101 protein-coding genes (2 of these 101 cut by a window edge) are annotated in these 114842 nt (G+C 60.8%); 53 read left to right on the forward strand and 48 right to left on the reverse strand.

Annotated features, from left to right (window positions below; all coding sequences use genetic code 11):
• Positions 1 to 354, reverse strand: the 5' portion of a protein-coding gene (gene ccoO / locus A462_RS08255) for a cytochrome-c oxidase, cbb3-type subunit II (protein ID WP_003219010.1). It extends 255 nt beyond the left edge of the window; 354 of the gene's 609 nt are visible here — the first part of the coding sequence; its start codon is at positions 352 to 354; its stop codon lies beyond the left edge, outside the window.
• A gap of 10 nt (positions 355 to 364) precedes the next feature.
• Positions 365 to 1789, reverse strand: coding sequence for a cytochrome-c oxidase, cbb3-type subunit I (gene ccoN / locus A462_RS08250; RefSeq protein ID WP_003219009.1), 1425 nt, complete (start codon positions 1787 to 1789; stop codon positions 365 to 367).
• 79 nt (positions 1790 to 1868) lie between these two features.
• Here ccoN and A462_RS08245 point away from each other — a divergent pair, with 79 nt between their 5' ends.
• Entirely contained in the window at positions 1869 to 2558 is a 690-nt protein-coding gene (locus tag A462_RS08245) for an alpha/beta family hydrolase (RefSeq protein ID WP_008437580.1), read from the forward strand.
• Between the two features lie 81 nt (positions 2559 to 2639).
• Here the strand turns inward: A462_RS08245 and A462_RS08240 are convergent, their stop codons facing one another.
• The 3 genes from A462_RS08240 to acnA all read right to left on the reverse strand — a co-directional run bounded on the left by A462_RS08240 (position 2640) and on the right by acnA (position 7935).
• Positions 2640 to 4205: a methyl-accepting chemotaxis protein gene (locus tag A462_RS08240; RefSeq protein ID WP_008437582.1), complete on the reverse strand. Its 1566-nt coding sequence runs from the start codon at positions 4203 to 4205 to the stop codon at positions 2640 to 2642.
• Positions 4206 to 4290: 85 nt separating this feature from the next.
• Complete coding sequence (locus A462_RS08235; RefSeq protein ID WP_003219003.1) at positions 4291 to 5082, reverse strand: CPBP family intramembrane glutamic endopeptidase; 792 nt, start codon at positions 5080 to 5082, stop codon at positions 4291 to 4293.
• Between the two features lie 111 nt (positions 5083 to 5193).
• On the reverse strand, positions 5194 to 7935 hold the full coding sequence (gene acnA, locus A462_RS08230) for an aconitate hydratase AcnA (RefSeq protein ID WP_008437584.1): 2742 nt from the start codon (positions 7933 to 7935) through the stop codon (positions 5194 to 5196).
• Positions 7936 to 8126: 191 nt separating this feature from the next.
• On the opposite strand from acnA, the gene rlmM reads away from it, so the two are divergent.
• The gene (gene rlmM, locus A462_RS08225) at positions 8127 to 9200 is read left to right on the forward strand and encodes a 23S rRNA (cytidine(2498)-2'-O)-methyltransferase RlmM (protein ID WP_003219000.1); all 1074 of its coding nucleotides are present in this window, start codon (positions 8127 to 8129) and stop codon (positions 9198 to 9200) included.
• A 108-nt stretch (positions 9201 to 9308) separates the two neighbouring features.
• The gene (tusA, locus tag A462_RS08220) at positions 9309 to 9560 is read left to right on the forward strand and encodes a sulfurtransferase TusA (RefSeq protein ID WP_003218998.1); all 252 of its coding nucleotides are present in this window, start codon (positions 9309 to 9311) and stop codon (positions 9558 to 9560) included.
• On the opposite strand, the gene A462_RS08215 is transcribed toward tusA, so the two are convergent.
• The gene (locus A462_RS08215; protein WP_032899660.1) at positions 9557 to 10945 is read right to left on the reverse strand and encodes an MATE family efflux transporter; all 1389 of its coding nucleotides are present in this window, start codon (positions 10943 to 10945) and stop codon (positions 9557 to 9559) included. The two genes, tusA and A462_RS08215, sit on opposite strands and share 4 nt — an antisense overlap.
• Positions 10946 to 11254: 309 nt before the next feature.
• Between A462_RS08215 and pdxB the strand changes: the two genes are divergently transcribed.
• Positions 11255 to 12397, forward strand: coding sequence for a 4-phosphoerythronate dehydrogenase PdxB (gene pdxB / locus A462_RS08210; RefSeq protein ID WP_008437589.1), 1143 nt, complete (start codon positions 11255 to 11257; stop codon positions 12395 to 12397).
• Positions 12398 to 12448: 51 nt separating this feature from the next.
• On the opposite strand, the gene A462_RS34655 is transcribed toward pdxB, so the two are convergent.
• Positions 12449 to 12622 (reverse strand): PA1571 family protein, encoded by a 174-nt coding sequence (locus A462_RS34655; protein ID WP_003218992.1) that lies wholly within the window; start codon positions 12620 to 12622, stop codon positions 12449 to 12451.
• A gap of 216 nt (positions 12623 to 12838) precedes the next feature.
• On the opposite strand from A462_RS34655, the gene A462_RS08200 reads away from it, so the two are divergent.
• On the forward strand, positions 12839 to 14647 hold the full coding sequence (locus tag A462_RS08200; protein WP_177325581.1) for an ABC transporter transmembrane domain-containing protein: 1809 nt from the start codon (positions 12839 to 12841) through the stop codon (positions 14645 to 14647).
• 63 nt (positions 14648 to 14710) lie between these two features.
• On the opposite strand, the gene A462_RS08195 is transcribed toward A462_RS08200, so the two are convergent.
• Positions 14711 to 16639 (reverse strand): transglycosylase SLT domain-containing protein, encoded by a 1929-nt coding sequence (locus A462_RS08195; protein WP_008437594.1) that lies wholly within the window; start codon positions 16637 to 16639, stop codon positions 14711 to 14713.
• Between the two features lie 212 nt (positions 16640 to 16851).
• Between A462_RS08195 and A462_RS08190 the strand changes: the two genes are divergently transcribed.
• Positions 16852 to 18771 carry an ATP-binding cassette domain-containing protein gene (locus tag A462_RS08190; protein ID WP_003218986.1) on the forward strand — a complete coding sequence of 640 codons (1920 nt, stop codon included), beginning with the start codon at positions 16852 to 16854 and terminating at the stop codon, positions 18769 to 18771.
• Between the two features lie 198 nt (positions 18772 to 18969).
• Here the strand turns inward: A462_RS08190 and A462_RS08185 are convergent, their stop codons facing one another.
• Positions 18970 to 19407 (reverse strand): universal stress protein, encoded by a 438-nt coding sequence (locus A462_RS08185; protein ID WP_003218985.1) that lies wholly within the window; start codon positions 19405 to 19407, stop codon positions 18970 to 18972.
• A gap of 104 nt (positions 19408 to 19511) precedes the next feature.
• Here A462_RS08185 and A462_RS08180 point away from each other — a divergent pair, with 104 nt between their 5' ends.
• The 7 genes from A462_RS08180 to A462_RS08150 all read left to right on the forward strand — a co-directional run bounded on the left by A462_RS08180 (position 19512) and on the right by A462_RS08150 (position 27893).
• A complete protein-coding gene (locus A462_RS08180) occupies positions 19512 to 19949 on the forward strand; it encodes a hypothetical protein (RefSeq protein ID WP_003218981.1) in 438 nt (145 codons plus the stop codon).
• 452 nt (positions 19950 to 20401) lie between these two features.
• A complete protein-coding gene (fadB, locus tag A462_RS08175; protein ID WP_003218979.1) occupies positions 20402 to 22549 on the forward strand; it encodes a fatty acid oxidation complex subunit alpha FadB in 2148 nt (715 codons plus the stop codon).
• Positions 22550 to 22578: 29 nt separating this feature from the next.
• The gene (gene fadA / locus A462_RS08170; RefSeq protein ID WP_003218978.1) at positions 22579 to 23754 is read left to right on the forward strand and encodes an acetyl-CoA C-acyltransferase FadA; all 1176 of its coding nucleotides are present in this window, start codon (positions 22579 to 22581) and stop codon (positions 23752 to 23754) included.
• A 96-nt stretch (positions 23755 to 23850) separates the two neighbouring features.
• Positions 23851 to 24087: a DUF1653 domain-containing protein gene (locus A462_RS08165; RefSeq protein ID WP_008437597.1), complete on the forward strand. Its 237-nt coding sequence runs from the start codon at positions 23851 to 23853 to the stop codon at positions 24085 to 24087.
• 114 nt (positions 24088 to 24201) lie between these two features.
• Positions 24202 to 26823: a type I DNA topoisomerase gene (gene topA / locus A462_RS08160; RefSeq protein WP_003218973.1), complete on the forward strand. Its 2622-nt coding sequence runs from the start codon at positions 24202 to 24204 to the stop codon at positions 26821 to 26823.
• Positions 26824 to 26949: 126 nt separating this feature from the next.
• On the forward strand, positions 26950 to 27471 hold the full coding sequence (locus A462_RS08155; protein ID WP_003218971.1) for a DUF6586 family protein: 522 nt from the start codon (positions 26950 to 26952) through the stop codon (positions 27469 to 27471).
• Between the two features lie 188 nt (positions 27472 to 27659).
• Entirely contained in the window at positions 27660 to 27893 is a 234-nt protein-coding gene (locus A462_RS08150; RefSeq protein WP_003218969.1) for a hypothetical protein, read from the forward strand.
• A gap of 112 nt (positions 27894 to 28005) precedes the next feature.
• On the opposite strand, the gene sulA is transcribed toward A462_RS08150, so the two are convergent.
• Entirely contained in the window at positions 28006 to 28479 is a 474-nt protein-coding gene (sulA, locus tag A462_RS08145; RefSeq protein WP_003218967.1) for an SOS-induced cell division inhibitor SulA, read from the reverse strand.
• Positions 28480 to 28489: 10 nt separating this feature from the next.
• A complete protein-coding gene (lexA, locus tag A462_RS08140) occupies positions 28490 to 29098 on the reverse strand; it encodes a transcriptional repressor LexA (RefSeq protein ID WP_003172575.1) in 609 nt (202 codons plus the stop codon).
• Positions 29099 to 29360: 262 nt separating this feature from the next.
• Here lexA and psrA point away from each other — a divergent pair, with 262 nt between their 5' ends.
• Both psrA and nagZ read left to right on the forward strand, forming a co-directional pair.
• Positions 29361 to 30068 (forward strand): transcriptional regulator PsrA, encoded by a 708-nt coding sequence (gene psrA / locus A462_RS08135; RefSeq protein WP_003218964.1) that lies wholly within the window; start codon positions 29361 to 29363, stop codon positions 30066 to 30068.
• A gap of 170 nt (positions 30069 to 30238) precedes the next feature.
• Positions 30239 to 31249, forward strand: a complete 1011-nt coding sequence (gene nagZ, locus A462_RS08130; protein ID WP_003218962.1) for a beta-N-acetylhexosaminidase — start codon at positions 30239 to 30241, stop codon at positions 31247 to 31249.
• A gap of 112 nt (positions 31250 to 31361) precedes the next feature.
• Here nagZ and A462_RS08125 read toward each other — a convergent pair whose 3' ends face one another.
• Genes A462_RS08125 through mfd form a run of 3 tightly spaced genes read right to left on the reverse strand, consistent with a single transcriptional unit; the run spans position 31362 to position 38092 of the window.
• Positions 31362 to 34052 carry a DEAD/DEAH box helicase gene (locus tag A462_RS08125; protein ID WP_008437598.1) on the reverse strand — a complete coding sequence of 897 codons (2691 nt, stop codon included), beginning with the start codon at positions 34050 to 34052 and terminating at the stop codon, positions 31362 to 31364.
• Between the two features lie 9 nt (positions 34053 to 34061).
• Complete coding sequence (locus tag A462_RS08120; RefSeq protein ID WP_003218957.1) at positions 34062 to 34631, reverse strand: CsiV family protein; 570 nt, start codon at positions 34629 to 34631, stop codon at positions 34062 to 34064.
• Between the two features lie 11 nt (positions 34632 to 34642).
• Positions 34643 to 38092, reverse strand: coding sequence for a transcription-repair coupling factor (gene mfd / locus A462_RS08115; protein ID WP_003218956.1), 3450 nt, complete (start codon positions 38090 to 38092; stop codon positions 34643 to 34645).
• A 339-nt stretch (positions 38093 to 38431) separates the two neighbouring features.
• Here mfd and A462_RS08110 point away from each other — a divergent pair, with 339 nt between their 5' ends.
• Positions 38432 to 39895: a glyceraldehyde-3-phosphate dehydrogenase gene (locus tag A462_RS08110; RefSeq protein ID WP_023659083.1), complete on the forward strand. Its 1464-nt coding sequence runs from the start codon at positions 38432 to 38434 to the stop codon at positions 39893 to 39895.
• Between the two features lie 163 nt (positions 39896 to 40058).
• Here A462_RS08110 and A462_RS08105 read toward each other — a convergent pair whose 3' ends face one another.
• Positions 40059 to 41357, reverse strand: a complete 1299-nt coding sequence (locus A462_RS08105) for an MFS transporter (RefSeq protein ID WP_008437599.1) — start codon at positions 41355 to 41357, stop codon at positions 40059 to 40061.
• 286 nt (positions 41358 to 41643) lie between these two features.
• Complete coding sequence (locus A462_RS08100; protein WP_003218949.1) at positions 41644 to 42186, reverse strand: chalcone isomerase family protein; 543 nt, start codon at positions 42184 to 42186, stop codon at positions 41644 to 41646.
• Between the two features lie 236 nt (positions 42187 to 42422).
• Between A462_RS08100 and sthA the strand changes: the two genes are divergently transcribed.
• A complete protein-coding gene (sthA, locus tag A462_RS08095; protein ID WP_003218947.1) occupies positions 42423 to 43817 on the forward strand; it encodes a Si-specific NAD(P)(+) transhydrogenase in 1395 nt (464 codons plus the stop codon).
• Positions 43818 to 43859: 42 nt separating this feature from the next.
• Here the strand turns inward: sthA and A462_RS08090 are convergent, their stop codons facing one another.
• Both A462_RS08090 and A462_RS08085 read right to left on the reverse strand, forming a co-directional pair.
• On the reverse strand, positions 43860 to 44582 hold the full coding sequence (locus tag A462_RS08090) for a glycerophosphodiester phosphodiesterase (RefSeq protein WP_003218946.1): 723 nt from the start codon (positions 44580 to 44582) through the stop codon (positions 43860 to 43862).
• A 66-nt stretch (positions 44583 to 44648) separates the two neighbouring features.
• Positions 44649 to 45233 carry a PilZ domain-containing protein gene (locus tag A462_RS08085; protein WP_003218944.1) on the reverse strand — a complete coding sequence of 195 codons (585 nt, stop codon included), beginning with the start codon at positions 45231 to 45233 and terminating at the stop codon, positions 44649 to 44651.
• Positions 45234 to 45327: 94 nt separating this feature from the next.
• Here A462_RS08085 and A462_RS08080 point away from each other — a divergent pair, with 94 nt between their 5' ends.
• From A462_RS08080 to A462_RS08070, 3 genes are read left to right on the forward strand one after another with little or no spacing between them, the layout of a single operon-like run.
• Positions 45328 to 46578: a lipoprotein-releasing ABC transporter permease subunit gene (locus tag A462_RS08080; RefSeq protein WP_008437600.1), complete on the forward strand. Its 1251-nt coding sequence runs from the start codon at positions 45328 to 45330 to the stop codon at positions 46576 to 46578.
• 7 nt (positions 46579 to 46585) lie between these two features.
• Positions 46586 to 47269 carry a lipoprotein-releasing ABC transporter ATP-binding protein LolD gene (lolD, locus tag A462_RS08075; protein ID WP_003218941.1) on the forward strand — a complete coding sequence of 228 codons (684 nt, stop codon included), beginning with the start codon at positions 46586 to 46588 and terminating at the stop codon, positions 47267 to 47269.
• 58 nt (positions 47270 to 47327) lie between these two features.
• A complete protein-coding gene (locus tag A462_RS08070) occupies positions 47328 to 48572 on the forward strand; it encodes a lipoprotein-releasing ABC transporter permease subunit (protein ID WP_003218940.1) in 1245 nt (414 codons plus the stop codon).
• 118 nt (positions 48573 to 48690) lie between these two features.
• Here the strand turns inward: A462_RS08070 and A462_RS08065 are convergent, their stop codons facing one another.
• Both A462_RS08065 and A462_RS08060 read right to left on the reverse strand, forming a co-directional pair.
• Positions 48691 to 50043 (reverse strand): heavy metal sensor histidine kinase, encoded by a 1353-nt coding sequence (locus tag A462_RS08065; protein ID WP_008437602.1) that lies wholly within the window; start codon positions 50041 to 50043, stop codon positions 48691 to 48693.
• Positions 50043 to 50723, reverse strand: coding sequence for a heavy metal response regulator transcription factor (locus A462_RS08060; RefSeq protein ID WP_003218936.1), 681 nt, complete (start codon positions 50721 to 50723; stop codon positions 50043 to 50045). Before A462_RS08060 ends, A462_RS08065 begins: the two co-directional genes overlap by 1 nt.
• Positions 50724 to 50879: 156 nt before the next feature.
• Between A462_RS08060 and copI the strand changes: the two genes are divergently transcribed.
• Together copI and queF are read left to right on the forward strand one after the other, a co-directional pair.
• On the forward strand, positions 50880 to 51404 hold the full coding sequence (copI, locus tag A462_RS08055; protein ID WP_003218934.1) for a copper-resistant cuproprotein CopI: 525 nt from the start codon (positions 50880 to 50882) through the stop codon (positions 51402 to 51404).
• A gap of 57 nt (positions 51405 to 51461) precedes the next feature.
• Positions 51462 to 52292, forward strand: coding sequence for an NADPH-dependent 7-cyano-7-deazaguanine reductase QueF (gene queF / locus A462_RS08050; RefSeq protein WP_008437611.1), 831 nt, complete (start codon positions 51462 to 51464; stop codon positions 52290 to 52292).
• A gap of 126 nt (positions 52293 to 52418) precedes the next feature.
• Here queF and A462_RS08045 read toward each other — a convergent pair whose 3' ends face one another.
• Together A462_RS08045 and A462_RS08040 are read right to left on the reverse strand one after the other, a co-directional pair.
• Positions 52419 to 52685, reverse strand: coding sequence for a DUF4404 family protein (locus A462_RS08045; RefSeq protein WP_008437612.1), 267 nt, complete (start codon positions 52683 to 52685; stop codon positions 52419 to 52421).
• 110 nt (positions 52686 to 52795) lie between these two features.
• The gene (locus tag A462_RS08040) at positions 52796 to 53407 is read right to left on the reverse strand and encodes a hypothetical protein (protein WP_008437613.1); all 612 of its coding nucleotides are present in this window, start codon (positions 53405 to 53407) and stop codon (positions 52796 to 52798) included.
• 195 nt (positions 53408 to 53602) lie between these two features.
• On the opposite strand from A462_RS08040, the gene A462_RS08035 reads away from it, so the two are divergent.
• The 3 genes from A462_RS08035 to rssC all read left to right on the forward strand — a co-directional run bounded on the left by A462_RS08035 (position 53603) and on the right by rssC (position 56302).
• Positions 53603 to 54292, forward strand: coding sequence for an MlaA family lipoprotein (locus A462_RS08035; protein ID WP_008437615.1), 690 nt, complete (start codon positions 53603 to 53605; stop codon positions 54290 to 54292).
• 346 nt (positions 54293 to 54638) lie between these two features.
• Positions 54639 to 55820, forward strand: coding sequence for a two-component system response regulator RssB (gene rssB / locus A462_RS08030; protein WP_003218921.1), 1182 nt, complete (start codon positions 54639 to 54641; stop codon positions 55818 to 55820).
• On the forward strand, positions 55820 to 56302 hold the full coding sequence (gene rssC / locus A462_RS08025) for an anti-sigma factor antagonist RssC (RefSeq protein WP_003218919.1): 483 nt from the start codon (positions 55820 to 55822) through the stop codon (positions 56300 to 56302). Before rssB ends, rssC begins: the two co-directional genes overlap by 1 nt.
• A 200-nt stretch (positions 56303 to 56502) precedes the next feature.
• Here the strand turns inward: rssC and tal are convergent, their stop codons facing one another.
• Complete coding sequence (gene tal, locus A462_RS08020; protein WP_008437618.1) at positions 56503 to 57429, reverse strand: transaldolase; 927 nt, start codon at positions 57427 to 57429, stop codon at positions 56503 to 56505.
• 302 nt (positions 57430 to 57731) lie between these two features.
• On the reverse strand, positions 57732 to 58727 hold the full coding sequence (gene dusA, locus A462_RS08015) for a tRNA dihydrouridine(20/20a) synthase DusA (protein ID WP_008437620.1): 996 nt from the start codon (positions 58725 to 58727) through the stop codon (positions 57732 to 57734).
• Between the two features lie 190 nt (positions 58728 to 58917).
• Between dusA and A462_RS34340 the strand changes: the two genes are divergently transcribed.
• The 4 genes from A462_RS34340 (at position 58918) to A462_RS07990 (ending at position 61590) form a co-directional block, all read left to right on the forward strand.
• A complete protein-coding gene (locus A462_RS34340; protein ID WP_157222852.1) occupies positions 58918 to 59847 on the forward strand; it encodes a hypothetical protein in 930 nt (309 codons plus the stop codon).
• A gap of 85 nt (positions 59848 to 59932) precedes the next feature.
• Positions 59933 to 60343: a hypothetical protein gene (locus A462_RS08000; RefSeq protein WP_008437628.1), complete on the forward strand. Its 411-nt coding sequence runs from the start codon at positions 59933 to 59935 to the stop codon at positions 60341 to 60343.
• A 514-nt stretch (positions 60344 to 60857) separates the two neighbouring features.
• Positions 60858 to 61223 (forward strand): DUF6124 family protein, encoded by a 366-nt coding sequence (locus tag A462_RS07995; RefSeq protein WP_008437630.1) that lies wholly within the window; start codon positions 60858 to 60860, stop codon positions 61221 to 61223.
• A gap of 145 nt (positions 61224 to 61368) precedes the next feature.
• Positions 61369 to 61590, forward strand: coding sequence for a hypothetical protein (locus tag A462_RS07990; protein WP_008437632.1), 222 nt, complete (start codon positions 61369 to 61371; stop codon positions 61588 to 61590).
• Positions 61591 to 61677: 87 nt separating this feature from the next.
• Here the strand turns inward: A462_RS07990 and A462_RS07985 are convergent, their stop codons facing one another.
• Positions 61678 to 62865 carry an MFS transporter gene (locus tag A462_RS07985; RefSeq protein ID WP_003218910.1) on the reverse strand — a complete coding sequence of 396 codons (1188 nt, stop codon included), beginning with the start codon at positions 62863 to 62865 and terminating at the stop codon, positions 61678 to 61680.
• Positions 62866 to 63035: 170 nt separating this feature from the next.
• Here A462_RS07985 and A462_RS07980 point away from each other — a divergent pair, with 170 nt between their 5' ends.
• The 4 genes from A462_RS07980 to A462_RS07965 all read left to right on the forward strand — a co-directional run bounded on the left by A462_RS07980 (position 63036) and on the right by A462_RS07965 (position 70737).
• Positions 63036 to 65843 (forward strand): ATP-binding protein, encoded by a 2808-nt coding sequence (locus A462_RS07980; protein ID WP_008437634.1) that lies wholly within the window; start codon positions 63036 to 63038, stop codon positions 65841 to 65843.
• A complete protein-coding gene (locus A462_RS07975; RefSeq protein WP_008437635.1) occupies positions 65840 to 67039 on the forward strand; it encodes an EAL domain-containing response regulator in 1200 nt (399 codons plus the stop codon). The genes A462_RS07980 and A462_RS07975 overlap by 4 nt, the downstream gene beginning before the upstream one ends.
• A gap of 124 nt (positions 67040 to 67163) precedes the next feature.
• Positions 67164 to 70061: an ATP-binding protein gene (locus tag A462_RS07970; RefSeq protein WP_008437636.1), complete on the forward strand. Its 2898-nt coding sequence runs from the start codon at positions 67164 to 67166 to the stop codon at positions 70059 to 70061.
• 28 nt (positions 70062 to 70089) lie between these two features.
• Positions 70090 to 70737 carry a response regulator gene (locus A462_RS07965; RefSeq protein WP_017477281.1) on the forward strand — a complete coding sequence of 216 codons (648 nt, stop codon included), beginning with the start codon at positions 70090 to 70092 and terminating at the stop codon, positions 70735 to 70737.
• Here the strand turns inward: A462_RS07965 and A462_RS07960 are convergent, their stop codons facing one another.
• The 6 genes from A462_RS07960 to A462_RS07935 form a co-directional block, all read right to left on the reverse strand.
• Positions 70738 to 71232 (reverse strand): fimbrial protein, encoded by a 495-nt coding sequence (locus A462_RS07960; protein ID WP_003218900.1) that lies wholly within the window; start codon positions 71230 to 71232, stop codon positions 70738 to 70740.
• Positions 71229 to 71696 carry a fimbrial protein gene (locus A462_RS07955; protein ID WP_003218898.1) on the reverse strand — a complete coding sequence of 156 codons (468 nt, stop codon included), beginning with the start codon at positions 71694 to 71696 and terminating at the stop codon, positions 71229 to 71231. Before A462_RS07955 ends, A462_RS07960 begins: the two co-directional genes overlap by 4 nt.
• A gap of 10 nt (positions 71697 to 71706) precedes the next feature.
• On the reverse strand, positions 71707 to 72345 hold the full coding sequence (locus A462_RS07950; RefSeq protein WP_238544256.1) for a fimbrial protein: 639 nt from the start codon (positions 72343 to 72345) through the stop codon (positions 71707 to 71709).
• A gap of 274 nt (positions 72346 to 72619) precedes the next feature.
• Positions 72620 to 75196 (reverse strand): fimbria/pilus outer membrane usher protein, encoded by a 2577-nt coding sequence (locus A462_RS07945; protein ID WP_008437639.1) that lies wholly within the window; start codon positions 75194 to 75196, stop codon positions 72620 to 72622.
• A 41-nt stretch (positions 75197 to 75237) separates the two neighbouring features.
• Complete coding sequence (locus A462_RS07940) at positions 75238 to 75933, reverse strand: fimbrial biogenesis chaperone (protein WP_003218892.1); 696 nt, start codon at positions 75931 to 75933, stop codon at positions 75238 to 75240.
• 67 nt (positions 75934 to 76000) lie between these two features.
• Entirely contained in the window at positions 76001 to 76579 is a 579-nt protein-coding gene (locus A462_RS07935; protein WP_003218890.1) for a fimbrial protein, read from the reverse strand.
• Between the two features lie 437 nt (positions 76580 to 77016).
• Here A462_RS07935 and mqo point away from each other — a divergent pair, with 437 nt between their 5' ends.
• Positions 77017 to 78663, forward strand: a complete 1647-nt coding sequence (gene mqo, locus A462_RS07930) for a malate dehydrogenase (quinone) (RefSeq protein WP_003218888.1) — start codon at positions 77017 to 77019, stop codon at positions 78661 to 78663.
• 85 nt (positions 78664 to 78748) lie between these two features.
• On the opposite strand, the gene A462_RS07925 is transcribed toward mqo, so the two are convergent.
• On the reverse strand, positions 78749 to 79402 hold the full coding sequence (locus A462_RS07925; protein WP_008437644.1) for an NADPH-dependent F420 reductase: 654 nt from the start codon (positions 79400 to 79402) through the stop codon (positions 78749 to 78751).
• A gap of 97 nt (positions 79403 to 79499) precedes the next feature.
• On the opposite strand from A462_RS07925, the gene A462_RS07920 reads away from it, so the two are divergent.
• Positions 79500 to 80396: a LysR family transcriptional regulator gene (locus A462_RS07920; RefSeq protein WP_173883044.1), complete on the forward strand. Its 897-nt coding sequence runs from the start codon at positions 79500 to 79502 to the stop codon at positions 80394 to 80396.
• Here A462_RS07920 and A462_RS07915 read toward each other — a convergent pair.
• Positions 80393 to 81241, reverse strand: coding sequence for a LysR substrate-binding domain-containing protein (locus A462_RS07915; protein ID WP_008437647.1), 849 nt, complete (start codon positions 81239 to 81241; stop codon positions 80393 to 80395). The two genes, A462_RS07920 and A462_RS07915, sit on opposite strands and share 4 nt — an antisense overlap.
• A 97-nt stretch (positions 81242 to 81338) precedes the next feature.
• On the opposite strand from A462_RS07915, the gene A462_RS07910 reads away from it, so the two are divergent.
• Together A462_RS07910 and A462_RS0132655 are read left to right on the forward strand one after the other, a co-directional pair.
• The gene (locus A462_RS07910) at positions 81339 to 82238 is read left to right on the forward strand and encodes a DMT family transporter (protein WP_032899668.1); all 900 of its coding nucleotides are present in this window, start codon (positions 81339 to 81341) and stop codon (positions 82236 to 82238) included.
• Positions 82239 to 82398: 160 nt separating this feature from the next.
• A complete protein-coding gene (locus A462_RS0132655) occupies positions 82399 to 82728 on the forward strand; it encodes a YXWGXW repeat-containing protein (protein ID WP_023659079.1) in 330 nt (109 codons plus the stop codon).
• A gap of 15 nt (positions 82729 to 82743) precedes the next feature.
• Here A462_RS0132655 and A462_RS07905 read toward each other — a convergent pair whose 3' ends face one another.
• The 3 genes from A462_RS07905 to A462_RS0132660 form a co-directional block, all read right to left on the reverse strand.
• Positions 82744 to 83118, reverse strand: coding sequence for a hypothetical protein (locus A462_RS07905; RefSeq protein WP_032899669.1), 375 nt, complete (start codon positions 83116 to 83118; stop codon positions 82744 to 82746).
• A 70-nt stretch (positions 83119 to 83188) separates the two neighbouring features.
• Positions 83189 to 83584 (reverse strand): PIN domain-containing protein, encoded by a 396-nt coding sequence (locus A462_RS07900; protein ID WP_003218874.1) that lies wholly within the window; start codon positions 83582 to 83584, stop codon positions 83189 to 83191.
• Positions 83581 to 83895: an AbrB/MazE/SpoVT family DNA-binding domain-containing protein gene (locus A462_RS0132660; protein WP_008437650.1), complete on the reverse strand. Its 315-nt coding sequence runs from the start codon at positions 83893 to 83895 to the stop codon at positions 83581 to 83583. The genes A462_RS07900 and A462_RS0132660 overlap by 4 nt, the downstream gene beginning before the upstream one ends.
• A gap of 98 nt (positions 83896 to 83993) precedes the next feature.
• On the opposite strand from A462_RS0132660, the gene A462_RS07895 reads away from it, so the two are divergent.
• Entirely contained in the window at positions 83994 to 84386 is a 393-nt protein-coding gene (locus tag A462_RS07895) for a RidA family protein (protein ID WP_003218870.1), read from the forward strand.
• Between the two features lies 1 nt (position 84387).
• Here the strand turns inward: A462_RS07895 and ppnN are convergent, their stop codons facing one another.
• Both ppnN and A462_RS07885 read right to left on the reverse strand, forming a co-directional pair.
• Positions 84388 to 85761, reverse strand: coding sequence for a nucleotide 5'-monophosphate nucleosidase PpnN (gene ppnN, locus A462_RS07890; protein ID WP_003218868.1), 1374 nt, complete (start codon positions 85759 to 85761; stop codon positions 84388 to 84390).
• A 147-nt stretch (positions 85762 to 85908) separates the two neighbouring features.
• Positions 85909 to 86733 (reverse strand): aspartyl/asparaginyl beta-hydroxylase domain-containing protein, encoded by an 825-nt coding sequence (locus tag A462_RS07885; protein WP_008437659.1) that lies wholly within the window; start codon positions 86731 to 86733, stop codon positions 85909 to 85911.
• A 384-nt stretch (positions 86734 to 87117) separates the two neighbouring features.
• On the opposite strand from A462_RS07885, the gene fabV reads away from it, so the two are divergent.
• Positions 87118 to 88311, forward strand: a complete 1194-nt coding sequence (fabV, locus tag A462_RS07880; RefSeq protein WP_008437660.1) for an enoyl-ACP reductase FabV — start codon at positions 87118 to 87120, stop codon at positions 88309 to 88311.
• A 100-nt stretch (positions 88312 to 88411) separates the two neighbouring features.
• Positions 88412 to 89035 (forward strand): HAD family hydrolase, encoded by a 624-nt coding sequence (locus A462_RS07875; protein ID WP_008437661.1) that lies wholly within the window; start codon positions 88412 to 88414, stop codon positions 89033 to 89035.
• Here A462_RS07875 and A462_RS07870 read toward each other — a convergent pair.
• Positions 89032 to 89937 carry a LysR family transcriptional regulator gene (locus A462_RS07870; protein ID WP_008437662.1) on the reverse strand — a complete coding sequence of 302 codons (906 nt, stop codon included), beginning with the start codon at positions 89935 to 89937 and terminating at the stop codon, positions 89032 to 89034. The two genes, A462_RS07875 and A462_RS07870, sit on opposite strands and share 4 nt — an antisense overlap.
• Before the next feature lie 103 nt (positions 89938 to 90040).
• Here A462_RS07870 and A462_RS07865 point away from each other — a divergent pair, with 103 nt between their 5' ends.
• Entirely contained in the window at positions 90041 to 91210 is a 1170-nt protein-coding gene (locus A462_RS07865) for an aspartate aminotransferase family protein (RefSeq protein ID WP_008437663.1), read from the forward strand.
• Between the two features lie 65 nt (positions 91211 to 91275).
• Here the strand turns inward: A462_RS07865 and punR are convergent, their stop codons facing one another.
• Positions 91276 to 92208, reverse strand: a complete 933-nt coding sequence (gene punR / locus A462_RS07860; protein WP_003218855.1) for a DNA-binding transcriptional activator PunR — start codon at positions 92206 to 92208, stop codon at positions 91276 to 91278.
• Between the two features lie 122 nt (positions 92209 to 92330).
• Between punR and punC the strand changes: the two genes are divergently transcribed.
• On the forward strand, positions 92331 to 93524 hold the full coding sequence (gene punC / locus A462_RS07855) for a purine nucleoside transporter PunC (RefSeq protein ID WP_008437667.1): 1194 nt from the start codon (positions 92331 to 92333) through the stop codon (positions 93522 to 93524).
• On the opposite strand, the gene A462_RS07850 is transcribed toward punC, so the two are convergent.
• Positions 93521 to 94354, reverse strand: coding sequence for a hypothetical protein (locus A462_RS07850; RefSeq protein WP_008437669.1), 834 nt, complete (start codon positions 94352 to 94354; stop codon positions 93521 to 93523). The two genes, punC and A462_RS07850, sit on opposite strands and share 4 nt — an antisense overlap.
• Before the next feature lie 144 nt (positions 94355 to 94498).
• A complete protein-coding gene (locus tag A462_RS07845) occupies positions 94499 to 95449 on the reverse strand; it encodes a LysR family transcriptional regulator (RefSeq protein ID WP_008437671.1) in 951 nt (316 codons plus the stop codon).
• 172 nt (positions 95450 to 95621) lie between these two features.
• On the opposite strand from A462_RS07845, the gene A462_RS07840 reads away from it, so the two are divergent.
• A complete protein-coding gene (locus tag A462_RS07840; RefSeq protein ID WP_003218845.1) occupies positions 95622 to 97133 on the forward strand; it encodes a nucleobase:cation symporter-2 family protein in 1512 nt (503 codons plus the stop codon).
• Positions 97134 to 97249: 116 nt separating this feature from the next.
• Here the strand turns inward: A462_RS07840 and A462_RS07835 are convergent, their stop codons facing one another.
• Both A462_RS07835 and A462_RS07830 read right to left on the reverse strand, forming a co-directional pair.
• Positions 97250 to 98182, reverse strand: coding sequence for a proline iminopeptidase-family hydrolase (locus A462_RS07835; protein WP_008437672.1), 933 nt, complete (start codon positions 98180 to 98182; stop codon positions 97250 to 97252).
• 94 nt (positions 98183 to 98276) lie between these two features.
• Positions 98277 to 99041, reverse strand: a complete 765-nt coding sequence (locus tag A462_RS07830; protein ID WP_008437673.1) for a LuxR family transcriptional regulator — start codon at positions 99039 to 99041, stop codon at positions 98277 to 98279.
• Between the two features lie 182 nt (positions 99042 to 99223).
• Between A462_RS07830 and A462_RS07825 the strand changes: the two genes are divergently transcribed.
• From A462_RS07825 to A462_RS07800, 6 genes are read left to right on the forward strand one after another with little or no spacing between them, the layout of a single operon-like run.
• Positions 99224 to 100111: a proline iminopeptidase-family hydrolase gene (locus A462_RS07825; RefSeq protein WP_008437674.1), complete on the forward strand. Its 888-nt coding sequence runs from the start codon at positions 99224 to 99226 to the stop codon at positions 100109 to 100111.
• A 3-nt stretch (positions 100112 to 100114) separates the two neighbouring features.
• The gene (locus tag A462_RS07820) at positions 100115 to 101062 is read left to right on the forward strand and encodes an ABC transporter permease (protein WP_003218838.1); all 948 of its coding nucleotides are present in this window, start codon (positions 100115 to 100117) and stop codon (positions 101060 to 101062) included.
• Positions 101059 to 101916, forward strand: coding sequence for an ABC transporter permease (locus A462_RS07815; RefSeq protein ID WP_003218837.1), 858 nt, complete (start codon positions 101059 to 101061; stop codon positions 101914 to 101916). The genes A462_RS07820 and A462_RS07815 overlap by 4 nt, the downstream gene beginning before the upstream one ends.
• Positions 101913 to 102869, forward strand: a complete 957-nt coding sequence (locus A462_RS07810; protein ID WP_008437676.1) for an ABC transporter ATP-binding protein — start codon at positions 101913 to 101915, stop codon at positions 102867 to 102869. The genes A462_RS07815 and A462_RS07810 overlap by 4 nt, the downstream gene beginning before the upstream one ends.
• A complete protein-coding gene (locus tag A462_RS07805; RefSeq protein WP_008437681.1) occupies positions 102866 to 103837 on the forward strand; it encodes an ABC transporter ATP-binding protein in 972 nt (323 codons plus the stop codon). The genes A462_RS07810 and A462_RS07805 overlap by 4 nt, the downstream gene beginning before the upstream one ends.
• Before the next feature lie 51 nt (positions 103838 to 103888).
• Positions 103889 to 105403, forward strand: a complete 1515-nt coding sequence (locus tag A462_RS07800; RefSeq protein WP_008437683.1) for an ABC transporter substrate-binding protein — start codon at positions 103889 to 103891, stop codon at positions 105401 to 105403.
• 140 nt (positions 105404 to 105543) lie between these two features.
• Here A462_RS07800 and A462_RS07795 read toward each other — a convergent pair whose 3' ends face one another.
• The 4 genes from A462_RS07795 to A462_RS07780 form a co-directional block, all read right to left on the reverse strand.
• On the reverse strand, positions 105544 to 106284 hold the full coding sequence (locus A462_RS07795) for a YciK family oxidoreductase (RefSeq protein ID WP_003218829.1): 741 nt from the start codon (positions 106282 to 106284) through the stop codon (positions 105544 to 105546).
• 188 nt (positions 106285 to 106472) lie between these two features.
• Complete coding sequence (gene mupP / locus A462_RS07790; RefSeq protein WP_003218827.1) at positions 106473 to 107144, reverse strand: N-acetylmuramic acid 6-phosphate phosphatase MupP; 672 nt, start codon at positions 107142 to 107144, stop codon at positions 106473 to 106475.
• A gap of 4 nt (positions 107145 to 107148) precedes the next feature.
• Positions 107149 to 107847 carry a bifunctional 2-polyprenyl-6-hydroxyphenol methylase/3-demethylubiquinol 3-O-methyltransferase UbiG gene (ubiG, locus tag A462_RS07785; protein WP_003218825.1) on the reverse strand — a complete coding sequence of 233 codons (699 nt, stop codon included), beginning with the start codon at positions 107845 to 107847 and terminating at the stop codon, positions 107149 to 107151.
• A gap of 63 nt (positions 107848 to 107910) precedes the next feature.
• Positions 107911 to 109242 carry a TRZ/ATZ family hydrolase gene (locus tag A462_RS07780; RefSeq protein WP_003218823.1) on the reverse strand — a complete coding sequence of 444 codons (1332 nt, stop codon included), beginning with the start codon at positions 109240 to 109242 and terminating at the stop codon, positions 107911 to 107913.
• A 108-nt stretch (positions 109243 to 109350) separates the two neighbouring features.
• Between A462_RS07780 and mtnA the strand changes: the two genes are divergently transcribed.
• The 4 genes from mtnA to pheA form a co-directional block, all read left to right on the forward strand.
• A complete protein-coding gene (mtnA, locus tag A462_RS07775) occupies positions 109351 to 110427 on the forward strand; it encodes an S-methyl-5-thioribose-1-phosphate isomerase (protein WP_003218821.1) in 1077 nt (358 codons plus the stop codon).
• Positions 110428 to 110729: 302 nt separating this feature from the next.
• Positions 110730 to 113393, forward strand: a complete 2664-nt coding sequence (gene gyrA / locus A462_RS07770) for a DNA gyrase subunit A (protein WP_003218817.1) — start codon at positions 110730 to 110732, stop codon at positions 113391 to 113393.
• A 218-nt stretch (positions 113394 to 113611) separates the two neighbouring features.
• Positions 113612 to 114697, forward strand: coding sequence for a 3-phosphoserine/phosphohydroxythreonine transaminase (serC, locus tag A462_RS07765; protein ID WP_003218814.1), 1086 nt, complete (start codon positions 113612 to 113614; stop codon positions 114695 to 114697).
• Positions 114697 to 114842, forward strand: the 5' end (the start) of a protein-coding gene (pheA, locus tag A462_RS07760; RefSeq protein WP_003218812.1) for a prephenate dehydratase. Its footprint extends 949 nt past the window's final position; 146 of the gene's 1095 nt are visible here — the first part of the coding sequence; it begins with the start codon at positions 114697 to 114699; its stop codon lies beyond the right edge, outside the window. The genes serC and pheA overlap by 1 nt, the downstream gene beginning before the upstream one ends.

Here is a 114842-nt window from a genome sequence, read left to right on the forward strand (position 1 = left end):
GTCGTCCGAGTAGCGCGCGCCGACGCGGGCCAGGTCCGGCCCGGTGCGCTTGGAGCCCCACAGGAACGGGTGATCCCACACGCTTTCACCGGCCACCGAGTAGTGGCCATAACGCTCGGTTTCGGCGCGGAACGGGCGGATCATCTGCGAATGGCACTGTACGCAGCCTTCGCGGATATAGATGTCGCGACCTTCCAGTTGCAGCGCGGTGTAGGGCTTCATGCCTTCCACCGGCTTGTTGGTCACATCCTGGAAGAACAGCGGCACAATCTGGGTCAGGCCGCCGATACTCACGGCGAGCACCATCAGCAGCATCAGCAGGCCGACGTTCTTTTCAATGGTTTCGTGTTTCATCATCGACTCCTCAGGCCATCTGCGCCGCAGCGGCGACTTCGGCGGGTTGTGCCGAACGCACAGTGCGCCAAGTGTTGTAAGCCATCAGGAACATGCCGCTGAGGAAGATCGCCCCGCCCACCAGTCGCACGATGAAGCCTGGGTGGCTGGCCACCAGGGTTTCGACGAAGGAGTAGGTCAAGGTGCCGTCTTCGTTGACCGCACGCCACATCAGGCCCTGGGCGATGCCGTTGACCCACATCGAGGCGATGTAGAGCACGGTGCCGATGGTGGCCAGCCAGAAGTGCGCGTTGATCAGGCCGAGGCTGTACATCTGCTCGCGACCGAAGATTTTCGGGATCATGTGATACAGCGCGCCGATGGAGATCATCGCTACCCAACCCAGCGCCCCGGCGTGTACGTGGCCGATGGTCCAGTCGGTGTAGTGGGAGAGGGCGTTGACCGTCTTGATGGCCATCATCGGCCCTTCGAAGGTCGACATGCCGTAGAACGCGAGAGAGACGACAAGGAAGCGCAGGATCGGGTCGCTGCGCAACTTATGCCAGGCGCCCGACAGGGTCATCATCCCGTTGATCATCCCGCCCCAGCTCGGTGCCAGCAGTACCAGCGACATCACCATGCCCAGGGACTGTGCCCAGTCCGGCAGCGCGGTGTAGTGCAAGTGGTGCGGGCCGGCCCAGATGTACAGGGTGATCAGTGCCCAGAAGTGCACGATGGACAGGCGATAGGAATACACCGGACGTTCGGCCTGTTTCGGCACGAAGTAGTACATCATCCCGAGGAAGCCGGCGGTGAGGAAAAAGCCTACCGCGTTATGCCCGTACCACCACTGCACCATGGCATCCGTCGCACCGCCGTACAGCGAGTAGGACTTGGTCAGGCTGACCGGGATTTCCAGGTTGTTGACGATATGCAGGATGGCCACGGTGATGATGAACGCACCGAAGAACCAGTTACCGACGTAGATGTGCTTGGTGTTGCGCTTCATCACCGTGCCGAAGAACACGATGGCATAGGCCACCCAGACGATGGTGATCAGGATGTCGATCGGCCATTCCAGCTCGGCGTATTCCTTGGAGCTGGTGTAGCCCAGCGGCAAGGTGATCGCGGCCAGCACAATCACCAGCTGCCAGCCCCAGAAGCAGAACTGCGCGATCTTTGGCGCGAACAATTGGGTCTGGCAGGTGCGTTGCACCGAGTAGAAGGAGCTGGCAAACAGCGCGCAACCGCCAAAGGCAAAGATCACCGCGTTGGTGTGCAGCGGGCGCAAGCGGCCGAAACTGGTCCAGGGCAAATTGAAGTTGAGTTCGGGCCATACCAACTGGGCAGCGAGAAAAACCCCGAGCCCCATGCCGACGATGCCCCACACCACCGTCATAATGGCGAATTGGCGGACCACCTTGTAGTTATAGGCGGTACTTAAAGTAGTGTTCATGGTTCCCCATCCACGGTTCAACCCAAGCAAATGCGGCACTTGGGCTGGAGTTATAGGCAGACTAAAAAGCGAGGCAAGCATGGGCAAAGAGCACAAGGCCAGTATTGACGGGGATCAATGGGCGCAGTGTGTGCAGGAACGCGGCTGGTTGTGGAATGCCGCGACAGGGTCTATCGCGCGTACGCCCGCGACGCTGATCCTGGCCCACGGCGCGGGCGCGCCAATGGACTCGGGCTTTATGGAAGACATGGCTGCACGCCTTGCGGGGCATGGCGTGAACGTATTGCGCTTCGAGTTTCCGTACATGGCCCAGCGTCGTGTGGATGGGGGCAAGCGTCCGCCCAATCCTGCGCCGAAATTGCTGGAATGCTGGCGCGAGGTGTACGCCGAGGTGCGACGTCATGTCGCTGGGAAACTGGCCGTTGGCGGCAAGTCCATGGGCGGGCGGATGGCCAGTCTATTGGCGGATGAATTGGGCGCGGACGCGCTGGTGTGCCTGGGTTATCCGTTCTATGCGGTGGGCAAGCCGGAGAAGCCACGGACCGAGCACCTGGCCGGGCTGAAGACGCCGACGTTGATTGTGCAGGGTGAGCGGGATGCACTGGGCAATCGGGCGGCGGTGGAAGGGTACGTGTTGTCGCCGAGCATCGAGGTGATGTGGCTGGTGGCGGGGGATCATGATTTGAAGCCGTTGAAGGCTTCGGGGTTCAGTCATGAGCAGCATCTGGAGGCTGCGGCGGTGAAGGTGGCCGGGTTTCTCGGCGCCTGATAGGGCCCTTTCGCGAGCAAGCCCGCTCCCACATTTGAAATGCATTCCAAATGTGGGAGCGGGCTTGCTCGCGAAAGCGGTTTACCGGTTAAAGCGTTCTACCAGCGAATACTGAGTATTGGCGGTATGCGTCAGCTCTTCACTCAACTGCGCCGAATTCAACGCCTGTTCCGACGTCTGGTCCGCCAGCAACGCAATGGTGCTGATGTTACGGCTGATCTCTTCCGCCACCGAGCTCTGCTCTTCGGTCGCCGCCGCAATCTGCGCCGTCATATCAGTGATGTGCGCCACCGCCTCGCTGATCCCGATCAGCGCCTGATCCGCTTCCATCACCCGTGCCACACCTTCTTCCGCCTGGCGATGCCCGGCGTCCATGGTTTGTACGGCCGCGCTGGCGGTCTGTTGCAGCTTGGCGATCAGCGCATGAATCTGCCCGGTGGACTCGCTGGTGCGCTGGGCCAGTTGCCGCACTTCGTCGGCCACCACCGCAAAGCCGCGACCCATCTCCCCGGCACGAGCCGCTTCGATGGCCGCGTTCAGCGCCAGCAGGTTGGTCTGGTCGGCGATGCCTTTGATCACATCCACCACGCCACCGATTTCGTCACTGTCCTTGGCCAGTTGGGTCACGGTCACGCCGGTCTCGCCCACGGCCACCGACAGGCGCTGAATCGCTTCGCGGGTTTCGCCGGCGATATCACGGCCACGCCCGGTCAGGCGATTGGCTTCCTGGGTGGCATCGGCGGTGCGTTGCACATGGCTGGCGACTTCCTGAGTCGTCGCGGCCATCTGGTTGACCGCGGTGGCCACCTGTTCGGTTTCCACGCGCTGGCGTTCAAGACCGCTGGAGCTGTTATGCGCCAGGGTGTTGGATTGCGCGGCCTGGTCGTTGAGGTGCTCGGCAGTGTCCTGCAGGCGTGTCAGGCAGGTCTTAAGACGCGCCTCCTGGCTGAGGATCGACATTTCCAGGCGCGCCTGGGCGCCGCGGCTGTCGGTGTACATCTGCGCGATCAGCGGGTCTGAGGTGGTCTGTTCGGCCAGGCGCAGCAAGCGCTTGAGCCCGCGTTGTTGCCAGCTCAGGCCCAACAGGCCCAGCGGTACCGACAGCGCCGCTGCCAGGGCAAAGCCCCAGTGGGAATTGAGCCAGACGCCAATCAGGAAGCTCAACTGGCTGACCAGGATAAACGGCAGCCAGTCCTGCAACACCGGCAGCCACTTGTCGCGGCGCGGGATGGCCGGCTTGCCCTGGTTGATGCGCTGGTAAAGCGCTTCGGCACGGCGGATCTGCTCGGCGGTGGGCTTGACCCGCACCGACTCGTAGCCGATCACCTGGTTGCCGTCGAAGACCGGTGTCACATAGGCGTTGACCCAATAGTGATCACCGCTCTTGCAGCGGTTCTTGACGATGCCCATCCATGGCAAGCCTTGTTTGAGCGTGGACCACATGTGTGCGAACACTGCCGCCGGCACATCCGGATGACGAACCAGGTTGTGCGGGGCACGCAGCAGTTCGTCATGGGAAAACCCACTGATCTCGACGAAGGCGTCGTTGCAGTAGGTGATCACGCCTTTGGCATCCGTGGTGGAGATCAACCGTTGCTGAGCGGGGAAGGTACGTTCGCGCTGGGTAACGGGTTGGTTATTACGCATGATTGTTCAATCCGCAAGGCTTTGACAGGTTGTCGACCGTCGCGGGGTTTTATTTAACTTATTTTTTGCAACAATCGGCGCAGCCTCAGCCCGCCAGCATCGGATAGGTAAACAACCCGAAATGCAGCAGGTTCAGCCCGAAGTGCGTAACGATCGCCGCGCCCAATCCGCCAAAGCGATACGCCAGGCCGTAGCCCAGGCCTGCGATGGTCGCCAGCAGGGTCCACTGCCAGCCTGCGCCCAGGTGGACCAGGCCGAACAACAGCGCGGCCAGCAACAGCGCGAGGTTTTCACCATAGGGCAATTGCTTGAACCGTCGGCTCAGGCCGCCCTGGATATAACCGCGGAACAGCGCTTCCTCCACCAGGGTCACCAGCAGCAGGTTATTCAACACCCACAGCCAGGCCTGCTCCGGCCACTTCGGGGCCCAACTGATGACGCCCAGCAACGCAGCGCCGCCCAGGGCGGCAATCGCCGTCAGTGTCAACGCCAGGGCGGTGGCATAGATCGACAGGCGCAGGGACCGGCGCGCAACAATCCACGGGCAGGCCAGCAGCAGCCAGAAGCCAATCAGCGGCTTGTCCTGGTTCAGGTACATCGAGAAAGGCACGGCGTCGTCCGTAAAGCGTTGCGGCGCGATCCCGCGACCGTTGTAGAACCCCGGCAGCCAATGCATCGCCAGCCCCAGCGCCAGTACGATAAACAGCCCGTGGCCCAGATAGCGTACCCACGGGTTTCGCTGTTGCCGCACGGCAAACCCGGCCAACAGCAGCATGGCGACGGAAAGCGCCGCCATTAACCCCAATTGCCCGTAGCTCAAGGCAAGTACATAGCCGATGGAAAGAAGCGCCAGGTACAGCCATGGCAATGCAAGCATGGGGAATCCTTGTGACAGTCAAAATCTGAGGGCGGCAGTATACCGAGCGTCACCGACGGTAAAAATGAAAACACCGCCAGGGAAGGCGGTGTTTTGGGTAGCGCGTGTCAGTTACGAGGCAATCAACTGCCGCAACACGTAGTGCAGGATCCCGCCGGCCTTGAAGTACTCGACCTCATTGAGGGTGTCGATGCGGCACAGCACTTCGACCTTCTCGCTGCTGCCATCCTCACGGGTGATCACCAGCGTCAGGTTCATGCGTGGCTCGATCTCGGCGTTGGTCAGCCCGAGGATGTCGATCTTCTCCTTGCCGGTCAGCTTGAGTGCCTTGCGGTTCTGGTCCAGCTTGAACTGCAGGGGCAGCACGCCCATGCCCACCAGGTTGGAACGGTGAATCCGCTCGAAACTCTCGGCGATCACCGCCTTGACCCCCAGCAGGTTGGTGCCCTTGGCCGCCCAGTCACGGCTTGAGCCGGTGCCGTATTCCTGGCCGGCGATCACCACCAGCGGGGTGCCCGAGGCCTGGTATTTCATGGCGGCGTCGTAGATCGGCATTTTCTCGCCGGTAGGGATGTAGATCGTGTTGCCGCCTTCCTCGCCGCCGAGCATTTCGTTGCGGATGCGGATGTTGGCGAAGGTGCCGCGCATCATCACTTCATGGTTGCCGCGACGCGAGCCGTAGGAGTTGAAGTCCCGCGGTTCGACGCCTTGCTCGCGCAGGTATTTGCCGGCCGGGCTGTCGGTCTTGATGTTGCCGGCGGGGGAGATGTGGTCGGTGGTCACCGAGTCCCCCAGCAATGCCAGCACGTTGGCGCCCTTGACGTCTTCGATCACCGGCAGCGGGCCGCCGATGTCGTCGAAGAACGGTGGGTGCTGGATGTAGGTGGAGTCCTTCTGCCACACGTAGGTCGCAGCCTGCGGCACTTCAATGGCCTGCCACTGTTCATCACCGGCAAACACCTCGGCGTATTCCTTGTGGAACATCTGGGTGCTGACTTGCGCAACGGCGTCGGCGATTTCCTTGCTGCTGGGCCAGATGTCCCGCAGGTACACCGGTTTTCCGTCAGAGCCGGTGCCCAGTGGTTCGCTGCTGATGTCCATGCGCACGGTGCCGGCCAGGGCATAGGCCACCACGAGGGGCGGGGAGGCCAGCCAGTTGGTTTTCACCAGGGGGTGCACCCGGCCTTCGAAGTTACGGTTGCCCGAGAGCACCGAGGCCACGGCCAGGTCGGCTTTCTGGATAGCTTTTTCGATCGGCTCGGGCAGCGGCCCGGAGTTGCCGATACAGGTGGTGCAGCCATAACCCACCAGGTCGAAGCCCAGCTTGTCGAGGTATTGGGTCAAGCCTGCCGCTTTGTAGTAATCAGTCACGACTTTGGAGCCCGGCGCCAGGGAGGTTTTCACCCAGGGCTTGCTCTTCAGTCCTTTCTCCACGGCCTTTTTCGCCACCAGTCCTGCCGCCATCATCACGCTCGGGTTGGAGGTGTTGGTGCAGGAGGTAATGGCCGCGATCACCACCGCGCCGTTTTTCAGGCGATAGGTCTGGCCTTCGAAGTCGTAGTCGGCTTCACCGATCAGGTCGGCGTTGCCCACCGCAACACCGCCGCCGCCTTCGCTTTCCAGGCGGCCTTCTTCCTTGTTGGTGGGCTTGAATTGCAGGTCGAGGAAATCGCTGAAGGCCTGGCCGACGTTAGGCAGCGAGACACGGTCTTGCGGACGTTTCGGCCCGGCCAGGCTGGCTTCGACGCTGGCCATGTCCAGCGCCAGGCTGTCGGTAAAGATCGGCTCCTGACCTGCATTGCGCCACAGGCCCTGGGCCTTGGTGTAGGCCTCCACCAGTTTGACGGTTTCTGCAGGACGGCCCGACAGGCGCAGGTAGTCCAGGGTTACTTCATCCACCGGGAAGAAGCCACAGGTGGCGCCGTACTCCGGGGCCATGTTGGCGATGGTCGCGCGGTCGGCCAGTGGCAGATCTGCCAGGCCGTCGCCATAGAATTCGACGAATTTGCCGACCACGCCCTTTTTACGCAGCATCTGGGTGACGGTCAGCACCAGGTCAGTGGCGGTGATGCCTTCTTTCAGCTTGCCAGTGAGCTTGAAGCCGATCACTTCCGGGATCAGCATCGACACCGGCTGCCCGAGCATCGCGGCTTCCGCTTCGATCCCGCCCACTCCCCAGCCCAATACGCCGAGGCCGTTGATCATGGTGGTGTGGGAGTCGGTGCCGACAAGGGTGTCGGGGAAGGCATAGGTGCGGCCGTCTTCATCCTTGGTCCACACGGTGCGGCCGAGGTATTCCAGGTTGACCTGGTGGCAGATGCCGGTGCCCGGTGGCACTACGCTGAAGTTGTCGAAGGCGCTCTGGCCCCAGCGCAGGAAGGCGTAGCGTTCGCCGTTGCGCTGCATTTCGATGTCGACGTTTTCCTGGAAGGCGCCGGTGGTGGCGAACTTGTCGACCATCACCGAGTGGTCGATCACCAGGTCCACCGGTGACAGCGGATTGATGCGTTGCGGGTCACCGCCGGCCTTGGCCACGGCGGCGCGCATGGCGGCCAGGTCGACCACGGCGGGCACGCCGGTAAAGTCTTGCATCAGCACCCGGGCGGGGCGGTATTGGATCTCGCGGTCGGAGCGGCGCTCCTTGAGCCAGGCGGCAATGGCCTTGAGGTCGGCGCCGGTGACGGTCTTTTCGTCTTCCCAGCGCAGCAGGTTTTCCAGCAGCACCTTGAGGGACATCGGCAGCTTGTCCAGATCACCCAGGCTCTTGGCGGCTTCGGGCAGGCTGAAGTAGTGATAGGTCTTGTCGTCGATCTGTAAGGTTTTAAGGGTTCTCAGACTATCAAGGGATGACATTACATGACTCCTTATGGTCCGCACGGCTACGGACCTGACGGGACGAACAGAGCTTACAAATTAGCCCTGTTTTAAGTAGCTGGCTAATTACTGGACTCTATCAATAAGTCCAAGGTTCCGAACTCGGCTATCATGCGCGCGTTTTCATGACAGGCATTGCGCTATAGCAAGCCCGTGATCCAGGAGAGTTGATGAACACCCTTTTTATGCACTGCCGCCCGGGTTTTGAAGGCGAAGTCTGTTCCGAGATCGCGGAACACGCCGCACGCCTGAACGTTTCGGGCTATGCCAAGGCCAAGACCGGCAGCGCCTGCGCCGAATTTGTCTGCACCGAAGAAGACGGCGCCCAGCGCCTGATGCGCGGCCAACGCTTTGCCGAGCTGATCTTCCCGAGGCAGTGGGCGCGCGGGGTGTTCATCGACTTGCCGGAAACCGACCGTATCAGCGTGATCCTCGCGCACCTGCGGGATTTCCCGGTGTGCGGCAGCCTGTGGCTGGAAATGGTCGACACCAATGACGGCAAGGAGCTGTCGAACTTCTGCAAGAAATTCGAAGTTCACTTGCGCAAGGCGCTGATGGCCGCCGGCAAACTGGTGGAAGACGCCAGCAAGCCGCGCCTGCTGTTGACCTTCAAGAGCGGCCGCGAAGTGTTCATGGGCCTGGCCGAGTCAAACAACTCGGCCATGTGGCCGATGGGCATCCCGCGCCTCAAATTCCCGCGGGACGCGCCAAGCCGCTCGACCTTGAAGCTGGAAGAGGCCTGGCACCACTTTATCCCCCGTGATCAGTGGGACGAGCGCCTGCACAGCGACATGACCGGCGTCGACCTCGGCGCAGCGCCTGGCGGCTGGACCTGGCAACTGGTCAACCGTGGCATGCTGGTGACCGCCATCGACAACGGCCCGATGGCCGAAAGCCTGATGGACACCGGGCTGGTGCAGCACTTGATGGCCGACGGCTTTATCTACACCCCCAAGCAGCCGGTGGACTGGATGGTCTGCGACATCGTCGAGAAACCGGCGCGCAATGCGGCCCTGTTGGAAACCTGGATCGGCGAGGGACATTGCCGCGAAGCAGTGGTCAACCTGAAGTTGCCGATGAAGCAGCGTTATGCCGAAGTGAAGCGCCTGCTTGAACGCATCGCGGAAGGCTTCAAGGAACGTGGCATCCGGGTGGAGATCGGCTGCAAGCAGCTGTACCACGACCGTGAAGAAGTGACCTGCCATTTGCGCCGGTTGGATGTGAAGAAGCCAAAGGCCCGGTAAACGCTGCTCAATGTAGGAGCGAGCTTGCTCGCGAAAAAACCGAGGGCGCCGCTGGCTACCTGGCGCCCCGCGTTACCGTTAAAATGCCGGCCTGTTTAGGAGTAAACCATGAGCCTGACCCCTGATTTACCCGTCGATGCCGTCCTCGACGCCACCGGCCTCAACTGTCCGGAACCGGTGATGATGCTGCACCAGCACATCCGCGACCTAGCGCCCGGTGGCTTGCTCAAGGTGATCGCGACCGATCCGTCGACCCGTCGCGACATCCCCAAGTTCTGCGTGTTTCTCGACCATGAACTGGTGGACCAGCAGGAGCAGGCCGGTACCTACCTATACTGGATCCGCAAGAAATCGGCTTAAGCCCGGCGAATCCGCTTGCGTGCGCTGCGCACCAGGCGGATCACCAACATCGCCGCGGCACAGCTCAGGCCCACGATCAGCCCCTGCCACAAGCCGCTCGGGCCGCGGGCGTCGCCCAGCCACTCGGTCAGCCCCAGCGCGTAGCCCACCGGCAAGCCCACGCCCCAATACGCAAACAGCGTCAGCACCATGGTCACCCGAGTATCCTGGTAACCACGTAGTGCGCCGGCGGCCGTGACCTGGATCGCGTCCGAGAACTGAAACAGCGCCGCAAACACAATCAGCATCGCCGCCACTTGGATCACCAGCGGATCCTGGGTGTAGATGGTGGCGATCTGTTCGCGAAACAGCAGCATCAGGCTGCAAGACAGGCAGGCATACACCAGCGCGGTGCCCATTCCGACACCTGCGGCAAAGCGCGCCTCACGGGGTTCTCCTCGGCCCAGGGCCTGGCCCACGCGCACGGTGACCGCCATGCTCAGGGAATAGGGGATCATGAACACCAGCGAACTGAAGTTCAGCGCGATCTGGTGCCCGGCCACCACCGTGGCGCCGAGGCTGCCGATCAGCAGCGCGATCACCGCAAAAATGCTCGACTCGGCGAACACCGCGATCCCGATGGGCAAGCCAATGCTCAACACACGCTTGATCACCGACCATTGCGGCCAGTCAAAGCGCTTGAACAGCTCGCTGCTCTGATACACCGGTGCCCAGCGGGTCCAGGCGGCCAGGCCAAGCATCATCACCCACATCACGATCGCCGTGGCCCAGCCGCAACCGATGCCGCCCATGGCCGGCACGCCGAAGTGGCCGTAGATAAACACATAGTTCAGCGGAATATTCAGCGCCAGCCCGCACAGGCCCATGACCATGCTCGGCCGCGTTCGGCCCAGCCCGTCGCTGAAGCAGCGCAGCACGTAATACAACGCAATGGCCGGCATGCCCGAAGCGATGCCGTGCAGGTAGCCCATGCAGGGCTTGATCAACTCGGGATCAACCTTCATCAGGTGCAGGATCGGTTCGGCGCTGATCAGCAACAGCAGCGCGGTAATTCCCACCACCAGTGCCAGCCACATCGACTGGCGCACCAGCGGGCCGATTTCACCGTGGGTGCCGGCGCCAAAGCGCTGGGCGACTTTCGGCGTGGTGGCTAACAGGGTGCCGGTCATCAGCAGGTACACCGGGATCCAGATGGAGTTGCCCAGGGCGACCGCCGCCAGGTCTCGGGAGCTGACACGCCCGGCCATCACGGCATCGACGAACCCCATGGCGGTGGTCGCCAGTTGCCCGATCATGATCGGCAGCGCCAGGGCCAGCAGGTTGCGCACTTCAAGGCTGACGCGGGCGGGGCGAGAAAGAGCGGTGGTGGTTGTGGCAGTGTTCACGTACAGATGTCCGATAGGGGGAGCGCAGGACGGCGCATTCTACGCCTTGACGTGTTGGTCAGGAAAAAACCTGTGTTGTGGATTTGTAAACACATCCCCGCGCAGATGCAGCGTTTTGTGGCGAGGGCGCTTGCTGTGGTGAGGGAGCTTGCTCCCGCGGGGCTGCGCAGCAGCCCCAGAACGGGCAACCGATGTGTACCTGAAAAAACACGGTGCTGCATTTGGGAGCGCTGCGCACTCCAGCGGGAGCAAGCTCCCTCGCCACAAGGAAAACCGCTGTACACTGCTGATCCGCGAAAGGAGCCTGCCATGCTGATTGTTGCCGACGAAAATATCCCGCTGCTCGATGCATTCTTCGAAGGATTCGGCGAGATTCGCCGGGTTCCGGGCCGGTCCATTGACCGCGCGACGATCGAGCAGGCCGATGTGCTGCTGGTGCGTTCAGTGACCAACGTCAACCGGGCCTTGCTCGAAGGCACGCCGGTGCGGTTTGTCGGCACCTGCACCATCGGCACTGATCACCTCGACCTCGATTACTTCCAGCGCGCCGGCATCCAGTGGTCCAGCGCCCCCGGCTGCAATGCCCGTGGCGTGGTCGACTATGTGCTGGGCAGCCTGCTGACCCTGGCCGAGATCGAAGGCGCCGACCTGGCCCAGCGCACCTACGGTGTGGTGGGTGCTGGTGAAGTCGGCGGGCGTCTGGTCAAGGTGCTCAAGGCGTTGGGCTGGAACGTGCTGGTGTGCGACCCGCCCCGGCAGATCGCCGAGGACGGTGATTACGTCAGCCTGGAGCAGATCGTCGAGCAGTGCGATGTGATCAGCCTGCACACGCCGCTGAACAAATCCGGCAACGGCTCCACCTGGCACTTGTTCGACCGCGAGCGCCTCAACCAGCTCAAGCCCGGTGCCTGGCTGATCAACGCCAGCCGCGGCCCGGTGGTGGACAACGCCGCCCTCAAGGAGGTGCTGCTGGAGCGCGAAGACCTGCAGGCCGTGCTGGATGTGTGGGAAGGCGAGCCGCAGGTGGACGTCGACCTGGCCGACCTGTGTGTGCTGGCCACCCCGCATATCGCCGGCTACAGCCTGGACGGCAAGCAGCGCGGCACGGCGCAGATCTATCAGGCGTTTTGCCGGCATCTTGGTCAGGACCCGACGATTCAATTGAGCGACTTGCTGCCGGAGCCGTGGCTGGCCGAAGTCAGCCTCAATGCCAATACCGATCCGGCCTGGGCCTTGGCGACCCTGTGCCGCAGCGTGTACGACCCGCGCCGTGATGACGCGGATTTCCGCCGCAGCCTGGTAGGCACAGTGGATGAGCAGCGCAAGGCCTTCGACCTATTGCGCAAGCACTACCCCGAGCGGCGTGAGATTGACGGCTTGAAAGTGCGGATCAACGGCGAGTCTGCCGCCTTGTCGAGCATCGTGGCAGCATTGGGCGCACAGGCAATCTGAAGGCATAAAAAACCCGGCCATCAAGGCCGGGTTTAAGAGAGCGTGGGCGAATCAGCCTCGCTTGGCAGGCTTGACCAATTTCTGTTCCAGTTCGGCGCACGCGCTCTGGATCATTTCTTCGGTGATTTGCACTTCGCGGCCCTGAGCGTCGATATACGAGCAAGGCAATTGCTGCGGTTGGCGGATCACTTGAATTTTGGCGTTGCTGCTGTTTTGCAAGGACATGGCCCGTCTCCTCATCAGGTTGTGTACCTACTTTAAAACCCCCGCGTGACCGCGTTGTTACAACTCCTTGCGCGGCCCGCAGATCGAATGCCCAGTCCAGCAGAAACCGATACAAATTTCCAGCCGGTCCTTAGACCGATAGCCTCTAGGGCCTAGGTTCGGTGAGCATAATTAACCTGACTCATTGTGATTCGCTCAAGTTCCCCCCATGTAGCTATGCAGGTTCCCGTCTCCAACCTTCAGGTGAAACCCTCCATGCTCTCAGCCCGTCAACGCCGCGCGATTCGCCTGGCCAGTCGCTTCGTCGCTCCCTACCGCTGGCAGGCCCTGGGCGCCTTGTTGGCGCTGATCGTCACCGCCGGCATTACCTTGTCCATGGGCCAGGGTATTCGCCTGCTGGTGGACCAGGGGTTCATGACCCAGTCGCCGCACCTGCTCAACCAATCCATCGGTCTGTTCATGATCCTGGTGCTGGGCCTGGCGGTGGGCACCTTTGCGCGGTTTTACCTGGTGTCGTGGATCGGCGAGCGGGTGGTGGCGGACATCCGGCGGCAGGTGTTCAACCACTTGATCTACCTGCATCCGGGCTTCTACGAAAACAACCGCAGCTCGGAAATCCAGTCCCGGCTGACCACCGACACGACCTTGCTGCAATCGGTGATCGGCTCCTCGCTGTCGCTGTTCCTGCGCAACGCCTTGATGGTGATCGGCGGGATCGTGCTGCTGTTTGTCACCAACCCCAAGCTCACCAGCATCGTCGTGATAGCGCTGCCACTGGTGCTGGCGCCGATCCTGATCTTCGGCCGCCGGGTGCGCAGCCTGTCGCGCCAGAGCCAGGATCGCATCGCCGATGTCGGCAGCTATGTGTCCGAAACCCTCGGCCAGATCAAGACCGTGCAGGCCTACAACCACCAGGTCCAGGACGAACAGCGCTTCGCGCTGACGGTGGAAGAGGCCTTCACCACCGCCCGCAAACGCATCGTGCAGCGCGCCTGGCTGATTACCCTGGTGATCATGCTGGTGCTGGGCGCCGTGGGCGTGATGCTCTGGGTCGGCGGCATGGACGTGATCGGCGGGCGCATTTCCGGTGGTGAGCTGGCGGCGTTCGTGTTCTACAGCCTGATCGTCGGCAGTGCCGTCGGTACCTTGAGTGAAGTGTTGGGCGAGTTGCAGCGCGCCGCCGGTGCGGCGGAGCGGATTGGCGAATTGCTGCAGTCGAGCAATGAGATCAAGGCGCCCGAAGCCAACGTGATCAAGCTGCCGGAGCGGGTCAGCGGCCGCCTGGAAATCCAGGATTTGCGCTTCTCCTATCCGTCGCGTCCGGATCGTTTTGCCATCGACGGCTTGAGCCTGAGCATCAATGCCGGCGAAACCCTGGCCCTGGTCGGTCCGTCCGGCGCGGGTAAATCGACGATGTTCGATCTGTTGATGCGTTTCTACGATCCCCAGCAAGGCCGCATCCTGCTTGAAGGCCACCCGCTGACCGAGCTGGATCCGCTGGACCTGCGCCGCTGTTTCGCCCTGGTGTCCCAGAGCCCGGCGCTGTTTTTCGGCAGCGTTGAGGAGAACATCCGCTACGGCAATCCGACGGCCACCTTTGCCCAGGTCGAGGAGGCGGCGCGCATCGCCCACGCCCACGACTTCATTTTGCAAATGCCCGACGGCTACCAGACCCACCTGGGCGACGGCGGCATGGGCCTTTCGGGCGGCCAGCGCCAACGCCTGGCCATCGCCCGGGCCTTGTTGGTGGATGCACCGATCCTGCTGCTGGACGAAGCCACCAGCGCGCTGGACGCCCAGAGCGAACACCTGATCCAGCAGGCGCTGCCGCAGTTGATGGAAGGGCGCACCACCCTGGTCATAGCCCACCGGCTGGCCACCGTGAAGAATGCCGACCGGATTGCCGTGATGGACCAGGGCAAGCTGGTGGCGGTGGGGACGCATCAGCAACTGATCGCCAGCAATCCGCTGTATGCACGGCTGGCGGCGTTGCAGTTCAGTGATGGTGAGTCGACCACCCACTGATTCACCGCCCACAAAAAATGCCCGCATCTCTCAATGCGGGCATTTTTTATGGGACAGCGTTACTTACTGATCATCAAAATACCGCTCATGCCAATCCACCAGCGGCTGCGGTGCATTGAGCTTCTGCCCGTAGATCACCGAATAAGACAGCACGTTCTGCACATACTGGCGGGTTTCGTCGAACGGGATGCTTTCCACCCACACATCGAAACTCAGGTGATCGGCGCCGCGCAGCCATTGGCGTACACGGCCCGGGCCGGCGTTGTAGGCGGCGGTGGCGAGCACGCGGTTGCCGTTGAACTGGGCGTGGACCTGGCTCAGGTAGGCGGCGCCGAGCTGGATGTTCTTGTCCGGGTCGAGCACCTGCTGTTGCGAAGCCAGCGGGATGCTGAACTTGCGCGCAGTCTCCTTGGCGGTGCCGGGCATCAGTTGCATCAGGCCGGTGGCACCGACGCCGGAACGCGCGTCGTCCATGAAGGCGCTTTCCTGGCGGGTGATCGCAAATACCCAGCTGGAATGCACGCCGCGGACCTTGGCTTCGCGCACCAGGGTGTCGCGGTGGGCCATCGGGAAGCGGATGTCCAGGTCGTCCCAGTACTGCGCCTGGCTGATGGTGCGGATCGCCGGGAAGTACCACTTCATGTCGTAGGCCAACTTGGCCTGGGCGACCATTTCGTCGCGGTTGAAATGCCGGCTGACGTGGTACCACTCGCGGCGGCCATCAACGATCTGGCCACGGGCGTAGAACTCCAGGGCGCGGCGCACGCCCGGTGTGTTGCGTACCTTGTTCATCAGCGCCTGGCTCATCACCAGTGGCTTGTTGTTCAGTTGGTACGGGGACTGGGAGCGATCCGCCGCCAGGAAACCGTAAAAGTCTCGTTCCTTGGCCAGGCCCTTGTACATCACCAGGGCTTGCGGGTTCTTCGGCTCTGCCAGTTCCAGGCTGCGGGCCTGCCAGTAGCGCCAGCGGTTGGTGGTGGCCAGGTCCTGGGGCAGCTTGCGGGTCAACTGGTAGGCGTCTTCCCAGCGGGCCAGGCGCAACAGCAGGCGCAGGCGCCATTCGGAAACGGTGTTGTCCCGCAGTTCCGGATCGTATTTGGTCATCACGTCGAGGGCGCGCGGGTCGTAGCGACGCGCCAGGGTCAGGCCGATTTCCCGGGCGATCGACACTTTTTCGTCACGAGAGAAGTGCATGCTGCTGGCATAACCGTCGAGCAGGGCCATGGCCTTGTCCGGGTCCTGGCGTGCCAGGCGGCGCAGGCCCAGGCCTACGGCATCGGACATGGCTTCGTTGGCCGGCAGGAAGCGCGATGGGTCGCCGAGCATGTCGGGCTTCTGCGCCACGTCCACCATCAGGCGGCCCTGGGCGCCGAGGGTCGGCAGGGTCTTCACCAGGCTGTTGGCCAACGGATAGTTGCGGGCTTCGGCGGCCAGCTTGGCGCGGTCCCATATCTTCTGTTCGGTCAGTTGGCCGTCGGCGGCCCACTGGCCAAAGGTGGCATCACAGGCCGCAGGCTGGGATTTACCGGTCAGCCACAGCTTCTCGGTGGTTTTATAACCTTCGGCTTTTTGGTTGTGGGTCAGCTGGAATTGGCCATGGAGGCAGTCCAGTTCGACGAAATTGAGTTTGGCGTCGTAGTACTTTTCAAAGGTTTGCCAGTCGCCACGGTCGGCCAGCCAGCGCAACCAGCGCAGTTTCATCCAGTTGGCCTGGGGCAGGTCGCCGTTCTTGGCGAGGAATTGTTCGATCTCCTCGTTGCTGGCGGTTTTCAGTCGCGCCGTGAGCTCGTCGTAGGCGAGGTACGGCGTCAACGGGTAGTCGGCCAGGGCCTGGCTGTATTGGAAATACGGGCCGCTGTCGCCTTTGGCGAGGGCTCGTTTGGCTTCATCGTAATATTGACGTTGGGTGGTGAGGTCCACGGCCTGGGCGGATTGAACGGCGGTGGCAGAAAGAAGCAGACAAGATAAAAAGCTGAAAAGGCGACTGCGCATGAGACGTCCGTGCAGAGGAATCTGGACTAGTGCCGACGTCGCCGACACTGATTGCCCCTAGCTTAGCCTTTTGCCCGCAACCGGTGAAAGCTTTGCCGGTCGCTTCGTTCAAGTTCATCTGAAATGTCCAACAGAACGTGTCAGCGGCGAAAATGCCGGCCGCCTCGAGCCCTAAGTCAGGTAGAATGCGCGCCCAGTTTTTGGAGAAGCGTATGACCCTGCTCAAATTCAGCGATGTGTCCCTTGCTTTCGGCGCTATGCCGTTGTTGGACAAGGTGTCCTGGCAGATCGCCCGTGGTGAGCGGGTGTGCATCATCGGCCGCAACGGCACCGGCAAGTCCAGCATGATGAAGCTGGTAAAAGGCGACCAGAAGCCCGATGACGGCTCTGTCTGGCGCGCCCCGGGCCTCAAGATTGGCGAATTGCCGCAAGAATTGCCGGTGGCCGACGGACGGACAGTGTTCGACGTGGTTGCCGAAGGCCTCGACGGCGTGGGCGCACTGCTCGCCGAATACCATCACCTGGCGCAGAACTGCGTCACCGAAGCCGACCTGGACAAGCTGATGCACGTCCAGCAAGACCTCGAAGCCCGCGACGGCTGGCGCTTGCAGCAATTGGTCGACAGCACCCTGAGCCGCCTGCAACTGCCCGCCGACAAGACCCTCGCCGAATTGTCCGGCGGCTGGCGTCGCCGCGTCCTGCTGGCCCAGGCCCTGGTTTCCGAACCGGATCTGTTGCTGCTCGACGAACCGACCAACCACCTGGACATCGGCGCAATCGCCTGGCTTGAAGAAGCCCTCAAGGATTTCCAGGGCGCCGTGCTGTTCATCACGCACGACCGTTCCTTCCTGCAGAACCTGGCAACCCGCATCCTCGAACTGGACCGTGGCGGCCTGATCGACTGGAACGGCGACTACGCCAGTTTCCTGGTGCACAAGGAAGCCGCGCTGTCTGCGGAAGAAACCGCCAATGCCCTGTTCGATAAGAAGCTGGCCCAAGAAGAAGTCTGGATCCGCCAGGGCATCAAGGCCCGCCGCACCCGTAACGAAGGCCGCGTACGTGCCCTGAAAGCCCTGCGTGTCGAGCGCAGCGAGCGCCGTGAACGCACCGGCAAGGCCAATATCCAGCTGGACACCGCCGACAAGTCGGGCAAGCAAGTGATGGTCCTGGAAAACGTCAGCTTCCATCACCCGGACGGCCCGTTCCTGATCAAGGACTTCTCCATGGTCCTGCAGCGCGGCGACCGTATCGGCCTGCTCGGCGCCAACGGTACCGGCAAGACCACCTTGCTCAAGCTGATGCTCAACGGCCTGCAACCCACCAGCGGTACCGTGGAAGAGGGCACGCGCATCGACGTGGCCTACTTCGACCAGCTGCGCCACCAGTTGGACCTGGAAAAAACCGTGATCGACAACGTCGCCGAAGGTCGCGACTTTATCGACATCGACGGCCAGAGCCGCCACGTGCTGAGCTACCTGGGCGACTTCCTGTTCAGCCCGCAGCGTGCACGTACGCCGGTCAAGGCCTTGTCCGGTGGTGAGCGTGCGCGCCTGCTGCTGGCCAAGTTGTTCAGCAAGCCAGCCAACCTGCTGGTACTCGACGAACCGACCAACGACCTCGACGTGGAAACCCTGGAACTGCTGGAAGAGGTCTTGCTGACCTTCAATGGCACCGTGCTGATGGTCAGTCACGACCGGGCATTCCTTGACAACGTGGTCACCAGCACCCTGGTCTTCGAAGGTGAAGGCAAGGTGCGTGAATACGTCGGTGGTTATCAGGACTGGCTGCGCCAGGGCGGCTCGCCGCGCCTGCTGGGCGTGACCGAGAGCAAGTCCGGCAAGGCTGACTTGACCTCGGCCGTGGTTGCTCCAGTGGCTGCTGCTCCGGCACCAGCCCAGGAAGCACCTGCTGCGAAGAAGAAGCTCAGCTACAAGCTGCAACGTGAGCTGGAAGCACTGCCGGGTGATATCGACGCCAAGGAACAGCAGATTGCTGCCGTTGAAGCTGAAATGGCTGACGCGGGTTTCTACCTGCGTCCGGCTGCAGAAACCGCCAAGGTCATTGCATCCCTCGAGCAGCTTAACAGCGAGCTTGAAGCCCTGGTTGAACGCTGGGCCGAGTTGGATGCCTGAGTGATTCAAGCGCAATAAAAAACCCGGCGCTCATTTGTATGAGCGCCGGGTTTTTTGTATGAAACGCGGTTCAGATGTGGGAGCGGGCTTGCTCGCGAATGCGGTGTGTCAGTCCATATATTTATCGACTGATCCACCGCTTTCGCGAGCAAGCCCGCTCCCACACAAGCCCGCTCCCACATTGGATTGCCGTTGGTCTTACGAGCTCTTGACCAGTTTCACGGCCAGCACATCGCAAGGTGCGCCGTGCAGCACGTCATTGGCGGTTGAGCCCAGCAGCAAGGCCAGGCCGTGACGGCCGTGGCTGCCGACCACGATCAGGTCGCAACCTTGCTCCTTGGCCAGGTGGTGGATTTCCTGGCGCGGCTGGCCGTAGGTCAGGTGGCTCTGGTCTTTTTTCAGGGCAGGGTATTTGTTGATCAGCCGGTCAAGGCGTTCCTTGGCCTGGTCGAACTGCTGCTGTTGCAGTTGGGAAAGGTCCATCGGCACATCGCCGCCAAAGGCCATGGCCATCGGTTCGACGATATGCACCAGGGACAGCTTCACCGAGTCGCCTGCAAGGCCTACGGCCCGCTTGATCACGGGGTCGCATTCTTCGGTCAGGTCCACGGCGACCAGAATATGTTCGTAGGGCATGAGGAGTCCTCCAAGGGAAAGCGATAAGTTCAGTATGGCTGGTTTCAAGCGGATGGGGTTGCGTCAGGTCAAATCCGCTCATCAAGAAATTCGGGAGTACACATATGACGGTCTGGATAGTGGTGTCAATCCTTGCGCTGGTTTTAAGCCCCCTGGCGTGGCTGCGTCCTTCGCGCCATTCGAGCGGGCGCATGGCTTTGCGCATGGAGGCGCGGCGCATTGGCCTGGCCATGCAACTGACGCCCCAGGAATGGCCGCACTGGCTCAAGCACGAGCCGCCAAGCCCGTGTGCCCAGTATCACCGGCCACGGCGTGGCACCACGCGGGTGACCTGGAGTTACTGGCAGTTGGAGCCAGGGGTTTGGGTCAATCAGTGGCAGGAAACCTGCGTCGATGAAAAGTTGTTGCCACATTTTGCGACGCTGCCGGCAAACGTCTACAAAGTCGAAGCCGACAAGCAAATGATCACCCTGTACTGGGGCGAGAAGGGCGAGTTGAGCGTGTTGCAGGACATTGACGCAGTGCTCAAGGCGCTGGCCTGAGATTCCTGCGGGCATTAAAAAGCCCGAAAGCATCATCGGGCTGGAGTTGGCCAGGCAGGCCGGTAATTCGTTTTACGTGCCGCTAGCCTAGCCGCATATTCGGTTCTGTACAGCCCTTTAAATCAAAATTCACATTATTGATTTCGCGAATGATTAAACATTGGCGGGGCGATGCCGGCTGCCCCGGGTTCTGAAATGACTGAAAAGTCGCGTTTTTGCGGCCCTTTCGAGCGATTGACAATTCGTCGGATTTGGCTGAAGGTGACGTACCCAAATCAAACGGGCGTATGAATTGAGCGTTTGTCTTTCAGACCGTTCGTACAGAATCCCGACTATCGCGTTGGCGGGTGTGCCTGGCAAATTGGCGTTAGCATCGACGGTAACGTCAGTGCCTACGCTGAATCCTGCGTCCGACGTGTACTGTTCAGCTTCCATATCGTGGAGATCAGTTGATGATTTACGAAGGTAAAGCCATCACGGTTAAGGCTCTTGAAAGTGGCATCGTCGAATTGAAATTCGACCTCAAGGGTGAGTCCGTCAACAAGTTCAACCGTCTAACCCTGAATGAATTGCGTCAGGCCGTAGACACCATCAAAGCAGATGCTTCGGTCAAGGGCGTGATCGTCTCCAGCGGCAAGGACGTGTTCATCGTCGGCGCTGACATCACCGAATTCGTCGACAACTTCAAGCTGCCCGATGCCGAGCTTGTGGCTGGCAACCTCGAAGCCAACAAGATTTTCAGCGATTTCGAAGACCTCAACGTGCCGACCGTTGCCGCGATCAATGGCATCGCCCTGGGCGGCGGTCTGGAAATGTGCCTGGCCGCCGACTTCCGCGTGATGTCTGCCACCGCGAAAATCGGCCTGCCGGAAGTCAAGCTGGGCATCTACCCAGGCTTCGGCGGTACCGTGCGCCTGCCGCGCATCATCGGTGCCGACAATGCCATCGAGTGGATTGCCGCCGGCAAGGAAAACCGTGCTGAAGACGCGCTGAAAGTCGGCGCCGTGGATGCTGTGGTGGCTCCCGACAAGCTTGCAGAAGCCGCGCTGAACCTGATCAAGGGCGCCATCAGCGGCGAATTTGACTACAAGGCCAAGCGTCAGCCAAAGCTGGAAAAACTCAAGCTCAACGCCATCGAACAGATGATGTCGTTCGAAACCGCCAAGGGTTTCGTGGCTGGCCAGGCCGGCCCGAACTACCCGGCGCCGGTTGAAGCGATCAAGACCATCCAGAAGGCCGCGAACTTCGGTCGCGACAAAGCCCTGGAAGTCGAAGCTGCCGGTTTCGTCAAACTGGCCAAGACCTCTGCCGCGCAGAGCTTGATCGGTCTGTTCCTGAACGATCAGGAACTGAAGAAAAAGGCCAAGGCCTACGACGAAATCGCTCGCGACGTGAAACAGGCTGCCGTACTCGGCGCCGGTATCATGGGCGGCGGTATCGCCTATCAGTCGGCGTCCAAAGGCACGCCGATCCTGATGAAAGACATCAACGAGCACGGCATCGAGCAGGGTCTGGCAGAAGCCGCGAAGCTGCTGGTAGGCCGCGTTGATAAAGGCCGCATGACTGCAGCGAAAATGGCTGAAGTGCTTAACGGCATTCGTCCGACCCTGTCCTACGGTGATTTCGGCCACGTCGACCTGGTGGTCGAAGCGGTTGTCGAGAACCCGAAGGTCAAGCAGGCGGTACTGGCTGAAGTTGAAGCCCAGGTGAAAGAAGACACGATCCTGGCGTCCAACACCTCGACCATTTCCATCACCTTGCTGGCCAAGGCCCTCAAGCGTCCGGAAAACTTCGTCGGCATGCACTTCTTCAACCCGGTGCACATGATGCCGCTGGTGGAAGTGATCCGTGGCGAGAAGTCCAGCGAGCTGGCCGTTGCCACCACCGTTGCCTACGCCAAGAAAATGGGCAAGAACCCGATCGTCGTCAATGACTGCCCGGGCTTCCTGGTCAACCGCGTACTGTTCCCGTACTTCGGCGGTTTCGCCAAGCTGGTCAGCGCCGGTGTGGACTTCGTGCGCATCGACAAGGTCATGGAAAAATTCGGCTGGCCAATGGGCCCGGCGTACCTGATGGACGTGGTCGGCATCGACACCGGCCACCACGGTCGCGACGTAATGGCTGAAGGCTTCCCGGATCGCATGAAAGACGACCGCCGCTCGGCGATCGACGCGCTCTACGAAGCCAAGCGCCTGGGCCAGAAGAATGGCAAGGGTTTCTACGCCTACGAGACCGACAAGAAGGGCAAGCAGAAGAAAGTGGCCGACCCATCGGTTCACGAAGTACTCGCGCCGGTCATCTACGAACAGCGTGAAGTGTCCGACGAGGACATCGTCAACTGGATGATGATCGCCCTGTGCCTGGAAACCGTGCGCTGCCTGGAAGACGGCATCGTTGAAACCGCAGCCGAGGCCGACATGGGCCTGGTCTACGGTATTGGTTTCCCTCCATTCCGTGGTGGTGCGCTGCGTTACATCGATTCCATCGGTGTGGCCGAGTTCGTTGCCCTGGCTGATCAATACGCTGATCTGGGCCCGCTGTACCACCCGACTGCGAAGCTGCGCGAGATGGCCAAGAACGGCCAGAGCTTCTTCGGTTAAGTGCCCAGACGACTAGAGCGAGAATATTTATGAGCTTGAATCCAAGAGACGTCGTGATTGTCGACTTCGGTCGTACTCCGATGGGCCGCTCCAAGGGCGGCATGCACCGCAACACCCGTGCCGAAGACATGTCGGCGCATCTGATCAGCAAATTGCTGGAACGCAACGTCAAGGTCGACCCGAACGAAGTCGAAGACGTGATCTGGGGCTGCGTCAACCAGACCCTGGAGCAGGGCTGGAACATCGCCCGCATGGCTTCCCTGATGACGCAGATCCCGCACACCGCTGCCGGCCAGACCGTCAGCCGCCTGTGTGGCTCGTCCATGAGCGCGCTGCACACCGCTGCCCAAGCGATCATGACCGGTAACGGTGATGTGTTCGTGGTTGGCGGCGTGGAGCACATGGGCCACGTCAGCATGATGCACGGTGTGGATCCGAACCCGCACATGTCCCTGTACGCGGCGAAAGCCTCGGGCATGATGGGCCTCACCGCTGAAATGCTCGGCAAAATGCACGGCATTACCCGCGAAGCCCAGGATGCATTCGGCCTGCGTTCCCACCAGTTGGCCCACAAGGCAACCGTGGAAGGCAAGTTCAAGGATGAAATCATCCCGATGAACGGCTACGACGAGAACGGTTTCCTGAAACTGTTCGACTACGACGAAACCATTCGTCCGGACACCACCCTGGAAAGCCTGGCGGCCCTGAAGCCGGCCTTCAATCCAAAGGGCGGCACCGTGACAGCCGGTACTTCGTCGCAGATCACTGACGGTGCTTCGTGCATGATCGTGATGTCGGCCCAGCGTGCCCAGGACCTGGGTATCCAGCCGATGGCCGTGATTCGTTCGATGGCAGTCGCAGGTGTGGACCCGGCAATCATGGGCTATGGTCCAGTACCGGCCACACAAAAAGCATTGAAGCGCGCAGGCCTGACTATCTCCGACATCGACTTCTTCGAGCTCAACGAAGCTTTCGCCGCACAGGCCCTGCCAGTGCTGAAAGATTTGAAAGTGCTCGACAAGATGAACGAGAAGGTTAACCTGCACGGCGGCGCGATTGCCTTGGGTCACCCGTTTGGGTGTTCCGGCGCTCGTATCTCCGGCACGTTGCTTAACGTGATGAAGCAAAATGGTGGCAACCTTGGGGTTGCAACCATGTGCATTGGCCTCGGCCAAGGCATCTCCACCGTCTTCGAACGTATCTAAACGTTTCGTTGACGGAAGCCGGGGCCCAGTGCCCCGGTTTTTGTTTTTTGGAATTTTTTATATTTTTTTTAACAAATTTTGTAAGAGGGCCAGAGCATGAAAGTCGAACCAGGGCTCTACCAGCATTATAAAGGTCCGCAGTACCGCGTTTTTAATGTGGCGCGGCATTCCGAGACCGAAGAGGAAGTGGTGTTCTACCAAGCACTGTATGGCGATTACGGCTTTTGGGTGCGTCCCTTGAGCATGTTCCTGGAGACCGTCGAAGTTGACGGCGAACAGGTCCCGCGCTTTGCTTTGATGCAGGCCGAACCCAGCCTTTTTTCCGTGCAATAAAGGCAGGCCGCGCAGAATGCTGCGCTTGACCTCACCTTGTTGCCACTATATATAGCGTTGCCGCGTCAGGCGCCAACCGCCTTTCACTTCTCGAATTCAGGAATTTTCCGATCCATGGGCAAATCGCTGGTCATTGTGGAATCCCCGGCTAAGGCCAAGACCATCAACAAGTACTTGGGTAACGAGTACGTGGTGAAGTCGAGTATCGGCCATATCCGAGACCTGCCCACCAGCGGTTCGGCTAGCGCCAGCAAGGAGCCTGCCGCCAAGCGCGGCAAGGCGGCTGCGGGCGAAGGTCCGGTGCTCACGCCTAAAGAGAAAGCGCGCAAGCAGCTGGTCTCGCGCATGGGTGTCGATCCCGATCATGGCTGGAAAGCCAAGTACGAGATCCTCCCGGGCAAGGAAAAGGTCATCGAAGAGCTGCGCCGGCTCGCCAAGGATGCTGACACCATCTATCTCGCAACCGACTTGGACCGCGAAGGGGAGGCTATTGCCTGGCACCTGCGGGAAGCCATCGGGGGTGACGACAGCCGCTACAAGCGCGTGGTGTTCAACGAAATTACCAAGAAGGCGATCCAGGAAGCCTTCTCCAAGCCGGGCGAACTGGACATTGACCGCGTCAATGCCCAGCAGGCCCGTCGCTTCCTCGACCGCGTCGTGGGTTACATGGTCTCGCCGCTGCTGTGGGCGAAAATCGCTCGTGGCCTGTCCGCCGGCCGTGTGCAATCGGTTGCGGTAAAGCTGGTGGTGGAGCGTGAGCGCGAGATTCGTGCGTTCAACCCTGAAGAATATTGGGAAGTGCACGCTGACCTGGGCACTGCCAAGGGCAACAACGTACGCTTTGAAGTGGCCCGCGAGAAAGGCGAGGCCTTCAAGCCGCTCAACGAAGCCCAGGCCATGGCCGCGCTGGAGAAGCTCAAGGCTTCCAGCTACAGCATCGTCAAGCGTGAAGACAAGCCCACCAGCAGCAAGCCGTCGGCGCCGTTCATCACCTCCACCCTGCAACAGGCCGCGAGCAACCGCCTGGGCTTCGGGGTGAAGAAGACCATGATGATGGCCCAGCGCCTGTATGAAGCGGGCTACATCACGTATATGCGTACCGACTCCACCAACCTGTCGCAAGACGCGGTGGCGATGGCGCGTACTTATATTGAAAGCGAATTCGGCAAGAAGTACCTGCCGGAGAAGCCGAACGTCTATAGCAGCAAGGAAGGCGCACAAGAGGCTCACGAAGCGATTCGTCCCTCCGACGCCAACACCGAGCCAAGCAAGCTGAGCGGCATGGAGCGCGACGCTGAGCGCCTCTATGAGCTGATCTGGCGCCAGTTCCTGGCGTGCCAGATGCTGCCGGCGCAATACCTGTCGACGACTGTCAGCGTGGGTGCTGGTGACTTCGAGCTGCGTGCCAAGGGCCGTATCCTCAAGTTCGACGGTTATACCCGCGTGATGCCGCAAATCGCCAAGCCGGGCGACGACGATGTACTGCCGGACATGGCGCAGGGCGATGTGTTGAAGCTGATCAAGCTCGACCCGTCCCAGCACTTCACCAAGCCGCCGGCGCGTTACTCGGAAGCCAGTCTGGTCAAGGAGATGGAAAAACGCGGTATCGGTCGTCCTTCGACCTATGCGGCGATCATCTCCACCATCCAGGACCGCGGCTACGTGGCCTTGCACAACCGTCGTTTCTACTCGGAAAAGATGGGCGACATCGTCACGGAGCGCCTGTCCGAGAGCTTCTCCAACCTGATGGACTACGGCTTCACCGCCGGCATGGAAGAGAACCTCGATGACGTGGCCCAGGGCGAACGCGACTGGAAAAACGTGCTCGACGAGTTCTACGGCGACTTCAAGAAGAAACTTGAAGTGGCTGAAAGCGCCGAGAACGGCATGCGGGCCAACCAGCCGGTGATGACGGACATTCCGTGCCTCACTTGCGGTCGCCCGATGCAGATTCGTACCGCCTCCACCGGTGTGTTCCTCGGTTGCTCGGGTTACAGCCTGCCGCCGAAAGAGCGCTGCAAGGCCACCGTCAACCTGGTGCCGGGCGATGAAATCGCGGCCGATGACGAGGGTGAATCCGAGTCACTGGTATTGCGTGGCAAGCACCGTTGCCCGATCTGCAGCACGGCAATGGATGCCTACCTGCTGGACGAGAAGCACAAGCTGCACATCTGCGGTAACAACCCGGATTGCAACGGCTACGAGATCGAAGAAGGCACTTACCGCATCAAGGGCTACGAAGGCCCGAGCCTGGAATGCGACAAGTGCGGCAGCGAGATGCAGCTCAAGACCGGCCGTTTCGGCAAGTTCTTCGGTTGCACCAACCCGACGTGCAAGAACACCCGCAAACTGCTGAAAAGCGGTGACGCGGCGCCGCCGAAGATGGACCCGGTGAAGATGCCTGAGCTCAAGTGCGAGAAGGTCAACGACACCTACATCCTGCGTGATGGTGCTTCGGGGCTGTTCCTGGCTGCCAGCCAGTTCCCGAAAAACCGTGAGACCCGTGCACCGCTGGTGATGGAGATCGTGCCCCACAAGGACGAGATCGATCCGAAGTACCACTTCCTCTGCGAAGCGCCGAAGAAGGACCCGGACGGTCGCCCGTCCGTAATCCGCTACAGCCGCAAGACCAAGGAGCAGTACGTGCAGACCGAGGTTGAAGGCAAGCCTACCGGCTGGAAAGCGTTCTACGACGGTGGCAAGTGGAAGGTCGAGGACAAGCGCCAGGGCGCTTGATACGATCAGCTACATGCACAAAGGCCGCCTTGATAGGCGGCCTTTTTTTGCGCTTGCAGTGGCCTTGGCTGATCCGTGACACTGTTCAGCCAGCATCACGCCTTATTCGTTGTGGAGACTGCCTTCATGGCCAACGAACTCTATACCCGTACCAACCAGAAAATTTACTTCGCGGGTTTGTCCCTGGAAGCCCTTGGCCGTGCCGAGGAAGGAAAGGAGATGAACGCTATCGCGCTGGTACAGGCCGGGCGTGAAGCCGCGCTGTTCCACCTGTATGGCGCCTTGCTTGGCTTGTGCCATGAGATTGCCGGGTTCTACCGTCTGCCGCAGGCCGGCTCGCCGCGTGCGGAAATGATCATCCACCGGGATGTGCTGGAGTCCATGGCCATCCCGGAGTTGGCCGAACTGGTGGAGATGGCGCAAAGCCCGGACAGTTGGCTGGCGCGCTTGCTGGTAGCCCACGCGGAGATGTTCCAACCGCCACGGGTGAAGCACACGCCCAAAGGCGATGTGACCCAGCCGCTGATCGTGGCCGTAAGCCTGGACGAAGAAGGACCCGAGCCGTTGAGCCGGGAAGAGCTGGAAAGCTGGCGGCAGGAGCTGAAGAAGTTGGCCATTCGGTTTCGGGATGGATTGAACGAGTGCTGAAGGCTTCTCGCTGACAACTACCGCTCTTGTGGCGAGGGAGCTTGCTCCCGCTGGGTTGCGAAGCAGCCCCAAGGCTTTTCAGGCCTGGCAGTGTCAGCTGTCGGAGGGCCGCGGCTCAGCCCAATGCGGGCAAGCCCGCTCGCCACAAGACTGATATAATGCCGGCCTTTCGTGGAGAACAGACTTTTATGCCAACGTCCTTTCTGGAAATTGTTGAGTTGCCCGACGGCCGAATCGAGCTGCGCCGGGCTGAGGACGAGGGTTCTCTGGTGATCTTGGATTTTTCCGAGGACGCAAAAGCGTTCCTGCAGGGCCAGCACGTGGAAGTGGCAAAAGCCATGTTGAGCGTAGGTGTGCAGATGGCGGGGCGCCTGGCTGAAGGCGAACCGGAAAAGGAAGACGGCCCGCGGATTCTTCACTGAGTCCGTCTGTCGACTTTTTTACAGGCTTCAATTGTGCAGATCGGCTTCTCAATTCTGAAGAAGCCTCGCGTCATGGCGGATCCTGACAGCTGTCAGTTACCCGCGTATCGTTTTATCCCAACCGAATGTTCAAGCTTTGCGCATCACCTGTGCGGGCGGCGCTGATCAGTTGCTGCCTGGCCGCTGTGGTCAGCGGGTTCAGCCAGCTGACCACCGTATGGCTACGGCCCAGGCGCAAGGCTTCGCAGGTCAACTGCTGGGCGCTTTGAGCACCACGGGGTTGCAGCAACAGGATGCGTTCGCGGTTCAGGCCGGCATCCCGCAACCAGGCCTGGGTCAGGCTGGATGGCGGGGCGATCAGCGTCAACCAGCGGGCGTCCTGTTCCTCGCTCAGTTCGCGAAGGATCGGCGCCAACAGGCTCAGGCAGTTCCCGGCAGCACCGCGCAACGACAGTTCACTGAACGCCTCGGGTTCGGCGCTCCAGGGCGCTTCGACCACTTCCTTGAGGATGGGCGCAAGGGGCTGGGCCATAAAGGCCTCAAACAGCGACAGTTGAGTGTGTTGTGGGGTCTGTAGGAACTGCATGATGCCTCCGTTAGCGGCGAATAACGCCGACGCTCAAGCCTTCAATCACCAGGTCCTGATCCTTCAGGTTCACTTCAATCGGCGCGAATTCGGGGTTCTCGGCCAGGAGCCAGACCTTGCTGCCTTCGCGCTTGAAGCGTTTGACCGTCACTTCATCGCCGATACGGGCGACGACGATCTGGCCATTGCGAGCTTCACGTGTGGTGTGGACGGCCAGCAGGTCGCCGTCGAAAATGCCCACGTCCTTCATGCTCATGCCATGGACCCGCAACAGGTAGTCGGCACGGGGATGGAAGAAGGTCGGGTTGATGTTGCAGGATTCCTCGACGTGCTGTTGCGCCAGGATCGGCGCACCGGCTGCGACGCGGCCGATGATCGGCAGTGTCGACTCGTCGGCCTTGGCTTCGAAGCCAGGGATACGAATACCGCGTGAAGCACCCGGGGTCATCTCGATCGCGCCTTTGCGGGCGAGGGCCTTGAGGTGTTCTTCAGCGGCGTTGGGTGACTTGAATCCCAGTTCCAGCGCAATTTCCGCCCGGGTCGGCGGGTAGCCGTTATCATCGAGGCAGCGCTTGATAAAAGCCAGAATCTCAGCTTGGCGTGGCGTCAGTTTTAGCATGTTGATCGCTCTGTCTTTTTATACAGTGACTGGGATTATATACAGTGGACTGCGCTTGGCAATCACCGTTTTCAGTCACTCCGCTGGACGGTCATTTATCACCTGTCCTACACACTGGAGACAGCGCTGCCTACAGACCTTGGCGAATGTGATTAAATGGCCATGAAATAGCTGACCGGCCAGCCGCAAACCGACCTGCAGGCTTGACAAGACATAGCTTGAAACGTATGTTTCAAACAAGTGTTTGTCAGGCGGAGTAGCCATGGCCCAGTCGGAAACCGTTGAACGCATTCTCGATGCTGCCGAGCAGTTGTTCGCGGAAAAAGGATTTGCTGAAACTTCATTGCGGCTGATTACCAGCAAGGCCGGGGTCAACCTGGCGGCAGTGAACTACCATTTCGGCTCCAAGAAGGCGCTGATCCAGGCCGTGTTCTCACGTTTCCTGGGGCCTTTCTGCATCAGCCTCGACCGCGAGCTGGAGCGTCGCCAGGCCAAGCCTGAAAACAAGCCAAGCCTGGAAGACCTGCTGGAGATCCTCGTCGAGCAAGCCCTGGTGGTTCAGCCACGCAGCGGCAACGACCTGTCGATCTTCATGCGCCTGTTGGGCCTGGCGTTCAGCCAGAGCCAGGGCCACCTGCGCCGCTATCTGGAAGACATGTACGGCAAGGTGTTCCGCCGCTATATGTTGCTGGTCAACGAAGCCGCCCCTCGTATCCCGCCAATCGAACTGTTCTGGCGCGTGCACTTCATGCTCGGTGCCGCGGCATTCAGCATGTCCGGGATCAAGGCACTGCGTGCGATTGCCGAGACCGACTTCGGCGTCAACACCTCCATCGAGCAGGTCATGCGCCTGATGGTGCCGTTTCTCGCCGCCGGCATGCGTGCCGAAACCGGCGTCACCGACCAGGCCATGGCCGCCGCCCAATTGCGCCCGCGCAGCAAGTCAGTACCGGTCCCGGCCAAGGTTTAACCCCTCCCGGGTGTGCGCGGCCGCTTGCATCCGCTAAGCTAGCCGCCCATGCCGATTTCAGCTATTTATCCACAGCCCGTTGCGCTCGCTGAGCGTCCGTCTCCAGATTCAATCCTGGCGATGCGATCTCGCGGGGGCTTCGGGCTGCGTGCGTTATTTAAGGAAGCTATATGACCCAAGCCCTGCAAGGCTCTTTGATGGTGGACGTTGCCGGCACCTGGCTGACGGCTGAGGATCGCCACTTGTTGCGTCAGCCCGAGGTGGGCGGCCTGATCATTTTTGCACGCAATATCGAGCATCCTCGGCAGGTGCGTGAATTGAGCGCGGCGATTCGCGCCGTGCGCCCGGACCTGTTGCTGGCGGTCGATCAGGAAGGCGGCCGAGTGCAACGCTTGCGTCAGGGGTTTGTGCGTCTGCCGGCGATGCGTGCCTTGGCCGACAACCCGAATGCGGAGCAACTGGCCGAGCAGTGCGGTTGGATCATGGCAACCGAAGTGCTGGCGGTTGGCCTGGACCTGAGCTTCGCCCCGGTGCTGGACCTCGATTACCAACGCAGCGCCGTCGTGGGCACTCGCGCCTTCGAAGGCGATCCCGAGCGCGCCGCCGTGCTCGCGGGCGCCTTCATCCGTGGTATGAACAGCGCCGGTATGGCGGCCACCGGCAAGCACTTCCCCGGCCACGGCTGGGCCGAAGCCGATTCCCACGTCGCCATTCCCAACGACGAGCGCAGCCTGGAACAGATTCGCGCCAATGACCTGGTGCCTTTCGCGCGCCTGAGCAAGCAACTGGCAGCCGTCATGCCGGCCCATGTGATTTATCCACAAGTGGACGCGCAACCGGCCGGCTTCTCCCGGCGCTGGTTGCAGGACATCCTGCGTGGCGAGTTGCAGTTCGACGGGGTGATCTTCAGTGACGACCTGTCGATGGCGGGGGCTCATGTGGTCGGTGATGCTGCCAGTCGTATTGAGGCGGCGTTGACTGCCGGTTGCGACATGGGCCTGGTGTGCAACGACCGCGCCGCCGCCGAGCTGGCCCTGAGTGCCGCCCAGCGCATGAAGGTCACGCCGTCGGCGCGTATCGCGCGGATGCGTGGTCAGGCGGTGGCGTCGACCGAGTACAAGCAGGATCCGCGTTGGTTGGCGGCGTTGGGTGCGCTGCGGGATGCTCAGTTGATCGACTGACAACTGCGGTGCGCCCTTCGCGAGCAAGCCCGCTCCCACATCCGACCGCATTCCTCCAGGGTATATGCGGTCAAATGTGGGAGCGGGCTTGCTCGCGAAGGCGATCTAACAGTCAGCGCTTTTCCTGCTTATGAGGCAACGGCGCAAACAACGCCTCGATATCCTCATTCCCCAACTTCCAATCCCCCGTCGTCCGCCCATCCAGAACGCCCGCCGCCAGATCAGACTTTTCCTGCTGCAAATGCTGGATTTTCTCTTCCACGGTGCCCCGGGCAATCATCTTGTACACAAATACCGGCTTCTCCTGGCCGATGCGATACGCACGGTCGGTGGCCTGGTTCTCCGTGGCCGGGTTCCACCACGGGTCGTAGTGAATCACCGTGTCGGCTTCCGTCAGGTTAAGTCCGACGCCGCCTGCCTTCAGGCTGATCAGGAAGATCTGCAGCTTGCCGCTCTGGAAGTCTTTCACCGGCGTGCGCCGATCCCGCGTCTGACCGGTAAGCAGCGCATAAGCCACGCCACGCTTCTTCAACTCGGCCTCGATCAGGCTCAGCATCGAAGTGAACTGGGAAAACAGCAGAATCCTGCGGCCTTCGGCAAACAGCTCTTCGAGCATCTCCATCAAGCTGTCGAGTTTGCCCGAGCTACTGCCCTTTGCCGGCAGGGTTGCATCATTGACCAAGCGTAAATCACAGCACACCTGGCGCAACTTGAGCAGCGCCTCCAGGATGATGATCTGGCTGCGCGCCACACCCTTGCGGGTAATCTCGTCGCGGACTTTCTTGTCCATCGCCAGGCGCATGGTTTCGTACACGTCGCGTTGGGCTTCGTTGAGGTCGACCCAGTGGATGATCTCGGTCTTGGGCGGCAGCTCGGTCGCCACCTGTTCCTTGGTGCGACGCAGCAGGAACGGCTTGATCCGACCATTGAGGTGCTGCAATCGCACATCGCTGCCGCGCTTTTCGATCGGTACGCGGTAATCGCGGTTGAAGCTCTTCACGTCCCCCAGCCAACCCGGCAGCAGGAAGTGGAACAGCGACCACAGCTCGCCCAAGTGGTTTTCCAGCGGTGTACCGCTGAGGCACAGGCGCTGGCGGGCGTTCAGCTCGCGGGCCGCCTGGGCCGCCTTGCTGTTGGGGTTCTTGATGTACTGCGCTTCGTCAAGGATCAGCACGTGCAAGGGCAGGGCGGCCAGTTGCTCGATGTCCTTGGGCAGCAGGGCGTAGGTGGTCAGCAGCAGGTCGTAGTCCTGCAACTGAGGGAAATGTTTCTTGCGCCCCGCGCCGTATAACGCCATGACTTTGAGCTGCGGCGTGAAGTGCGCCGCTTCGTCGAGCCAGTTCGGGATCAGGCTGGTGGGCATCACCACCATGCACGGGCGGTCCAGGCGTCCGGCGATTTTCTCGCTGAGAATATGCGCCAGGGTTTGCAGGGTTTTGCCCAGGCCCATGTCATCCGCGAGAATCCCGCCGACGTCGAGTTGGCGCAGCGACTGCATCCAGCTCAGGCCTTCCAGTTGATAAGGGCGCAACGTTGCGTTCAAGCCTTCCGGCGCTTCGCAGCTGAAATCCTTGATGTCCCGCAGGCGCTGGGCGAAGTTGCGGATCTTTTCGCCGCCTTCCCATTGCAGCGGCAGGTCTTCCAGCGGGTTCAGGCGAATCGCGTCGGCCTTGGCCAGGCGCAGCGCGGTGGTGCCGGGCTCTTGCAGGTAGAACTCGCCCAGGGTTGCCAGCACCGGTTTCAGCCGGCCATAAGGCAGCGCCACTTGCAGCGGGCCGTGGCCGTTGGGCAGGCCGGGAATGTTCACCAGGATCAGTTCGTCATCACGGCGCCGGGCGAGTTTTTCCGGGTTGAGGATCTCGGTGTGAGAGCGCATCAGGTTCAACAGGATCGGCAGCAAACTCAGGCGTTCGCCGTTGACGATGATCCCCAGCTCCAAGTCGAACCAGTCACGCTCCGGCACTTCGTCGACGCTGGCGTACCAGTCGTCGACGGCGCTCAGGTCAAAACCGAAATCCTCATCGATCTGTAGTTCCCAGCCCTGGGCGCGCAGGTTCGGCGAGGCATTCAGGGTGAAGTTCAGCCACGCGCTGTCATTAACCATCTCGAACAGCTCGCCGGCGCTTTCCGGCAGGGCCTTGCTCTGGCGGGTGGCGATCTTGAAGCCCAGCAGGCGCAGTTGTTCGCGAAACTGCTGCTCCACCTCGGGGTGGCGCTTGATCCGCAGGCTCTGCTGTTCCTGGCGCACGATAATGTCGGCGTTCTTCTGGCCGCTGACGTAGTTGCCCAAATAGTTGAAGGACAACGCCGCGCGATGCTGGATATAACGCTGCATCTTGCCGTTGCGCGGTTCGAAGGCACTGAACTCGATACTCGCCAGCCACAGGCGCGGCACCGGTTGCACGTCTTCCATCACCACTTGCGGCAACACCACGCGGTTATCCAGCACCGCCTGGAGCTTCTCCAGCAACTCGGCATCCTGGGCCGCCGCCGGGTAGGCCAGGGTTTCCTGGACCTTGAGCAGCACGGCGGCGATGTGTTTGCAGTTGGTGTGCACGGGGCACGTGCAGCGGCTGTCCACCAGGATCAACGTGCCCTTGGCGGATTCGCGCAGGGAGATGGTCTGGCGGTAGACATTGCCACCCGAGCCTTCGCAGCTGGCAATGATGGTGCTGTCGCCGGACTCGACGATACGCACGCGGTTTTCCAGGGCGTAGCGTCGGCCACGCTCGAGGCTTTGCTCTTTAAAGCGATTGGCCCACGAAGGGGCCAGGGGTTTGGTCAACGACGACGTCAGGGGCATGGTGCTGGATCAGTCCTGGACATCGGGCGGTGGAGCGCTGGGCGGCTTGGCGGTCAGCGAAGTGATCTTGATCAGCAGGGCGAGGTGGCCGCCGTCCAGGTAGTTGAGCTGGTTGTTCTTGGTGCGCACGTCTTGCTGGCTGAGGTGTTCGCTGGCGATGACGCTGCCGTTGGCGTCGAACTGGTTAACCCAGAAGTCCGCGTCGATATCGGTAAAGCGTCCAAGCTGCAGGTTCAGGGTGCCTTCGATGGGGAACTGGCCGAACTGTTCCTGGCCATCGCTGATGGCCAGCTTCACCGGTTGCTCACCGAGATTCTGTTCCCAGGACTTGTGCAGCAATACGGTGTAGTCGCTGCTGGCTTGCAGCTTCTCGACAATATTGCCCAGTCGTGGCGGGCTCATTTTGTCAGTCCCCAGGCGTGGTGCGCCGGCGTCCCAGTTTTCCGGCGCCGCACGGCTGTTGATCACCGGCTCGGCGTTCTGGCGCACCAGGATCATCTCCACCAGGTACGGGCTGTCGGCGAACGCCGAAGGCGCAACGACCACCAACAACAAGCTCAAAATGCGGAACAGGCGCATTGGGGCGTCCTTCAAGCAGATTTCGGGATGAGGCGCTCAAACAGCGCCTCCAGTGTATTAAAGCGTTCTTCGGCGCGTTCCATCGGTACCATGAATTTGAACAGCGTAGCCCCTTCGAACTTGTACCGATTGGGCTGGCCCTGAATCAGCTTGATCAGCACCAATGGGTCCACCGGCGTCTGCGCTTCGAATTCGATACGCCCGCCTTGCGGGCCGGCGTCGACCTTCTTGATGCCCAGTTGCTCCGCCTGCAATTTGAGCAGGGTCAGGCGCACCAGGTTCTTGGTCGGCTCCGGCAACAGGCCGAAGCGGTCGATCATCTCCACTTGAAGGTCCTTGAGACCTTCTTCGTCGGTGGCCGAGGCGATGCGCTTGTACAGGATCAGTCGCGCGTGCACATCCGGCAGGTAGTCTTCGGGGATCAGCGCCGGCAGGCGCAGGTTGATCTCCGGGCCGCCACCCAGCGGTTGGTCGAGGTTCGGTTGTTCGCCCTTGCGGATGGACTTCACTGCGCGCTCGAGCATTTCCATATACAGGGTGAAGCCGACGGCCTGGATCTGCCCGCTCTGGCCGTCGCCCAGCAGTTCGCCGGCGCCGCGGATTTCCAGGTCGTTGGTGGCCAGCACAAAGCCGGCGCCGAGGTCCTGGGTGTTGGCGATCGCTTCCAGGCGCTTCTCGGCGTCGGAAGTGATCTGCTGGCGCGGCGGTGTCAGCAGATAGGCATACGCCTGGTGGTGACTGCGCCCGACCCGGCCGCGCAGCTGGTGCAGCTGCGCCAGGCCGAACTTGTCGGCGCGCTCGATGATGATGGTGTTGGCGCTCGGCACGTCGATGCCGGTCTCGATGATGGTCGAGGCGATCAGCACGTTGAAGCGCTTGTGATAGAAGTCGCTCATCACCTGTTCGAGTTCGCGCTCGCGCATCTGCCCGTGGCCGATGGCGATCCGTGCTTCCGGCACCAGTTCGGCGAGGTCGGCGGCGCATTTCTCGATGGTTTTTACATCGTTGTGCAGGTAGTACACCTGGCCGCCGCGCAGCAACTCGCGCAGCAGGGCTTCCTTGACCGTGCTTTTGTTCTGCTCCATGACGAAGGTGCGCACCGACAACCGGCGCGCCGGCGGCGTGGCGATGATCGACAGGTCGCGCATGCCCGACACCGCCATGTTCAGCGTGCGCGGAATCGGCGTGGCGGTGAGCGTCAGGATGTCGACTTCACTGCGCAGGGCCTTGAGCTGTTCTTTCTGGCGAACCCCGAAGCGGTGCTCTTCGTCGATGATCACCAGCCCGAGGTTCTTGATCTTCACGTCATCCGACAGCAGCTTGTGAGTGCCGATGACAATGTCGATCTTGCCTTCCGCCAGGTCGGCGATGGCCGCATTCACTTCCTTGGCCGATTTGAAGCGGCTCATCACTTCCACGGTCACTGGCCAGTCGGCAAAGCGGTCGCGGAAGCTGTTGTAGTGCTGCTGGGCGAGCAGGGTGGTGGGGACGAGGATCGCCACTTGGCGGCCACCGTGCACCGCAATAAACGCTGCGCGCATTGCCACTTCGGTCTTGCCGAAGCCCACGTCGCCGCACACCAGGCGGTCCATCGGCTTGGGCGCCAGCATGTCGGCGCGCACGGCGTCGATGGTGGTTTGCTGGTCCGGGGTTTCTTCGAAGGCGAAGCCGGCGCTGAAGGTGGCGTAGTCGGCTTTTGGGTCGGCAAACGCATAACCTTCGCGGGCGGCGCGGCGGGCATAGATGTCGAGCAACTCGGCGGCCACATCGCGTACCTGTTCGGCGGCCTTGCGCTTGGCTTTCTGCCAGGTCTCGGAGCCCAGGCGGTGCAACGGCGCGAGGGCGTCGTCGCTGCCGGTGTAGCGGGCGATCAGGTGCAGGTTGGCCACGGGCACGTAGAGCTTGGCGCCCTCGGCGTATTCCATGGTGAGGAATTCGGCCACCTGGTTGTCGATCTCCAGGGTCTGCAGGCCCAGGTAACGGCCCACGCCGTGGTCGATATGCACCACCGGCGCGCCTTCGCGCAGCTCGGTGAGGTTCTTGATCACCGCATCGTTGTTGGCATCGGCGCGCTTTTCCCGGCGGCGGCGCTGCATCACCCGCTGACCGAACAGCGGGCTCTCGGCAATCAGTGCCAGGGCCGGGTCGTCCAGCAGCAGCCCTTCGTCCAGCGGTGCGATGGTGATCGCCAGGCGATCCTTGCTCGCGACAAAGTCCGGCCAGCTGTCGACGGTTTTCGGCCGCAGCTTCAGGCGTTCCAACAGCTCCAGCAGCACCTCGCGGCGCCCGGCGGACTCGGCGGTAAACAGCACGCGGCCGGGGAAGTCACCGAGGAAATTCGACAGCGCTTCCAGCGGCTGGTTGGCCTTGGCTTCAATCGCCAGGTTCGGCAGCGCTTGCGCCGGAAAGCGCTCGCGGCCGGCGCCTGCATCCACGTCCTGCTGGCTGGCGACTACCCGCGGCCAGTTTTTCAGGCGGGCGAAGCAGTCTTCCACCGGCAGGAACAGCTCGGCCGGTGGCAATAAAGGACGGGACGGGTCGACGCGGCGTTCTTCATAACGGTTGCGCACGTCATTCCAGAAATTCTCCGCTGCCTGTTCGATGCCTGGCAGCGAGAACACCTGGGTGTCCTGAGGCAGGTAATCGAAGAGCGTGGAGGTTTCGTCGAAGAACAGCGGCAGGTAATACTCGATACCGGCGGGGGTAATCCCGCTGCTCAAGTCCTGGAAGATCGGGCAGCGACGGAAATCCACGTCGAAGCGCTCGCGGAAACGTGCCTTGAAGCGCGTGACCGCGTCTTTTTGCAGCGGGAACTCCCGGGCCGGCAGCAGCTTGATCGACTGCACCTTGTCGATGGAGCGCTGGTTTTCCGGATCGAAGGTGCGCAGGGTTTCGATTTCGTCGTCGAACAGGTCGATCCGGTAGGGCAGTTTGCTGCCCATCGGGAACAGGTCGATCAACGCGCCACGCACGGCGAACTCACCGTGCTCGTACACCGTGTCGACGCAGCGATAGCCGCTGGCCTCAAGCCGGGTGCGCATCTGCTCCACATCGAGCTTCTGGCCGATATCCAGCACCAGGCTGCTGCCCAGCAGGAACTTGGTCGGTGCCAAGCGGTGCAGGGCCGTGGTGATCGGCACCACCAGCACGCCGTGGGCCAGTTCCGGCAAGCGGTACAGGCTGGCGATGCGCTGGGAAATGATGTCCTGGTGCGGCGAGAACAGATCGTAGGGCAGGGTTTCCCAGTCCGGGAAATGCAGTACCGGCAAATCGGGGGCGAAGAAACTCAGCTCCTGTTCCAGCCGCTCGGCACTTTGGCTGTCGGCGGTGAGCAGCAGGGTAAAGCGCTTGGCAGCGCTGGCAGCCTCGGCGATGGCCAGGCTCAGGGCGGCACCGGGCAGATTGCCCCAGTGCTGTTTACCTGCCGCGGCAGGGAGAAGCGGTAGACGCAGAACGGGCACGGAAGGTTGAGCTCCAAGCGTTGCGACAAAGTCGGTAATTGTAACGGCCCGGAGTGCCGCCTGTCAGTTGCTGACTGAGCCTATTACGGTTTGTAGGAAATGTAGTGGCTAAGACAAACAAAGGTGCCTTTTGACTCATTATGTAGTGCCGAAATCGGTGTATGTTTCGGAGGGTTACGGACACTTTGTCACATTGGTCCAACAGGGGGTGCGCTGGAAGCCGCGTATTTACTGGGCTGCAGAGGGGCGATATTTTTTTGCAAGGGGTTTTGTTGCGGGCCGCGCATTGCTCCGAGGGCGGTCGGGCGGCATAATGTAGCCCCTTTTTTCTGCCCCTACATGTGGAAGGTTCCCGTGACTCAGAAGCCCGACCAGTGTCTTGGTGAATGGATCGACCGTGAAGCACTCGCTGAAGCGATGATTCCGCTTATCGGTCAGCTATACCGCAATAACAACGTGGTGAGCTCGATCTATGGCCGCAGCCTGATCAACCAATCAGTCATCGCGATTCTCAAGGCTCATCGCTTTGCTCGCCATCGTTCTGCCGACGATAGCGAACTCTCCGTCCACGAAACATTCCCTCTGCTTAAAGCCATGAGCGAGCTCAAGCTCGGCGCGGCTTCGGTAGACCTGGGCAAGCTGGCCTATAAATTCCGCAAGGAAGGCGCTGGCCGCACCGCCGAGCAGTTCGTACGTGAAGAAATGGCCGACGTGGTTGGCCAGCAAAACGCCGCAGCCCGCAAAGGCACCGACGTTGTGCTGTACGGTTTCGGTCGTATCGGCCGCCTGCTGGCGCGCATCCTGATCGAAAAAACCGGTGGCGGCGACGGCCTGCGCCTGCGTGCCATCGTGGTGCGTAAAGGTGCTGAAAACGACCTGACCAAGCGCGCCAGCCTGCTGCGTCGTGACTCGGTCCACGGTCCGTTCAACGGCACCATCGTCATCGACGAAGAAAACAACACCATCACCGCCAACGGTAACCTGATCCAGGTGATCTACGCGAAGAACCCGTCTGAGGTGGATTACACCCAGTACGGCATCAAGGACGCACTGCTGGTGGACAACACCGGTGTGTGGCGTGATGCCGAGGGCCTGGGCCAGCACCTGGCGTGCCCAGGTATCGACCGCGTTGTCCTGACTGCGCCTGGCAAGGGCAAGCTGAAGAACATCGTGCACGGCATCAACCACGGTGAAATCACCGCTGACGACAAGATCGTGTCCGCCGCTTCCTGCACCACCAACGCCATCGTGCCGGTGCTGAAGGCTGTGAATGACAAGTTCGGCATCGTTAACGGTCACGTTGAAACGGTTCACTCGTACACCAACGACCAGAACCTGATCGACAACTTCCACAAGGGCGATCGCCGTGGCCGTAGCGCCGCGCTGAACATGGTGATCACCGAGACCGGTGCTGCCACCGCTGCTGCCAAGGCCCTGCCTGAGCTGGCCGGCAAGCTGACCGGTAACGCGATCCGTGTTCCGACGCCGAACGTGTCGATGGCCATTCTCAACCTGAACCTTGAGAAAGCCGCCACCCGTGAAGAGATGAACGAGTACCTGCGCTACATGGCGCTGCACTCCGATCTGCACAAGCAAATCGACTTCGTCAATTCGCAGGAAGTGGTTTCCACCGACTTCGTGGGCTCGCGCCACGCCGGTGTGGTGGACGCTGAAGCGACCATCACTCAAGACAACCGCGTTGTTCTGTACGTCTGGTACGACAACGAATTCGGTTACAGCTGCCAGGTGGTTCGCGTGATGGAAGACATGGCTGGGGTTAACCCGCCAGCATTCCCGCGCTAAGCATCAGCGGTAAATGAAAAAGCCCCGACTGGTTCGGGGCTTTTTTATGTCTGTTGTTTTTGTGTTGCTTGTACCGGCCTCATCGCAGGCAAGCCAGCTCCCACATTTTGATTTGTGAATACATTTCAAATGTGGGAGCGGGCTTGCTCGCGAAAGCGACCTATCAAGCGCCGCCGACTACAGAGGCCTGCGCGGTACGCAGTTCATGCCGGTTGCCCTTGAACAGAATCAATGTGGCGATCAAGCCCAGCACCGCCGCGCCGCTGAGCCAGATGCCCGGTGCGGCCTTGTTGTCCAGCACATGGATCAGGTAGGTACACGCCGCTGGTGTGAAACCACCAAAGGTCGCCGTTGCCAGGCTATAGGCCAGGGAGAAACCGGTGGTGCGCACTTCTACTGGCATGATTTCGGTCAGCGCTACAACCATCGCGCCGTTGTACGAGCCATACAGGAACGACAGCCAGAGCAGCACGATCAGCAGATGGCTGAAGCTCGGATTGGCCACCAGCCAGGACAGCGCTGGATAAGCGGTGAGGATCGCCAGAATAGTCGCCCCCAGCAGCAGGGGTTTACGCCCGATCTTGTCGGACACCGCCCCCATCACCGGCAGCCAGATGAAGTTCGAGATGCCGACGCACACGGTGACCAGCAGCGCGTCGAAGTCCGAAAGGTGCAGTTCGGCCTTGCCGAAGGTCGGGGTGTAGGCGGTGATCAGGTAGAACGACACGGTGGTCATCACCACCAGCGCCATGCCGGCGATGACGATGCCGAAGTTCTGGCCGATCGAGCGGACGATTTCCTGCAGGGTAGGGCGGTGTTTGCGCGCCTGGAATTCCGGGGTTTCTTCCAGGGAGCGACGAATCACGAAGATCACCGGCACGATCAGGCAGCCGATCAGGAACGGCACGCGCCAGCCCCAGTCACCCATTTCTTCCGGGCTGAGCCAGTGGTTGAGGCCTACGCCCAGCAGGCCGGCGAATACCACCGCAGCTTGCTGGCTGGCGGACTGCCAACTGACGAAGAAGCCTTTACGGCCTGGAGTGGCGATTTCCGCCAGGTACACCGACACGCCGCCCAGTTCGACACCGGCGGAGAAACCTTGCAGCAGGCGGCCGAACAACACGATCAGCGGCGCCGCGACACCCAGGGTGGCATACCCGGGAACGCAGGCGATCAGCACGGTACCGGCGGCCATCATCGCCAGGGTGATCACCAGGCCCTTTTTACGGCCGTGCCGGTCGATATAGGCACCGAGGAAAATCGCGCCCAGAGGACGCATCAGGAACCCGGCACCAAAGGTCGCCAGGGACAGCATCAGGGACGCGAACGCGCTGTCGGTGGGGAAAAATGTCTTGGCAATGGCCGTGGCGTAGAAGCCGTAGACCATGAAGTCGAACATCTCAAGGAAGTTACCGCTGACAACGCGAAAGATCGCCTTGCCCTTGCCCGTTGTAGTGGACATGTCATGCACTCATTTTGGCTATCTTATTAGTAATCCCTGGTCGCAACCGTCCTTGCTGTTGAAGCTCTGGCACGAGGCTGGCGCTGAACAGTTTTGTAACGATATGTGTATAAGCCAGCACAGGCAACAAAAAACCGATAGCAAGCTGGCAAATTGCCGCAGGCCTCCGGGTGATGAAAATCCAATGTGGGAGCGGGCTTGCTCGCGAAAACGGTGTGTCAGTCAGCTTATGAGCCACTGACACACCGCATTCGCGAGCAAGCCTGCTCCCACAGGGTTTTTGCGATCAGTTGAGGAGGGTGTTACGCAGGCTGTCGGACAAGCCCTTTGGTGCCAGCCAGATTCCCAGGTAAGCCTTGGCCAGCTCGTCATTGCGACTGCTGAACACCACCGTGCCGTTGATTTCCAGGTTCAGGCCGCGCTGAGGCTGGAAGTCCAGCGCATAACGGTCGCCGCTGCGGATGTTGCGGAAGCTTTTGTGCAATTGATCCAGTTCAGGCTTCAGGCGGGCGAGGGTGGCGGGTGTTTGCTGACGTTCGAGGGTGGCAGTGGCGGCCTTGATCACATCGTTGCGGTCGATATCGCGAAAGTAATACAGCTCCAGGCGCAGGTCTTTTTGCTGATCCAGGGCTTGTTTGGCGCTCAGGTCAGCCGGGGCGAACAATGCCGCCGCATAGACGTCTGCCCACAGGTAGGTCAGGACGGCCTGGTTTTTCAGCACCAGTTGATGAGATTGCGCCGGAAAATCGGCTTGTTTGAGGCGATCAGCCTCATTCGCCAGAACCGGGACCGAAAACATCAGCAATAAACAAATGACGACATGCTTCATAATGGCCAGTCCTGAAAAGGTGCTTGCCTACAGGTTAATTCAATAACGAGCGCCGTGTAGTAAAGGCAAAACTGGCCTACGACGCGACCAAGGGTTAATGTGCGCGACGTTGAGCGTTCTATAGACTGTGCCCCGGCTCACACACTTGAGCCACATTGATCCTTCATGACCGCTGGCCGCGGCATGATTTAGCCAGGCGTCCAACCGTGCGCCCTGGCCTGTTCTGAGGAGTACGCATGGCTGTCTACAACTACGACGTGGTGGTACTGGGTTCCGGCCCAGCTGGAGAAGGTGCGGCGATGAACGCCGCCAAAGCAGGGCGCAAGGTGGCGATGGTCGATAGCCGTCGCCAGGTCGGCGGTAACTGCACCCACCTGGGTACCATCCCGTCCAAGGCCTTGCGTCACTCGGTGCGCCAGATCATGCAGTTCAACACCAACCCGATGTTCCGGGCCATTGGTGAGCCGCGCTGGTTTTCGTTCCCGGACGTGCTCAAGAGCGCTGAAAAAGTCATTTCCAAACAGGTTGCCTCGCGTACCGGCTTCTATGCCCGTAACCGCGTCGACCTGTTCTTCGGCACCGGCAGCTTCGCCGACGAGCAAACCGTCGAAGTGGTCTGCGCCAACGGCGTGGTCGAGAAGCTGGTAGCCAAGCACATCATCATCGCCACCGGCTCGCGTCCGTATCGCCCGGCGGATATCGATTTCCACCACCCGCGTATCTACGATAGCGACACCATCCTCAGCCTGGGCCACACCCCGCGCAAACTGATCATCTACGGCGCCGGCGTGATCGGCTGTGAATACGCCTCGATCTTCAGCGGCCTGGGTGTATTGGTCGAGCTGGTGGATAACCGCGACCAGTTGCTGAGCTTCCTCGACTCGGAAATTTCCCAGGCGTTGAGTTACCACTTCAGCAACAACAACATCACCGTGCGCCACAACGAAGAGTACGAGCGGGTCGAAGGCCTGGACAACGGTGTGATCCTGCACCTGAAATCCGGCAAGAAGATCAAGGCCGACGCCTTGCTGTGGTGCAACGGCCGAACCGGCAACACCGACAAGCTGGGCATGGAAAACATCGGGGTCAAGGTCAACAGCCGTGGCCAGATCGAAGTCGACGAGAACTACCGTACCTGCGTGCCGAACATCTACGGTGCCGGTGACGTGATCGGCTGGCCGAGCCTGGCCAGTGCCGCCCATGACCAGGGCCGCTCGGCCGCTGGCAGCATTGTCGACAACGGCAGCTGGCGCTACGTCAACGACGTGCCGACCGGGATCTACACGATTCCCGAGATCAGCTCGATCGGCAAGAACGAGCACGAACTGACCAAGGCCAAGGTGCCTTATGAAGTCGGCAAGGCGTTCTTCAAGAGCATGGCGCGTGCGCAGATCGCCGGTGAGCCCCAGGGCATGCTGAAGATCCTGTTCCACCGCGAGACTCTGGAAGTGCTGGGCGTGCATTGCTTCGGCTATCAGGCGTCGGAGATCGTGCACATCGGCCAGGCGATCATGAACCAGCCGGGTGAGCTGAATACCCTCAAGTATTTCGTCAACACCACGTTCAACTACCCGACCATGGCTGAAGCCTATCGGGTAGCGGCCTACGACGGCCTCAACCGGCTTTTTTGAGCGGCTCCGGCCGGTGGCCTGAGCCGGCCGGGGAGACCGATTTCAGTAATTCCCGAGGGTGGCAGTGGCCAAACCGGGAAAGTCTGTAATCAGGCTATCTACGCCGAAGTCGGCGAGCCTGCGCATCAGCGCGGGTTCGTTGACGGTCCACACGGACACGTGCAAACCCTGGCGCTGGGCTTTTTCCAGACGCTCAGGGGTGCACAACGTCCAGTTCAACGCCAGAATCTCACAGCCATAGTTGGCCGCGACCTTCAACGGGTCGAGCCAGGCGTATTCGGCTACCAGCCCGCGGGACAGGTCCGGGGTGAGGTCCAGCGCCGCTTTCAACACTTCCCGCGAGCTTGAGGTCACGGTGACCTTGTCCATCAGCCCGAAACGCTGAGCCATTTCCCGGATCGCCAGCACGGTGGTTGCCGCGCGGGTGCGCGATGCGCTTTTGACTTCCAGTTGCCAGTGGTCGAAGTCGCACTGTTCGAACAGCTCTTCCAGGCGCGGGATCGGGCAAGGGTTGACCCAGCCCGGGCCGCCTTTGCGCGCGTCCATCTTGACCAGGTCGGCGGCTGAGTACTCGACGACCTTGCCGCGCCGATCGGTGGTGCGCTTGAGCGTCGGGTCGTGGATGACCATCAGCTCGCCGTCCATGGACAGGTGCAAATCCAGTTCGCAGCGGCGTACGCCGTGCTTGAGGCATTCCTGGAAGCTGGTCAGGGTGTTTTCCGGTGCTTCGCCTTTGGCACCGCGATGGCCATAAATCAGGGTCACAGTTGCTCCTTTACGCCAGGGTTCCTGGCTGGATGGATGACGCGACGCGCCATTCAATGATCGTATTCAGGTGTCGGATTCGTCGCTTTTTTCCCGCGCCAGGCGCCGTTCCTGGGCCTGTTTCTGCAGGATATAGCGTGCCAGCAACTGGCGTTGGGCATCGGTCATGGCTTCGAATTCCGTGCCGATTTCAAAGCCACCGGTCTTGGCATCGCAATGGGTCACCTTGGCTCGCAGCAACAGCCCGAGGGCTTGCGGCATCAGCACCAGCTTGACCGCCAGGTGGCTGTCGGGTTGGATCGCCGTGGGGTTCAGGAACTCGATGCCGCCTTCGGAAATGACCACGGGCTGCGGCGTACCGATCTCGCCCAGCAGGCTTTGCGCCATGATCTGGCTGAGCAAATCCATGCGTTTGTTCTGCACTTTGAGGAAGGCGGCCAGGGTGCGGTCCCGCTCGCCGATCTGGCGCAGCAAGTGCTGGGATTCAAATTCACTCAGGTGCAACTCGCTGAGCAGATTGAACAGCGGCGAATCATCCAGCAACACTTCCTTGCTCAGCGCTTCCGGGCCCGACAGTGGGGTAATTTCCAGTGCGATCATGTCCTCGATACGGTAGTATTCGCGGCGATCTTCTTCATCTAATGTCGACATGGCGAACCCAAGGCAGCGGTGATGGTCTGAGTGTAAAGCTGCTTACCTGACCCCGCCACAAGGACGTCTTCTTTTCCTCCGAACAAGCCCCGACATGTTCAGACCTCTCTTCGTATTTATTGGCACGCGTTATACCCGTGCAAAACGTCGCAATCATTTTGTGTCGTTCATTTCCCTGACCTCGATGATCGGGCTCGCCCTTGGCGTTGTCGTGATGATTGTGGTGCTGTCGGTGATGAACGGCTTCGATCATGAGATGCGCACCCGCGTGCTGGGCATGGTGCCCCACGCGACCATCGAGTCGGGTGAGCCCATCAGCGACTGGCAAAGCCTGGCCGCGAAGGTCAAGCAGAACCCCAAAGTGCTGGCGGTTGCGCCCTTCACCCAGATGCAGGGCCTGTTGACCAACGACGGCAAGGTGCAGAAAGTCCTGCTCAATGCCATCGACCCGGCGCAGGAACGCAATGTCTCGATCATCGATAACTTCATGCAGCAGGGCAAACTGGACGACTTGTCGCCCGGCAGCTTTGGCATCGCTATCGGTGACAAGGCGGCGGCCAAGCTCGGCGTGGGCATCGGCGACAAGCTGACCTTCGTCGCGCCGGAAGTCACCGTGACTCCGGCGGGCATGTTCCCGCGCATGAAGCGCTTTACCGTGGTCGGCATCTTCCATGTCGGCGCCGGTGAGATCGACGGCTACCTGGGCCTGACCAACCTGACCGACCTGGCCCGCCTGCATCGCTGGAAGCCGGACCAGGTCCAGGGCTTGCGCCTGAAATTCAACGACCTGTTCGACGCGCCGCGTACCTCGTGGGAAATCGCCCAGCACCTGGGTGAAAACCAGTACTACGCCCGCGACTGGACCCATACCCACGGCAACCTGTACCAGGCCATCCGCATGGAAAAAGCCATGATCGGCCTGCTGTTGCTGCTGATCGTCGCCGTCGCCGCCTTCAACATCATCTCCACGCTGGTGATGGTGGTGAACGACAAGAAGGGCGACATCGCGATCCTGCGCACCCTTGGCGCCACGCCGGGGCAGATCATGGCGATCTTCATGGTCCAGGGCACGGTGATCGGCGTCGTCGGCACCTTGATCGGCACCGTGGTGGGGATTCTCGCCGCGCTGAACGTCAGCGCTGCTATCGCCGGGCTGGAAGTGTTGATCGGCCACAAATTCTTGAACTCCGACGTCTACTTCATCGACTACTTGCCGTCCCAGGTGCAGAGCCAGGACGTATTGATGGTCGGCGGCGCCGCGTTGGTCCTGAGTTTCCTTGCCACCCTGTATCCAGCCTGGCGCGCGGCACGTACCCAGCCGGCGCAGGCTTTACGTTATGAGTGAATCGGGCATGAGTGAAAAAGCAATCCTGAGCTGCCGCAACCTGGGCAAATCCTACGAGGAAGGCCCGGAGTCCGTGGTGGTGCTGTCCAACCTGCAGCTGGAACTGCACCCGGGCGAACGCGTGGCGATCGTCGGCAGTTCCGGTTCCGGTAAAAGTACCTTGCTCAACCTGTTGGGCGGCCTTGATACGCCGTCCCAGGGCAGCGTCTGGCTGGCCGGCGAAGAGTTGTCGGCCCTGGGCGAGAAGGCCCGTGGCCAGTTGCGCAACCGTTCGCTGGGTTTTGTGTACCAGTTCCACCACTTGCTGCCCGAGTTCACCGCCCTGGAAAACGTCTGCATGCCGCTGTTGATCGGCAAGACCGCGATCCCGGAAGCACGCCAGCGTGCCCAGGCGTTGCTGGAGCGCGTCGGCCTGGGCCATCGCCTGGAGCACAAGCCGGCTGAATTGTCCGGCGGCGAGCGCCAGCGTGTGGCAATTGCCCGTGCCCTGGTCAACAACCCCGGCCTGGTGATGCTCGACGAGCCGACCGGCAACCTCGACTCCCATACCGCCCAGGGCATCAAGGACTTGATGCTGGAGTTGAGCACCCAGATGCGCACTGCGTTCCTGGTGGTGACCCATGACATGAGCATGGCCCGCCAGATGGACCGTGTGTTGCACCTGCAGGAAGGTCATCTGGTCGCCATCTGACCTGTTTCAAGCCCGGCGCCAAGCGCCGGGTTTTCTATTTTTTCAACGGTGCCCGCGAATGTTCAGACCGTTATCGATTTTCATCGGCACGCGCTATACCCGCGCCAAGCGCCGCAACCGTTTTGTTTCGTTTATCTCGATGACCTCGATGATCGGCCTCGCCCTCGGCGTGCTGGCGATGATCGTGGTGTTGTCGGTCATGAACGGTTTCCAGCGGGAAATGAGCTCACGCATCCTCGGCATGGTGCCCCACGCGACCATCGTTGGCGTGAAGCCCATCAGCGACTGGCAGCCGGTGGCAGATGCCGCGATGAAGAATCCGGAAGTCACTGCTGCCGTACCGTTCACACAGATGGACGGCATGCTCTCCTACAAGGGCGCGATGCAGCCGATCGAGATCAGTGGCGTTGATCCGGCCCAGGAAGGCAAGGTGTCGATCGTGGCCCAGCACATCGTCCAGGGCCATCTGGAAGACCTGAAACCGGGCGAGTTCGGTGTGGTGATCGGCGAAATCACCGCCCGGCGTTTTCGCCTGAATGTCGGTGACAAGCTGACCCTGATCGTACCGGAAATCAGCAGTGCGCCCGGTGGCATCACCCCGCGTATGCAGCGTTTGAACGTGGTGGGTGTGTTCAAGGTGGGCGCGGAGCTGGATGGCTCCATGGCCCTGATCCACATGGCCGACGCCGCCGAGATACAGCATTGGGAGCCGAACCAGGTGCAAAGCGTGCGCCTGGCGGTGAAAGACTTGTATGCCGCACCCAAGGTCTCGGCGGATATCGCCGCCAGCCTCGGTGCCGACTACAAGGCCGACGACTGGACCCACACCCAGGGCAGCCTGTTCAGCGCGATGAAGATGGAAAAAACCATGATAGGCCTGCTGTTGCTGATGATCGTCGCGGTGGCGGCGTTCAACATCATCGCGACCTTGATCATGGTGGTGAACGACAAGGGCGCCGACATTGCGATCCTGCGCACCATTGGCGCCACGCCGCGGCAGATCATGGCGATCTTCATGGTGCAGGGGACGGTGATCGGGATCGTCGGTACCTTGATCGGTGGAATCCTCGGCGTGATTGCGGCGCTGAACGTCAGTGAACTGGTGGGTTGGCTGGAACGGGTGACCGGGCAGCATATCTTCAGTTCGGACGTGTATTTCGTCAGCAACCTGCCTTCGCAGTTGCAGGGTGGGGATGTGTTGCTGATTTGCTCGGCGGGGTTTGTGTTGAGCTTTTTGGCGACCATCTATCCGGCATATCGCGCGGCGAAGATTGAGCCGGCGCATGCCCTCAGGTATTCGTAATTCTTAAGACCGCCTTCGCGAGCAAGCCCGCTCCCACATTTTGACCGCGTTCTTCCTGAATGCACCCGGTCAAAATGTGGGAGCGGGCTTGCTCGCGAAAGGGCCGCTACAGCTTGCATCAATACCCCTGCGGCAACTCCATCACAAACCTCGCCCATCCCGCCCCCGACTCACAGAAAATCCGCCCCCCATGGGCCCGCACAATCGACTGGGTAATCGCCAAACCCAGCCCCGCATGCTCGCTGCTCCCTTCATGACGCGCCGGATCTGCCCGGTAAAACCGGTCAAACAACCGTGGCAACAATGCCTCGGGAATGCCTTCCCCGGTGTTTTCCACACTCAGCGTCACGCCTTGCATCCCCTCGACAATCCGCACGCTGACTTCGCCACCCGGCGGGGTGAACCGCAACGCGTTATCCAGCAGGTTGGAAATCGCCCGGCGCAACATGCTGCGGTCACCTGAAGTGCTGGCGCTGCCTTCCCGAACCAGCCGCACCTGGACGTCCTCCGCCAGCGGCGCGAAAAACTCCAGCAATGCCTCCACCTCGTCCGCCAGCACCAGGGTTTCGCGCTTGGGCACCAGCAGCCCATGGTCCGCCTTGGCCAGGTACAGCATGTCGTTGACCAACTGCGCCATCCATTGCAGTTCTTCCAGGTTGCTGTGCAGGGCTTCGCGGTAGTCCTCCAGCGCCCGTGGATGCGTGAGGATGACTTGGGTCTGTGTCAGCAAATTCGACAGTGGCGTGCGCAGTTCATGGGCGATGTCGGCAGAAAACGCCGAAAGGCGCTGGAAGGCATCGTCCAGGCGGCCAAGCATCGCGTTGAAGGACTGGGCGAGTTCCGCCAGTTCGGCGGGCATTTGTTCCTGGGGCAGGCGCTGGGTCAGGGAGTGGGCAGACACGCCGCTGGCGACTTCGCTCATGCGCCGCAGTGGCCGCAACCCGCTGCGGGCGGCCCAGGCGCCGAGCAGGGCGGTGGCCAGGGCGGAAAGGCCGACGGTCAGCCAGATCAGATGCTGCATGCGTTGCAGGAAGTGTTGGTGATGGGTGATGTCGAGCATCAGCGTCAGTTGTGGCGATTCAAGATTGCCAGGTACCAGGGGCACGTTATACACGCGGTAATCGGTCCCGGCATTCTGCAAACTGTGCAGGCCAGGCGCCTGGGGCAGGGTGATGCCGGGAGCGCCGTCGAACCAGCGCTGATCGCCGGCGGTGATGCGCAGGGCCAGGTCGGGCTGGCGATTGAGTTCTTCTCGCAGCGTTGTTTCTCGTAAGGCAAATCGTTCTGGCGTGTCGGCACCTTGCAATGTGCTGCGCAGCGCTATCAGCTTGCCGTCGAGCAACTGCTGGTCCAGCTCGATAAAGTGCGCCTCGCTGGCATGGTTGAACAGTACGCCCGCCAGCAGCGAAACCACGGCGGTACAGCCAGCAAACAGCAGTGCCAGGCGGCTGGCCAGGGAAATCCGTTTCATCAACTGAACCGCTCCTCAAGCACGTAGCCCATGCCGCGTACCGTATGGATCAGCTTGTTGGGAAAGTTGTCGTCGACCTTCAGGCGCAGGCGGCGGATCGCGACTTCGATGATGTTGGTATCGCTGTCGAAGTTCATGTCCCACACCTGGGAGGCGATCAGCGACTTGGGCAGTACTTCGCCCTGGCGGCGCAGCAGCAGTTCCAGCAGGGAAAACTCCTTGGCCGTCAGGTCGATGCGCTGGCCGTCGCGCTCTACCCGGCGGCGGATCAGGTCCATGCGCAGGTCGGCCAGTTGCAGGCTGGTTTCCTGGGGGGGGCTGCTGCCACGGCGTAACAGGCTGCGCACCCGGGCCAGCAGTTCGGAGAAGGCGAAGGGCTTGACGAGGTAATCGTCGGCGCCCAGTTCCAGGCCATGCACCCGGTCTTCCACGGCGTCCCGTGCGGTAAGGAACAGTACCGGCATGTCGAGCCCGGCGTTGCGTACGGCCTGGAGGATCTGCCAGCCATCGCGACCTGGCAGCATCACATCGAGGATCAACAGGTCGTAGTCACCGGTCAGCGCCAGGTGCTGGCCGCTGGTGCCGTCGGCCACCAGCTCGGTGTTGAACCCGGCCTCGGCCAGCCCCTGGCGCAAGTAGTGGCCGGTTTTCGGTTGGTCTTCGACGATCAGCAGTTTCATGGGCGGCTCATGGTTTTACGGGAACACAGACGTTATACCGCGCACATCCGGCAGCCGGCTCAAGCTGACAAAGTTGTAATCTGGCAGTCAGCTGGCTGGCAGCGGCGCGTTCGTAAAGTGTCCCACAGACTGATTCCGAACCTTTGGAGTGTGAGCATGTTTTTACGTAAATCCTGGTTGTTGGCGGGCTGCCTGATGGCGATGAGTCTTCCGGTGCTGGCATCCCCGGCTGAAACCTTCGCCTTCGGTGAGGCCGCGCCCGCCGCCAAGGCCACGCGCACCGTGGAAGTGGTGCTGCAGGACATTTCCTTTTCGCCCAAGGCTATTGATGTAAAAGCCGGTGAGACTGTGCGCTTTGTGCTGGTCAACAAAGGCCAGTTGCTTCATGAATTCAACCTTGGCGATGCCGCCATGCACGCAGCGCATCAGAAAGAGATGCTGCAGATGCAGGCCAGCGGCATGCTGACGGCGACCGGCATGGGCAAAATGGACCACAGTGCGATGGGGCATGGTGATATGGCAGGCATGAAACACGACGACCCCAACAGCGTGTTGGTAGAGCCCGGCAAGACCGCCGAGCTGACCTGGACCTTCACCAAGGCCACCGGCTTGGAGTTTGCCTGCAACATTCCGGGGCATTACCAGGCGGGCATGGTCGGCAAGCTGACCGTCAGCCAGTAAGCCATTGACGGGCAAAGGCGGGTAGAATGGCGGCGTTTATTTAGCCAGGTTTCCGCCATGCATCCCGCAGCCGAACATTCGCCGCTGGGCAAGTCCAGTGAATACATCTCCACCTACACCCCGTCGTTGCTGTTCCCGATTCCTCGCGCCGCCAAGTGGGCCGAGCTGGGCCTGAGTGCCGAGACCCTGCCGTATAAAGGCGTGGATTTCTGGAACTGCTTCGAACTGTCCTGGCTGCTGCCATCCGGCAAACCCGTGGTGGCCATCGGTGAATTCAGTATCCCGGCCGACTCGCCGAACATCATCGAGTCGAAGTCGTTCAAGTTGTACCTCAACTCGCTGAACCAAACCGCGTTTGCCGATGTGCAAAGCCTTGAAGCGACGTTGCGCGCCGACCTGAGTGCAGCGGCCGGCAAGCCCGTTGGCGTGCGCATCCGCAGCCTGGGCGAGGTTGAAGCCGAAGGCGTGGTCGCGTTGCCGGGTGTGTGCATTGATGACCTGGACATTACCGTCAGCAACTACGAGCACCCGCGCCCGGAACTGCTGCGTTGCGACGATTCGCGCGTGGTGGAGGAGAGCGTCCACAGTCATCTGCTCAAGTCCAACTGCCCGGTGACCAGCCAGCCTGACTGGGGCAGTGTGGCGGTGGAGTACCGCGGCGCGGCGCTGGATCATGCCAGCCTGCTGGAATACCTGGTGAGCTTCCGCCAGCATTCGGACTTCCATGAACAGTGCGTGGAGCGGATCTTTCTCGACCTGCAGCGCTTGCTCAAGCCGGAGAAACTGACGGTGTATGCGCGCTATGTGCGGCGCGGCGGGCTGGATATCAACCCGTATCGCAGTACTGAAGAGCAGCAGTTCCAGAACCTGCGCCTGGCTCGTCAGTAGACTTCACACAAAACAAATGTGGGAGCGGGCTTGCTCGCGAAAGCGGTGTATCAGCCAGCTTATGTATCAGCTGACGGACCGCATTCGCGAGCAAGACCGCTCCCACATTTGATAGGTGTCCGACTATTAGATCCCGATGTTACCCAGGGTCACCACAATATTGCGCAAGGTCCCGGCAATGCCCGGGTGCTCCAGTTCGAAGCGTTCTACGGCCAGGTTCACACCGTCGGCGATGCTTGGATCCTGAATGGCACCTTCCAGTGGCTCCTGAACTTCCAGTTCAGCAATCAAGTCTCGCAGCTCTTCGCGCTGTTCGAGGGGCATTTCTGGATTCTGATCCAATTGCTCGCGCAAAATTTTGACCTGTTCTTGCAGTTGTTCGCGGGCAGGCATGGCGTTCTTCCTTTTATCGATAGGCACTGGCATAGACCGCGGCACGCCGGGAAAGGTCTATGGGCTGACCTGTAGATTAATCCACTGGCGCCGACTGTGCATGATCTCGATCAGGGCTTCTCGCCCTTAAGCTGGCGCAGACTGATGTCGGCCAGGCAGGTCTGCAGTTCGCCCAGGTGGTCAATCACCGAATGCACGCCCAGGCCATAGAGCGCGACAGTGGCTTTGGCGCGCTTATGCTCGCGTTCCTTCTCGGTGAGTGCTTGCCATTGCTGCGGCGAAAGCCCGCACAGTGAGCCACAGGACGCCAGGCCGATGGTCCACAGCCCGGCATTGAGCCCCGATTGCAGCAGGCGTGGCTCGCCGCTGACCAGGACGCAGCCTTCCAGGCGTTCGATATTCAGTTCCATCAGGGCCTGCCAGCAGGCGTGAGGCGCCGGCCAGCGGGTGGAGGAGGGCTTGGCAGCCTTGATCCAGCGGGGTAGCCCGGCGGCCAGCGGTGTGGAAACCGACGCCGGCAACTCGTCCAGCCATGCACAAGGGACGCGCTGTTCTTCGAGGCTGCGCAGGATCTTCAGGGCGCCGACAGTGGCATGGGTATCGCTGGAAGGCGCGGAATCGGCGCGGGCCTGGGAACCAAAGTCCACCAGGCAGCCACTAAGCCCGAACAGTACGGCCGTCAAGGACGGGGTGCTGGCACTAACAATCTCGGCGTGTGGCATTTCGACGTCCCTGAAATAGCAGTGACGCTACCGGACTTGGGTGACAAGCAAGTTACACCCGCAGCAATTGTAGGAATTTTGTGCATTTGCTGAATGACATTTCTGCAAGGCTGCCTAATCTGACACTTCCGTCATATACTGACGGCCTCATTCAGGGCATAGCGCCCATGACAGACCATTCAAGGAGTTCAAGCTATGCGCTGGAGCCAATGTCTAGCTCAGCTGTCCGTATGTGCGAGTATTTTGCTGGTTCCTTTCGTAGCCCAGGCGGCCTCGGAAGATGATCCATGGGAAAGCGTCAACCGCCCGATCTTCACCTTCAACGATACCGTTGATACCTATGCCCTCAAGCCATTGGCTCAAGGCTATCAGTTCGTGACCCCGCAGTTCGTGCAGGACGGGATCCACAACTTCTTCCGCAACATCGGCGACGTCGGCAACTTTGCCAACGACGTGCTGCAACTCAAGCCCCACGCTGCAGGCGTCGACACTGCCCGCTTGCTGATGAACACCACGTTCGGCGTGCTGGGTTTCGTTGATGTCGGCACCAAAATGGGGCTGCAACGCAACGACGAAGACTTCGGCCAGACTCTCGGCTACTGGGGCGTCGACAGCGGTCCTTACGTGATGCTGCCACTGCTGGGCCCAAGCACCCTGCGTGACGCGCCGTCCAAATACGTGGACAGCTACACCCAGCCGTACCGCTACATGAACGATATCGGCTGGCGCAACAGCACCTTCGGCCTGAATATCGTCGACACGCGTGCCAGCCTGCTGTCCTCCGAGAAGCTGATCAGCGGCGACAAATACACCTTCATCCGCAACGCCTACTTGCAGAACCGCGAGTTCAAGGTCAAGGATGGCAAGGTTGTAGACGACTTTTAAGCCCCAGGCTTGAAAGAAGAAGGCGGCCCTCGGGTCGCCTTTTTTGTGGGCGGCATTCGAGGTTTATCCGTGGGTTACGTGCTTACTTTAAGTCGCGGTTTGATGCGTTCTTATAACTACTGGTGATTTGCGATGTAAAGACGCCCGGCGACCATCGCCGTGAGCTTGAAACCCCTGGCGGATGGGAGTACCGTCTGCGCCTTAGAAGGGCACCTCTGCTTTACCTTTGTGCGTCGGCAATAACTCGGCGTTTTGTAGGACAGAGAGGCTAGAAAGCGAATCCAGTAGTAAGCCCGGCCATTGTCGAGCTGCCTACGCCAACCTAATTCTGGCGCCGTTTGCCCACATGCAGAAAACCAGTGCCACGCTGCTGATAATCGATGACGACGAAGTAGTGCGCGCGAGTCTTGCGGCCTATTTGGAAGACAGTGGCTTCAGCGTCCTGCAGGCCAGCAACGGCCTCCAGGGTCTCCAGGTATTCGAGCGCGACAAGCCCGACCTTGTGATCTGCGACCTGCGCATGCCCCAGGTGGGCGGCCTTGAGCTGATCCGCCAGGTGACCGACATCGCCCCGCAGACGCCGGTGATTGTCGTGTCCGGTGCCGGCGTGATGAACGATGCCGTCGAGGCCTTGCGCCTCGGCGCTGCCGACTACCTGATCAAGCCCCTGGAAGACCTGGCTGTGCTGGAGCACTCGGTGCGTCGTGCCCTGGATCGTGCACGGCTGCTGCTGGAAAACCAGCGTTACCGTGAAAAGCTCGAAACCGCCAACCGCGAACTCGAAGCCAGCCTGAACCTGCTCCAGGAAGACCAGAACGCCGGTCGCCAGGTGCAGATGAACATGCTGCCGGTGAGCCCGTGGAGCATCGACGAGTTCAAGTTTGCCCACCAGATCATCCCGTCGCTGTACCTGTCGGGTGATTTCGTCGACTACTTCCGCGTTGATGAGCGGCGTGTCGCGTTCTACCTGGCCGACGTTTCCGGCCACGGCGCCTCCTCTGCATTCGTGACCGTGTTGTTGAAGTTCATGACTACACGGCTGTTGTTCGAGTCCAAGCGCAATGGCACCTTGCCGGAGTTCACCCCTTCGCAAGTGCTGGGCCACATTAACCGGGGCCTGATCAGCTGCAAGCTGGGCAAGCACGTGACGATGGTCGGCGGCGTGATTGATGAAGAAACAGGTCTTTTGACCTACAGCATTGGCGGTCACCTGCCATTGCCGGTTTTATACACTCCAGACAGTGTGCGCTACCTGGAAGGGCGTGGTTTGCCGGTTGGCTTGTTCAATGAAGCCACCTACGAAGACCACATCCTGGAATTGCCGCCGACGTTCAGCCTGACGCTGATGTCCGACGGTATCCTGGACCTTTTGCCAGAGCCTACACTCAAAGAGAAAGAAGCCGCCTTGCCCCAACGGGTCAGGTCGGCGGGCGGCAGCCTGGATGGCCTGCGGCAGGTTTTTGGATTGGCCACGCTAGGGGAGATGCCGGATGATATCGCCCTATTGGTGTTGAGCAGGAATCTTTGATGAGTACCGGAAGAATCCAATTCGCCGAGCAAGACGGGACTTTTGTCCTGAAGTTTGTCGGTGAAGTGCGCCTGACCTTGTGTTCGGCGCTGGATGCGACGATTGAGCGGATCTTCACAGCCTTGAATTTCTCGGCGATCGTGATCGATCTGACCGAAACCCGCAGCATCGATAGCACCACCCTTGGGCTGTTGGCCAAGTTGTCCATTCTGTCTCGGCAGAAGGTCGGACTGCTGCCGACCGTCGTCACCACCCACGAAGACATCACCCGTCTGTTGCAGTCCATGGGCTTCGATCAAGTGTTCAACATCGTTGACCGCCCGATCCCGTGCCCGGAATGCCTGACCGACCTGCCGTCCCAGGACCAGTCCGAGGAAGTGGTACGGGTCAAGGTACTGGAAGCCCACAAGATCCTGATGGGCTTGAACGACTCCAACCGCGAGGCGTTCCACGACCTGGTGAATGCGCTGGAGCGGCACTAATTTCCAGCTGAAACACTGTCAAAGTGTGGGGGGGGGGCTTGCTCCCGAAAGCGGCGGGTCAGTAGTGAATGTAGCGACTGACGCCCTGTATTCGGGAGCAAGCCCCCTCCCACATTTTTAACTGAGTTCGGCTCGAAATCGGCTAATACAAAAAAAGGGCGGCACCCTCACAGGTGCCGCCCTTTTTGTCGCCGCCGTTTTTAGAGCTTGGCGGTCAACAGCGCTTCGAGTTTTTCCTGGTCGCGGGCGAACTGACGAATGCCCTCGGCCAGTTTCTCGGTGGCCATTGCATCTTCGTTGGATTCCCAACGGAACTGCGCTTCGGTCAGGTGCACACGAGCTTCGCCCGCATGGCCTGGCGACAATTTGCGTTCCAGCTTGCCGTTGTCGGCTGCGAGTTTTTCCAGCAGGTCCGGGCTGATGGTCAGGCGGTCGCAACCAGCCAGCTCTTCGATCTGGCTCAGGTTACGGAAGCTTGCACCCATCACCACGGTCTTGTAGCCATTGGCCTTGTAGTAGTTGTAGATGCGCGTCACCGACTGCACGCCCGGATCTTCGGAGCCGGTGTAGTCGTTGCCGTTGGCCTTCTTGTACCAGTCGTAGATACGGCCCACGAACGGCGAAATCAGGAACACGCCGGCTTCGGCGCAAGCCACGGCCTGGGCGAAGGAGAACAGCAGCGTCAGGTTGGTCTGGATGCCTTCCTTTTCCAGCTGCTCGGCGGCGCGGATGCCTTCCCAGGTGGAAGCGATCTTGATCAGCACGCGGTCACGGCCAATGCCGGCCTTGTCGTACAGGTCGATCAGGCGATGGGCGCGCTTGAGTACCGCGTCGGTATCGAACGACAAGCGGGCATCCACCTCGGTGGAAATGCGGCCGGGCACCACTTTCAGGATTTCCTGGCCGACGGCTACCGCGAAACGGTCGCTGGCCAGGCCTACATCGCCGTTGCAGTCGGCAACAGCCTCGTCCAGCAGCTTGGCATAGCCTGGGATCGACGCGGCCTTGAGCAGCAGGGAAGGGTTGGTAGTGGCGTCTTGCGGCTTGAGCTTGGCGAGGGTAGAAAAATCGCCGGTATCGGCTACTACAGTGGTGAATTGCTTGAGTTGTTCCAGCTTGGAAGTCATGGGCGTGCTCTGTCCTGTGGGTCTGATGACATTACCCGAGCGCTGACAGCCGCTCAAGGGCGCAAATGCATTCGATCGTTTGCGAGGGCAACAACCTGAAAACAGCCGTTTGAATCACCGGCCAATGCTCAATAGGAGGCCAAAACAGCCAGCAGGTTCAACCCAACTGCCCGATGACCACCCGATCAAACGGTGGGAGCAGCCTTGCCCCATCTTCCTGACATCCCCCCCTCCAAATGTGGGAGCGGGCTTGCTCGCGAAGGCGTCGTGTCAGCCACCCAATAAACCCACTGACACCCAAATCACCGCCCCTCCAACAACTCCCCGGCCTTATCCAGCAACGCCAGCGGATCACTGGCCTTATGAATATCCACTGACAACAACTGCCGAAACTTCCGCGCCCCCGGGAAACCCGTCCCCAGCCCCAGTGCGTGGCGCGTGATGTGATGCATCGAGCCACCTGTCGCCAGGTGTTCGGCTATATAAGGACGCAACTGCGCCAACGCCTCGGCGCGGGTGATCACTGGTGCCGTGCTGCCAAACAGCTGCTGATCCACCTCGGCCAGCAAATACGGATTGTGATAAGCCTCGCGGCCCAGCATCACGCCGTCGAAGGTCTGCAAATGCTCCTGGCACTGTTCGAGGGTCTTGATGCCGCCGTTGAGGATGATCTCCAGTTCAGGGAAATCCTGCTTCAACTGGGCGGCAACGTCGTAGCGCAAGGGCGGGATGTCCCGATTTTCCTTCGGTGACAGCCCTTCCAGAATGGCGATTCGCGCATGCACGGTAAAACTGGTGCAGCCCGCGTCCTTCACCTGGCCAACGAAATCGCACAGCTCGGCGTAACTGTCCCGGCCGTTGATGCCGATGCGGTGCTTAACCGTTACCGGGATCGAGACGGCGTCCTGCATTGCCTTAACGCAATCCGCCACCAAGGCCGGGTGGGCCATCAAGATCGCGCCGATCATGTTGTTTTGCACCCGGTCGCTGGGGCAGCCGACGTTGAGGTTCACCTCGTCGTAACCGGCGTCCTGGGCCATGCGGGCGCAGGCGGCCAGGTCGGCAGGGACGCTACCGCCCAACTGCAGGGCGAGTGGATGCTCGGCCTCGTTATGGCGCAGGAAGCGTTCGTGGTCGCCATGGAGGATTGCGCCGGTGGTGACCATCTCGGTGTAGAGGAGGGAGTTTTTGGAGAGCAGGCGCAGGAAGAAGCGGCAGTGTCTGTCCGTCCAGTCCATCATCGGGGCGACGGAAAAGCGGCGGGAAAGGATTTTTGTGGTGGCCGTGTTTACGAGCATTAGGGAAATCTGAACAGGTGGGGCGGAGGACAGGAGTTTAGCAGGATCGGGGTGTAGCTTGCCTGGATTCGCCAATCGTATAGGTGACGATGAGTTGGTGTGTCGTGATTGCATATTGAGATCACTTTGTAAAACAGGTACGTTGCCGTATACGGTTGGCATTTTAAATTGAAATTTCAGGGATTTTTTTGTGAAAGGAATCAAGCCATTCTTGGTGTTGCGGTACATGCTCATCGAAAACAAGCAGGCTACGCTTGTATCCAAGCCTCTCCCAAGTCCCAAAGGGGCAGCTGTAGTTCCTGCCCTCCAAGACGATGGTCGTGAGTTTGTTAAAAATAAGGTTCGTTATAGTTTTGTTGGATTTTCTTATGTTGAGCCTGTTGCAGGTGAGTTTCCTAAAGGAAGATTTTTGGTCGGAAAAACTGCTAAGCACAAGATAACTAAAGTTGGTGATAAAATCCCGGGTGATATCGTTCCCCATGATGCTGATGATTGGGTTCCTGTAATCACAATTGTTGATACTGTTGAGCAGTATGTTTTTGTGCAGCATGACTGGCGGTTTGGTACGGAGGAACAGATTGCCAACGCCATTCATGCTGGTTTAAAAAATGCCGTTTTAGAAGAGTATAATTATTCAATATTCATTGAGCCTAAAACGGTAAAAGGTGAGTTTTGGAACGTTGTAAATTCACATGAGAAGGTTTTTGAGATTGAATTGGAACTTATTTCTCCTAATATACTGGAAACAAATATCAAGGCGCGTGATGCGCTCGCCGCTATGAAGAAGTTGTTTGGTCAAGAGGAGGTTAAAATTACTCTCAGTAATGAGTATGGTGATCTCAAAGTCCCTGAGGCTCCACTTGTTGACTATCTGGACTATATTGAAGAGGGAGAAGGGAAGTGGAGCGTTACTACTGAGGGTGAGAATGGTGGTAAAAAAGTTCATAAAAGTATATCTGCTATAGTTAAAATTGATCTGGAAGTTCCTTCGGATGAAGTTTTGATGCATGAGGGGCAGCTAGAGCTTGAAACTGGGCAACCTGCACCGGGACGGGCTGGCAGCGATGTCCTAATGGTATCTGAAGTTTATTTAGCTATAGGTCGTCTGTTGAGGCGTTAGTATGCTTCGGTTAATAATTGTTTTTTTAATATCATTCGGTCTTTCTTATCTGTCGTTGTGGGGGACGGAAGGAGAGGCTGTCCCTATGTTTGGTAGTATTAATGCGATCTTGTTTGTCTTGGGAGCAATGTTTGGTGCTTTGTCTTTAGCTTTTTTTAACTATGTTGAAGGAGTTATGAAGGACGTTCCAAAAAAATTAAAGGCGCAAAACTTGGAATTGTATTTGTCGGTTGTTAAGGCATTGACGGATTTAAAAGGCGAAGTGATCGGTAATGTGCTTCTGGTCGTTGCCTTATTAGTGGTGGCTTTTTTTGCTGGTGCTATTGGGGAAATGGAATTTATCCAACGGTTGAAATTTTCATCATATTGGATGTGGGGCGTGCAGTCTGTACGTGGTGCTTGTTTACTGAGTGTTATTGTCGTCGTATGTGTTCAGTTGGCCGGATTTATTACGGCAAATAGTTTGCGGGCAGAAGTGTCTATGTATGGAGAATAGTGTGTTGGGGAAAAGGGGGGCGGTTTGTATCGGTATGAGGGATCTAAGTTCGCAAGGCGAATGGGGTGCAGTTTATCAGGGTAAACGGGACAGATTTATTTGACGCCTAATAATCTAGTTTCAATTTTAAATAAAACCGTCCCGTTTATTCAAACTGGAGGATCTGTACGACGTCTTTCACGGTGATCATGCGGTGGAAGACCATGGGACTCTCCAATATTCCTTGAGAAATTTCCCACGCTTTTCTCAGCTTGCCCCTCAGAAATCGCATCGCTAACCTCCTCAAACCGCTGGCAAACCAGCGGCCGGATGTGGAAGTCCGTACCAGCTAAGACGCAATCGCCTATAAACACCTGCCGGCGTTTTTTTACGCCTGTATCATGTGTCATGGCGGCTGTGCGCGGGGCACTTCGGTGCGCCGGGTCCTTAGCCCTGGTCTTCCACACCTGCGTACAGCTGCCACCCTCATGTGGAAGTGAGATTGGCAGTTCCTGAATAGTTAAGGAGCTTCGCCATGTACAAAGTCACACCGAACCCGCCTCATGCTTCAAACGCTGCCCCCACTGATGCCAAACTTCAAGCTGCGGCTCAGCGTGCTATCCCTCATTACTTGCCGTCATCCGATAACGACGTACCCGCTGAGCAACCGAGCAGCAATCTATTCCTCGTAAGCCCCAACATAGACACCGAAACCCTTCTAGCCAACGCCGCCGAAAACCTGGAATCCGCCAACCAAATGGCTGCAACCCTGGCTTTCGACCTCGATGAACCCCATCGCGCTATCGTCCTGGGCATCCAGCAGCTAATCGACCTGAGTGGTCTACTCGTTGACCGAGCCTTGGAGCAAGTCGCGCCTTTAGGCAGCACGGCCACCGCCTGACGCCGAACCCTGCCGCCTTACCTCAAGGCGGCAACCTGAACCCATCCTGTCATCCTGCGAAGTTTCATAATTCCCTGCGCTTTTGAGGTCTACGATCCTCCTTAAGAGTGGACCTATACGCCTCCAGCCCAAAGGGAACTGAAAAATGATCTCCAATCTCGTCAAAGTCGTGATGATCGCTGGCACGTTGCTGCTGGCCGCTTGTTCGACGGGGTCGTCGGACGTGAGTAGCGACCCGTGTTTTTCAGGGGGATGCCAGGCGTTTGGCGACCACAGCCCCAGCAAGGCCGCCAAGATGAATTTTGGCGGCAACGCGCTGGGGAGCAGTTACGGGGAGTATGGTTCGGGGTTGATGCATGATGACTGAGTGAGCGGGTGGGGCAGTCATTTACTCAGTGACTGACCCACCGCTTTCGCGAGCAAGCCCGCTCCCACATTGGATCGTGGGAGGGCTTTAGTGACCGCCTTTCATACGTCGGGCGATCAGGTAGATACCCAAGCCTACCAGCGCCGTAGCCGCGCCAATGTAGCCCGTGCTGGTCCACCCATACCCCGCCGTAATCGCCATCCCACCGAACCACGGCCCCAGCGCATTCGCCAGGTTGAACGCCGCGTGGTTGGACGCCGCCGCCAGGCTCGGTGCCTCATGCGCAATGTCCATCAAGCGGATTTGCAGCGGCGCGGCCATGGCGATCATGGTGCCGACCAGGCCAATACCCAGCAGTACGCCCCACAGCGAACTCGCGGCGAAGGTGAAGAAAATCAGCACGGCCATCGACCACACCATAATCCAGCCCACTGCGCGAAATTGCAGGCGATCAAACAGTTTGCCGCCGGCGATGTTGCCGATGATGCCGCCTACGCCAAACGCGGCCAGACCGAAGGGGATCCACTGTGGCGAGACTTTGGTCACTTCGAGCATGGTCGGCGCCAGGTAGCTGAACACGCAAAACATCCCGGCAAAACCAATAGCGCCAATGGACAGCGCCATCCACACCTGCGGTTTGGTGAAGGCGCGCAGTTCTTTGCGCGGGTCGCTGCGGGGTTCGTCGTGGCGATCCGGTACGAATTGCCAGACCAGCGCGATGGTGCACAGGGCGATAGCACTGACCAGCGCGAACGCCGAGCGCCAGCCAAAGTGTTGACCGAGGAAGGTCGCGATGGGGTTGCCGAGCAGCATGGCCAGGGTCAGGCCCATCATCACGCGGGCGACGGCGCCAGCGCGTTTGTCGTTGGGCACCATGCTGGAGGCGACCACGGCGGCGATGCCGAAGTAGGCGCCGTGGGGCAGGCCGCTGATAAAGCGGAAGGCCACCAGCGAACCGAAGGTCGGGGTAAACGCCGTGGCGAGGTTGCCCAGGGCATAAAGGCCCATCAGCAATAGCAGCATGTGTTTGCGCAGCAACTTGGCGCCGAGGATGGCCAGCAGCGGGGCGCCGACCATCACGCCCAGCGCGTAGGCGCTGATGGCGTGGCCCACTTGCGGTTCGCTGAGATTGAGGTTGTGGGCGATGTCGGGCATCAGCCCCATGATGGCGAATTCGCCGGTGCCGATCGCAAAGGCGCCCACGGCCATGGCCGCTTCCATTTTGGCGGCGCTGCGCGCGGGCAGCACGTGCCCGGGTGTTTGCTGGATAGTCATGGGTAACTCTGTTTGATGAAGTGCACGAAGGACAGCCGCCGATGCTACGCAAGCAGCGACGAAGGTGTCTAGAACAGCGTGTTGCGCGAGAGTTCCATCGGCGCAAGCAGTGCGGGGCTTTGAGATCCGTCTTATTCAACTACCCTCTCGCCACGCTTACTCTTTTGGCGATGAAGCTCAAACATTTCCTGCAACCACTCGACTCTTCTTTTTCGACGCCCAAGGCCGCGCGCAAGTTGTTGCGGCTGTTTGCCCTGGCATTGGTGCTCGGCGTGTATGTGGGTGCCTACAGCTACTTGCGTGCGGCGTTGAATGAGGAAATTTCGCTACGGCGCAGTTATATGAATGAGGCGATTTCCGATGCGCAGAGTTTTTTTGTCAGCCGCCAGACGCTGCTCAAAAGCCTCGGCCTGTCGACGGTTCGTCATGTCACGCCACCCGTGGGCAACCTCAATAATGTGCCGGCCGAAGAGTTGCACATCACCTTGGGCGAGGCGGGCAATATCTGGAGCCTTTGGCTGACTAGGCGCCTGCTTGATTACCTGCAGGTCAACCAGGTCAACCTGATCTACGTCGCGCAGCGCGCCGAGCCGGTGGTGGAGCGCCTGTTTACCGTTGGGGCGGCCCCGGAGAATGTGCCGCAGCCGGTATTGCAGCGGTTGATGGCGGTGGACACCGGCAAGGTCTCGGTCAGCGATGAGTTGTGGCTGACTGAGCAGAGCCGCCTGGATTCACCGCTATACATCTTCACCCGCCTCGACGACCGTAGCCCCACGTCGGGTTGGCTCGGGCTGGAGGTGGACGGCCCGGACCTGATCAACGCCCTGCAGCATGAAAAAGCCGGGGACTTCATGTTGCTTGACGGCGCCGGGCAGCTGATTTTCAGCAGCACGCCTCATCAACCGTCGGCTGCGCAGGTGCTGCGCCAGTATCACGCCACGGCCAGCTTTGGTTGGGAAGGCAGCCGCTGGCTGCCGGATCGCTTGGCCATTCGCAAGCACCTGGGTTACTCCCAGTGGCAGATCGTCTACAGCCTGGAGCTGAGTTCACTGTTGCCCAGCCTGGCCATGCCGTTGCTGCTGTGCCTGCTGTTGTGCGCAGCGGCCAGCTTGTTGATGGTGCGGTTGGTGCGGCGCATCGATCAGCGTTTGATTATCCCGGCAGCCAATCGCATCGAAGCGCTGGTGGAGAGTGAGGCATTCAGCAGTGCGGTGATTCGCATCGCGCCAGTGGCCTTGTGCGTGCTGCGCCGCAGCGACGGCGAGGTAGTGCTGGAAAACCCCCTGTCCCGGCAATGGCTGGGCAACGGCCACGAGCGCCAGCAACTGTGTCACGGCTGGATTCGCCGCGCGTTCGATGAGTCGGAACAAAGCAGCACCGACGAGCTGCAAATGGCCGACGGTCGTCACCTGTACCTGAGTTTCGCGCCAACCCGTTACCAGCGTGAGGAGGTGCTGATCTGCGCCTTCAGCGACATCACCGAACGCAAGCAGGTGGAGTTGGCCCTGCAGCAGGCGCGCACGCTGGCGGACGCGGCGAATGAGGCCAAGACCCTGTTCCTGGCAACCATGAGCCATGAAATCCGCACGCCATTGTATGGCGTGCTGGGCACCCTGGAATTGCTTGCGCGCACCGACCTTAACAGCCAGCAGCGTGGCTACCTGAATGCCATCGAGGGCTCGTCGGCGAACTTGCTGCAAATGATCTGCGATGTGCTGGACGTGTCGAAAATCGAAGCGGGACAACTGTCCCTAGAGTTCAGCACGTTCTCACCGATCGAGTTGGTGCAGGAAGTGATCCAGGGCTACGCAGGCGCCGCCCAAAGCAAGGGCCTGCAGTTGTTCGCCTGCCTCGACCCGCAGTTGCCCGACCACGTGAGCGGGGATGTCACACGCATCCGCCAGATCCTGAATAACCTGCTGAACAACGCGCTGAAATTCACCGAAAGCGGCCGGATTGTCTTGCGTCTGCGCCTGGAAAGCCGTGAAGGCGAGCGCACGATGTTGCAGTGGCAGATAGTCGACACCGGCAAGGGCATCGCCGAGGAAGACCAGCGGTACCTGTTCGAGCCGTTCTTCCAGGTCAGCGGCAATGCGAATGTGGTCGCCGGCAGCGGCCTGGGCTTGTCGATCTGCAAGCGCCTGATGCACTTGATGAACGGCACCTTGCGGGTGGTCAGCGAACCGGGCCTGGGCAGCAGCTTTTCCTTCACCTTGCCGCTGGAGCAAGTCAACGACGACGACCAGGCTCCCTGGGCGCAGCCGCTGCTCGGCGAGCGGGTGTATGTGGTGTCGCCGGTGCGTGAGCTGGCGGAAAGTGTTGGCGGCTGGTTGCGTCGCTGGGGCGCGCGCGCGCAACTCGGTGCGCCGGAGTCCGCCGAGGCCGACCCCGGCGCGGTATTGGTCGAGCTGTATCCCGGCCCGACCGAGCCCGACCAGTTGCTGCATTGGTCCGGGCCGCGGGTGATGGCCGCGGTCGACGAGCATGGCGCTTATCCCTGGCAGATCGGCCTGAACAACCTGCAGGCGCTCAACCGCGCGGTCAGCCGCGCCCAGGGCAGCGAAGAGTTGTTGTCGCCGAGGATCAGCGAGAAGCCCACCGAGTTCAGCCTCAACCTGCGCCTGCTGGTGGCCGAAGACAACCTGATCAACCAGTTGATCCTGCGCGACCAGTTGGAAGAGCTCGGCTGCAGCGTGGTGCTGGCCGGCGACGGCATTGAAGCGCTGTCATTGTGGGGTGATACCGCGTTCGACATGATTCTCACCGACGTCAACATGCCACGCATGAACGGCTATGAACTCACCGAACAACTGCGTCGCCTGGGTTGCTCACTGCCGATCATCGGGGCCACCGCCAACGCGATGCTCGACGAAGCCGAGCGCTGCCTGAACGCTGGCATGGATCATTGCCTGGTCAAGCCGTTCACCCTGCGCGCCCTCTACCAGTGCCTGCATCGCTATCAGAGGAGGGTGCTTTGAGCGCCTATCGCGTACTCATCGTGGAAGACCATCCTTTCCAGCATGAGTACTTGATCAACGTCTTCCAGGCCATCGGCGGGTTTGACGTCGATGTGGTCTGGGATGGCGCCACCGCGCTGCAACGCCTGGCCCGACAGCGCTACGATCTGCTGCTCAGCGACTTGATGATGCCGGGGATGGACGGTGTGCAACTGATCCAGCACTTGGCCCGCATGCACGCGCCGCCTGCGCTGGCGCTGATGAGCGTGGCGTCGCGGCGCATGTTGGTGGGCGCCGGGCAGGTGGCCGGGAACCTCGGCCTGACCGTCGCCGGGCTAATCTCCAAGCCGGTGCGCGAACGCGAGGTGCGCACCCTGCGCGATTGCCTCGACAAACTCGCCGAGCAGGCGCGCACGCCGTGTTGCCACCGGGGTGTCAGCCATGCCCGGGAGAACCTTGAGCGCGCCTTGGCCAATGGTGAAATCCAGGCGTGGTTCCAGCCGAAAAAATCCCTGCATGACGGGCGCATCGTGGGCGCCGAAGCCCTGGCACGCTGGGTGCACCCGGTGGAAGGGTTATTGATGCCCGGCGCGTTTCTTGACGACATCGAGCGCCTTGACCTGGAAACCCGCTTGCTCACCTGCATTCTCGGCCAAACCCTCATCGCCCAGGCCCAGTGGGCGCAACTCGGTTACCGGCTGCCGGTGTCGATCAACCTGCCCACGCATTTGCTCGACCAGAGCGACCTGGTCGACCGCCTGCTTGCCCAGGTGCAAAGCCGCGACGCCGAACCCCGGCAAATTACCTTCGAATTGATGGAAAGCTCCACCACACGGCTGCCCAGTAACTACTACGCTGGAGCATGTCGCTTGCGCATGATGGGCTTTGGGTTGGCGCAGGATGACTTCGGCAAGGGGTTCAGTTCCTACTTCAACCTGGTGTCGACGCCGTTCAACGAGATCAAGATCGACCGGTCACTGGTGCATGGCTGTGCCGAGAACGAAAGCCTGGCGTCGGCCTTGCAAAGCATTGTCGAGCTGGGCCGCAAACTCGGGCTGACCACCATCGCCGAGGGCGCCGAGACCCAGGCGGAGCTGGCGGTGTTGCGGCGTATCCGCTGCGATCAGGTGCAGGGTTTCCTGATCTCCCATGCCGTGGCGGCGGAAAAATTCAGCGCCCTGTTAATCGAGGATGGCCCTGCGCCAGCACTTATGTGAGTGGCCAGGGTCACACAGTCAAGAAGCCCGAAGGAAGGGTCGCCCGGTCAGCCGGGCGTTATTGGCCAATGCCGGGATCAAGCATAGGCCCCATATCCTGATTCAGGCTTCTGCGGTACTGACGATGAAACATGCAAGTCTGCGCCTGGACAAGCTGGCGCAAAGCTCTCAACGCTTGAACAAAGCCCTGTTATTGCTCACGGGGCTCGCCTTGTTGCTGTCCAGCAGTTGCTATTGGGCGGTGTCGCGGTTGCTCGACGCTGAACAGGAAAAGGTCGAGTTCCACTTCGCCCGCGTGGTGGAGATCATCCATGAGCACGAGGCGTTCCTGCGCAACGTGGCCAGTGGCTACAGCCGCAGCAACGCGCCGCCGCTGCCGGCCGTGCAGTCGACCTCGGTGGTGGAGTTGCAGCACGAAGGCGGGCAGGTGGTGTTGCAGGCCAAGGGGTTTGCGATGTCGCTACCCTTCACCTTGTCCCACGCCGAGACGTTCTCGGCGGATGACACGCGCCGGGCACTGGCGTTTGGCGTGCAACTGACTGACTACTACGGCGGCTACTGGGCCAGCTCGTTTTACGCCTCGCCGCAGCTGTTCGTGTTCACCCCCAATGCCGTCGCCAGCCTGGCCGTGCCCGGCGTGGGCGGCTTGCGCCAGCACCAGCCATTGTTGCGCGAGCAGTACCGCGACGTGGTGAGCCGCTTGCAGCAACTGCAACAGAGCCAAAGCCTCCTGCTGACCGACAGCCGCGTGCGCTGGATGCGTGCGCCGCCGCAGTTGTACCAGAACAGCCGCAGCGTGGTCGCGATGATCGGCCTCGACGCGCCTGCCGCCGTATTGCCGGCCAATCAGCCTCAGGGCCTGCTCACGCTGGCGGCGGTGGTGGACACCTCGCAGGTCGACGAAATCGAGCGAGTACTGCAACTGTCGGTCTACAACCAGTTCACCCTGATCTCGCCCCAGGGCGACGTGTTGCTCGGCAGCCTCGGCGATGAACACATGGCGCCCCTGGGCCTGAGCTTCAACAGCCAGGGTTTGCGCTTCAAGATGCTCAGCGAGGGTGGCGAGCACTGGACCGGCCTGTACGCCATCAGCTATCAGGATTTCCTGCGCTACGCCAAATGGCCGCTGCTGGGCCTTGGCCTGACGTTTCTGGCGGCCGTGCTGCTGGGCTGGTGGATCAACCATTGGTACAAGACCCGCATCGTCAGCCCGGCGCAACGCGCGCAGGAGCGTCTGTTCGAGAGCGAGGCATTCAACCGCATCATGCTGCACAACGCCCCGGTGGGATTGTGCGTAGTGCGCCGCAGCGATCACCAGTTACTCCTGGAAAACCAGCGCGCGCTGCAATTGCAGGGCACCGCACCGCTGCTCGACGTGCTCAAGGCCAACGATGGCCCGGACACCCCCGGCGAGATGTGCCTGGCGGTGGAGGGGCGGTACTTGCAGGTCGTGGTGGTGGCGGCGCGGTACGAAGGTGAGGACGTGTTCCTCTGCGGCTGCAACGACATCACCCGACACGTGGACGAAGCCCAGTTGCTGACCCAGGCGCGCCAGGAAGCCACCGAAGCCAACGAGGCCAAAACCGTGTTCCTGGCAACCATGAGCCATGAAATCCGCACCCCGCTGTACGGCGTGCTCGGCAATCTGGAACTGATGGCCCTGACCGACATGAGCGAGCGCCAGCGCCACTACCTGGAAATTATCCAGGGTTCGTCCACTGTGCTGTTCCAGTTGATCAGCAACGTACTGGATGTATCGAAAATCGAATCCGGGCAAATGGCCGTGGAAGCGGCGCCGTTCAGCCCGGGCCAGTTGGTGGCGGAATCGGTGTTGGCGTTCAGCGCGACCGCGCGCAATAAAGGCTTGCAGATCGATGCCGAGATCGACCCGCTGCTACCGCCGCAACTGCTTGGCGATGCTGGCCGCATCCGGCAGGTCCTGCATAACCTGCTGGGCAACGCGATCAAGTTCACCGACTCCGGGCGCGTGCGTTTGCGCCTGATGGTGCAGCAACTACTTGACGATAAAGTGACCCTGCAATGGCAGGTCACTGACACCGGCGTGGGCATTCCGGAAAAGGCGCTGGACCAGTTGTTCAAGCCGTTTTATCAGGTAGCGGGCGACCAGGACGGCAATGGCGCCGGCCTGGGCCTGTCTATCTGCTCGCGCTTGAGTGAGTTGATGGGCGGCAGCATGCGCGTGGTCAGCGAGCCAGGGTTGGGCAGCAGTTTTTCGCTGTTCATCACCTTGCCGGTGCTTCAGGAAACCCTGCCCTCTGCGGAACAACCGTCGATGCCGCCGTGCCTGGACGCACCGTGCCTGAACGTGCGCGTGCTGGTCGCCGAAGACAACCCGGTCAGCCAGGCCGTGCTGCAAGAACAGCTCGAGGCCCTTGGCGCCCACCCCACCGTAGCGCGTGACGGCGAGCATGCGCTGCAAATCTGGGGTTCACAGCCGTTCGACCTGGTGATCACCGACATCAATATGCCGCGCCTCAACGGCTACGACCTGGCCCGCGCGTTGCGTGAACAAGGCGTCCAGGTGCCGATCATCGGCGTCACCGCCAATGCCCTGCGCGAGGAGGGCGAGCGTTGCCTGGCGGTGGGCATGAACGCGTGGGTGGTCAAACCGCTGAGCCTGAGCATGCTGCGCCAGGCATTAATGGCGCACTGCCGGCGGGCCACGGCCTTGCCGGTGGTGCAGGTGGACCGGGACCGCGAAGGCTGGATCGAGCTTTCCCCGGCCATGCGCCAACTGATGGCCGACACGTTGCTGGTGGATGTGCAGCAGATCGAACAAGGCCTGACGGCCGGCGATGCCACCCTCGTACGTGAGCGTTTGCACAGCCTCAACGGCGCGCTGGCCAGTGTGCGTGCCGGGGAACTGTCCAGCGCTTGTCAGGCATGGGAGAACACCCTGTACGACGCACCGCTGGATACATACGCCACCACGCAGATTCGAGGCGTGTGCGCACGGCTTACAGCGGTTGCGCAGTGCTTGCTGGCAGAGTCGCAAACTTGATGAAAGCCCATTACAAGGAAGATAAAGAATGCGAGAAATGAACGTTGTGATCGCCGATGACCACCCGATCGTACTGGTGGGCGTGCGCGAAATTGTGCAGCGTGATTCACGCTACAGCCTGGTGGGCGAGGCGGTCAGTTCCAGTCAACTGATCGAGCAGTTGCGCAAGCACCGGCCGCAAGTCCTGATCACCGATTTCAACATGCCGGGTGACGACACCTATGGCGATGGGTTGAAGCTGATCGAGTACATCCTGCGTCACTTTCCCGCGACCCAGGTGCTGGTGCTGACCATGATTTCCAACAGCCTGATTCTCACCCGCTTGCAGGAGTTGGGTGTGGCCGGGGTGATCCAGAAGAACCACCTGCACGGCGAGATCGAAAAGGCCCTCGGCGCGATCAGTGCCCAGCGCAGTTACCGCGCACCGGAGCCCGCCGCGACTTCGGTCTTGGCCAATGTGACCCAGGTGCAGGCGCGCTTCCAGAGCCTGTCGCCACGGGAGATGGAAGTGCTGCGTTTATTCGTGACGGGCATGAGCGTGAGCGATATCGCGCGGCAGTTGAGCCGCAGCAACAAGACCGTCAGCGCGCAGAAGATTTCGGCCATGCGCAAGCTGGAGGTGGACAGTGACCAGGCGCTGCTGACCTATTGCATCGAAGCCCGGCAGTTTCAGTAATCAGCGGTACGTCATCTGCATCAACAGGGTGGCTTTGTAGCTACCCGCCTCGGGCAGCTCGCCCAGGGACACGGGCTTGACGCGCAGGGTCAGCGCCAACGGTTCGTCTTCTACCGGCCAGGTGCCGGTTTGGCCCAGGCCGATCCCCGGCTTGTCGGTCTTGTCACGCAATTGCACCTGCAACCCCAGGGATGGGAGATTGGTGAGCAGCACCGGGCTGACGGTGAGGGCCCGGGCCATGCCCGCCGACAAACTCAGCTCGACCTGAGCGCCCGCCTGACAGTCGAAGACCAGCGGCACATCGGTGGCGACGGTGCTGCCGTCGGCCAACTGGTTGAGGTTGACCTTGCCCAGGTCCACCTGTTGCGTACTCGGAAACCTTGCGGTGCACGGCGGTGCGGTCAGCTTGCCGCTGACGTCGATCTGCGCTTCTTCCGCCGCTTGCGCAAGGGCGGTGCTGGCTACGGCCAGCAGCATCCAGGCGAGCGCTTTCATAGGTAATTGAGGGTCATGACCATCGACGAGGTGAACGCGCCCGGCGCCAGCGTGCCGCGTTCGACCAGTTGCGCCTTGAGGCTGATATCCACGTCGCCGCTGAGGTTGGTGTATTTCTTGACGGTGCCATTGAGGTTTGCCGCCGTGTTGTCCGCCCACAGCAACGACACACCGAGGTTATCCGCCGTGGTCTTGGCCACGGTGGAGGTGTAGGTGCCGTTATTGGACGTGAAGCTGACATTTAGCGAAGAACCCGACGAGCACTTCAAGCGCACCGGCACTTCCACAGTGCCGGTGGTCGCCACCTGGTCAGTACGCACGTCGCCAAATGCGGCGGTCAGGGTTGTGCCGGTACTCAATACGCACGGTGGGCGGGTGAGGGTGCCGCTGACGGTGATATTCACCACGTCGGCAGCGTGAGCGGTGCTGCTGAGCAGCATCAGGGCGAGCAGTGGAGTTTTCATGGCAAGGCCCTCATTGATAGTCGATGTTCAGCGTGTATTGGCTCTGAAACGCACCCGTCGGTGATTGCCCGGCCGCCAGTTGTGGCTTGAAGCTCAGGTTTACGTCATTGCTGCCCACGCGTAACTGCATAAAGCGCGGGGTAGTGAAGTTCACCGGGTTCAGGGTGTCGGTCCACAGCGCCTGCATGTTCAAACCTGCCAGCGAGGTGCGTGTCACGCCGGTGGTGGCGTTGACTACCGCCTGGTTGGGCAGCAGGTAGACGTTGGCGCGCATCGCGGACTTGCAGTTGATCGACACAGTGGTCGATTGCATCTGGTTGCTGAGGTCGGCGTTACTGATGGAGCCAAAGCGCAGGTCGACGCTGCCGGGTGAACTCAGGCTGCACGCCGGTGGAACGACGGTGTATTGAAATAGTGTTTGCATGAACCACTCGCCATAACCCAGCCAGTTTTGCGAGGTCACGCCCAGCGCTACAGCTACAAATCGTGTACCTGCTGTTCGGGGCGCAGTGCCCACCAGAATGTAGCGGTAAGGCACCACGGTATTCAGGGGCAGAGGCCGGCAATAGCCACCCAGGCAATTGTTACTGTATTGGCCGATGGGCAGATTGGATAAGTAGATGTTGTGATACGGGTCGGTCAATCTCAACGGGGCTTGATCCGGGCCGCTCAGGTAATTGACTTGCGAATTTAAGCCGGCGGAATAGGGGAATGCACGGCGAACGGTGCACGTACCCTCGTAGACGATTCTGATCGCCTGACCGGGCGTAAAAGTGTAACCGCCGCTCGGAAAACCCGGCACTGTGCAGTTGAGATTCCCTTCGACCAACGCGTGCGCCTGTTGTGACAGGCAGCTCAATACTGCGCACAACAGCGCAAGCATCAGCCGTCCACGTACCTTATGTGTTGCTTTAACGATCATGTCAGGAATCCTTGGCACCCGACCCACCGGCCGCGCGCTCACATTGAATATTCATTTGGGTGATGCCGCCCTCGGCAGGCTCTGTTTCGTCCAGCTTCAATTCGCGGCTGCACCACGGCTGGCCGTCGACGCTGACCAACAACCGCGCCTCGGGCGGCACGCCGGTCAGGAACGCGCGGCCTTTGTCGGCTACCAGGGTGTTGCCCAAGGCACGGCCGTCCGGCGCGAACAGTTCGGCGCGGGCGGCAAACGGCGCTGCTTCGCCCTGCGTGTCGCTGATGCGAAACAGGATGCGTTGTCCGCGCCGGGTGTCGAAGTCCGCCAGCACAAAGGCACCACGGTTTGGCGTGACTTCCTGCACCGGCTCGGCGATGTCGACGTCAGACGGCATTGACTGGGTGTCCAGCGACACGCGGTTTTTGCGATAGGGCAGGGCCTGTGGCACCACGGTGTAGCCATTGCTGTTGGTGCGCACACCGCGCTTGTTGCTGATGCCCACGTCGGCGGCGCCCGGTGTGGCGACGATCACATTGGTTTCGCCCAATGGCTGGCTGAACATAAGGTTGCTGCCATACGCCACCACCGAACCTTCGACGCCCATGTCCAGTTGGCGGCTGCCGGTGGTCTCGTTATAGGCACCGCGCACAATCGCGTTGGGCGCGTCGTATTGCGCGGCGAAGGTGCCGCCGGTCTGGCGTTGCGCGCCGCTGACTTGCTGCGACACACCCGCGCTGTAGGCCAGCGTATCGTCCTCGAACGCGTTGCCGCTCAGGGTCGCGGTGCGTGATGCCGAGCCCCGCGCGCTCTGGTTCATGTTGGCCGTAACGCGCTGGCTGCGCGTGCCGCCCAGGGGCATGCTGATGCTCAGGGACAGGCTGCGGTCGTCGCTGTTGGCGCCTTTGTTCAGGCCCAGCCCAAGGGAGTAGGAAATGTCCCCGACGCTCGCGCTGTATCCCAATTGGATCGAGGTGTCGGCCTTGCTCTTGTCCCAGTAGGCGGTTTTCGACACGTTGGCATAGACCCCGCCGTAGCCGCCCAATTGCTGCGACACGTTGGCGGTGAAGTTGCTTTTCATGTGGCCGCTGCGGTACGTGTCCAGGGTTTGCTCGGTGCTGCGGCTGTTCAGCGCTTCGTTGAACGAGTAGTAGCCGCCGGTGGAGTAGCGGTAGCCGATCAGGCTGAAGTTGGTGTCGGTGGCCGCCAGGGACTTGGAATAGCGAAAGCGAAACGACTGGCCGCTGGACGTGGTTTTCTCCCGGCCCACGGCGTCGCTGCGGGCGTGGGTCACGTCCACCGAGATCGCGCCAAAGCCGGCAAAGTCGTGGGCAAAACCCAGCAGGCCGGCGTTGTATTGATTACTCAGCAGGCTGCCGCCAAACAGCGTGGTGCTGCCGCTCAAACCGCGTCGTAGGGAGGCCTGGATAAATGTTGGGGTTTGCTGCACAAAGGACGATTGCGCCGGGCGGTATTGGCCGGCGAATACCGAATAGCTTTGCTGGCCTTCGCGCAGCATGTAGGGCACCGACGAGAACGACTGGGTGTAGACCTGGCGCTGGCCGTCCGGGCCTTCCACGGTGACTTCGATGTCGCCATTGCTGGCGGTGGGGTACAGGTCGGTCAAGGCGAACGGCCCCGACGGCACCCATTGCTCATGGATCACATAGCCGCGCTGGCGGATGATCACCCGCGAGCGGCCATTGGCAATGCCGCGAATCACAGGGGCGAATTCGCGGGCCTGGTCGGGCAGCATGTCCAGATCAGAGGCGATGCCCAGCCCGCGATAGGGGATCGCGTCAAACAGGTCGCCTTCGGTGGTGGAATCGCCCAGGGTGGCGATCGCCATCATATTGCCCATGTCGCGCTGGGCGTAGGTTTCCAGCGACTCCCAGCGCCCGGGCGTGGTGCTGCCTTTTTGCCAGGTCGAAAAATTGCGCAGGCGCCAGGCCCCGGCATTCACGCCGCTCCTCAGGCTGCCGAACTGGTCCTGGCGGCGGCCGGTATCGGACTCCACGGTGCTGCCGGTGAAGCTGTAGTTGGTGAAGGCCACCTGTTCGCCGTTACTCCATTGCCGACGGCGCACTTCAAAAGGGATGCTGCCCAGGTAGGCCTGTGGGATTTCAATCGACAGGATCTGGCGGTTGAAGTCGTAGTCGTAGCTCACGCCGGCCAGGCCCTGATCGAACGCAATGCAGGTGGGGTCGGCGTCGGTGCGGTTTTGCAGGGCCGTGTCGGCCACGCCCTGGGCGCGGAAGAACTCGACATCCAGGCAGGGGAACAGGCCGGTGCTCGAGCGTTCCTGGGTGCCGGTGGCGCGGATGAAACGCACATCACGCTGTTCGATCGAGCGCTGGTTGAGCTGGATATCCACCCGGTAAATCCCCGGCAACTGGCCGTCGCTCATGGCGCTGACCTGTTGTTTCACAGCGGCCGAACTCTGCCCGCCGCCGATTTCGAGAAACGACGCATCGAACTCGTAGCCGGCGTGTGCGGGGGCCAGGTGCAAGGCGGCGGCGGCCACGAGCGGGCAGCCGAAAGCCTTCACGGCCCGACGGCGCATGAATGGGAATGAACGGAGCATGGTCGTTCCTGAAAAGGCGTTCCGGGGTTGTCGCGTGGGTATCAGTGAATGCGGATGACGGGGGCGGTCACGATGCTGCCGTAGTCATCGATGTAGCTCAGTTGCACTTCATCGCCGGCCTTTGCCTGGATCGGCAGCTCACGCGCTTCGCCTGGGCGCAGCACATCCGGCGCCTGGGTGATCGGCAGGCCGTTGAGCTTCAGTTCGCTGACCACCACGTGCAGCTTGGAGGCGTTATTGACGGCCAATGCACCCGCTTGGGCCTTCCAGTTCACTTGCGCCACCGCGTCCTTGAGCGAACCTTTGAGGCCGGCCGGGCGGTAGAACAGTTTGATCGTGGTCTTGAGCGCGATCTGCAGCACGTTCTTGCCTTTTTGATCGTCGCTCATGGCCGGGATTGCCTTGACGTTCATCAGGAACAGGCTTTCGCGGTCCTGGGGCACTTCTGGGCCACCGGTAAAAATGATGCGCAGGATGTTTTCCTTGTCGGCATCCAGCCGGAACAGCGGCGGCGTGACGATAAAGTTATCGACGCTTTCCTCGTTGCCACTGCCGAAGTGGCTGACCCAGGACTGCACGAGGTAAGGCGAGGTGTCGTCGCGGTTGCTGACGCTCAGGTTGGCTTCGTTGGAAGCGCCGTCGTAGATCAGTCGCGTGGCGCCGACGGTGACGGCGGCGTTGGCGGCGCTGTGCCAGAGCGGCAGCAGGGCGAGCAGAAGATAGACTTTCAAACGCATGACAGGGGGACCTCCGGAAGCCCGCGGGCCGGCGCGCGAACGCCTGGCCCACGGTGTTGACGAGCAATTACTTGTAGGTAACGTCGAAGCTGGCCAGCGCGTGCACCTGACCGGTGCTGATGCCGGAGGTGGTCACCGCGTCGTCGCCTTCACCGGTGGTGGTGTCGGCGACGGTGCGCACGTAGGCAGCGGTAAAGTCGAAGGTATTGGACTGTGCACGCAGGTCGTAATCGGCGGTCGGCGTGTTCAGTGGCAGTTTGTTGCCGTTACGGGAGTCGGTGATCTGGATCGCGATGCCGCGCACCTGGTTTTCACCGGTCAGGCCCAGTAATGTCGGGTCGCTGGCGTCTTGCTGGCCGCTGAAGGTGATCGCGACGTTTTTACGGGTCGCGGTGCTGCAGTTGTCCAGGCTGATGGAAAACGGCTTGGCTTTATCGGTGAGCACCGAACCCACGGTGGGCGCGAAGTCAGCGATGCGCACCGGGTCCAGAGTCACCGACTTGTTCACGTCGCCGGTGGTGATGGTGCAGGCGTTATCGGTGACGGAACCGGTGAATTCGATCTGCCCGTCCGCCGCCTGAGCGGTGCCGGCCAGCAACCAGCAAGCGCCGCAGGCGAGGGTGAGTTGGCTCAGTTTGTTCAGCATTGCAGTGCCTCTTTTAAGAGAAGGAAGGTTGTCTGCCTACCCGTCAGGTAAGCCAATCCATAGTGCAATGCTGTGTTTTAGAGGCACATGAGACGAATCTTAAAAACTGGCGAACTGATGGCCGCCCGACCGCTGAGTCCATATAAGGCGCCGAGCGTGATATTCTGCGCGCCATCTTGGTCTAGCCTCTATCGAGTACGTACACCCGTATACGTCCCGGTGGTTAGCTGGCGCCCAGGTAGCTGAAGCCAATAATGATAAGAAGTCAGCGCAGAAGGGACATAAAAGTGAGGTCGATACGTCGGCCTTGTGTGCCCACCCTGCGGTCCCCGAATGAATGTGCACACCCCGCGGTGCGTTGCCTGGCGCAGCGTGATTGAGGGTTGCCCATGATCAGGGGCAGTGGGGCGGATGGCGTTTTATCATAGGTGCTACTGATGTTTAAAAAAGTAAACACTGCCCTGCTGGGGCTGGCTTTGTCGATGGGGATCACTTCCGTTCACGCGGAAGAGGCAAAGAAAGTCGATGTGCTGCTGATCGGCGGCGGCATCATGAGTGCAACCCTGGGTGTGTGGCTCAATGAGCTGCAACCGGACTGGTCGATGGAGATGGTCGAGCGCCTCGATGGCGTGGCCGAAGAAAGCTCCAACGGCTGGAACAACGCCGGTACCGGTCACTCGGCTTTGGCTGAGCTGAACTACACCCCGGAAGACAAGAACGGCAACGTTGAGATCCCGAAAGCGGTCGAGATCAACGAAGCGTTCCAGATCTCCCGTCAGTTCTGGTCCTGGCAGGTTCAGCAGGGCGTCCTGAAGAACCCGCGTTCGTTCATCAACTCCACTCCGCACATGAGCTTCGTGTGGGGGGATGACAACATCAAGTTCCTGAAGAAGCGTTACGAAGCGCTGCAGGCGAGCCCGCTGTTCGCCGGCATGCAGTACTCCGAGGACCCGGCGCAAATCGCCAAATGGGTTCCGCTGATGATGGAAGGGCGTGACCCGAACCAGAAAATCGCGGCCACCTGGACCCCGATCGGTACGGACGTGAACTTCGGCGAGATCACGCGCCAGTTCGTCGCTCACCTGCAAACTACGCCGAAGTTCGACCTGAAACTGTCGAGCGAAGTGCAGGACATCACCAAGAACGCCGATGGCACCTGGCGTGTCAGCTACAAGAACCTGAAAGACGGCACCAAGACTGAAACCGACGCCAAGTTCGTGTTCATCGGCGCGGGCGGCGGTGCACTGCACCTGCTGCAGAAGTCGGGCATTCCTGAAGCCAAGGAATACGCGGGCTTCCCTGTTGGCGGCTCGTTCCTGGTAACCGATAACCCAACGATTGCCGAGCAGCACCTGGCCAAGGCCTACGGTAAAGCTTCCGTTGGCGCACCGCCGATGTCGGTTCCGCACCTGGACACCCGCGTGCTGGATGGCAAGCGCGTGATTCTGTTTGGCCCATTCGCTACCTTCTCGACCAAGTTCCTGAAAGAAGGCTCGTACCTGGACCTGCTGACCAGCACCACCACCCACAACATCTGGCCAATGACCAAAGTCGGTATCCGCGAATACCCACTGGTCGAGTACCTCGCCGGCCAACTGATGCTGTCGGATGACGACCGCTTCAAGGCGCTGCAAGAGTACTTCCCGAACGCCAAGAAAGAAGACTGGCGCCTGTGGCAAGCCGGTCAGCGTGTGCAGATCATCAAGCGTGACGAAGAGCAGGGCGGCGTCCTGAAACTCGGTACCGAAGTGGTCAGCTCCGCCGACAACACCATCGCCGGCCTGTTGGGTGCATCGCCAGGCGCGTCCACCGCGGCTCCGATCATGCTGACCGTGCTGCAGAAAGTGTTCAAGGAACAGGTTGCTTCCCCGGCCTGGCAGGAAAAGCTGCACCAGATCGTGCCTAGCTACGGCACCAAGCTGAACGACAGCCCTGAAGCTGTGGCTAAAGAATGGGCCTACACCGCCAACATTCTGCAGCTGACGCCTCCACCTGCGATTCCGCAGCTGACTGCTCCGAAAGCCACCGAGGCTGCAAAGCCTGCGGCTGAGCCGAGCAAGCCAGCTTCTGACCTCGCGCTGTAAGACGTTGGTGAGGTCCTGATTCAGGGCCTGCGCAACGTAAAAAGCCCGCTGAACCGGTGACGGTCAGCGGGCTTTTTTGCAGGTGTCACCAATGAGCGGGTACTTCGACCTGCCGCTCTGCAGCTGCCAACGCTGCCTTCAGTCCCTCTTTATCCAGAGGTATGCAGTACGCCGGCTTGGCGCGTTCAAACCGCCAGCTCTCATCCAGCCCACCGGCATCTACTGCGTCGAAGCCGATCTCGTCCAGCAGGGCGATGACTTGCGCCTTGGCTGCCGGGTCATCCGCCGCGACCGGGAGCGCGCGCCGGTCGGGTGCGCCGCGGCTGCGAGCATCCTGGGTCAGGTCCGGCGCCAGGATAGCGTTGAACACTTTCACCACATTTGATTGCGACAGGTGCTCGGCCACCAACCGGCTGGTGGTGGTTTCAAAGCGGTCGAGCACGGGAATATGGCCGTCGCGGTTCGGGTAGTAGTTGTTGGCATCCATCACGGTTTTGCCTTCCAGCCACTGCGCCGGCACGCTGCGGTAATGTTCGAACGGAATCGCCAGCAGGACCAGTTCGCCAAATTGCGCGGCGTCTTGCGCAGTACCCACTTGAACCCCACGAATGCCACTCAGCACGCTGCTCATCGACTGCGGGCCGCGGGAGTTGCTCAACATCACTTCATGGCCGGCCGCCAACGCCAACTGCGCAACGGCGCGTCCGATAAAGCCTGCTCCGATAATGCCAATTTTCATGTCGGTGCTCCTGAGTTGAGAGAGACGTTATGATGATTGGCTACTGGATGAGGATAAATGGCCGTTCTGGTCTTGGTGTTGTTACTGGGAGTGGTGAATGATGGACCGCCTTTCAAGCATGAGTGCCTTTGTGATGGCTGCCGAACTGGGGTCCTACGCCCGTGCTGCCGAACGCCTGGGAATGTCGCCGCAGATGGTAGCCAAGCATGTGGCGGCGCTGGAGCGGCGGCTGGGCGCACGCCTGCTCAACCGCACCACACGCCGGCAAAGCCTGACGGAGTTGGGAAGCGCGTACTACGAGCGCTGCAAACATATCCTGACAGAGGCAGAGGCCGCAGACTCCCTCGCCCAGATCATGAATGACACACCACGGGGCAAGCTCAAGATCAGCGCCCCAGTGACTTTTGGCTCCTACAGCCTGATGCCACTGGTGACCGAATTTTTACGCGACAACCCCGAGGTGGAAATCGACCTGCACCTGACCGACCGGTTTGTCGACCTGGTGGAGGAGGGCTACGAAGTGGCGTTCCGTATCGGCCCGCTGGCGAACAGCAGCCTCACCGCCCGGCCGCTGCAGCCCTACCGCCTGGTGGTCTGTGCGGCACCCAAATACCTGGCCGAGCGCGGCACGCCGCTGACGCCCGCTGACCTTGAACACCACGAGTGCCTGGGATACGCCTACTGGTCACGTCCGGCTGATCGCGAATGGTCGTTCTACCAAGGCGCCGTCCTGCACAAGGCCCAGGTCGCCAGCCGCCTGCACGTGAATGAAAGCCGGGCCTTGATGTCGGCCGCGCGGGATGGTTTCGGGATTGTGCTGGGGCCTGAGGATTTCTTGCGCTCGGCCCTCAAGAGCGGTGAGTTGGTGCGAGTGCTGCCGGACTATGAGGCGCCAAGTCGGCAGATGCATTTGCTCTACACCGCGAATCGCCAGCGCACCGCCAAGCTGCGGCGATTTGTCGATGCGGTGCTGTTGCGTTTCGGACCACCCTAGACGCTGAAGCCGGCCTTGACCTGCTCATACAGATGCAGTGCCAACAGGTTGCTGCTGTCGCCAAGCAGGTACAGGTGATGCAGCGGCAGCGGCGGCAGTTCAGCTCCAGCAATCTGGCGCGTCAATCCCTTACCCATGCGGCTTTCTTCCACCAACCCCACCGCCATGCCACTGCGGATACACGCTTCAACAGCGGGCGAACTCGCGCTTTCCAGCAGCACCCGATAGTAAGTGCCGTGCTCCTTCAGCGCTCGAATCGCTGCAGCGCGATAAGGGCAACCTGTCAGTTGCACGGCAATCGGCAGTGGCGCCTGCGGTGGGCAGCTGAAGTGTTCGGCGGCCACCCACAGCGGCTGGATTTCTCCCAGGCGCTCGCCTTGTTCCAACGGCTGGGCGCTGACAATCAGGGCCAGGTCCAACTGCCTGCTGGCGAACAGCGTGAGCAGTTCGCCACTGGAGCGCGCCTCTACCTCCAGTTCCAGCAGTGGGTTGTCGGCGACCAGGCGGGGCAGGAACTCCTGCATGAAGTCTGGCGCGTAAGAATCAGGCAAACCCAGGCGAATCTTGCCCTGCATGCGTTGCGGCGTGAGGGAGGCCAGCAAGCGGTCGTGGCTCTTGAGGAATTCGGTGGTTTCGCCCAGGAGTTTCTTGCCGTACATCGTCAGTTCAACCCCCTGGTTGCTGCGGCTGAACAGGCGTTGGCCGACCTGGTATTCGAGCTTCTGGATCTGCGTGGTCACCGTCGAGGCACTGCGGTGCACATGATTGGCCGCTTCGTTGAATCGCTGGAAGCGCGCCACCGCGTGGAAAGTGCGCAACAGGTCAATATTCAGTTGTTTGCTCATGATTCCACTTTTAAGGATTAGTGGTACAGATTATTCAAATATACAGAATCATGCGCGGCACTTAGCCTTTTGGTCAATCAAGCGAACCGGAGGCTCAATGAAGCGATCAACCGTGGGGCGGTTGCTGTTACAGGCGGTGTTCGTGCTGTCGTGGAGTTCGGGGTTTATCGGCGCGAAACTGGCGACCCGGAGTGATGGCGTGTTCAACGTGCTGTTCTGGCGTTTCTTGCTGGTGTCGTTGTGCCTGGCGCTGTTTTTGAACGTGCGGCTGCTGAAGGTTTCCTGGGCACAGATCCGCCATCACGCGGTGGTGGGTTTCCTCTCGCAGTTTCTCTATTTGACCTGTGTCTACGTGGCGATCCAGAACGGTTTGCCGCCGGGGATTGCGGCGATCATCGCGGCCCTGCAGCCATTGATGACGGCGGCGCTGTCATCGGGTAGCCACGCCGAACGCAGCGGCGGCTGGCAGTGGCTGGGGTTGATGATCGGTTTTGCCGGCGTGTCGATCGTCATCTTCGGGCAATACCGCAACAGCGGGGCCGAAGTCGGGTGGGTCATGTATGCATTGCCCCTGGTGTCGGCACTCGGTCTGACCGTGGCCACGCTGTACGAACGGCGGGCGGCCCACACTGACTCCGGCGACCTGAGCCTGGCATTGTTTATCCAGTCGTTGCTGACCTTGATCGGCTTTGCTGCAGCGGTGCTGTACACCGATACGCTGAACATTCCGCGGACCCCCGACGTATTGATCTCCATCGTTTGGCTGACGGTGTTCTCTACCTTCGTGGCTTACCTGAGCCTGTGGATGTTGTTGCGCGTGATGACGGCCACCCATGTGGCGACATTGGTGTACCTGGAGCCTCCCGTGACACTGGTGTGGGCGGCGCTGATGTTTGGCGATGAGATTCATGCGTCGACGTATGCAGGGATCGCCGTGGTGGTGGCCGGGCTGATTCTGGTGCGACTGAAACAGCCGGTCGCAGTCTGTGCCTCTTGAAAAGGTCAGTTTTTCTTTACCTGCTGTCTGCCCGTGGGTTCAGCAAGCTGACAGTTGGCACCTGTTAAAAAGTCTTATAGCCAAGCAGGAGCGCGGCTGGAACAAGGGGGCACTTTTTTTACCGGTATAAACGCTGGGCGGTCACGCCCGAGGATTCTGTATGTTGTTACGTTATGCGGCATTGGCGGCTTTGGTCGTCGCGGCTTCCGGGTGTGTAGAGGAGCGGGTCGTGCATGATCGACGACCGGTGCAGCGTGAATATGTAGAAGTCGTCGCGCCGCAACCGCCGCCGGTGCAGGTCATCGAGGTCGAGCCCGAAGGGCGGCCAGGTTACCTGTGGTCGCGTGGCTACTGGCGTTGGGAAGGCGGGCGCTATGTGGCGGTTCACGGCCACTGGGAGCCGGTACGGCCAGGTTATCGTTATGTTCACCCGCATTGGGAGCAGCGTAACGACGGCTATCACTGGCAGGGCGGCGGTTGGGTTCGCTGACCGTTTTCCGATGGCTTAAATCGGCTTCTTCGTACCCAGAAGCCGAACTTCCCTGAGCAGCGCCGCGCCCAACTGGCCGGTGCCAAGCTCCTTGTAACCTACCGCTTTAACATCGCCATTCTCTTCCGCCTGGATGAGGATTACCGGTGTTTCCTTGCCGGTGCCTTCGTCGACATGCATGGCGTACTGCGGGATATCCAGCTTGATCGGCGTGCCTGCCGCCTTGCCCTTCACATTGATCAGAAACGCCGCACAACCGGTGTCCACATCCTGACTGGTAGCGGAGCGACCGCTGACAAAGCAGGTGTCGGGCAGGTCGGGCCAGGCGATGGCTTCGGCGAGGGTCAATGGGGACGTTAATGCCAGGCCGGCGAGAAAAAGCGTGCGCACGTTGGTCTAGTCTCTGGATAAAGTCAGGGCATTTTCTACCAAAGCCTTGACGCTTCTGCAACGCGACGCCTCAGGTCAGCCGCCGCATACCTGTAGCCTTGGCCGCGCTGACATCAAATGTCGCCGTATATTCACAGCCTGCTGCGTGGGCGCAGCGTTCAATCAGGCAGTCGGCGAAATCGGCCCTGGTGCTTGTAAATCGCCGGAGTGCCTGCCAGATAACGTCGGCGTGCTCTACGGTCAGTTCGCGGGTACGCAGCAGCGTCTCCAGGACCGCAACCACTTCACTCTTGGCTGACTGGTAACTGGACTGCAGGACCCACACCAATTCCACCACTGAAACCAGGCTGACAAAACCCGGCGAGGCAGTGGTGAGCGACTCGATCAGTCTGGATGCCTTTGGCGATTGGACGGGATCATCCTGGGTGACGTAACGCACCAGCACATTGGTATCCAGTCCAATCATCGTGCTTTGGCTCCCTGTTCAGCGATGGCCAGGTTCATTTCTTCGATGCTGACGGGATTGGCGGGTTTGCGGATCAGCCCTTTGAGGTCCAACACAGTCTTGCTGGCCGCGATGATCGCAAACTTGCCCTCTTCCATTTCGACGAATTCGACCCGGTCGCCAGTGTTCAGCCCAAGTGCGGCCCTGACTTGAACGGGAATGGTTATTTGGCCTTTTGAAGTGAGTGTGGCGGTAGCCATGTTGAAAGCCTCTCTCGTGATACTCCTTACCTTAGGGTAAGGAATAGTGGAGGGCAAGATCCATTGGTCCATAGGTTACTCATCTGGCGTGGGTGGGTCGGAACAGGTAAAACGATAGTCCGAACGTTTCCCGTCGACACGCCTGAAACCAGCCTTAAGAGATACAACATATGACCGACCGCCACCTCATCATCCCCACTTCCATGCACCCCATCGTCGAGCGCGCCGGCTACGTCCCGGCCGTAAAAGTCGGCAAGACCCTGTACTGCGCAGGGCAGGTCGGCCGCACGGAACACCTGGAAGTCATCACCGATCCCGAGGCACAGTTCGTCGCCGCCTGGGAGAGCCTGCGCCTGGTATTGGAGGAGGGGGGCTGTACGTTTGAAGACGTGGTCGACATGACCACCTACCACGTGAACATGAGCGAGCACATGGCGGTTTTCCGTGAAGTGAAAAACCGCCTGTTCCCTCGCGGGTTGTGCGCCTGGACGGTCATTGGCGTATCAGAACTGGCCAACCCAGGCTTGCTGCTGGAGATCAAGTGCGTAGCGGTTCAGCGCTGACTCACTGCACCACGCGGTAGCACGGCACGTAGGCGGCGCCGCCTGGCAGTTTCATCCGGTGCTGCTCTACGAACGCCTTCAGCAACTCATCCAGCGGTTTCATGATCGCCGGGTCGCCATGAATCTCATACGGCCCGTTCTGCTCGATCAGGCGGATGCCCTTGTCCTTGACGTTGCCCGCCACAATCCCCGAGAACGCCCGGCGCAGGTTGGCCGCCAGTTCATGGGGCGGCAGCGCGTGGCTCAGTTGCAGGCTGGCCATGTTGGCGTGGGTCGGGTCGAACGGGCGCTGGAAGCCCTCGTCGATCTTCAGCAGCCAGTTGAAGTGGAACGCGTCGTTGCGCTCGCGGCGGAACTGTTTGACCGCTTTCAAGCCGACGGTCATCTGCCGGGCCACCTCAGCCGGGTCGTCAATGATGATCTGGTAATGAGCCTGGGCCGCTTCGCCCAGGGTCGCGCCGACGAACGCGTGCAACTGTTGCAGGTACGGCGCGGCGTGTTTCGGCCCGGTGAGGATCACCGGGAACGGCACGTCGCGGTTGTCCGGGTGCATCAGGATGCCCAGCAGGTACAGGAACTCTTCGGCGGTGCCGGCGCCGCCCGGGAAGATGATGATGCCGTGGCCGACGCGCACGAAGGCTTCCAGGCGCTTTTCGATGTCCGGCAAAATCACCAGCTCATTGACGATCGGGTTCGGCGCCTCGGCGGCGATGATCCCCGGTTCGGTCAGGCCCAGGTAGCGCCCGCCGGTAATGCGTTGCTTGGCGTGGGAAATGGTCGCGCCCTTCATCGGGCCTTTCATCACGCCGGGGCCGCAGCCGGTGCACACGTCGAGGCTGCGCAGGCCGAGTTCGTGGCCGACTTTCTTGGTGTATTTGTATTCTTCGGTATTGATCGAGTGCCCGCCCCAGCACACCACGATCTTCGGCTCGACGCCCGGGCGCAGGGTACGGGCGTTGCGCAGCAGGTGGAACACGTAGTCGGTGATGCCCTGGGAGCTGCTCAGGTCGATGCGCTGGCTGTCCAGTTCGTTTTCGGTGTAGACGATGTCACGCAGGGCGCTGAACAGCATCTCCCGGGTACTGGCGATCATTTCACCATCGACGAACGCGTCAGCCGGTGCATTCAACAGTTCCAGGCGCACGCCACGGTCCTGCTGGTGGATGCGCACTTCGAAATCTTTATAGGCGTCGAGGATGGTCTTGGCGTTGTCGATGTGCGCGCCGGTGTTGAGGATGGCCAGGGCGCATTGACGGAAGAGGGTGTAGATGCTGCCGGTACCGGCTTCGCTCAGTTGCTGGACTTCACGTTGCGACAGCGTTTCAAGGCTGCCTTTAGGGCTTACGGAGGCATTGATGACTTGTCTTTGGGGCATTCTGATTCCCTGAAAGCACAGCCACCGGACCAGGCATGGCCAGTGGCTTGAGGATAGTGCGCGCCGTTTTCGGTCGCATTGGACTGGCATTTTCCCCGGCACTGGAGCCGAGCGCAAACACCGTCGCGCACCATCATGCCGCAGAAGTTACTGAATCAGCTTCCAGTTTTTGTAGAAAAACCGACGCAGGGTAAAGACTGCTCCGGCAAAGGCCGCGATCAGGCCGTTGAGCACCGACGGCACCAGGGTTGGCCGCACGATGTCGATGAACAGGCAGTAGCGCTTGGCGTCGTTCTTGTTGAAGGAGGCATGCATCAGCGTGTCATCGAAGATAAACAGCGGATCATCGTGCCAGTAGTGTTTGTGCTTGCCGACCTGGATGTAGACGCCATCGTGATGGGGCGCCGGTGCCATGTTGTAGAGCACGCGGAACATCATGCGCAGCGGGCCGAAGTGAAACGAGGTGGAACGGTTTTCGTTGAATACCGACACGCCGATGGTTTTCACGTAGGGCAGTTTTTCCCGCAGTTGCGGGATATCCAGGGTGGTCTCGATCGGGCGGCCGTACCATTGGAAAAACAGCATGCCGCGTTTTTTCTCGGCCATGCGCTCATCCAGGTACTGGATGATCTCGTCTTTGTTGGCCATGGCGTCGTCGATCACCTTTTGCAGGTCTTCGCGCCAGGCCGGCGGCAAGTCGTTCATTTTATAAACGTGGCGATTACGCTGGCTCAACAAATCGAACAGCGTGTTGAACGGTGCCAGCAGCCAGGTATTGCGCCCGTTGCCGATGAAATACTTCTTGATGGTCGCGCTGTCGTACAGGCCATTGCGTAGGAAGTCATACAGTCCACAGAACACCACCAGCAGCAGAAACACCAGGGTGGTCTTGGGGAAGCAATAAATGAACAGCAATACGCCAAGGACCCAAGCGGCGGATGCCAGGCGTTTGCGGATGACACTCTTACTCATGAAACTGGGCTCCATCGGACGGTTTTCGATTGCTTCAAAACCGTCCGCGGTTGACTGGCAGGCCAGGCAAAGGAGTCAGTCAACCCGTGGGCATCATGCCCGAGCCGAAACATATCGAAATAATATGGTCATGATAGGGTGTTATCGCCCTCACGTGGCGTTTTAAATGCTGGAAATTTGTGAAGTCACTGCACAGATTTTTACCGCTGTCCCCCTAAAATGCCTCGGCGGATGGCTAGGCTGGCGGTGTAGCGGATAGCATTTTGTGAACAGAAGATTTGCGACTATCGTGACGCTTCGGTTTTCCGGGCGTCATAGACCCGTACGATTGACGCTGTAATGGCCACCATTGGCCTTCGGCACCTTGGAAGAGGCAGAAATTTTATGATCATCAAACCGCGGGTTCGTGGCTTTATCTGTGTGACCGCTCACCCGGTTGGCTGTGAAGCGAATGTCAAAGAGCAGATCGACTACGTGACCGAACACGGTGCCATTGAAGGCGGCCCGAAAAAGGTGCTGGTCCTCGGGGCTTCCACCGGCTACGGCCTGGCCGCGCGCATCAGCGCTGCCTTTGGCTGCGGCGCCGACACCCTGGGCGTGTTTTTTGAGAAAGAAGGCGAAGAAGGCAAGCTCAGCTCTGCCGGCTGGTACAACAGCGCCGCCTTCGAGAAGTTTGCGCTGGAAAAAGGCCTGTACGCCAAGAGCATCAACGGCGATGCGTTCTCTGACGAGATCAAGCGCCTGACCATCGAAACCATCAAGAAAGACCTCGGCAAGATCGACCTGGTGGTCTACAGCCTGGCCGCGCCACGCCGTACCGACCCGCAAGGCGTGGTGCACAACTCCACCCTGAAGCCGATCGGCAAGGCTGTGACCCTGCGCGGCATCAACACCGACAAGGGCGTCGTGGTCGACACCACCCTCGAACCGGCCACCCAGGAAGAAATCGACGGCACCGTGAAAGTCATGGGCGGCGAAGACTGGCAGCTGTGGATCGACGCCCTGCGTGACGCCGACGTGTTGGCCGAAGGCGCCAAGACCACTGCGTTCACCTACCTCGGCGAGAAGCTGACCCAGGATATCTACTGGAACGGCTCCATCGGCGAAGCCAAGAAGGACCTGGACAAGAAAGTCCTGACCCTGCGCGAAAACCTCGCGGCGCTGAAAGGCGACGCCCGTGTGTCGGTACTCAAGGCTGTGGTTACCCAGGCCAGCTCGGCGATCCCGATCATGCCGCTGTACCTGTCGTTGCTGTTTAAAGTGATGAAAGAGCAGGGCACCCACGAAGGTTGCATCGAGCAGGTCTACGGCCTGTTCAAGGACAGCCTGTATGGCAAAGAGCCCAAGCTCGACGCCGACGGCCGCCTGCGCGCCGACCTCGCGGAACTTGAGCCTAAGGTTCAGGACGCGGTAGCGGCCCTGTGGGATCAGGTCTCCGATGACAACGTCAACGAGATCAGCGATTTTGCCGGCTACAAGGCGGAATTCCTGCGCCTGTTCGGTTTCGAGATCGACGGCGTGGACTACGACGCTGACGTGAATCCGACCGTGAAGATCAAGGGCCTGATTCAGGCTTAAGCGCTTGCGGTAACGAAGAAGCGGCCTCCAGGGGCCGCTTTTTTGTGCGCGTCATGCCAGACTGCGGTCGTTATCACACCCTCGCTAACGGAGGATCTACATGACGATTCGTGCAGTCGTTTTTGATTTCGGCGGTGTCCTGTTCGACTGGAACCCGCACCATCTCTACCGCCAGCTGATTACCGACGACCGGGAGCGCCAACGGTTCCTGGACACCGTCTGCACCCAGGCCTGGAACACCGAGCAGGACGCCGGGCGCAGTCTGGCTGAGGGCACCCGCGCGCTGATCGCCGAACATCCGCAGCATGCACCAATGATCCAGGCGTACTACGACCGCTGGCACGAGATGCTGCGTGGCGCATTGCCGGAGGGCGTGGCGATCCTCGAAGCCTTGCATGAGGCGAAGATGCCGCTGTTCGGCCTGACCAACTGGTCCGCCGAGACCTTTCCCTATGCCCGCTCCCACTATCCCTTCCTGCAGTATTTTCGCGACATCGTGGTGTCCGGCGAAATCAAGCTGATCAAGCCCGATCCTGCGATTTACCACGCCAGCCTGGCGCAGGTGCGCGCCCATTTGCCGGATATCCAGCCGGGTGAAGTGGTGTTTATTGACGACGTAGCCGGCAATATCGAGGCGGCCACTGCGCTGGGTTGGCAGGGGATTCACCACGTGTCTGCCGCGCAGACCCGTGAGCGCTTGATCGAGCTGGGGGTGAGCCTCTAGCTCGCCCATTTCTCCATGACGAAATCCACGAACGCCCGCAGCTTGGGCAGGCGATAGCGGTCCTGGGCGTACAGCAAATGCATGGGCCGGCTGGGCAGTTGGTAGTCCGTCAGTAATGCCACCAGTTTCCCGGCCCGCAGGTCTGGCTCGACCAGGGCGTCAGGTAGCATCACGATGCCCATGCCTTCCAGGGCAGCCTGGCGCAAGGCCTGCGAACTGTTGATGGTCAATGAGCCGGAAACCGGAATTTCCACTTCGCCCTCTGCACCGCGCATCCGCCACAACTTGTCGGCGTTGCGCCAATCGTCGGTCGCCGGGTAAGCGAACGCCAGGCAGTCATGTTGCTGCAGATCGTCGGGGCGTTGAGGTGTGCCACGGCGCGCCAGGTACTCCGCAGAGGCGCAGAGGGTGATGGTGTAATCCTGCATGGGGCGGGCAATCAGGCTTGGCGCGTCCAGGTCGCCCAAGCGGATGGCCACGTCGAACCCGCTGTCGACCATGTCCATCCGCTGGTTGCTCAGCACCACGTACAGCTTGATCTGTGGGTAGCGCTGGGAAAATTCGCTGAGCGCCGGTGCCAGGCGTTCGGTGCCAAAGGCCGGTGGTGCGGTGATCCGCAGCAGGCCCTTGGGCACGTCACTGTTGGCTTGTTCGGCCATCTGCTCGGAGTCGGCCACCAGGCCCAGCACCTCCAGGCAACGCTGGTAATAAATCCCGCCAAACTCGGTCAGGCTTTGCTTGCGCGTGGTGCGCTTGAGCAGGCTGACGCCCAGGCGTTGTTCCAGCGCGCGCAGGTGATTGCCGACCATGGTGGTGGACATGCCGCACGCCTGCGCTGCCGCCGTCATGCTGCCGGCTTCCACCACTTTTACGTACACCGTCATCGCCTGGAACAGATCCATTATCAAGCCCTGGTTTAAAGTGATCGCAGTGTTGTGCAGTTTATCCAGCTCGGGTGGCTAACGATACTGGTGCCATCACTACGATGCACTGGAGCCTGATGCCATGACCGCCGCCTGCCTGATGACGACTTATCAACCGTCGCCCCTGAGCTTTACCCGAGGCCTTGGCACGCGCCTGTGGGACCAGCAGGGCCGTGAATACCTGGATGCGGTGGCAGGTGTGGCGGTGACCAACGTCGGTCATTCCCACCCGCGGCTGGTAGCGGCCATCAGTGAGCAGGCCGGTTTGCTGCTGCACACCTCCAACCTCTACAGCATCGACTGGCAGCAGCGCCTGGCCCAGCGCCTCACCCGGCTTTCCGGGCTGGACCAGGCGTTCTTCAACAACTCCGGTGCCGAAGCCAACGAAACGGCGCTGAAGCTGGCCCGGCTGCATGGCTGGAAAACGGGCATCGAACAGCCGCTGGTGGTGGTGATGGAGAATGCCTTTCACGGGCGCACCCTGGGCACCCTGTCCGCCAGCGACGGGCCTTCCGTGCGGTTGGGATTTCAAAAACTGCCGGGGGACTTTATCAAGGTCGGCTTCGGTGACTTGAAGGCACTGGAGGCCGTGACCCGGGAGTTTGGCCCGCGCATTGTTGCGGTGCTGCTTGAGCCGATCCAGGGCGAAAGCGGCGTGCAAGTCGCGCCGCCGGGCTATCTGAAAGCCTTGCGCGAGCACTGCAGCCGGCAAGGCTGGTTGTTGATGCTCGATGAGATCCAGACCGGGATCGGCCGCACGGGGCGCTGGTTTGCCTTCCAGCATGAAGGCATCGTGCCTGACGTGATGACCCTGGCCAAAGGCCTCGGCAACGGTGTGCCGATTGGCGCGTGCCTGGCCCGGGCCGCTGTTGCGCAACTGTTTACCCCCGGCAGCCACGGCAGCACCTTCGGCGGCAACCCGCTGGCCTGCCGTGTCGGTTATACGGTGCTGGAGATCATCGAAGAACAAGGCCTGCTGGACAACGCGGCGCAACAGGGTGAGCGGCTACTGGCGCGCCTGCGGGTGGAATTGAACGAGCATCCCCAGGTGCTGGCGATTCGCGGGCAAGGGCTGATGATCGGCATCGAACTGGCAACGCCTCAGCGCGACCTGGCCCACCGTGCGGCGCAAGAGCATGGCCTGCTGATCAACGTCACCCGGGGCAAGATCATCCGCCTGCTGCCGCCGCTGACCATCGATGCCAAGGAAGTGGAGATGATCGTGCGCGCACTTTCCCGGCTTCTGGACTAAACACGGATGAGGCTGACGCGGAGCGTCACTGGCTGCATTCCCACGCAGAGCGTGGGAACGATCAGTCAAACGGGGTAGCCGGAGCCCACCTGCACCCCGTTCAGCCATTCCTGATTCAGGGTCTCGGTATCCCCCAGGTAATCCAGCAACCAGGCCATGGCCGGCGACAGTTTGTTCTGTGCCCAGGCCACGCACGACGGGCTGGCAGGGAAGGGCCGGGACAGTTGCAGGGCGCTCAGCTCGCCGCGCTCGATCCACGGCTGCACCAAGTGCGCCGGTGCCATGCCGACGCACAGGCCATCCCGCAGGCAATCAATCGCCGAAGCCCAGTGCGGCACCACCAAACGACGCTGGTTATCCAGGGTCCAGGTGTCGCGCTTGGGCAGGTTGCGCGAGGTGTCGGTCATGCACAGGGAGGCGAAGGGCCGCAGTTGGTCATCGCTGAGCAGGCCTTCGACCGCTGCCAGCGGATGCCGGCTGCTGACCACGCACAGCCAGTTCAGCAGGCCCATGTCACGAAACGTGAATTGACTGGCCACCGGCACCGCGCTGGTGGCGCCGATCACGATATCGGTGCGGTCATCGGCCAGGGCATCCCACACCCCGTTGTACACCTCGTAATCCAACAGCAATTCCACCTCCGGGAACTGCCGATAGAAATCCAGTACCAACTGCCGGCAGCGCTGCTGTTTAACGATGGAGTCCACCGCGACTTTCAACTGGCCACTCCAGCCATTTGCCACTTGCTGGCACAGCCGGCGGGTGCCGAGCATTTTTTTCATGACGCCGCGGGCTTCGTCGATGAACAATTTACCCGCGGGTGTCAGCTCCACATCCCGATGCCGTCGGACGAACAGCGGCACCGCCAGCCATTCTTCGAGTTGCCGCACTGTGTAGCTGATGGCTGACGGCACGCGGTGCAGTTCCTGGGCGGCGGCGCTGAAGCTGCCGTGGCGGGCCACTGCATCCACCACATCCAGGGAATATTCAGACCACATGGAGTTTGCCTTCAAAATTATTGATAAGAGTGTCCAATTATTATCGCTTCACAGGGATTTGCTCAGCTTCATAATAGACGCCAGTCAGCAAATAGTTTGATGGCAGGTTATACAAGGCTTCAATGAAAAATTCTTTTGGATTCACCTGGTACCTGGCGGGGCTGAGCATGCTCGGCTATCTGGCCATGGATATGTACTTGCCGGCGTTTGGCGCCATGGGCGAGCAACTGCAGATTTCCCCCGGCGCGGTGGGCGCGAGCCTGAGCATTTTCCTCGCCGGCTTTGCCGTCGGGCAGTTGCTGTGGGGGCCGCTGTCCGACCGATTGGGACGCAAGCCGGTGCTGCTTACGGGTCTTTCACTGTTTGTGCTCGGCTGCCTGGGGATGTTCTGGGTCGAGACCGCACCGCAACTGTTGGCCTTGCGTTTTGTCCAGGCGATTGGCGTGTGTTCCGCCGCCGTCAGCTGGCAGGCGCTGGTGATCGACCGCTACCCGGCGGACAAGGCCCATCGGGTGTTCGCCGGCATCATGCCGCTGATGTCACTGTCTCCGGCCCTGGCGCCATTGCTGGGAGCGCTGATGCTGAATCACTGGGGCTGGCAGGCGATTTTCGGTGTGTTGTTGGTGGTTTCGCTGCTCCTGCTGCTGCCTACGTTGTTTCTCAGGCCGCTGCCGAAACGCCTGACAACCGACGGCGAACCGTCCCGACTCGGCTATGGGCAATTGCTCAAGTCGCGGGTGTTCACCGGCAACGTGATGATCTTTGCCGCATGCTCGGCCAGTTTCTTCGCCTGGCTTACCGCCTCGCCGTTCATCCTTGGCGGGATGGGCTACAGCCCGAATGACATCGGCTTGAGCTACGTATTGCCAACGCTGTCGTTCCTGATCGGTGGCTACAGTTGCCGCAGTGCGTTGCAGCGGTTCCAGGGCAAGACTTTGTTGCCGTGGCTGCTGCTGGCGTACTGCATCAGCATGGTCGCGCTGTACCTCGTCGCGACCTTGACCGTGCCGACGCTCGCCACCTTGCTGATTCCGTTCTGCCTGATGGCCCTGGTCAATGGCGCCAGCTACCCGATCGTGGTGGCGAATGCACTGATGCCGTTTGCGGAAAATTCCGGCAAGGCGGCGGCATTGCAGAACACCTTGCAGTTGGGGTTGTGCTTCCTGGCGAGCCTGATCGTGTCGTCGATGATCGACCAGCCGCTGTTGATCACTGCGATCGTGATGCTGGCGACCGCGCCATTGGCCGTGTTGGGCTACTGGCTGGCGCGACCGAAGGTCGACGATGGCGATGCCGACCTGGTGCGCGCCCGCTAGAACGTCACTTCCATGTTCACCGTCGGCGTTGATGTGCGGCTGCCCCGGCCGCCGTCCACGCCGAACTTGTTATGCCAATACTCATACCCGACGCCCAGGTAGAGATTGGGCTTGACGCCTTTCCCCGGACGCACCGCCACCATCAGCGCGGTGCGCATCAGGGTTTCCGGCGCGGTGTCGCGGCCATGGAAGTCTTCGCCCTTTTCCCCGACGTGATTGATAAACCCCTGAAACTTCGCCCCGTGGTTGCCGATCTCGAAAGGCCGCATCCAGGTCAGGTTGAGCATGTAGGTATCGTCGAAGGTGTGATCGGGTTCTTTCGCGCCAGGGATGCCGGAATGGTTCCTTTCCTTGTAGTACATCAGGCTCAGGTCCAGCACGCCGACGGTGTTGAACTTCAAGGTCGGGCCAATCACCAGTGCGCGTTTTTTCGCCGAGGCCAGGTTGTTGTTGCGGTTAGCATCAAAGCCGAAGGTCAGTGCGTAATCCTTGATCACCCCGGTGCCGAGCGGTACATCGAATATCCGTGAGGCGTACAGCTGGTGCCGGTACACCGCATACACTTCGCTGCCGCCGTAGTCGGTGCCCTTGCGTGGGTCGCGGCTGTCGGACAGGAACACATCGAGGTTCAGGTAGTTGCTGCCGTACTGGTAGCCGCTGGCGTGGGTGAAGCTGTAGATGCGCTTGCTGAACTCATCCGGGTTGTTCGGATTGGTGAACTGTTGCCCGTAGCGAAATCCCAGGCTGTTGTTCATCCATTCCAGCGCGACAGCCTCCCCGCCGCCGAACAGGGTGAGTAATACGGTTGCGCCGTGCAGTGCCTTTTTCATTGTTTTAATTCCTTTGGCGTTTTGGCTCATGGCGACCGCGCAAGGGTCGCCGGGCGCAGTATCGGCACATCCGTTGTGGGTTCCAAAGAACAGAATCTCGCCTGGGCCGATGCCGAAACGGCAGCACTGAAGCTGGCCTGAGAGTCAGGAAATACGTGGCGCCGAGGGCGTTTCCTGATGTTCGCGCAAGTTGATTTCTTCACTGAGCAGATGGGCCATGGCTTGCACCGCCATCGGCAAGTCTCGGTCTTTGCGGGCGTACAAGCCCAGGTCGCTGAAGATCCCGCCCTGGTCGCTGAGCGGAATGTGCAGCAGTTCGCCGCGGGCTAAATCCACCTCCACGCCAATGCGCGTCTGGAACGCGATGCCCAGTTGCTGGCGCGCCAGTTGCCGGGCCAGCTCCATCGAGTTGCTGTGCAGCAGTGGCTTGTTCGTCGCCGCCGAACGCTTGTGCAGCGGTGCGATCAGGTGGTGAACCGAGAGCTCGCTCTTGGCCTGGATCACCCCGTGTTCACAGCAGCGCGCGTAACTCACGCTGGTTTCACCGGCCAACGGATGCCCCGGTGCCATCAACGCCCCCAGGCGGAAATGGCCGACACACACCTGGATGGTTTCGCTGCTGCGCGGTAAAGCAAAGGCCAGCCCCAGGTCAGCCTGGCCGTTGACCACCGCACCGGGAATCGATTGCGAACCTTGTACCGTGACGCCAATGGTCACTTTCGGATAACGCTCACGCATGCGCTTGAGGGCGGCGGGCAGCAGCTCCACAGTGGCGCCTTCCACCGTGGCGATTTCCACGTGGCCGGTCTGCACACCGTTCAAGCCATCCAGTTCACCGCGCACGCGCTCCACGTCCTGCAACAGGAAACTCACGTGGCGGGTCAGGATTTCCCCGGCCGCCGTCAGGCGCAGGCCGCCGGGCAGGCGCTCGAACAGCGCCGCGCCCACCTCGTCTTCCAGCTTGAGGATCTGCCGGTTCACCGCCGAAGACGCCACGTTCAGGCGGCGCGCGGCTTCGCGGATCGAGTGGCAGCGGCGAACCATGTCGAAGTAGTAAATCGCCGGGGCGTGGATGCGCAGCTTGCGGTTGAGCATTTTTTTCAAGTCCTTGTGCGCAGCGCTTCGAGCCACGGGGCCGGGCGGCTGAATGGATTTTTGTAACGGCGTTCAGGGTATTCTTGTGAAAATGATTGTATACAACTCTATGGACATCCAATCTTTCTATTGCATACAGTGAGTGCACAACAAAAACAGAGAACCCCTCACCATGACTATCCCGAAGGCGTCACCGCAGCGGCCAGAAGATGAGAATCTCGGCGTTGCGGCCAACATGGCTTACGGCCTGCAGCATGTGCTCACCATGTACGGCGGCATCGTGGCTGTACCGTTGATCGTCGGCCAGGCGGCCGGGTTGTCGCCGGCCGATATTGGCCTGCTGATCGCTGCCTCGCTGTTTGCCGGAGGCCTGGCTACGCTGTTGCAAACCCTGGGCCTGCCGTTTTTCGGCTGCCAGTTGCCGCTGGTGCAGGGGGTGTCCTTTGCCGGGGTGGCGACTATGGTGGCGATTGTTGGCAGCGACGGTGCGGGTGGCATCCCGGCGATTCTCGGGGCGGTGATGGCCGCCTCCCTGATAGGCCTGCTGATCACCCCGGTGTTCTCGCGAATCACCAAATTCTTCCCGCCGCTAGTCACCGGGATTGTGATCACTACCATCGGCCTGACGTTGATGCCCGTCGCCGCCCGCTGGGCCATGGGCGGCAACAGCCGCGCCGCAGATTTCGGCAGCATGCCGAACATCGGCCTGGCGGCGCTGACCCTGGTGCTGGTATTGCTGCTGAGCAAGATCGGCAGCGCGACCATCTCGCGGCTGTCGATCCTGCTGGCGATGGTGATCGGCACGGTTATCGCGGTGTTCCTCGGCATGGCTGACTTCTCCAGCGTGACCCAGGGCCCGATGTTCGGCTTTCCCACACCCTTCCATTTCGGCATGCCAACCTTCCATCTCGCGGCGATCATTTCCATGTGCATCGTGGTGATGGTGACGCTGGTGGAAACCTCGGCGGACATTCTGGCAGTGGGTGAAATCATCGACACCAAGGTCGACTCCAAGCGCCTCGGCAATGGCCTGCGTGCGGATATGCTGTCGAGCATGTTTGCGCCGATCTTCGGCTCGTTCACCCAGAGCGCGTTTGCACAAAACGTCGGACTGGTGGCGGTTACCGGGGTCAAGAGCCGTTATGTGGTCGCCACCGGTGGGATATTCCTGGTGATCCTCGGCCTGCTGCCGTTCATGGGGCGGGTGATTGCGGCAGTGCCGACTTCAGTGTTGGGCGGTGCCGGGATCGTGCTGTTCGGCACCGTGGCTGCCAGTGGTATCCGGACCTTGTCCAAAGTCGATTACCGCAACAACATGAACCTGATCATTGTCGCCACTTCCATCGGTTTTGGCATGATCCCGATTGCGGCCCCGAGTTTCTACGATCACTTCCCGAGCTGGTTCGCGACTATTTTCCATTCGGGGATCAGTTCGTCGGCGATCATGGCGATCCTGTTGAACCTGGCGTTCAACCACTTCACCACGGGCAACTCGGACCAGCAGTCGGTATTCGTTGCCGGGACGGAACGCAGCCTGTGCTTCCAGGACGTGGCGGCGTTGCGGGACGGGGATTACTTCAGCGGCGGCAAGCTGTTTGATGCCGAGGGCAAGGAGATTCCGTTGCTGGAGGAAGTGCCGAAGAAAGCGGCTGTGCACGGCAGGGCGCAGACCAGCGAGGTGTAACAGCCACAAAGAGTCCAATGTGGGAGCGGGCTTGCTCGCGAAGGCGGTGTGTCAGTCGCTAAATATGCTGACTGATCCACCGCCTTCGCGAGCAAGCCCGCTCCCACATTTTGATCTCAGCCAGTCTTGAGCGTTCTGTGGGGCACCGAACAAGCCTCATCCAAAAACTGCACCACCGTCCCCATGCACGCCTGCCGCTCTTCAACATGCGGCATGTGGCTGGAGTCTTCAAACAGCGCCCAGCGCACATCGGCGATCTCATCCAGGAACGGCTTGACCACCAGCGGCGTGGCCTCGTCATGGCGACCGGAAATCACCAGGGTCGGCACATTGACCCTCGACAGCCGGCCGATCACGTTCCAGTCTTTCAAGCTGCCAATCACATGGAATTCCGTCGGCCCGCTCATGGCGTGATACACCGTCGGGTCCGAATCCACCTGGGCGAATGTGCGGGCGACTTCTTCCGGCCACGGATTGACCCGGCACACGTGCTGGTCATAGAAAATCCGCGAGGCGGCCAGGTACTCAGGGTCCTGGTAGGTGCCGGCCTGTTCATGCTTGAACAAGGTCTCGTGCACGCCTTCAGGCAGTAGCTTGCGCAGGCGGTTGGCCTCGGCAACCCAGGTACGCATGCAGGTCGGCGAGTTGGCCGGAATAAATGCACGCAGGCCCTTGGGTTGCAGGATGGCGTGTTCGCTGCCGAGCATGCCGCCCCAGGATTGACCCAGGATCGCGTAGTTGTTGCTGATCTGCAGATGGTCCAGCAGGTTGTCCAGTTCTTCGAGGAACAAGCCGACGGTCCAGAATGAAGGGTCTTTGTCAGGCAGGTGGGTGGAGCGGCCGTTGCCCAGTTGGTCGTAGTGAATGACCGCGTGGCCACTGGCGGCTACGTCCTTGTAGGCATCGACATAATCATGGGTACAACCCGGGCCACCATGGAGGATGACCAGCGGCGTGAGGCCGCTGTCCAGGTTGCCGGTTACCCGATACCAGGTCTGGTAGTCGCGAAAGGCCGCATAGCCTTCGCGGATTGTTTCGATGAATTCCATTTCGTGCCCTGCCCTGAGAAAAAGTGATCAGGTACACGATAGTCGGCACAGAAAGTTTAAGTAACTAGCAAAACAGCTAGGTTTTTCCTTCGGATCAGTCTTCCAGCAGCCGGTAATGAGTGGCCCTTACCACCGCTTGCACCCGGTTCTTGGCCCCCAGTTTGTGCATGGCCGACGCCAGGTGCAGGGTAACCACTGCCAGGGAGCGGCTCAATTGCGTGGCGATTTCGGCGGCGGTCAGGCCGTCGGCGGCCCATTTCAGGCATTCGCGCTCACGCTTGGTCAGGCGGATATGCGGGTAGGAGCGCAGTTCCTTGCTGAAAAGCGGGTAGGCCGCTTCCTGCAAGGCGTGGGTAATCAGGCTGAATTCCGACAGCGTCTGGCGGGCGTCCTGCAACACGGCGCTGGCCTTGCCGGTGCGCAGGCCGGTCAGCGAGGCGAAGCCGCCACGGGGCAAATGGATCGGCACGCTGACGCCGCAGGTCATCTGGCGGTCGTGCAGGTAGCTGGAAACCGGGGCGTGGCAGGGGTCGATGATTTTTTGCAGCGCGGTATCGGCCTTGGCCTCGTAGGACCACACAAACGGTGAAACCGTCGACAGTGCGAGGTGTTGCACCGGATCGATCTGATAAAAGCCGGAACTGCACCACAGGTTGTACCAGTCGGGCGGGGTATTGCGCAGTTGCAGCACAGAAGGGGTGATCAGTGCACCATTATGGTCAATGGGCACGGGGGTGTAGTCGTAGACCAACGCATCAAAACCCAGGTCCTGGGCCAATACGAGGGTGTTGTCCATCTGTTCATCCAGGCTCCTGCCGGGGATGAGACGGTCATTAAACGCAGTTAGCCTGGCCAGCATCCGTTCTGCTCCCGATTTCATTTGAATCTCGTCTTGCTGCAAGTAGAATGCCACGCCCCGGCGAAGGACTGCCAGACCAAACCTATAAGAATTACCAGGTTATGGACACGCGGCATCCTCGGTAGTGTTGGCCTCTAAACGGCCACTCTCCACAGGGCCGACACACAACAAGGAATGTATGCATGTGGCGTGAAATTGCCCCCGACCAGCGGTACAACGTGCAGGTCGATGGCCACAACCTCGTGGCCTATAGCTTTGGCGAAGGCGATGAGGTGTTGCTGTGCCTCAATGGCGGCCCCGGGCTGCCTTGCGACTACTTGCGCGACGCCCATGGCTGGCTCAAGGACAACGGCCTGCGAGTGGTTGCATTCGACCAGCTTGGCACGGGCGCTTCAGCCAGACCGACCGATGTTTCGCTGTGGGAAATCAGCCGTTATGTCGAAGAAGTCGAAACCGTGCGCCAGGCCCTTGGCCTTGGCCGCGTGCACTTGCTGGGGCATTCCTGGGGCGGATGGTTGGGCATCGAGTACGCCATTCACTACCCCGATGCGCTGAAAAGCCTGATCCTGGAAAACACCGTCGGCGACATTCCGCACCTGTCCCTCGAGCTGGAACGCCTGCGCGGCGCCCTGGGCAGCGAAACCGTGGCGATGATGCAACGCCATGAAGCCATGGGCACCCTCGATCACCCGCAGTACCAGGCCGCCATCACCTTGCTCAACTACCGCCACGTCTGCCGCCTGGACGAATGGCCGGCGCCGGTCCAGCGTTCCCTCGGCGACTGGAACATGGGCCCCTACGAAACCATGCAGGGTCCCAACGAATTTCTCTACATCGGCAACCTCAAGGACTGGAACCGCATCCCCGAGATGGCCGAGTTCAAGATGCCGATACTGATCACCACCGGCCAGCACGACGAACTGACCCCGGCCTGCGCCATGCGCATGAAAAGCGCGGCCCGGCACGCCGAGCTGCACGTGTTCCCCAACAGCAGCCATATGCCGTTTTACGAAGAGCCCCAGGCATACTTCCCGGTGCTGCTGGACTTCCTCGCTCGTCATCGAGGCTGACGGATGAACCTGGCGCGTTACCGTTTTGTGCTGTCCCGGCCGCTGCAATTGCTGCCGGTGCTGTTTGGCATCAGCCTGATCACCTTTGTGCTGGTGCGCTCGATTCCCGGCGACCCGGCGCGGGCCCTGCTGGGTTCGCGCAGCACCCCGGACGCCTTGCTGAAGATCCGCGCCCAGTACGGCCTCGACCAGCCGCTGTGGCTGCAATATTTCTACTTCCTGAAAAACCTGCTCAAGGGCGACCTCGGCCAGTCACTGCTGTACAAGGTCGACGCGCTGAAACTGATCGTCACCCGCATCGAGCCGACCCTGTTCCTGGTGCTCGGCAGTGTGCTGCTGGCGCTGTTGATCGCCGTGCCGCTGGCCACCGTGGCCGCGCGTAATAAAGGTGGCTGGGCGGATAACCTGATCCGGCTGTTCACTACGGTGGGCCTGGGCATGCCGGCGTTCTGGCTGGGGTTGATGCTGATCCTGTTGCTCAGCGTGCAATGGGGCCTGTTCCCGGTCTCCGGGTATGGGCGCACCTGGCTGGACAAGGCGCACCACATGGTTCTGCCGTGCCTGACGATCGCCCTGGCGCTGTCGGCGGTGCTGGTGCGCAACCTGCGGGCGAGCATGTTGATGGAGTTGCAGGCTGACCACGTTACCGCCGCCCGGGCGCGCGGGTTGTCGGAGGCGGCGGTGTTTCGTCGTCATGTGCTGCCCAATTCCCTGGTGCCGGCGGTGAACCTGCTGGCGGTGAACATTGGCTGGCTGATCAGCGGCACGGTGGTGATCGAAAGCCTGTTTGCGATTCCCGGCATCGGCCAATTGCTGGTGCGCGGCATCTTCACCCGCGACTACATGGTGGTGCAGGGCGTGGCGATGGTGCTGGCCTGTGCCACCGTGCTGGTCAACTTTGTTGCCGATGTGGTGACGGTCACGCTGGACCCGCGAGTGAAGATGCAATGAGCAGCCGCCCATTGATCGCCCCATGGCGCCTGCGCCTGCGCTTTGGTTTTCGCAATGGCCGGCTGACGGCGGCCTGGGGCCTGTTGATTCTGCTGACATGGCTGGCGCTGGCCGTGTTCGCCCCCTGGATCGCACCCTTTGACCCGATTGCGCAAAACACCGACATCAGTTTGCTGGGTCCCAGCCAGGCCCATCCATTTGGCACGGACAACTACGGGCGAGACATCCTTTCGAGGGTGATCTGGGGCGCACGCATCGACCTGCAACTGGCGGTGGTCGGGGTGATCTTTCCGTTCCTGATCGGCACCTTTGTCGGTGCGGTGTCTGGCTACATCGGCGGGCGTTTCGACAGCTTCTGCATGCGGGTGATCGACGTGATCCTCGCGTTCCCTTTCCTGGTGCTGATGCTGGCGATCATGGCCATTCTCGGCCCGGGTTTGAAAAGCTTTTACATCGCCATGGCGCTGGTGGGCTGGGTGTCCTACGCGCGGCTGATCCGCTCGCAGATCCTGGTGCTCAAGGAAAGCGACTTCGCCCTGGCCGCCAAAAGCCTGGGCTTTGGCCATGGGCGCATTCTATTCCGGCATTTGTTGCCCAACGCGATGTTCGGCTCGATTGTGTTCTCGATGTCTGACGCAGTGCTGGTGCTGCTCAATGGCGCAGCGGTCAGCTACCTCGGCCTGGGCGTACAACCGCCGACCGCCGAGTGGGGCACCATGGTTGCCGAAGGCCAGGCGTTCATCACCACCGCCTGGTGGATTTGCACCTTCCCGGGCCTGGCCATCGTGACCCTGGCCATGGGCTTCAGCCTGCTGGCCGATGGTGTGGCGCAAGTGCTGGGGGATCGCTCATGAGCCTGTTGCAGGTGCAGGACCTGAGCGTCATCGCCAATAGCACCGGGCGCGACGTAACGTTGGTGGACCGGGTGTCGTTCGACCTGGCCGAAGGTGAGATCCTCGGCCTGGTGGGCGAAAGCGGTTCGGGCAAGACCATGGCCTGTCGCGGGCTGATGCGCTTGCTGCCGTCCCCGAGCCTGCGGGTGCAGGGCGGTTCGGTGCGCCTGGCGGGCCAGGACCTTCTGCAGCTGGATGACGCCGGCATGCGCGCGGTACGCGGTGGGCAACTTGGGATGATTTTCCAGAACCCCAGTAGCCACCTCGACCCGTTGATGCGCATCGGCGAGCAGATCGCCGAAGGCATCCGACTGCACCAGGGCGCGTCGAAAAAGGAGGCGCGCTTGCAGGCTATCGAAGTGCTGCGCCAGGTCGGCATTCCCGATCCCCAGGCGCGGATCGACAATTACCCCCACGAGTTTTCCGGCGGCATGCGCCAGCGGGCAATGATCGCGGTGGCCCTTGGCTGCAATCCCAAGGTGCTGATTGCCGACGAACCGACCACCGCCCTCGACGTGACCGTGCAAGCCCAGATTCTGCGGCTGTTGCTGGACCTGCGGGACCAGCGTGGCCTGTCGATCATCATGATCACTCACGACCTGGGCGTGGTGGCGCAAACCTGCGACTCCATCGCCGTGATGTACGCCGGGCGCCTGTGCGAACACGGCAGCAAATACGAGCTGCTGGCACACCCGCAACACCCTTACACCGCCGGCCTGATCGAGTGCCAGCCCGCCACCAGCAGCGGCCACGCCCTGTTGCGCACCATCGCCGGCCAACCGCCATTGCTCGACGCATTGCCCAAGGGCTGCCGGTTCAACCCGCGCTGCCCGCAAGTCGGCAGCTTGTGCACCGAGCTGCTGCCGGAAGGCGCGCGGGTGGCCTGTCACTATCCCCTGGGAGTTCGCCCATGACGCTGTTGCAGGTGAATGACCTTGAGGTGCGTTTCGCCGCCGCCGGCAGCGGCCTGTTCGGCCTGAATAAACAGTGGGTGAGGGCGGTCAACGGGGTGTCGTTGACCCTGGCCGCCGGTGAAACACTGGGTTTGGTGGGCGAGTCCGGCAGCGGCAAAAGCACATTGGGGAGGACGATCCTGCACCTCAACCCCATCAGCGCCGGGCAGGTGGTGTTTGACGGCATCGACATGGCCCACGCCGGGCCGGTCGATATCGCCCGTTTGCGGCACGAGACGGCGATGATCTTCCAGGATCCCTACGCGGCCCTGAACCCGCGGCTGACCATCGGCGAAACCATTGCCGAAGTCCTGCGGGTGCAGCGCAAGGTGGCGCCAGAAAACATCCCACGCCGGGTCGACGAATTACTCGACCTCGTAGGCCTGCGCCCCGAACTCGCCAGCCGCAAGCCCGGCTCTCTCAGCGGCGGCCAGTGCCAGCGCGTCGGCATCGCCCGGGCACTGGCAGTGGAGCCACGGCTGATCATCGCCGACGAATGCGTGGCTGCCCTGGATGTGTCGATCCAGGGCCAGATCATCAACCTGCTGCTGGAACTGCAACAGCGCATGAACCTGGCGATCCTGTTTATCGCCCACGACCTGGCCATCGTCCGCCGCCTGTGTGATCGGGTGGCGGTGATGTACCTGGGGAAAATCGTCGAGGAAGGCCCGGTGGAGGCAGTGTTCACCACGCCCCGTCACCCCTACACGGCGGCGTTGATCCAGGCGATCCCGGAGATTGATCCGTACCGCCCGCTGCCCAGCGAACCGTTGCCGGGCGAGCCGCCGAGTCCGCTGAAGCTGCCTAATGGTTGCGCCTTTCACCCGCGTTGCCGACATGCACGAGCCGTGTGTGCCGAGGTATTGCCGCCGACTCACGTTGTGCAAACGCATCGGTACAGTTGCGTGCTTGAAGAACCTTTGCTTTGAACCCTTCCTGCCGATCATGAACAACCGCCGTTATAGACAAGGAGTTATGACATGCAATCCCGTCACTTGAAGTTGCTCGCCGCCGCCACACTCACCGCGTGGTCGCTGACCGCCGGTATCGCCCACGCGGCCGGCGTGCTCACCATCGGTTGCCGCGAAGACAGCACCACGTTTGACCCGATCAAAAGCGCGCAGAACCGCGACACCTGGGTGTTCGCCAACGTCTACGACACCCTGGTGCGCGTGGACAACCTGGGCACCAAGATGGAACCGGGGCTGGCCGAAAGCTGGGACATTTCCAAGGACGGCCTGACGTACACCTTCAAACTGCGGGCCGCGAAGTTCTCGGATGGCTCGCCGATCACTGCTGACGATGCCGCCTTCAGCCTGTTGCGCATTCGCGACAACAAGGCCTCGCTGTGGAGCGACCCGTTCAGCCTGATCAACACCGCCAAGGCAGCTGATCCGCAGACGCTGGTCGTGACCTTGAAAACCCCGGCGGTCGCCTTCCTTTCGCAACTGGCTTCGCCGACGGTGTCGATCCTGTCGGAAAAAGCCATGACCAAGATGGGCGAAGACGCCTACTCGGAAAACCCGGTGACCTCCGGCGCGTTTACCGTGGACGAGTGGCGCAAGGGCGATCGGGTGATCCTGAAGAAGAACCCGAACTTCTGGCAGGCCAGCAACGTCAGCCTGGATGGTGTGGAATGGGTCTCCGTCACCGACGACAACACGCGCATGCGCATGGTGCAGAACAATGAGCTGGACACGGCGATCTTCGTCCCGTTTTCCCGGGTTGAAGAGCTGAAAAAAGACAAGAACGTGGTGGTGCACTCCGACCCGTCTACCCGTGAAGATCACTTGTTGATCAACCACGCCCACGGCCTGCTGGCCAAGCCGGAAGTGCGCCAGGCGCTGGACATGGCCATCGATAAACAATCGCTGGTGAAAACCGCCACCTTCGGCCAGGGCACCGTGGCCTATTCCTATATCCCAAAAGGCTCGCTGTACCACTACGCCAACAACCTGCAACGCCCGTATGACCCGACCGAAGCCAAGAAGCTGCTGGCGGCTGCCGGCGCCCAGGATTTGAAGCTCAACTATGTGGTCAACGCCGGCAACGAAGCCGACGAGCAGATTGCGGTGATGATCAAGGATCAACTGGCCAAGGTCGGTGTGACGGCCAACCTGCAAAAGGTCGACCCGACCCAAAGCTGGCAGATGCTGGTGGACGGCGATTACGATATTTCGGTGATGTACTGGACCAACGACATCCTCGACCCGGACCAGAAGACCACCTTCGTGCTGGGCCACGACACCAACCAGAACTACATGACCCGCTACAAGAACGACAAAGTGAAGGACCTGGTGGCGGCCGCGCGGATCGAGGCGGATCCGGTCAAGCGTGAGCAGATGTACGTCGACCTGCAGAAAATGGCGAAACAGGATGTGAACTGGATCGACTTGTACTACAGCCCGTACATCAACATCTCACGCAAGAACGTGAGCAACTTCCTGCAAAACCCGTTGGGGCGCTTCACGCTTGAGGAAGTGGTGAAGAACTAAGTTCTAGAGATCACCGCAATACAAATGTGGGAGCGGGCTTGCTCGCGAAGGCGGTGGATCAGTCGATATCTCTGTTGACTGACACTCCGCCTTCGCGAGCAAGCCCGCTCCCACATTAGGTTGTACTGTGTTCCAGATAGTTATTGCGCGTCAAACGCCTGCCCATTGATGCCGGTACTGTCCGGCCCCATCAGGTACAGGTACACCGGCATGATTTCCTCCGGTGTCGGGTTATCGGTCGGGTTCTCCCCTGGATACGCCTGGGCCCGCATGCTGGTGCGGGTGGCGCCTGGGTTGATGCTGTTGGCGCGCACCGGTGCGACGTTATCCAGCTCGTCCGCCAGGGTTTGCATCAGCCCTTCGGTGGCAAACTTCGACACCCCGTAAGCCCCCCAATAAGCCCGGCCCTTGCGGCCCACGCTGCTTGAGGTGAACACCACCGACGCATCCTGGGACAGCTTGAGCAGCGGCAACAGCGTGCTGGTCAGCATGAACATCGCGTTGACGTTCACATGCATCACCCGCATGAAGTTCTCGCCGGACAACTGCTCGATCGGTGTGCGCGGGCCGATGATCGAGGCGTTGTGCAGCAAACCGTCGAGGTGGCCGAACTCCTTTTCGATCATCGCTGCCAGCTCATCGTATTGATGGGGCAGGGCGGTCTCCAGGTTGAACGGGATCACCACCGGCTGCGGCTGGCCGGCGGCTTCGATTTCGTCGTAGACCTGGGCCAGGTTGGCTTCGGTCTTGCCCAGCAGCAGCACGGTGGCGCCGTGGGCAGCATAGGTTTTGGCCGCCGCTGCGCCAATCCCGCGACCGGCGCCGGTGACCAGGATGACCCGGCCCTTGAGCAGTTCTGGACGTGCGGAGTAATCAAACATAAACAACCTCGACAAAGTTCACAGAAAATCCATGTGATTGATTGCGGCTAAGGCTGGCCAAGGCTTCTGTGGCGAGGGAGCTTGCTCCCGTTGGGTTGCGAAGCAGCCCCAGCTTTCGCGACTGCTGCGCAGTCGAACGGGAGCAAGCTCCCTCTCCACAAAATTGCAGCAACCTCAGGCAGTCCCGATCAGCAGCTGCACAGCGCGCTGTCCAGCACTTTGCGCAATTCCAGCGGGTGATCCACCACCACATCGGCACCCCAGTTGCGCGGGTTGTCGTCCGGGTGGATATAGCCGTAGGTGACCGCCGCAGTACGAGTGCCGGCGTCGCGGCCCGACTCGATGTCCCGCAGGTCATCCCCCACGAACAGCACGCTGGCCGGGTCCAGGTCGAGCATCTTGCACGCCAGGATCAACGGTTCCGGGTCCGGCTTGCTGTTCTTCACGTGGTCCGGGCAGATCAGCAGCGCGGAGCGCTCGGCCAGGCCCAGCTGCTGCATGATCGGTTCGGCAAAGCGCAGTGGCTTGTTGGTGACCACGCCCCAGATCAGCCTGGATTTCTCGATATCCACCAGCAGCTCCTCCATGCCCTCGAACAGCTTGCTGTGGATCGCGCAGCCCTTGAGGTAACGCTCGAGGAATTCCTGGCGCAGCTCTTCAAAGCCCGGGGACTCGGGGTCCATGGAAAAGGTCACGGCGACCATCGCCCGGGCGCCGCCGGAGATTTCATCGCGGATGTGCTGGTCGTTGATCGGTGCCAGGCCGCGGTCAGCGCGCATGGCCTGGCAGATGGCGATAAAGTCTGGCGCGGTGTCCAGCAGGGTACCGTCCATGTCGAAAAGAACCGCTCGCAACTTCACAGGCTTACTCCTCGCGCAGGGTCTGGATCATGTAGTTGACGTCAACGTCGCTGGCCAGCTTGTAGTGCTTGGTCAGCGGGTTGTAGGTCAAGCCGATGATGTCCTTGACGGTCAGCCCGGCCTGACGGCTCCAGGCGCCCAGCTCGGAAGGGCGGATGAATTTCTTGAAGTCATGGGTGCCGCGGGGCAGCAGCTTCATGATGTATTCGGCACCGATGATCGCGAACAGGTACGCCTTCGGATTGCGGTTGATGGTGGAGAAGAACACCTGGCCACCGGGCTTGACCATGCGGAAGCAGGCGCGGATCACCGAGGACGGGTCCGGCACGTGTTCGAGCATTTCCAGGCAAGTGACCACGTCGAACTGCCCGGGCATCTCTTCGGCCAGCTCTTCGGCGGTGATCTGCCGGTATTCGACGTTCACGCCGGACTCCAGTTGGTGCAACTGGGCCACGGCCAATGGCGCTTCGCCCATGTCGATACCCATCACGGTGGCGCCGCGCTGAGCCATGGATTCACTGAGGATCCCGCCGCCGCAACCCACATCCAGTACCTTCTTGCCGGCCAGGTTGACGCGCTCGTCAATCCAGTTGACCCGCAGCGGGTTGATGTCGTGCAGGGGTTTGAACTCGCTTTCGCGGTCCCACCAGCGATGGGCGAGGGCTTCGAATTTGGCGATTTCAGCGTGGTCGACGTTGCTCATGGGGAATCCTCTAAATCTGATAAAACGTTTTGCCGGCCCTGGCATGCGTTGCCAGGGCGGGTGTTATTCGCTGTGTCCGCTGATGCGCTGGCCCCAGGCGATGGCCGTGGCGCACAACTGTTGTTCATCCAGGCGGGTCAGTTGCCGGTCGTCGAGCAATTGCTTGCCGCCGACCCAAAGGTGTTTCACACAATCGCGTCCGGTGGCATATATAAGCTGTGAGACCGGATCGTAGATCGGTTGTTGCGCCAGGCCCGACAGGTCGAAGGCCACGATGTCAGCGGCCTTGCCGACTTCCAGCGAGCCGATTTGACTTTCCAGGCCCATGGCCCGGGCGCCGTTGAGGGTGGCCATGCGCAGGGCGCGGTGGGCATCCAGGGCGGTGGCCGAGCCGGCAACGGCCTTGGCCAGCAGCGCGGCGGTGCGGGTTTCGCCCAGCAGGTCGAGGTCATTGTTACTGGCCGCGCCGTCGGTGCCTACTGCCACATTGACGCCGGCTTGCCACAGGCGTTCCACCGGGCAGAAGCCGCTGGCCAGTTTCAGGTTGGATTCCGGGCAATGGATCACGCTGGTGTTGCTTTCTACCAGCAAAGTCAGGTCGTCATCGCTGATTTGGGTCATGTGAACGGCCTGGAAGCGCGGCCCCAGCAAACCCAGGCGGCCAAGCCGTGCCAGCGGGCGTTCACCACGCTGTTCAACGGACTGCTGCACTTCGAAGGCGGTTTCATGCACGTGCATGTGGATCGAGGCGTCCAGTTCCTCGGCGATCACCCGGATTTTTTCCAGGTTTTCATCGCAGACGGTGTACGGCGCGTGCGGGCCGAAGGTGATTTTGATCCGTGGGTGATGCTTGAGGTCGCCGAACAGCTCAACGCCCTGGCGAATCGCCTCGTCGGCGTCAGCAGCGCCGGGAATCGGGAAATCCAGGATCGGGATGGCGATTTGCGCACGCATGCCGCTGTTGTGCACCCGTTCGCTGGCGACTTTCGGGAAGAAGTACATGTCCGAGAAACACGTGATGCCGCCCTTGATCTGCTCGGCGATGGCCAGGTCAGTGCCGTCACGGACGAAGGCTTCGTCGACCCACTTGGCCTCGGCGGGCCAGATGTGGTTTTCCAGCCAGGTCATCAGCGGCAGGTCGTCGGCCAGGCCGCGAAACAGCGTCATGGCGGCGTGGCCGTGGGCGTTGATCAGGCCGGGGCTGAGCAGCATGCCCGGCAGTTCACGCACTTCGCTCGCTGCGAGCTTCAAGGCCGCGGCGCGTGGGCCGATAAACGCAATGCACCCGTCACGAATGCCCAGGGCGTGCTCCTTGAGCACTACGCCGGCAGGCTCGACAGGTACCAGCCAGGTGGGCAGCAGCAATAAGTCGAGCGGGGCGGCAGTCGGTGTCATCGAGGGCAGTTTCCCAGGCATCTATAAAGAACGGCGAAGTATACCCGAGCGTCCTGGCTGGCGGATCGCTATAATCGGCGGCTTTTGTTCATGAGTGCGGGGTGAGGGATGCGCGATCGACTGTTGGCTGCGGAGAAAGTGAAGGCCATCGACTGGCGTGATGGCGCACTGTACCTGCTCGATCAGCGTATTTTGCCGTCTGCAGAAACCTGGGTCGCCTGCACCAGTGCTGCCGAGGTGGCCGAGGCCATTCGCACAATGGTGGTGCGCGGTGCGCCGGCCATTGGCATCAGTGCGGCGTATGGCCTGGTGCTGGCCGCTCGTGCCCACATCGCCGAGGGCGATGACTGGCAGGCCGCCTGGGAAGAGGACTACGCGCTGCTGGCGGATACCCGCCCGACCGCGTCGAATCTTTTCTGGGCCATGAAGCGCATGCGCGATTGCCTCGACCGCCTCAAGAAACACGCCGATCCGTTGAAGGTGCTGGAGGCCGAGGCGGTGGCGATTCACCAAAGTGATCGTGAAGCCAACCTGACCATGGCGCAGCTGGGTGTAGAGCTGATCCGCAAGCACCAGGGCAATGTCCAGGCGATCCTGACCCATGGCAATGCGGGTGCGTTGGCTACCGGCGGCGTCGGTACCGCGCTCGGGGTGATTCGCGGGGCGTTCCTGGAAGGCATGGTGGAGCGCGTCTACGCCAACGAAACCCGGCCCTGGCTGCAAGGTTCGCGGCTGACGGCCTGGGAATTGGCCAATGAAGGCATTCCGGTCACCGTGAATGCCGATTCGGCTGGCGCGCATATTCTCAAGACCAAGGGCGTGACCTGGGTGATCGTCGGTGCCGACTGCATTGCGGCCAACGGTGACGTGGTCAGCAAGATCGGCACCTATCAGCTGGCGGTGTGCGCCATGCATCACGGCGTGCGTTTCATGGTGGTGGCGCCCAGCTCAACCATCGACCTGATGGCGGCCAGCGGTGATGACGTGCCGCTTGAAGAGCGCGACGCCCGTGAACTGCTGGAAGTCGGCGGCACCCGCGTAGCCGCTGATGTAGACGCCTTCAACCCGGTGTTTGACGTGACGCCGGCGGACCTGATTGATGTGATCGTCACTGAAAAAGGCATCGTCGAACGCCCCGACACGGCGAAGTTGGCGCAACTGATGTGTCGTAAACGCCTGCATTGAGGCAATTTGCCCGCAAAAATCCCCTTGGATCCAGCTCTAAGGCCCTCTCGTCGCCGTCAAGCCTGTCATCCGTCAACTTACTATGCTCCATGCGCATCAGGGGGATAGGTGCGTGGCGGCGATTGTGATAACATCCGGCGGTTTCCAGGGTCACCCCAAGGGGTAACCTTTAATGCGCAGATCCGTGTCATAACTCGTTGATTTGTCGTAAGTCGTTGCCAGGCATCATGCCGGCAGCGGCGAGCTTCGTTCGTCCCATAGGATGTGACGAGGTTTCACCCGAAAAAGGAATCAGGCTTCTCATGGGCGAACTGGCCAAAGAAATCCTCCCGGTCAATATCGAAGACGAGCTGAAACAGTCCTACCTCGACTACGCGATGAGCGTAATTGTCGGTCGGGCACTGCCTGATGCGCGCGATGGCTTGAAGCCCGTGCACAGGCGTGTGCTGTTCGCGATGAGCGAGCTGGGTAACGACTGGAACAAGCCGTACAAGAAATCTGCCCGTGTTGTCGGTGACGTGATCGGTAAGTATCACCCTCACGGCGACACTGCGGTGTACGACACCATCGTTCGGATGGCCCAGCCGTTTTCCCTGCGCTACCTGCTGGTAGACGGCCAGGGCAACTTCGGTTCGGTCGACGGCGACAACGCTGCGGCCATGCGATACACCGAAGTGCGCATGACCAAGCTGGCGCACGAGCTGCTGGCTGACCTGCACAAGGAAACCGTGGACTGGGTGCCGAACTACGACGGCACCGAAATGATCCCGGCGGTCATGCCGACCCGTATTCCCAACCTGTTGGTCAACGGCTCCAGCGGTATCGCCGTGGGCATGGCCACCAACATCCCGCCACACAACCTCGGTGAAGTCATCGACGGTTGCCTGGCCCTCATCGACAACCCCGAGCTGACCGTCGATGAGCTAATGCAGTACATCCCGGGTCCGGACTTCCCGACCGCCGCGATCATCAACGGTCGCGCCGGCATCATCGAAGCCTACCGTACCGGTCGCGGCCGCATTTACATGCGTGCCCGCTCGATCATCGAAGACATCGACAAGGTCGGTGGCCGTCAGCAGATCGTCATCACCGAACTCCCTTACCAGTTGAACAAGGCGCGTCTGATCGAGAAGATCGCCGAGCTGGTTAAAGAGAAGAAGCTGGAAGGCATCACCGAGCTGCGCGACGAGTCTGACAAGGACGGTATGCGCGTGGTGATCGAGCTGCGTCGTGGCGAAGTGCCTGAGGTGATCCTCAACAACCTCTACGCCCAGACCCAGCTGCAAAGCGTATTCGGTATCAACGTGGTAGCGCTGATCGACGGCCGCCCGCGCATCCTGAACCTCAAGGATCTGCTGGAAGCCTTCGTGCGTCACCGCCGCGAAGTGGTAACCCGCCGTACCGTATTCGAACTGCGCAAGGCCCGTGAACGCGGCCACATCCTGGAAGGCCAGGCTGTTGCGCTGTCGAACATCGACCCGGTCATCGCCCTGATCAAGGCTTCGCCGACGCCGTCGGAAGCCAAGGAAGCGCTGATCAAGATGCCGTGGGAATCCAGCGCCGTAGTAGCGATGGTGGAACGTGCCGGTGCCGATTCGTGCCGTCCGGAGACCCTGGACCCACAATACGGCCTGCGCGACGGCAAGTATTTCCTGTCCCCGGAACAGGCCCAGGCCATTCTGGAACTGCGTCTGCACCGTCTGACCGGCCTGGAACACGAGAAACTGCTGGCCGAGTACCAGGAGATCCTCAACCAGATCGGCGAGCTGATCCGCATCCTCAACAGCGCGGTGCGCCTGATGGAAGTGATCCGCGAAGAACTGGAAGTGATCCGCGCCGAATACGGCGATGTGCGCCGCACCGAGATTCTCGACGCCCGTCTCGACCTGACCCTGGGTGACATGATCCCGGAAGAAGATCGCGTCGTGACCATTTCCCACGGTGGCTATGCCAAGACCCAGCCGTTGGCTGCGTACCAGGCCCAGCGTCGTGGCGGTAAAGGCAAATCGGCTACCGGCGTCAAGGATGAGGACTACATCGCTCACCTGCTGGTTGCCAACAGCCACACCACGCTGCTGCTGTTCTCCAGCAAGGGCAAGGTGTACTGGCTGAAAACCTACGAAATCCCGGAAGCGTCCCGCGCTGCCCGTGGTCGTCCGCTGGTCAACCTGCTGCCGCTGGACAGTGATGAATACATCACCACCATGCTGCCGGTAGACGAGTACACCGAAGGTCATTTCATCTTCATGGCCACTGCGAAAGGCACCGTGAAGAAGACCCCGCTGGAATCCTTCAGCCGTCAACGCAGCGTGGGCCTGATCGCCCTCGAACTGGACGAAGGCGACGTATTGATCAGCGCGGCCATCACCGACGGCGAGCGTGAAGTCATGCTGTTCTCCGACGGCGGCAAGGTCACGCGCTTCAAGGAGTCCGACGTTCGTGCCATGGGCCGTACCGCCCGCGGTGTGCGCGGCATGCGCCTGCCGGAAGGGCAGAAGCTGATTTCGATGCTGATCCCGGAAGAAGGCAGCGAGATCCTCACGGCATCGGCCCGCGGCTACGGCAAGCGTACGGCCATCAGCGAGTTCCCCGAGTACAAGCGTGGCGGCCAGGGCGTTATCGCCATGGTCAGCAACGATCGCAACGGCCGCCTGGTCGGCGCGGTCCAGGTGCTGGATGGTGAGGAAATCATGCTGATTTCCGACCAGGGCACCCTGGTACGTACCCGGGTTGATGAAGTGTCGAGCCTGGGGCGTAACACCCAGGGCGTGACCTTGATCAAGCTGGCCAGCGACGAAACGTTGGTAGGCCTGGAGCGTGTCCAGGAGCCGTCGGAAGTCGAAGGCGAGGAGCTGGAAGGTGAAGAGGGGATTGCACTCGAGGGGCAAGTGATCGGCGATGCCGATGACGGCGTCGACGAGCCAACACTCGACGCTGCCGCAGACGAAGAAGAACCGCAGGAATAAGCGGACACACAGGGGGCGGATGAAGATTCGCCCCCTTGTTGTTTGTCCCGTTTGAAATACGACGCCGCGCCGCTCTTGTAGGAGCCGGCTTGCCGGCGATGGCATCAACTCGATTCAAGTGAAGCGCCGAGTCGTTTGCATCGCTGGCAAGCCAGCTCCTACAGGGTTCCGCGTTGCGGGATGTTGATTGCAGTCCCACCAGATCAGAGAGATTGGATGTGAGCAAGAGAGCCTATAACTTCTGTGCCGGTCCCGCGGCGCTTCCTGAAGCAGTCCTGCAGCGCGCGCAGGGTGAACTCCTCGACTGGCATGGAAAAGGCCTCTCCGTGATGGAAATGAGCCATCGCAGCGATGAGTTCGTGTCCATTGCCACCAAGGCCGAGCAGGATATGCGCGACTTGCTGGACATCCCGTCCGATTACAAAGTGCTGTTCCTGCAGGGTGGTGCGAGCCAGCAGTTCGCCCAGATCCCGCTGAACCTGCTGCCGGAAGATGGCACTGCGGACTATATCGACACCGGTATCTGGGGGCAGAAGGCCATTGAAGAGGCCTCCCGTTACGGTCACGTCAATGTGGCAGGCACGGCCAAGCCCTACGACTACTTCGCGATCCCCGGTCAGAACGAGTGGAAGCTGTCGAAAGACGCGGCCTATGTTCACTACGTGGCAAACGAAACCATCGGCGGCCTGGAGTTCGACTGGGTGCCGGAAGTGGGTGATGTCCCGCTGGTCTGCGACATGTCCTCGGACATCCTCTCGCGCCCGATCGATGTGTCCAAGTACGGCATGATCTACGCCGGTGCGCAGAAGAACATCGGCCCGAGCGGCATCCTGGTCAACATCGTCCGTGAAGACCTGTTGGGTCGTGCGCGTTCGCTGTGCCCGACCATGCTCAACTACAAGGTCGCGGCCGATAACGGCTCGATGTACAACACCCCGCCGGCCTTCGCCTGGTACCTGTCGGGCCTGGTGTTCGAATGGCTGAAAGAGCAGGGCGGCGTGGCTGCCATGGGCAAGCTCAACGAAGAGAAGAAACGTACCCTGTACGACTTCATCGACGCCAGCGGCCTGTACAGCAACCCGATCAACCTGACCGACCGTTCGTGGATGAACGTGCCGTTCCGCCTGGCGGATGATCGCCTGGACAAGCCTTTCCTCGCCGGCGCCGACGAGCGCGGCCTGTTGAACCTCAAGGGCCACCGTTCGGTAGGTGGCATGCGCGCCTCCATCTATAACGCTGTCGATATCCACGCCGTCAAGGCGCTGGTGGCTTACATGGCAGAGTTCGAAAAGGAACACGGCTAATGTCTGAGCAAGAACTCAAGGCCCTGCGCGTACGCATTGACAGCCTGGACGAGAAAGTCCTGGAGCTGATCAGTGAGCGCGCGCGGTGCGCCCAGGAAGTTGCACGGGTGAAGATGGCTTCCCTGGCTGAAGGCGAAGTGCCGGT

Source organism: Pseudomonas sp. Ag1, assembly GCF_000278565.1.
In the GTDB taxonomy this organism is placed as follows: Bacteria; Pseudomonadota; Gammaproteobacteria; order Pseudomonadales; family Pseudomonadaceae; genus Aquipseudomonas.

Coding starts and splice junctions, on each gene's coding strand:
- pdxB (WP_008437589.1), top strand. CDS start 11,255: ATGCTGATTGTTGCCGACGAAAATATCCCGCTGCTCGATGCATTCTTC.
- punR (WP_003218855.1), bottom strand. CDS start 92,208: ATGTGGTCTGAATATTCCCTGGATGTGGTGGATGCAGTGGCCCGCCAC.
- A462_RS08125 (WP_008437598.1), bottom strand. CDS start 34,052: ATGCCCCTGACGTCGTCGTTGACCAAACCCCTGGCCCCTTCGTGGGCC.
- nagZ (WP_003218962.1), top strand. CDS start 30,239: ATGACCCAAGCCCTGCAAGGCTCTTTGATGGTGGACGTTGCCGGCACC.
- A462_RS08000 (WP_008437628.1), top strand. CDS start 59,933: ATGTTTGGTAGTATTAATGCGATCTTGTTTGTCTTGGGAGCAATGTTT.
- A462_RS07845 (WP_008437671.1), bottom strand. CDS start 95,449: ATGCTCAACCGCAAGCTGCGCATCCACGCCCCGGCGATTTACTACTTC.
- A462_RS08245 (WP_008437580.1), top strand. CDS start 1,869: ATGGGCAAAGAGCACAAGGCCAGTATTGACGGGGATCAATGGGCGCAG.
- A462_RS07815 (WP_003218837.1), top strand. CDS start 101,059: ATGAGCAGCCGCCCATTGATCGCCCCATGGCGCCTGCGCCTGCGCTTT.
- A462_RS07835 (WP_008437672.1), bottom strand. CDS start 98,182: ATGGAATTCATCGAAACAATCCGCGAAGGCTATGCGGCCTTTCGCGAC.
- A462_RS0132655 (WP_023659079.1), top strand. CDS start 82,399: ATGTTGTTACGTTATGCGGCATTGGCGGCTTTGGTCGTCGCGGCTTCC.
- queF (WP_008437611.1), top strand. CDS start 51,462: ATGCATCCCGCAGCCGAACATTCGCCGCTGGGCAAGTCCAGTGAATAC.
- A462_RS07955 (WP_003218898.1), bottom strand. CDS start 71,696: ATGAAAACTCCACTGCTCGCCCTGATGCTGCTCAGCAGCACCGCTCAC.
- A462_RS07970 (WP_008437636.1), top strand. CDS start 67,164: ATGAAACATGCAAGTCTGCGCCTGGACAAGCTGGCGCAAAGCTCTCAA.
- A462_RS07985 (WP_003218910.1), bottom strand. CDS start 62,865: ATGACTATCCAGCAAACACCCGGGCACGTGCTGCCCGCGCGCAGCGCC.
- sthA (WP_003218947.1), top strand. CDS start 42,423: ATGGCTGTCTACAACTACGACGTGGTGGTACTGGGTTCCGGCCCAGCT.
- dusA (WP_008437620.1), bottom strand. CDS start 58,727: ATGCTCGTAAACACGGCCACCACAAAAATCCTTTCCCGCCGCTTTTCC.
- acnA (WP_008437584.1), bottom strand. CDS start 7,935: ATGTCATCCCTTGATAGTCTGAGAACCCTTAAAACCTTACAGATCGAC.
- A462_RS08085 (WP_003218944.1), bottom strand. CDS start 45,233: ATGTCGACATTAGATGAAGAAGATCGCCGCGAATACTACCGTATCGAG.
- A462_RS07940 (WP_003218892.1), bottom strand. CDS start 75,933: ATGCGTTTGAAAGTCTATCTTCTGCTCGCCCTGCTGCCGCTCTGGCAC.
- A462_RS08180 (WP_003218981.1), top strand. CDS start 19,512: ATGACGGTCTGGATAGTGGTGTCAATCCTTGCGCTGGTTTTAAGCCCC.
- A462_RS07900 (WP_003218874.1), bottom strand. CDS start 83,584: ATGATTGGACTGGATACCAATGTGCTGGTGCGTTACGTCACCCAGGAT.
- A462_RS08080 (WP_008437600.1), top strand. CDS start 45,328: ATGTTCAGACCTCTCTTCGTATTTATTGGCACGCGTTATACCCGTGCA.
- A462_RS07810 (WP_008437676.1), top strand. CDS start 101,913: ATGAGCCTGTTGCAGGTGCAGGACCTGAGCGTCATCGCCAATAGCACC.
- A462_RS07915 (WP_008437647.1), bottom strand. CDS start 81,241: ATGAGCAAACAACTGAATATTGACCTGTTGCGCACTTTCCACGCGGTG.
- A462_RS07965 (WP_017477281.1), top strand. CDS start 70,090: ATGCGAGAAATGAACGTTGTGATCGCCGATGACCACCCGATCGTACTG.
- A462_RS08110 (WP_023659083.1), top strand. CDS start 38,432: ATGTGGAAGGTTCCCGTGACTCAGAAGCCCGACCAGTGTCTTGGTGAA.
- A462_RS08150 (WP_003218969.1), top strand. CDS start 27,660: ATGCCAACGTCCTTTCTGGAAATTGTTGAGTTGCCCGACGGCCGAATC.
- rlmM (WP_003219000.1), top strand. CDS start 8,127: ATGAACACCCTTTTTATGCACTGCCGCCCGGGTTTTGAAGGCGAAGTC.
- A462_RS34655 (WP_003218992.1), bottom strand. CDS start 12,622: ATGTCCTTGCAAAACAGCAGCAACGCCAAAATTCAAGTGATCCGCCAA.
- tusA (WP_003218998.1), top strand. CDS start 9,309: ATGAGCCTGACCCCTGATTTACCCGTCGATGCCGTCCTCGACGCCACC.
- fadB (WP_003218979.1), top strand. CDS start 20,402: ATGATTTACGAAGGTAAAGCCATCACGGTTAAGGCTCTTGAAAGTGGC.
- A462_RS08100 (WP_003218949.1), bottom strand. CDS start 42,186: ATGAAGCATGTCGTCATTTGTTTATTGCTGATGTTTTCGGTCCCGGTT.
- A462_RS07805 (WP_008437681.1), top strand. CDS start 102,866: ATGACGCTGTTGCAGGTGAATGACCTTGAGGTGCGTTTCGCCGCCGCC.
- A462_RS08240 (WP_008437582.1), bottom strand. CDS start 4,205: ATGCGTAATAACCAACCCGTTACCCAGCGCGAACGTACCTTCCCCGCT.
- A462_RS08200 (WP_177325581.1), top strand. CDS start 12,839: ATGCAGGTTCCCGTCTCCAACCTTCAGGTGAAACCCTCCATGCTCTCA.
- A462_RS07910 (WP_032899668.1), top strand. CDS start 81,339: ATGAAGCGATCAACCGTGGGGCGGTTGCTGTTACAGGCGGTGTTCGTG.
- A462_RS08105 (WP_008437599.1), bottom strand. CDS start 41,357: ATGTCCACTACAACGGGCAAGGGCAAGGCGATCTTTCGCGTTGTCAGC.
- fadA (WP_003218978.1), top strand. CDS start 22,579: ATGAGCTTGAATCCAAGAGACGTCGTGATTGTCGACTTCGGTCGTACT.
- psrA (WP_003218964.1), top strand. CDS start 29,361: ATGGCCCAGTCGGAAACCGTTGAACGCATTCTCGATGCTGCCGAGCAG.
- A462_RS07870 (WP_008437662.1), bottom strand. CDS start 89,937: ATGGATCTGTTCCAGGCGATGACGGTGTACGTAAAAGTGGTGGAAGCC.
- rssB (WP_003218921.1), top strand. CDS start 54,639: ATGCAGAAAACCAGTGCCACGCTGCTGATAATCGATGACGACGAAGTA.
- ccoN (WP_003219009.1), bottom strand. CDS start 1,789: ATGAACACTACTTTAAGTACCGCCTATAACTACAAGGTGGTCCGCCAA.
- A462_RS07780 (WP_003218823.1), bottom strand. CDS start 109,242: ATGACACCGACTGCCGCCCCGCTCGACTTATTGCTGCTGCCCACCTGG.
- A462_RS07980 (WP_008437634.1), top strand. CDS start 63,036: ATGAAGCTCAAACATTTCCTGCAACCACTCGACTCTTCTTTTTCGACG.
- A462_RS08035 (WP_008437615.1), top strand. CDS start 53,603: ATGCGCTGGAGCCAATGTCTAGCTCAGCTGTCCGTATGTGCGAGTATT.
- A462_RS07960 (WP_003218900.1), bottom strand. CDS start 71,232: ATGAAAGCGCTCGCCTGGATGCTGCTGGCCGTAGCCAGCACCGCCCTT.
- A462_RS07995 (WP_008437630.1), top strand. CDS start 60,858: ATGTACAAAGTCACACCGAACCCGCCTCATGCTTCAAACGCTGCCCCC.
- mqo (WP_003218888.1), top strand. CDS start 77,017: ATGTTTAAAAAAGTAAACACTGCCCTGCTGGGGCTGGCTTTGTCGATG.
- A462_RS07795 (WP_003218829.1), bottom strand. CDS start 106,284: ATGTTTGATTACTCCGCACGTCCAGAACTGCTCAAGGGCCGGGTCATC.
- A462_RS08040 (WP_008437613.1), bottom strand. CDS start 53,407: ATGCCACACGCCGAGATTGTTAGTGCCAGCACCCCGTCCTTGACGGCC.
- A462_RS08045 (WP_008437612.1), bottom strand. CDS start 52,685: ATGCCTGCCCGCGAACAACTGCAAGAACAGGTCAAAATTTTGCGCGAG.
- A462_RS07800 (WP_008437683.1), top strand. CDS start 103,889: ATGCAATCCCGTCACTTGAAGTTGCTCGCCGCCGCCACACTCACCGCG.
- A462_RS07820 (WP_003218838.1), top strand. CDS start 100,115: ATGAACCTGGCGCGTTACCGTTTTGTGCTGTCCCGGCCGCTGCAATTG.
- rssC (WP_003218919.1), top strand. CDS start 55,820: ATGAGTACCGGAAGAATCCAATTCGCCGAGCAAGACGGGACTTTTGTC.
- A462_RS07865 (WP_008437663.1), top strand. CDS start 90,041: ATGACCGCCGCCTGCCTGATGACGACTTATCAACCGTCGCCCCTGAGC.
- mtnA (WP_003218821.1), top strand. CDS start 109,351: ATGCGCGATCGACTGTTGGCTGCGGAGAAAGTGAAGGCCATCGACTGG.
- A462_RS08165 (WP_008437597.1), top strand. CDS start 23,851: ATGAAAGTCGAACCAGGGCTCTACCAGCATTATAAAGGTCCGCAGTAC.
- A462_RS08065 (WP_008437602.1), bottom strand. CDS start 50,043: ATGAAACGGATTTCCCTGGCCAGCCGCCTGGCACTGCTGTTTGCTGGC.
- copI (WP_003218934.1), top strand. CDS start 50,880: ATGTTTTTACGTAAATCCTGGTTGTTGGCGGGCTGCCTGATGGCGATG.
- A462_RS07925 (WP_008437644.1), bottom strand. CDS start 79,402: ATGAAAATTGGCATTATCGGAGCAGGCTTTATCGGACGCGCCGTTGCG.
- A462_RS08120 (WP_003218957.1), bottom strand. CDS start 34,631: ATGCGCCTGTTCCGCATTTTGAGCTTGTTGTTGGTGGTCGTTGCGCCT.
- A462_RS08195 (WP_008437594.1), bottom strand. CDS start 16,639: ATGCGCAGTCGCCTTTTCAGCTTTTTATCTTGTCTGCTTCTTTCTGCC.
- lexA (WP_003172575.1), bottom strand. CDS start 29,098: ATGCTAAAACTGACGCCACGCCAAGCTGAGATTCTGGCTTTTATCAAG.
- A462_RS07885 (WP_008437659.1), bottom strand. CDS start 86,733: ATGAGTAAGAGTGTCATCCGCAAACGCCTGGCATCCGCCGCTTGGGTC.
- ppnN (WP_003218868.1), bottom strand. CDS start 85,761: ATGCCCCAAAGACAAGTCATCAATGCCTCCGTAAGCCCTAAAGGCAGC.
- fabV (WP_008437660.1), top strand. CDS start 87,118: ATGATCATCAAACCGCGGGTTCGTGGCTTTATCTGTGTGACCGCTCAC.
- A462_RS07840 (WP_003218845.1), top strand. CDS start 95,622: ATGACTATCCCGAAGGCGTCACCGCAGCGGCCAGAAGATGAGAATCTC.
- A462_RS08190 (WP_003218986.1), top strand. CDS start 16,852: ATGACCCTGCTCAAATTCAGCGATGTGTCCCTTGCTTTCGGCGCTATG.
- gyrA (WP_003218817.1), top strand. CDS start 110,730: ATGGGCGAACTGGCCAAAGAAATCCTCCCGGTCAATATCGAAGACGAG.
- A462_RS07935 (WP_003218890.1), bottom strand. CDS start 76,579: ATGCTGAACAAACTGAGCCAACTCACCCTCGCCTGCGGCGCTTGCTGG.
- A462_RS08155 (WP_003218971.1), top strand. CDS start 26,950: ATGGCCAACGAACTCTATACCCGTACCAACCAGAAAATTTACTTCGCG.
- A462_RS07895 (WP_003218870.1), top strand. CDS start 83,994: ATGACCGACCGCCACCTCATCATCCCCACTTCCATGCACCCCATCGTC.
- A462_RS07945 (WP_008437639.1), bottom strand. CDS start 75,196: ATGCTCCGTTCATTCCCATTCATGCGCCGTCGGGCCGTGAAGGCTTTC.
- A462_RS07825 (WP_008437674.1), top strand. CDS start 99,224: ATGTGGCGTGAAATTGCCCCCGACCAGCGGTACAACGTGCAGGTCGAT.
- A462_RS07875 (WP_008437661.1), top strand. CDS start 88,412: ATGACGATTCGTGCAGTCGTTTTTGATTTCGGCGGTGTCCTGTTCGAC.
- A462_RS08185 (WP_003218985.1), bottom strand. CDS start 19,407: ATGCCCTACGAACATATTCTGGTCGCCGTGGACCTGACCGAAGAATGC.
- A462_RS08235 (WP_003219003.1), bottom strand. CDS start 5,082: ATGCTTGCATTGCCATGGCTGTACCTGGCGCTTCTTTCCATCGGCTAT.
- sulA (WP_003218967.1), bottom strand. CDS start 28,479: ATGCAGTTCCTACAGACCCCACAACACACTCAACTGTCGCTGTTTGAG.
- A462_RS07990 (WP_008437632.1), top strand. CDS start 61,369: ATGATCTCCAATCTCGTCAAAGTCGTGATGATCGCTGGCACGTTGCTG.
- A462_RS08060 (WP_003218936.1), bottom strand. CDS start 50,723: ATGAAACTGCTGATCGTCGAAGACCAACCGAAAACCGGCCACTACTTG.
- punC (WP_008437667.1), top strand. CDS start 92,331: ATGAAAAATTCTTTTGGATTCACCTGGTACCTGGCGGGGCTGAGCATG.
- A462_RS0132660 (WP_008437650.1), bottom strand. CDS start 83,895: ATGGACCAATGGATCTTGCCCTCCACTATTCCTTACCCTAAGGTAAGG.
- A462_RS07920 (WP_173883044.1), top strand. CDS start 79,500: ATGATGGACCGCCTTTCAAGCATGAGTGCCTTTGTGATGGCTGCCGAA.
- A462_RS07830 (WP_008437673.1), bottom strand. CDS start 99,041: ATGCTGGCCAGGCTAACTGCGTTTAATGACCGTCTCATCCCCGGCAGG.
- topA (WP_003218973.1), top strand. CDS start 24,202: ATGGGCAAATCGCTGGTCATTGTGGAATCCCCGGCTAAGGCCAAGACC.
- lolD (WP_003218941.1), top strand. CDS start 46,586: ATGAGTGAAAAAGCAATCCTGAGCTGCCGCAACCTGGGCAAATCCTAC.
- A462_RS07850 (WP_008437669.1), bottom strand. CDS start 94,354: ATGAAAAAGGCACTGCACGGCGCAACCGTATTACTCACCCTGTTCGGC.
- ubiG (WP_003218825.1), bottom strand. CDS start 107,847: ATGAGCAACGTCGACCACGCTGAAATCGCCAAATTCGAAGCCCTCGCC.
- tal (WP_008437618.1), bottom strand. CDS start 57,429: ATGACTTCCAAGCTGGAACAACTCAAGCAATTCACCACTGTAGTAGCC.
- A462_RS08070 (WP_003218940.1), top strand. CDS start 47,328: ATGTTCAGACCGTTATCGATTTTCATCGGCACGCGCTATACCCGCGCC.